General features: G+C 63.6%; 92 protein-coding genes, 1 other RNA gene, 2 pseudogenes and 2 riboswitches (2 of these 97 running past the window's edge). Of the genes and pseudogenes, 34 read left to right on the top strand and 61 right to left on the bottom strand.

What is annotated here, in order from left to right; all coding sequences use genetic code 11:
* The 3 genes from BE0216_RS11480 to BE0216_RS11470 form a co-directional block, all read right to left on the bottom strand.
* Window positions 1-376 carry the start of a phosphotransferase enzyme family protein gene (locus tag BE0216_RS11480; protein ID WP_094637068.1) on the bottom strand. Its footprint begins 779 nt before the window's first position, so 376 of the gene's 1155 nt are visible here — the first part of the coding sequence; it begins with the start codon at window positions 374-376; its stop codon lies off the left edge, out of view.
* Between the two features lie 42 nt (window positions 377-418).
* Window positions 419-1033 (bottom strand): ECF transporter S component, encoded by a 615-nt coding sequence (locus BE0216_RS11475; RefSeq protein WP_094637067.1) that lies wholly within the window; start codon window positions 1031-1033, stop codon window positions 419-421.
* A gap of 67 nt (window positions 1034-1100) precedes the next feature.
* Window positions 1101-1206: riboswitch (TPP riboswitch) on the bottom strand.
* A 53-nt stretch (window positions 1207-1259) separates the two neighbouring features.
* Entirely contained in the window at window positions 1260-2930 is a 1671-nt protein-coding gene (locus tag BE0216_RS11470; protein ID WP_226805792.1) for a spermidine synthase, read from the bottom strand.
* A 92-nt stretch (window positions 2931-3022) separates the two neighbouring features.
* On the opposite strand from BE0216_RS11470, the gene BE0216_RS11465 reads away from it, so the two are divergent.
* On the top strand, window positions 3023-3784 hold the full coding sequence (locus BE0216_RS11465) for a thiamine diphosphokinase (protein WP_226805791.1): 762 nt from the start codon (window positions 3023-3025) through the stop codon (window positions 3782-3784).
* A gap of 243 nt (window positions 3785-4027) precedes the next feature.
* Window positions 4028-5086 (top strand): type I glyceraldehyde-3-phosphate dehydrogenase, encoded by a 1059-nt coding sequence (gene gap / locus BE0216_RS11460; RefSeq protein ID WP_072725214.1) that lies wholly within the window; start codon window positions 4028-4030, stop codon window positions 5084-5086.
* A gap of 316 nt (window positions 5087-5402) precedes the next feature.
* Here the strand turns inward: gap and BE0216_RS11455 are convergent, their stop codons facing one another.
* Window positions 5403-6386, bottom strand: a complete 984-nt coding sequence (locus tag BE0216_RS11455; protein ID WP_094637065.1) for a 4-hydroxy-3-methylbut-2-enyl diphosphate reductase — start codon at window positions 6384-6386, stop codon at window positions 5403-5405.
* Between the two features lie 201 nt (window positions 6387-6587).
* Here BE0216_RS11455 and BE0216_RS11450 point away from each other — a divergent pair, with 201 nt between their 5' ends.
* The gene (locus BE0216_RS11450) at window positions 6588-7541 is read left to right on the top strand and encodes an aldose 1-epimerase family protein (protein WP_094637064.1); all 954 of its coding nucleotides are present in this window, start codon (window positions 6588-6590) and stop codon (window positions 7539-7541) included.
* Between the two features lie 115 nt (window positions 7542-7656).
* Entirely contained in the window at window positions 7657-7731 is a 75-nt protein-coding gene (locus tag BE0216_RS12275) for a 50S ribosomal protein bL37 (RefSeq protein WP_003817083.1), read from the top strand.
* Between the two features lie 181 nt (window positions 7732-7912).
* On the opposite strand, the gene BE0216_RS11445 is transcribed toward BE0216_RS12275, so the two are convergent.
* Both BE0216_RS11445 and BE0216_RS11440 read right to left on the bottom strand, forming a co-directional pair.
* A complete protein-coding gene (locus tag BE0216_RS11445; protein WP_094637063.1) occupies window positions 7913-8254 on the bottom strand; it encodes a hypothetical protein in 342 nt (113 codons plus the stop codon).
* Entirely contained in the window at window positions 8251-8904 is a 654-nt protein-coding gene (locus BE0216_RS11440) for a sigma-70 family RNA polymerase sigma factor (protein ID WP_404801835.1), read from the bottom strand. The genes BE0216_RS11445 and BE0216_RS11440 overlap by 4 nt, the downstream gene beginning before the upstream one ends.
* Before the next feature lie 230 nt (window positions 8905-9134).
* Here BE0216_RS11440 and BE0216_RS11435 point away from each other — a divergent pair, with 230 nt between their 5' ends.
* Window positions 9135-10682 carry a Mur ligase family protein gene (locus BE0216_RS11435; RefSeq protein ID WP_094637061.1) on the top strand — a complete coding sequence of 516 codons (1548 nt, stop codon included), beginning with the start codon at window positions 9135-9137 and terminating at the stop codon, window positions 10680-10682.
* A gap of 47 nt (window positions 10683-10729) precedes the next feature.
* Complete coding sequence (locus BE0216_RS11430) at window positions 10730-11725, top strand: lipid II:glycine glycyltransferase FemX (RefSeq protein WP_094637060.1); 996 nt, start codon at window positions 10730-10732, stop codon at window positions 11723-11725.
* Window positions 11726-11948: 223 nt separating this feature from the next.
* Here the strand turns inward: BE0216_RS11430 and smc are convergent, their stop codons facing one another.
* Window positions 11949-15536: a chromosome segregation protein SMC gene (gene smc, locus BE0216_RS11425; protein ID WP_094637059.1), complete on the bottom strand. Its 3588-nt coding sequence runs from the start codon at window positions 15534-15536 to the stop codon at window positions 11949-11951.
* Between the two features lie 51 nt (window positions 15537-15587).
* Window positions 15588-17066: pseudogene (locus BE0216_RS11420) on the bottom strand (bifunctional folylpolyglutamate synthase/dihydrofolate synthase); the annotation flags it as partial.
* A gap of 256 nt (window positions 17067-17322) precedes the next feature.
* On the opposite strand from BE0216_RS11420, the gene BE0216_RS11415 reads away from it, so the two are divergent.
* Both BE0216_RS11415 and BE0216_RS11410 read left to right on the top strand, forming a co-directional pair.
* Window positions 17323-18915, top strand: a complete 1593-nt coding sequence (locus BE0216_RS11415; RefSeq protein ID WP_094637058.1) for an aminopeptidase P family protein — start codon at window positions 17323-17325, stop codon at window positions 18913-18915.
* 158 nt (window positions 18916-19073) lie between these two features.
* Entirely contained in the window at window positions 19074-19595 is a 522-nt protein-coding gene (locus BE0216_RS11410; RefSeq protein WP_094637189.1) for an NUDIX hydrolase, read from the top strand.
* A gap of 74 nt (window positions 19596-19669) precedes the next feature.
* On the opposite strand, the gene BE0216_RS11405 is transcribed toward BE0216_RS11410, so the two are convergent.
* The 13 genes and pseudogenes from BE0216_RS11405 to BE0216_RS11345 form a co-directional block, all read right to left on the bottom strand.
* Window positions 19670-21382 carry a dipeptide ABC transporter ATP-binding protein gene (locus BE0216_RS11405; RefSeq protein ID WP_094637057.1) on the bottom strand — a complete coding sequence of 571 codons (1713 nt, stop codon included), beginning with the start codon at window positions 21380-21382 and terminating at the stop codon, window positions 19670-19672.
* A 12-nt stretch (window positions 21383-21394) separates the two neighbouring features.
* Window positions 21395-22474, bottom strand: a pseudogene (locus BE0216_RS11400) (ABC transporter permease); the annotation flags it as partial.
* Between the two features lie 2 nt (window positions 22475-22476).
* Window positions 22477-23568, bottom strand: a complete 1092-nt coding sequence (locus tag BE0216_RS11395; RefSeq protein ID WP_094637055.1) for an ABC transporter permease — start codon at window positions 23566-23568, stop codon at window positions 22477-22479.
* Window positions 23569-23684: 116 nt separating this feature from the next.
* Window positions 23685-25313: an ABC transporter substrate-binding protein gene (locus tag BE0216_RS11390; protein WP_094637054.1), complete on the bottom strand. Its 1629-nt coding sequence runs from the start codon at window positions 25311-25313 to the stop codon at window positions 23685-23687.
* Between the two features lie 265 nt (window positions 25314-25578).
* Complete coding sequence (locus tag BE0216_RS11385) at window positions 25579-27624, bottom strand: glycoside hydrolase family 20 zincin-like fold domain-containing protein (RefSeq protein WP_094637053.1); 2046 nt, start codon at window positions 27622-27624, stop codon at window positions 25579-25581.
* 41 nt (window positions 27625-27665) lie between these two features.
* A complete protein-coding gene (locus BE0216_RS11380; protein WP_158217221.1) occupies window positions 27666-28793 on the bottom strand; it encodes an ROK family transcriptional regulator in 1128 nt (375 codons plus the stop codon).
* A gap of 85 nt (window positions 28794-28878) precedes the next feature.
* Window positions 28879-29754 carry a carbohydrate ABC transporter permease gene (locus tag BE0216_RS11375; protein ID WP_094637051.1) on the bottom strand — a complete coding sequence of 292 codons (876 nt, stop codon included), beginning with the start codon at window positions 29752-29754 and terminating at the stop codon, window positions 28879-28881.
* Entirely contained in the window at window positions 29754-30734 is a 981-nt protein-coding gene (locus BE0216_RS11370) for a carbohydrate ABC transporter permease (protein ID WP_226805790.1), read from the bottom strand. The genes BE0216_RS11375 and BE0216_RS11370 overlap by 1 nt, the downstream gene beginning before the upstream one ends.
* An 88-nt stretch (window positions 30735-30822) precedes the next feature.
* Window positions 30823-32136 carry an extracellular solute-binding protein gene (locus BE0216_RS11365; protein WP_094637187.1) on the bottom strand — a complete coding sequence of 438 codons (1314 nt, stop codon included), beginning with the start codon at window positions 32134-32136 and terminating at the stop codon, window positions 30823-30825.
* A gap of 341 nt (window positions 32137-32477) precedes the next feature.
* On the bottom strand, window positions 32478-33737 hold the full coding sequence (locus tag BE0216_RS11360; RefSeq protein ID WP_094637050.1) for an N-acetylglucosamine-6-phosphate deacetylase: 1260 nt from the start codon (window positions 33735-33737) through the stop codon (window positions 32478-32480).
* Between the two features lie 31 nt (window positions 33738-33768).
* Window positions 33769-34581 (bottom strand): glucosamine-6-phosphate deaminase, encoded by an 813-nt coding sequence (nagB, locus tag BE0216_RS11355; RefSeq protein WP_094637049.1) that lies wholly within the window; start codon window positions 34579-34581, stop codon window positions 33769-33771.
* Window positions 34582-34710: 129 nt separating this feature from the next.
* Complete coding sequence (locus BE0216_RS11350) at window positions 34711-36381, bottom strand: right-handed parallel beta-helix repeat-containing protein (RefSeq protein ID WP_094637048.1); 1671 nt, start codon at window positions 36379-36381, stop codon at window positions 34711-34713.
* Window positions 36382-36389: 8 nt separating this feature from the next.
* The gene (locus BE0216_RS11345; protein ID WP_143249311.1) at window positions 36390-37127 is read right to left on the bottom strand and encodes a hypothetical protein; all 738 of its coding nucleotides are present in this window, start codon (window positions 37125-37127) and stop codon (window positions 36390-36392) included.
* Window positions 37128-37321: 194 nt separating this feature from the next.
* On the opposite strand from BE0216_RS11345, the gene BE0216_RS11340 reads away from it, so the two are divergent.
* From BE0216_RS11340 to ssrA, 4 genes are all read left to right on the top strand, one after another.
* Window positions 37322-38455 (top strand): ROK family transcriptional regulator, encoded by a 1134-nt coding sequence (locus BE0216_RS11340; protein ID WP_094637046.1) that lies wholly within the window; start codon window positions 37322-37324, stop codon window positions 38453-38455.
* Between the two features lie 206 nt (window positions 38456-38661).
* The gene (locus tag BE0216_RS11335) at window positions 38662-39882 is read left to right on the top strand and encodes an ROK family transcriptional regulator (protein WP_094637045.1); all 1221 of its coding nucleotides are present in this window, start codon (window positions 38662-38664) and stop codon (window positions 39880-39882) included.
* A 66-nt stretch (window positions 39883-39948) separates the two neighbouring features.
* Window positions 39949-40845 (top strand): carbohydrate kinase family protein, encoded by an 897-nt coding sequence (locus tag BE0216_RS11330; RefSeq protein WP_094637044.1) that lies wholly within the window; start codon window positions 39949-39951, stop codon window positions 40843-40845.
* A 210-nt stretch (window positions 40846-41055) separates the two neighbouring features.
* Window positions 41056-41452: a transfer-messenger RNA gene (ssrA, locus tag BE0216_RS11325) on the top strand.
* Between the two features lie 84 nt (window positions 41453-41536).
* Here ssrA and BE0216_RS11320 read toward each other — a convergent pair.
* On the bottom strand, window positions 41537-42220 hold the full coding sequence (locus tag BE0216_RS11320; protein WP_143249310.1) for an HXXEE domain-containing protein: 684 nt from the start codon (window positions 42218-42220) through the stop codon (window positions 41537-41539).
* Window positions 42221-42327: 107 nt separating this feature from the next.
* On the opposite strand from BE0216_RS11320, the gene BE0216_RS11315 reads away from it, so the two are divergent.
* Window positions 42328-42888, top strand: a complete 561-nt coding sequence (locus tag BE0216_RS11315; protein ID WP_094637042.1) for a TetR/AcrR family transcriptional regulator — start codon at window positions 42328-42330, stop codon at window positions 42886-42888.
* Window positions 42889-42971: 83 nt separating this feature from the next.
* On the opposite strand, the gene BE0216_RS11310 is transcribed toward BE0216_RS11315, so the two are convergent.
* The 12 genes from BE0216_RS11310 to mraZ form a co-directional block, all read right to left on the bottom strand.
* Window positions 42972-44039 (bottom strand): cell division protein FtsQ/DivIB, encoded by a 1068-nt coding sequence (locus BE0216_RS11310; RefSeq protein ID WP_094637186.1) that lies wholly within the window; start codon window positions 44037-44039, stop codon window positions 42972-42974.
* Window positions 44040-44155: 116 nt separating this feature from the next.
* Window positions 44156-45706 carry a UDP-N-acetylmuramate--L-alanine ligase gene (gene murC / locus BE0216_RS11305; protein WP_193042865.1) on the bottom strand — a complete coding sequence of 517 codons (1551 nt, stop codon included), beginning with the start codon at window positions 45704-45706 and terminating at the stop codon, window positions 44156-44158.
* Between the two features lie 89 nt (window positions 45707-45795).
* Complete coding sequence (locus tag BE0216_RS11300) at window positions 45796-46983, bottom strand: UDP-N-acetylglucosamine--N-acetylmuramyl-(pentapeptide) pyrophosphoryl-undecaprenol N-acetylglucosamine transferase (protein WP_094637040.1); 1188 nt, start codon at window positions 46981-46983, stop codon at window positions 45796-45798.
* 64 nt (window positions 46984-47047) lie between these two features.
* Window positions 47048-48286, bottom strand: a complete 1239-nt coding sequence (gene ftsW, locus BE0216_RS11295; protein WP_094637039.1) for a putative lipid II flippase FtsW — start codon at window positions 48284-48286, stop codon at window positions 47048-47050.
* Window positions 48273-49715, bottom strand: coding sequence for a UDP-N-acetylmuramoyl-L-alanine--D-glutamate ligase (gene murD / locus BE0216_RS11290; protein ID WP_094637038.1), 1443 nt, complete (start codon window positions 49713-49715; stop codon window positions 48273-48275). Before murD ends, ftsW begins: the two co-directional genes overlap by 14 nt.
* Before the next feature lie 59 nt (window positions 49716-49774).
* On the bottom strand, window positions 49775-50878 hold the full coding sequence (gene mraY, locus BE0216_RS11285) for a phospho-N-acetylmuramoyl-pentapeptide-transferase (RefSeq protein WP_094637037.1): 1104 nt from the start codon (window positions 50876-50878) through the stop codon (window positions 49775-49777).
* A 19-nt stretch (window positions 50879-50897) separates the two neighbouring features.
* On the bottom strand, window positions 50898-52379 hold the full coding sequence (locus BE0216_RS11280; RefSeq protein WP_094637036.1) for a UDP-N-acetylmuramoyl-tripeptide--D-alanyl-D-alanine ligase: 1482 nt from the start codon (window positions 52377-52379) through the stop codon (window positions 50898-50900).
* Between the two features lie 47 nt (window positions 52380-52426).
* On the bottom strand, window positions 52427-53308 hold the full coding sequence (locus BE0216_RS11275) for a hypothetical protein (RefSeq protein ID WP_094637035.1): 882 nt from the start codon (window positions 53306-53308) through the stop codon (window positions 52427-52429).
* Window positions 53309-53337: 29 nt separating this feature from the next.
* The gene (locus BE0216_RS11270) at window positions 53338-55134 is read right to left on the bottom strand and encodes a peptidoglycan D,D-transpeptidase FtsI family protein (RefSeq protein WP_094637034.1); all 1797 of its coding nucleotides are present in this window, start codon (window positions 55132-55134) and stop codon (window positions 53338-53340) included.
* Window positions 55131-55589, bottom strand: coding sequence for a hypothetical protein (locus tag BE0216_RS11265; RefSeq protein ID WP_094637185.1), 459 nt, complete (start codon window positions 55587-55589; stop codon window positions 55131-55133). Before BE0216_RS11265 ends, BE0216_RS11270 begins: the two co-directional genes overlap by 4 nt.
* A gap of 9 nt (window positions 55590-55598) precedes the next feature.
* Complete coding sequence (rsmH, locus tag BE0216_RS11260) at window positions 55599-56636, bottom strand: 16S rRNA (cytosine(1402)-N(4))-methyltransferase RsmH (RefSeq protein ID WP_094637033.1); 1038 nt, start codon at window positions 56634-56636, stop codon at window positions 55599-55601.
* Entirely contained in the window at window positions 56636-57154 is a 519-nt protein-coding gene (gene mraZ / locus BE0216_RS11255) for a division/cell wall cluster transcriptional repressor MraZ (RefSeq protein WP_094637032.1), read from the bottom strand. The genes rsmH and mraZ overlap by 1 nt, the downstream gene beginning before the upstream one ends.
* Window positions 57155-57469: 315 nt before the next feature.
* Here mraZ and BE0216_RS11250 point away from each other — a divergent pair, with 315 nt between their 5' ends.
* Both BE0216_RS11250 and serA read left to right on the top strand, forming a co-directional pair.
* Window positions 57470-59749 carry a HelD family protein gene (locus tag BE0216_RS11250; RefSeq protein ID WP_094637031.1) on the top strand — a complete coding sequence of 760 codons (2280 nt, stop codon included), beginning with the start codon at window positions 57470-57472 and terminating at the stop codon, window positions 59747-59749.
* A gap of 9 nt (window positions 59750-59758) precedes the next feature.
* Entirely contained in the window at window positions 59759-60958 is a 1200-nt protein-coding gene (gene serA, locus BE0216_RS11245) for a phosphoglycerate dehydrogenase (protein ID WP_094637030.1), read from the top strand.
* Window positions 60959-61081: 123 nt separating this feature from the next.
* On the opposite strand, the gene nrdR is transcribed toward serA, so the two are convergent.
* Together nrdR and BE0216_RS11235 are read right to left on the bottom strand one after the other, a co-directional pair.
* Window positions 61082-61528 (bottom strand): transcriptional regulator NrdR, encoded by a 447-nt coding sequence (gene nrdR, locus BE0216_RS11240; RefSeq protein WP_094637029.1) that lies wholly within the window; start codon window positions 61526-61528, stop codon window positions 61082-61084.
* A gap of 57 nt (window positions 61529-61585) precedes the next feature.
* Window positions 61586-61939, bottom strand: coding sequence for a LysM peptidoglycan-binding domain-containing protein (locus BE0216_RS11235; protein ID WP_094637028.1), 354 nt, complete (start codon window positions 61937-61939; stop codon window positions 61586-61588).
* Between the two features lie 170 nt (window positions 61940-62109).
* Here BE0216_RS11235 and lexA point away from each other — a divergent pair, with 170 nt between their 5' ends.
* The gene (gene lexA, locus BE0216_RS11230) at window positions 62110-62823 is read left to right on the top strand and encodes a transcriptional repressor LexA (protein ID WP_094637184.1); all 714 of its coding nucleotides are present in this window, start codon (window positions 62110-62112) and stop codon (window positions 62821-62823) included.
* 93 nt (window positions 62824-62916) lie between these two features.
* Here the strand turns inward: lexA and BE0216_RS11225 are convergent, their stop codons facing one another.
* The 3 genes from BE0216_RS11225 to hflX form a co-directional block, all read right to left on the bottom strand.
* The gene (locus BE0216_RS11225) at window positions 62917-63852 is read right to left on the bottom strand and encodes a cation diffusion facilitator family transporter (protein WP_094637027.1); all 936 of its coding nucleotides are present in this window, start codon (window positions 63850-63852) and stop codon (window positions 62917-62919) included.
* A 365-nt stretch (window positions 63853-64217) separates the two neighbouring features.
* Complete coding sequence (locus BE0216_RS11220) at window positions 64218-65180, bottom strand: L-lactate dehydrogenase (protein WP_072725122.1); 963 nt, start codon at window positions 65178-65180, stop codon at window positions 64218-64220.
* Between the two features lie 197 nt (window positions 65181-65377).
* Window positions 65378-66949 carry a GTPase HflX gene (gene hflX, locus BE0216_RS11215; protein ID WP_094637026.1) on the bottom strand — a complete coding sequence of 524 codons (1572 nt, stop codon included), beginning with the start codon at window positions 66947-66949 and terminating at the stop codon, window positions 65378-65380.
* Window positions 66950-67054: 105 nt separating this feature from the next.
* Between hflX and BE0216_RS11210 the strand changes: the two genes are divergently transcribed.
* The 9 genes from BE0216_RS11210 to BE0216_RS11170 all read left to right on the top strand — a co-directional run bounded on the left by BE0216_RS11210 (window position 67055) and on the right by BE0216_RS11170 (window position 78377).
* Window positions 67055-67717, top strand: coding sequence for a class I SAM-dependent methyltransferase (locus BE0216_RS11210; RefSeq protein WP_094637183.1), 663 nt, complete (start codon window positions 67055-67057; stop codon window positions 67715-67717).
* Window positions 67718-67784: 67 nt separating this feature from the next.
* A complete protein-coding gene (gene hrpA / locus BE0216_RS11205; RefSeq protein WP_094637025.1) occupies window positions 67785-71849 on the top strand; it encodes an ATP-dependent RNA helicase HrpA in 4065 nt (1354 codons plus the stop codon).
* Window positions 71850-72204: 355 nt separating this feature from the next.
* Window positions 72205-72921, top strand: coding sequence for an Abi family protein (locus BE0216_RS11200; RefSeq protein ID WP_094637024.1), 717 nt, complete (start codon window positions 72205-72207; stop codon window positions 72919-72921).
* Window positions 72922-73170: 249 nt separating this feature from the next.
* Window positions 73171-73908, top strand: a complete 738-nt coding sequence (locus BE0216_RS11195; RefSeq protein ID WP_094637023.1) for a MerR family transcriptional regulator — start codon at window positions 73171-73173, stop codon at window positions 73906-73908.
* A complete protein-coding gene (locus BE0216_RS11190) occupies window positions 73901-74104 on the top strand; it encodes a PLDc N-terminal domain-containing protein (RefSeq protein WP_094637022.1) in 204 nt (67 codons plus the stop codon). The genes BE0216_RS11195 and BE0216_RS11190 overlap by 8 nt, the downstream gene beginning before the upstream one ends.
* Before the next feature lies 1 nt (window position 74105).
* On the top strand, window positions 74106-75002 hold the full coding sequence (locus tag BE0216_RS11185; protein WP_094637021.1) for an ABC transporter ATP-binding protein: 897 nt from the start codon (window positions 74106-74108) through the stop codon (window positions 75000-75002).
* Window positions 74999-75769, top strand: coding sequence for an ABC transporter permease subunit (locus BE0216_RS11180; protein ID WP_094637020.1), 771 nt, complete (start codon window positions 74999-75001; stop codon window positions 75767-75769). The genes BE0216_RS11185 and BE0216_RS11180 overlap by 4 nt, the downstream gene beginning before the upstream one ends.
* 95 nt (window positions 75770-75864) lie before the next feature.
* Complete coding sequence (locus tag BE0216_RS11175; RefSeq protein ID WP_094637019.1) at window positions 75865-77406, top strand: DUF5067 domain-containing protein; 1542 nt, start codon at window positions 75865-75867, stop codon at window positions 77404-77406.
* Between the two features lie 179 nt (window positions 77407-77585).
* Window positions 77586-78377: a hemagglutinin gene (locus BE0216_RS11170; RefSeq protein WP_094637182.1), complete on the top strand. Its 792-nt coding sequence runs from the start codon at window positions 77586-77588 to the stop codon at window positions 78375-78377.
* Window positions 78378-78576: 199 nt separating this feature from the next.
* On the opposite strand, the gene BE0216_RS11165 is transcribed toward BE0216_RS11170, so the two are convergent.
* Together BE0216_RS11165 and BE0216_RS11160 are read right to left on the bottom strand one after the other, a co-directional pair.
* A complete protein-coding gene (locus BE0216_RS11165; RefSeq protein WP_094637181.1) occupies window positions 78577-79728 on the bottom strand; it encodes an MFS transporter in 1152 nt (383 codons plus the stop codon).
* A gap of 81 nt (window positions 79729-79809) precedes the next feature.
* Window positions 79810-81147, bottom strand: coding sequence for a glutamine synthetase family protein (locus tag BE0216_RS11160; protein ID WP_072726805.1), 1338 nt, complete (start codon window positions 81145-81147; stop codon window positions 79810-79812).
* A gap of 193 nt (window positions 81148-81340) precedes the next feature.
* Between BE0216_RS11160 and BE0216_RS11155 the strand changes: the two genes are divergently transcribed.
* Complete coding sequence (locus BE0216_RS11155; RefSeq protein ID WP_094637018.1) at window positions 81341-82783, top strand: DUF2252 domain-containing protein; 1443 nt, start codon at window positions 81341-81343, stop codon at window positions 82781-82783.
* 111 nt (window positions 82784-82894) lie between these two features.
* On the opposite strand, the gene priA is transcribed toward BE0216_RS11155, so the two are convergent.
* The 8 genes from priA to BE0216_RS11115 form a co-directional block, all read right to left on the bottom strand.
* Complete coding sequence (priA, locus tag BE0216_RS11150) at window positions 82895-83620, bottom strand: bifunctional 1-(5-phosphoribosyl)-5-((5-phosphoribosylamino)methylideneamino)imidazole-4-carboxamide isomerase/phosphoribosylanthranilate isomerase PriA (protein WP_072726807.1); 726 nt, start codon at window positions 83618-83620, stop codon at window positions 82895-82897.
* 84 nt (window positions 83621-83704) lie between these two features.
* Window positions 83705-84352 carry an imidazole glycerol phosphate synthase subunit HisH gene (gene hisH / locus BE0216_RS11145; protein WP_094637017.1) on the bottom strand — a complete coding sequence of 216 codons (648 nt, stop codon included), beginning with the start codon at window positions 84350-84352 and terminating at the stop codon, window positions 83705-83707.
* Between the two features lie 58 nt (window positions 84353-84410).
* The gene (locus tag BE0216_RS11140; protein WP_094637016.1) at window positions 84411-85142 is read right to left on the bottom strand and encodes a hypothetical protein; all 732 of its coding nucleotides are present in this window, start codon (window positions 85140-85142) and stop codon (window positions 84411-84413) included.
* Entirely contained in the window at window positions 85142-85741 is a 600-nt protein-coding gene (hisB, locus tag BE0216_RS11135; protein ID WP_094637015.1) for an imidazoleglycerol-phosphate dehydratase HisB, read from the bottom strand. The genes BE0216_RS11140 and hisB overlap by 1 nt, the downstream gene beginning before the upstream one ends.
* Before the next feature lie 3 nt (window positions 85742-85744).
* On the bottom strand, window positions 85745-86920 hold the full coding sequence (locus BE0216_RS11130; protein ID WP_094637014.1) for a histidinol-phosphate transaminase: 1176 nt from the start codon (window positions 86918-86920) through the stop codon (window positions 85745-85747).
* Window positions 86917-88314, bottom strand: coding sequence for a histidinol dehydrogenase (gene hisD / locus BE0216_RS11125; protein WP_072726812.1), 1398 nt, complete (start codon window positions 88312-88314; stop codon window positions 86917-86919). The genes BE0216_RS11130 and hisD overlap by 4 nt, the downstream gene beginning before the upstream one ends.
* 88 nt (window positions 88315-88402) lie before the next feature.
* Window positions 88403-88801, bottom strand: coding sequence for a DUF3592 domain-containing protein (locus tag BE0216_RS11120; protein ID WP_094637013.1), 399 nt, complete (start codon window positions 88799-88801; stop codon window positions 88403-88405).
* Window positions 88802-88836: 35 nt separating this feature from the next.
* Complete coding sequence (locus BE0216_RS11115) at window positions 88837-89232, bottom strand: DUF4186 domain-containing protein (RefSeq protein ID WP_094637012.1); 396 nt, start codon at window positions 89230-89232, stop codon at window positions 88837-88839.
* Window positions 89233-89540: 308 nt separating this feature from the next.
* On the opposite strand from BE0216_RS11115, the gene BE0216_RS11110 reads away from it, so the two are divergent.
* Both BE0216_RS11110 and BE0216_RS11105 read left to right on the top strand, forming a co-directional pair.
* Window positions 89541-91325, top strand: coding sequence for an ABC transporter permease (locus tag BE0216_RS11110; RefSeq protein ID WP_094637011.1), 1785 nt, complete (start codon window positions 89541-89543; stop codon window positions 91323-91325).
* A 52-nt stretch (window positions 91326-91377) separates the two neighbouring features.
* Window positions 91378-92280 (top strand): ABC transporter ATP-binding protein, encoded by a 903-nt coding sequence (locus BE0216_RS11105; RefSeq protein ID WP_193042862.1) that lies wholly within the window; start codon window positions 91378-91380, stop codon window positions 92278-92280.
* 107 nt (window positions 92281-92387) lie between these two features.
* Here BE0216_RS11105 and BE0216_RS11100 read toward each other — a convergent pair whose 3' ends face one another.
* The 12 genes from BE0216_RS11100 to BE0216_RS11045 form a co-directional block, all read right to left on the bottom strand.
* Window positions 92388-93278 (bottom strand): aldo/keto reductase, encoded by an 891-nt coding sequence (locus BE0216_RS11100; RefSeq protein WP_211279935.1) that lies wholly within the window; start codon window positions 93276-93278, stop codon window positions 92388-92390.
* Between the two features lie 106 nt (window positions 93279-93384).
* Complete coding sequence (locus BE0216_RS11095; protein WP_226805787.1) at window positions 93385-94374, bottom strand: D-2-hydroxyacid dehydrogenase; 990 nt, start codon at window positions 94372-94374, stop codon at window positions 93385-93387.
* Between the two features lie 124 nt (window positions 94375-94498).
* Complete coding sequence (dnaE, locus tag BE0216_RS11090) at window positions 94499-98074, bottom strand: DNA polymerase III subunit alpha (RefSeq protein WP_094637010.1); 3576 nt, start codon at window positions 98072-98074, stop codon at window positions 94499-94501.
* Window positions 98075-98124: 50 nt separating this feature from the next.
* Window positions 98125-99048, bottom strand: a complete 924-nt coding sequence (locus BE0216_RS11085; protein WP_094637009.1) for an RluA family pseudouridine synthase — start codon at window positions 99046-99048, stop codon at window positions 98125-98127.
* Window positions 99045-99665 (bottom strand): signal peptidase II, encoded by a 621-nt coding sequence (locus BE0216_RS11080; protein ID WP_094637008.1) that lies wholly within the window; start codon window positions 99663-99665, stop codon window positions 99045-99047. The genes BE0216_RS11085 and BE0216_RS11080 overlap by 4 nt, the downstream gene beginning before the upstream one ends.
* A 20-nt stretch (window positions 99666-99685) precedes the next feature.
* Window positions 99686-101008 (bottom strand): DivIVA domain-containing protein, encoded by a 1323-nt coding sequence (locus BE0216_RS11075; protein WP_094637007.1) that lies wholly within the window; start codon window positions 101006-101008, stop codon window positions 99686-99688.
* 129 nt (window positions 101009-101137) lie between these two features.
* Complete coding sequence (locus BE0216_RS11070; RefSeq protein WP_094637006.1) at window positions 101138-101419, bottom strand: YggT family protein; 282 nt, start codon at window positions 101417-101419, stop codon at window positions 101138-101140.
* A 95-nt stretch (window positions 101420-101514) separates the two neighbouring features.
* A complete protein-coding gene (locus tag BE0216_RS11065) occupies window positions 101515-101988 on the bottom strand; it encodes a cell division protein SepF (protein WP_094637005.1) in 474 nt (157 codons plus the stop codon).
* A 25-nt stretch (window positions 101989-102013) separates the two neighbouring features.
* Entirely contained in the window at window positions 102014-103198 is a 1185-nt protein-coding gene (ftsZ, locus tag BE0216_RS11060; RefSeq protein ID WP_094637004.1) for a cell division protein FtsZ, read from the bottom strand.
* A 140-nt stretch (window positions 103199-103338) separates the two neighbouring features.
* A complete protein-coding gene (gene dusB, locus BE0216_RS11055; RefSeq protein ID WP_404801834.1) occupies window positions 103339-104481 on the bottom strand; it encodes a tRNA dihydrouridine synthase DusB in 1143 nt (380 codons plus the stop codon).
* Between the two features lie 93 nt (window positions 104482-104574).
* On the bottom strand, window positions 104575-106050 hold the full coding sequence (locus BE0216_RS11050; protein ID WP_094637002.1) for a glycine--tRNA ligase: 1476 nt from the start codon (window positions 106048-106050) through the stop codon (window positions 104575-104577).
* 182 nt (window positions 106051-106232) lie between these two features.
* Entirely contained in the window at window positions 106233-107684 is a 1452-nt protein-coding gene (locus tag BE0216_RS11045; RefSeq protein ID WP_094637001.1) for a C1 family peptidase, read from the bottom strand.
* 195 nt (window positions 107685-107879) lie between these two features.
* Window positions 107880-107987: riboswitch (TPP riboswitch) on the top strand.
* On the opposite strand from BE0216_RS11045, the gene BE0216_RS11040 reads away from it, so the two are divergent.
* The 6 genes from BE0216_RS11040 to BE0216_RS11015 all read left to right on the top strand — a co-directional run.
* Entirely contained in the window at window positions 107977-108888 is a 912-nt protein-coding gene (locus BE0216_RS11040; protein ID WP_094637000.1) for a hydroxyethylthiazole kinase, read from the top strand. It overlaps the preceding riboswitch by 11 nt.
* 17 nt (window positions 108889-108905) lie before the next feature.
* Entirely contained in the window at window positions 108906-111527 is a 2622-nt protein-coding gene (gene thiC, locus BE0216_RS11035; protein WP_094636999.1) for a phosphomethylpyrimidine synthase ThiC, read from the top strand.
* A 7-nt stretch (window positions 111528-111534) separates the two neighbouring features.
* Entirely contained in the window at window positions 111535-112332 is a 798-nt protein-coding gene (thiD, locus tag BE0216_RS11030; protein WP_094636998.1) for a bifunctional hydroxymethylpyrimidine kinase/phosphomethylpyrimidine kinase, read from the top strand.
* 65 nt (window positions 112333-112397) lie between these two features.
* Window positions 112398-112769 carry a thiamine-binding protein gene (locus tag BE0216_RS11025; protein WP_094636997.1) on the top strand — a complete coding sequence of 124 codons (372 nt, stop codon included), beginning with the start codon at window positions 112398-112400 and terminating at the stop codon, window positions 112767-112769.
* Window positions 112770-112857: 88 nt separating this feature from the next.
* Window positions 112858-113907, top strand: a complete 1050-nt coding sequence (locus BE0216_RS11020) for a LacI family DNA-binding transcriptional regulator (protein ID WP_094636996.1) — start codon at window positions 112858-112860, stop codon at window positions 113905-113907.
* 233 nt (window positions 113908-114140) lie between these two features.
* Window positions 114141-115343, top strand: the 5' portion of a protein-coding gene (locus BE0216_RS11015; RefSeq protein ID WP_094636995.1) for an MFS transporter. The gene runs 117 nt beyond the window's last position; the window shows 1203 of its 1320 coding nt (coding positions 1-1203); it begins with the start codon at window positions 114141-114143; the stop codon falls past the right edge of the window.

Genomic DNA, 115343 nt, shown 5'->3' with positions numbered 1-115343 from the left:
CCTGACGGCTCACCTCGTATACGGCGTCGGCGATGCTCAGCGTGGTTCCCCGCGCGCCAGGCGTCTGTGGCGAAAACGGCAGGAACGGCGGCGCCTGCACCCCATGCGCGATGAGATGCGCGACGAAACGGTGGTACGGCGCTATTCCTTCAGCGTCGCGCACGGAGCGCGCGTAACGCTTGACGAACACGACGTCGCCCTCTTCCGTCAGCACGAGAGAGCCTGCCGCGGTCGGACGCCCGCTGTGAGAGACGATCCGGCTCGCATGCAACGGACGGTCCAGCGCGGCAAGCACCCGCCCGGCCTCGTCCAACGTGATGTCCGACCACCGTTGCGCGACGATGTCCAGCTGCGGATCGCCCTCAATGTTGTCCATGCGCGCCGCCTTCGTCTGCCATGACGAGTCCGTTCGCCTTTCTCACGCGATCACCCTCGCGTCGCGACCTCCGGCGAGACGGTCCAACGCGCCGGTGGCGGCGATGGCCTTGTACAGCCACCAGGTCAGCGCCCCGGCGATCACAGCACCGGAGATCACGTTGCACAGGAGATTCACCACCATGTACGGATCAAGCAGCGACATGCCCACGTTGTACAGGAAGTAGGAGACGATGACGCCTCCCACGGCAGACAGTGCGCCGGCGAGCATCGTGACGCCGATGTTCCACATGCGGTAGGCGAAGAACAAGAAGGCCAGTTCCGCTCCCAAACCTTGGACGATGCCGGGCAGGATCGTGCCGGCGCCTCCCCAATGGCTGCCGATCACCGCCTCCACCATGGCCGCGACGAGCTCGCAGAACAACGCCGCGCCGGGCTTGCGTACGATGACCGCGGCCAACGGACCGGCGAAATAGAACACGCCGTATATCAGAGCCTGCATGCCCGGCACGATCGCCAGCATGGATCCCAACGGCTCGGAAATCAGGCCCGCGCCCCAGAAGACCAGGCCGGAGGCGACGGCGATGACCGCCGTGGTGGTGATGTCGGTCACGCGCCAACGCAGGTCCGGGCGCTGAGCTTGTTCGGATGATGTCATATGAGATACCCCTTTTCAGGCTTGCGTTTTCCACCAAGCAGGGGTTTGAGATGGCCTGTGCCATTATGGGCGGCCACATCAAGAACTTCGTTCGCCGGTACTAACCGGATCACGTTCTACGGTCGAGGATTGACCTCTCTCAGCTCGCCATGCGAGCACCCGTGCTTGACAGGTCGGTAGCCTACCACGGCACGGATACAACGGGCGCGAATCGGCACGCCGATTTTCAGCTCAACGCGTCGATCAGACCGGTGATGCCCTCCTCGCGCAGGATCTCGCGGTAAGGTCCGGCCTCCTCCTCGATCAGCTGGTCGATGGCGCGCATGCCCAGCACCTCGACCGGCGCCTGATCGTCGGTGAGGATGGTCGAATCCGCGTCCGGCTCGTCGACCTCCTCGAAACGCGCGGCCACCTCGTCCATCTCCCATTTGAGCTCGTCGCTGTGCGTGCGCATATAGGTGGTGGAGCGCAGCGGAATCGCCTTGGCGTCGCGTTTGATGTCGCTCGCGCCCTTGGTGGACTTGTCCTCGCCGATGGTTTTGGCGAACAACTCGCGGTTGGTGGTGTTCGGCACGTCGGCGGTGAGCATGTTGCGTTCGCCGAACACGCTGGCGATGGTGTCGGTGAGCGCCTCGTTGATCGAGCCTTCGCCGTCGGAGATCATGTTCATGTTCACCACCATCACACCGCCGGGGTTCAGGTGCTCCTTGACCATCTCGAAGAACTCGACCGAGCTCATCTGGAAAGGTATGGTGATGTCCTGATACGCGTCGACCATGATCACGTCGTAGGTTTCGTCGCTGGCGGCGAGCCACGCGCGTCCGTCGTAGGTGGAGACGGGCACGTCGGCCGGCTCATCGAAGTACTCCCCCGCCAGTTCGGTGATCTTCTCGTCGATCTCCACACCGGTGATCTCCATATCCGGGTAATACTGCCTGAGCTGACGCGCGTAGGTGCCGGTGCCCATGCCGAGGATCAGGGCGGAGTCGGCGTTGTCGGCGAGCGCGGGGGCGGCGAGGGCCGTGTCGTAGTACATGCCGGTGAGCCCCTCGTCCTTCATGGTGACGGACTGCACGCCGAACAGCACGTTGGTGGACAGGATCGTGCGGTCGGAGAGGTTCTTGACCTGCAGATAGTTGTAGATCGACTCGCCCTCGTAGGCGAGGTTCGTCTCCCAGAACGCGAAGCCGCTTAAGGGCGAGACGCAGGAGGTGGCCACGAAGACGACCGTTGAGACGACGCAGGCGACGCGGCGGGCGCGGATGGAAATGAAGTAGACCAGGGGGATGGCCAGCAGCACGCCCGAGAAGATCAGGAAGGTCACGAAGGTGCCCACGGCGGGGATGGTCACGAAGGTGGGCAGGAAGGTCCCGAGGATCGAGCCGATGGTGTTGCATGCGGAAAGCCGGCCGACCACGGAGGCGTTGTCCTCGAGCGAGTCGGTGGCGAATTTGTTCAGGCCCGCGGTCACGGTGCCGAGCAGGAACAGCGGCGGCACGAAGATGACCATGCAGCTGACGAAGGCCGCGACGATGAGGAAGTTGGTCGACACGCTTACGATCAGCAGTCCGGAGATCGCCAGGATCACGTATTTGCCGACCAGCGGGATCAGCGCGATCCATACGGCCGCGATCATGATGCGGAAGTAGAGCTTGTCGGGGTTCGGGTCCTTGTCGGCCCATTTGCCGCCGAACACCGCACCAAGCGCCAGCGCGATCATGATGGTGCCGATGATGATGGTCCATACGATCTGCGAGCTGGAGAAGTAGGGGGCGAGCAGACGCGAGGCGCCCAGCTCGGCGGCCATGACGGCCATGCCCGAGAAGAACTCCGTGACGTACAGGAAGGTCTTCGACTTGAGGATCGGCCGTTCGCTGTCCCTCGTCTTCACCGCCATGCCGCTTCCCTCCCGTATCGTTCGCTATGTGGACTGCGCCCAGACTATCAGCCGCAAGAGTCAAGGCGCGTACACTGGCCGGTATGAGCGATATGAGCAAGGTCTGTATGGTGTTCGGGGCGGGAAGCTACTACGACGAGAGTCCGGTCGTTCCCCAAGGCGCGCTGGTCGTGGCCGCGGACGGAGGATACGACCACGCGCTCGCGCTGGGCATCAGGCCCGATGTGGCGATCGGCGATTTCGATTCGATCAGCAAAACGCCCGTCCTCCACGAGGATGGCGACGATCCGGCGTCGGGGAGGGTCTCCACCATCGCGCTGCCCGCGCAGAAGGACGAGACCGATATGCCGCAGGCGGTGAAGGTCGGCTGGAACCAAGGCATTCGAGTGTTCCATATCTTCGGCGGACTCGGAGGACGCCTCGACCATGCGCTGGCGAATCTGCAGATGCTGGCCGACATCGCGAGGCATGGCGGCATCGGATTCCTGCATGGCGACGGCTGTGTCGCCACGGCCGTGACGGACGGCGAGATCCGATTCCCCGCGAACCAGGTGGCCGCGCGGCGCATGGTTTCCGTATTCGCGCATTCCGACAGGGCCTTGGGCGTGACGATTCGGGGTCTGAAATACGAGACGGATTCGGTCGATTGGACGAACAGCCACGCGCTGGGGGTCAGCAACGAATTCCTGCCCGGCATCCCCTCCTCCATCAGCGTGCGCGAGGGCACGCTGATCGTCACCTATCCCGTGGAGGCGCCGCAGCCCCAATGGCGCAGCGGTGCGGATCAGGCCGCGTCTTTCGGCGCGATCGACGACCGCCGGTCCGAACTGCTCTCCCCGCTCTTCCGCGACTGACGCCGCCGTCCGCGCGACCTTGCCGGCATGACGGGGGCGATCAGGCCCGCCCGATGGCGCGCGACGACGCCCTGCGGATGCCTTCGCAGTCGTTGTGAGCGCTCACGGAAGTTGCGCTCCGCGGTTGAAAACACGCGCCAAAACGTTGCCGTAAGTACAGGCGACGCACTAGAGTAAGGAACGTTGGTAAACAATGGCCGCCGCGCCACCGTGCGCCAAGGCCTATCCCAAAGGGAGAAATACATGACAGTTAAGATTGGTATCAACGGCTTCGGTCGTATCGGTCGTCTCGCCTTCCGCCGCATCTTCGAGCTTCAGGCTCGCGGTGGCCAGGCTGGTGACATCGAAGTTGCCGCCATCAACGATCTGACCTCGCCGGCCGCTCTCGCCTACCTGCTGAAGTACGACAGCACCCACGGCACCTTCAAGCACGACGACGGCACCCTGGTCGACGTGAAGGCCACCGAGGACTCCATCATCGTCGACGGCAAGGAATACAAGGTCTACGCCGAGAAGGACGCCAACAACATCCCGTGGGTCAAGAACGACGGCGTCGAGTTCGTGCTCGAGTGCACCGGCTTCTACACCTCCGCCGAGAAGTCCCAGGCCCACCTCAACGCCGGCGCCAAGAAGGTCCTGATCTCCGCTCCGGCCAAGGACGCCGACACCCCGACCGTCGTGTTCGGTGTGAACCACGACATCCTCAAGGCCGACGACGTGATCGTCTCCGCCGGCTCCTGCACCACCAACTCCATGGCCGCCATGGTCAAGCTGCTCAACGACAAGTGGGGCATCAAGGCCGGCTTCATGACCACCATCCACGCCTACACCGGCACCCAGATGATCCTGGACGGCCCGCGTGGCACCAAGTCCGGCCGCGACCTGCGCGCCGCCGCGGTGAACACCATCGCCCACTCCACCGGTGCCGCCAAGGCCATCGGCAAGGTCGTCCCGGAGGTCAACGGCAAGCTGCAGGGCCACGCCCAGCGCGTGCAGGTTCCGGACGGATCCGTCACCGAGCTGACCACCGTGCTGAACGTCGAGACCACCGCCGACGAAATCAACGAGGCCTTCAAGGCCGCGTTCTCCGACACGGACTACTACGGCTACAACGATGAGGGCATCGTCTCCGGCGACATCATCGGCGACACCCACGGCGGCGTGTTCGACCCGACCCAGACCGACGTCAACACCGTCGACGGCGTGACCCTGGCCCGCACCGTGTCCTTCTACGACAACGAGTACGGCTTCACCTGCAACATGGTGCGCACCCTGCTGTACTTCGCCGAGATCTCCGAGTGACCCGACGCGGCCTGACGGCCGCAACGGTTCTTTCCAAGAACTCATCAGGAAGCCCTCGCCCCACGGCGAGGGCTTCCTCGTTATTACGGCGTTTCTCGATAAAGAGATCCTTCGACTCCGGCCTAGCGGCCTGCGCTCAGGATGACGTTGATAATGGTTATTCGTCATCCTGAGCGAAGGGCGAAGCCCGAAGTCGAAGGATCTCAAGGCAAAGCCTTGCGAAGGCTACCGGCGCAACTCGGCCAGCCGAACCGTCATGGGACAGCCCAGTGGGGTGTCCCATAGGTGAGGTGAGCAAGGCACAGCCTTGCGAAGATTACCGGCGGAGTTCCGCCGGTAATACGAAGTGCATGGTTTCCTTGATGGTCTCCACTGAGGCGATGTCGTCGTAGCCCATGTCCTGCAGGGCCGAGACCACACCTTCGACATATTCCTCGGGCACCGACGCGCCCGAGGAGACGCCCACGGCCTCGACGCCGTCGAACCAGGCCGGATCAAGCTCGCCCGCGTCGTCGACGCGGTGCGCTTCGCCGCGCCCGGCCAAGGCCTCCTGCGCGACCTCCATCAGACGCACCGAATTCGACGAATTCGCCGATCCGACGATCACCACGGCGTCGGACTGTTCGGCCACCAATTTCACCGCTGCCTGCCGGTTGCTGGTCGCATAGCAGATGTCGGAGCTCGGCGGCTCCTCGATCCACGGGAACCGGGCCTTCAGAGCGGCGATCGTCTCGGCCGTCTCGTCGATGCTCAAGGTGGTCTGGCTGAGCAGCACCAGTTTGGTCATCGGCTCGAACCGCAGGGTCTCGACGTCGCCCGCGCGTTCGATCAGATGCACATGTTCGGGGCTCTCCCCCACCACGCCGACCGCCTCGTCATGGCCTTTATGCCCGATGTAGACGATTTCGTATCCCTCGCGCACGAAACGCAGCACCTCGCGATGCACTTTGCCCACTAGCGGGCAGGTCGCGTCCACGACGTGCAATCCCCGTTCCTCGGCCTCGCGCTTCACCGCGGGCGACACGCCATGCGCGGAGAACACCACCGGAATGCCGGCCGGGCCCGCCTCATCAGGAATCTCATCCAGTTCCTCGACGAACACCGCCCCCTGCGCGGCCAGATCCTCGACCACATGGCGGTTGTGCACGATCTGCCGGCGCACATACACCGGAGGCAGGCCGTCCCCACGGGAGAGGCCGTCGGCGCCGCTGGCCTTGAGTATCGTCCGCACGGTCAGGATCGCACGGTCCACTCCGGCGCAGAATCCGCGCGGATCCGCCAATACGATACGTTTGCCCATCTTGCGATCGCCTCCTTCACGCGTTTCGGCTTTCCAGTGTATCCGCCCGCCGCAACCTCTCCAACGCCCTTCGCGCGGAGCCGACGGCGCTGAGGCCGGGCCGAAGACCCAGCGCGCCGGAGCCCTGTAGGCGCTAGACTGGTGCGTTAGCGATAACAATCGTTATCGGACAACGACACCAGCACTTTTGGGAGTGATCATATGGCATGCACGAACCTGCCTCCGCGCACCGGACAGCAGTATGCGATTTCCTACGGCGACTACCGGGCCGTCGTCACCCAGCTCGGCGCCACGCTGCGCAAGCTCACCTACCAGGGCAAGAACGTGATCGTGCCGCTCGGCGCCGACGATCCGGTGACCTGCTGCCACGGCCAGATCCTCATCCCATTCCCCAACCGCATCGAAGCCGGCACCTACACCTTCGAAGGCACGACCTACACGCTGCCCATCGACGAGCATGACCGCAACACCGCCATCCACGGCTACGGCTACCGCTCCTATTGGAATCTGGTGAGCCTCGAGGAGTCCAAGGTCACGCTGTCGTGGCGCTCGCCCCATATGAACGGCTATCCTTTCGACATCGTCGTCACCGCCACCTACGAGCTGGGCGACAAGGGCCTGTCCATCACCATCGCCGCCACCAATCACGGCGACGCGAACGCCCCGTGGGCCCTGGCGATCCACCCGTGGCTCGACAACGGTTTCAACGGCTATGGCGACGAGATCGACGGACACAACGCCCAATGCTCCCTGACCGTGCCGGCCGACACGCATGTCACCGTCGACGAGAACCTCATCCCAACCGGCACCGAGCCGGTGGACGGCACCAAATACGACCTGCGCCAGCCCACACTCCTCACCGAACAGCCCTTCGACGACGCGTGGACCGACCTGCATCACGACGCCGACGGCACCGTGACCGCCACGTTCACCCGCCCCGACGGACTGACCATCAAGGTGGGAGGCGACGAAACCATCACCTCGTTCCAGGTGTGCACCGGCACCGGATTCCCCGCCTTCCAGCATCCGGCGGGCACCGCGGTCGAACCGCAGACCGCCTACGCCAACGCCTTCAACACCGGCGAGGACCTGATCGTCATCGAGCCGGGCGCCACCAGCGCCACCACGCTGTTCCTTAAGGCCGAGCAGGCCTGACGAAGCGTCGCACAGGGCTTCGGGCAAACCGCCGAACGGACGTCCGGCTTGCCTGAAGTCGTGCTTGTGTGCGATAATCCCGTAGGCTTATTCATCATAAGTAAAGGAGTCCATCATGGGCATGCGCGGACGCAAGCGCAAGGATCGTCGTAAGAAGGCCGCCAACCACGGCAAGCGCCCAAACGCCTGATCTTCACGCGTCAAGAAACGTGGAAACCCGCCCAAGTGCAAGCTGGGCGGGTTTTTCGTAATTCATGCATCCCAGCGCAGTCTCCCGGCGCAGCAGTCTCCCAGCGCAGCGGAACCAACGAGGCATCGCGCCGCCTCTTCGACATGCGGCATGGCTGGGCTATTCCTTGCACACGGCCAGGCTATTCCTTGCAGCAATGGTCGAGCACGTCGCGCAGCCGCGCCATCAGACACTCGGGCGCCTGTTCGGGGCGCAGATAGGATCGCAGCGCCGCGATCAGAGCCTGTTCGCGCTCGTCGCAGCATGTGGACGGGTCGAAACAGTCGCCTGCCCCGTCCACGCGGGTGGCTTTGATCACGGTCCGCGACGCGACGCCCGCACCATCCATACAGGCGGCGTCATCCGTCTGGTCGTCGTGAATCGTGGTCACGGCGGTGATGCGCACATCCGTATGGGTCACCGTGCCATCCGCATCCGTATGGGTGATGGAGATATGACGATGACGTTCGATGGGATCGTTCATACCCGCTCCCTTCCACCGATGGCCACATTGCTGCTTTCATTATCGCGGCTGCGTTCCGATTGCGCGGATAGTGAACCATGTGGGGTTCGCGTGTCGTATCCGCGTTCCTTGGCGTAGACGGCGAGTTCACGTTTGAGCTGCGTGCGGGCGCGGTTGAGTCTGCTCATCACCGTGCCGATTTTGACGCCCTGCTCGTCGGCCACCTGCTGGTAGGACTTGCCGTCGATGGCCGCGTCGATGAACACCTGACGACGTTCCGGGCTGAGTTTGGCGAGCGCGGCCATGATCTCCTCGGGCGCGAAGGCGTCGAGATACTCCTGTTCGGCGGATTTCAATCCTTCGGAGGAATGTTCGGAGGCGGCGTAGATATCCCAGTCATCGTATTCCCCGCTGGAATCGTTGGCCCGTTGCGGACGCCGCTTCGCTTTGGCGTATTGGTTGAAATACGCGTTGCGTTCGATGGTGGTCATCCACGCTTCGAAATTCGTTCCCTGCTCGAAGGAATCGAAGGCTTTGAACCCGCGTTCGAAGGTGTCCTGCACCAGATCCTGCGCGTCCTCGGGATTGTTGGTCAGCCGCATCGCCTGCCGGTAGAGCACGTCGACGGCGGGCATGGCGAGCTCCTCGAAGCGCGCGCGACGCTCGGCCATGGTCTCCGTCTGTTCTTCGGTCACGACTCCCATTGTAATCACATGACTTACCCATGTTTCGCGCATGGACCTTGGAGATCGGCCCGCCATAATGGGCGACGACCGCGTCATCAGACGGCTGTTCGACATCGGATAGACATGGGGAACGGGCGGGCGCGCCGGCCCGCCGCGCGGGCAATGACTCCTGTTGCCGGTAGAATATCCGACAGCACAACAAAGGAGACACAGGCATGAACCTGACGCTGGCCTCGATGGTTGAGACGCTCAAATCACATCGACTGCTCCGCGAGATCATCCACAACGATATCTGGACCGACGATATCGCCCATGCGGACACCCCGAATCTGACGTTCGATGATATTACGTATGACAGTCGTCAAGTCGGTCCGCGCACGCTCCTGTTCTGCAAGGGCAACTTCAGACCCGAATACCTCGACGACGCCGACAAGGCCGGACTGCCCTGCTACGTCGCCCAAACCGACCACTCCGCCCACACCAAGGCCGTCGGACTCATCGTCGACGACGTGCGCGCCGCCATGGCCCTGCTCGCCGCCGAATTCCACGGACGCCCCCAGGACGAGCTGACCGTGGTCGGCATCACCGGCACCAAAGGCAAAACCACCACCGCCTACTTCACCCACGCCATCCTCAACGCCCACAGCGGCGGCCGGGCCGCCCTGCTCTCCTCCGTCGACAACTGCGTCGACGGACGCACCTGGAGCGAATCCGAACTCACCACCCCCGAATCCCTCGACCTGTACCGCCTCATGCGACAGGCCGCCGACAACGGCATGCGCTACCTCGTCATGGAGGTCAGCTCCCAGGCCTACAAACTCGAACGCGTCCACGGCCTGACCTTCGACGCCGCCGCCTTCCTCAACATCTCCCCCGACCACATCAGCCCCATCGAACACCCCACCTTCGAAGACTACCTCCACAACAAACGACAAATCGTCTTCAACTGCCGTTCGCTGGTTCTGGGCGCCGATTGCACGTATGCCGACCTTATCCGCGACGACGCGCGGGACGCGGAGGTTCCCGTGCGCACCTTCGCCGTCCGGCGCAAGCCCGACGACGACGTCGACCTCACCGCCGAAGCGGTCGATGTGGCGGACTCGCGCTACCTGTTCCGGGAGCGGGGCGAGACCATCGCACAGCTGTCGCTGGCGTTGGAGGGCGAGTTCAACGCGGCCAACGCGGCGGCCGCGATCGCGCTCGCGAGGCAGGTGGGCGTCCCATCGGACTCCCCCGCGTTCGCGGCGCTGGAACAGGTGCGTATCTCCGGACGTATGGAGCATTATTCCGCCGGCAACATCGAAGCGTATGTGGACTACGCGCATAACCACGCCAGCGCGAAAACCCTGGTCGATTTCATCGCGGGCAAGTACGCCGGACGCAACCCCCGCGTGATCGCGGTGACCGGTTCGGTGGGAGACAAAGCCATGGACCGGCGCGAAGGCATCATCACCGGACTGCAGGACGGCGTGGACCGCATCATCCTCACCCAGGAGGACACCGTCGCCGAACGTATGATCGACATCTGCCATGAGATGCAGGGGTATCTCACCAATCCGCGGGTCGCCTGCGATATCGAACTCGACCGGGCCAAGGCGATAGCGTTGGCCGTCGAGGACGCCCGCGCGCATCCAGACCAATTGACGGTGCTGCTCGTCATCGGCAAAGGCGACGAGCGTTGGATCAAAATCGACGGCCAACACGTGCCCTATGAGGGCGACGACCATGTCGTCCGACGGCTGCTCGGACTGGACGAGGCGTGACCCGGGCTTTCGCAAAGCCGCATCTGAACGAGAAGGAAGGAACAACCATGATCACCTTGGAGCGTGTCGACGCGGCCCGTATGGAACGGGAGGCGCGCGACCTCGGCATCGAGCTGCCCATCGAACAGACCGGCGTCTGGGCCGCCTATCAGGCCGGCATCAGCGGGCGCACGCCGTGGGGCTGCTATCTGATCAGGCGCGACGGCGTGCTGCTCGCCGTCATCTCCCTGATCGACTACGAAACGCACGGCTACCACTATCTGCGTTCCTTGCATGGGCCGACATGGCAGGAGAAGCCCACCGAATCCGAGGAACGCGAGGTTGTGGCCGCGTTGAAGGCCGACGTGCGCGGACGCGATCCGAAAATCGCGTTCCTGCGCATCGACCTATGGTACGAGGCGGGCACCTTCCCGGTGCTGTCCACCGTCCCCTACGACCAGACCGTGGTGATCGACGTGACGGGCGGCGATGACGAGATCCTCGCGCGGATGAAGCGCCGCGGACGGCGCGACGTGCGCAAGGCGCTGCGTGAATGCCCCGCGCTCTGCGCGGACGAGACAAGGCAGGCGATGGCCGATTTCACCGACTACTACGATGTGATGGTGGAGACCGGCAAACGCGACGGCTTCACCCCCGCGCCGATCAGCGACTACACCGATATGATCGCCGCGTTGGGCGAGGAGCATTGCCGGGTGTTCGCCGCGCGCATCGACGGCCGTGTGGTCGCCTGGTCGATCATCACGGTGAACGGCACCCATGCGGTCCGCTATTACGCGGGTATGCGGTCCGAAGTGATGCGTCTGCATGTGACGGACCATCTGTTGTACGCGGAATGCTGCGCGCTGGGCGAGCAGGGCATCACGGAATACGATCTGATGGGCATCGGCTCGGATTTCGCTCCCTCGTTGAAGGGATTGAACGAGTTCAAGACGAAGTTCACCGAGAACGTCACCCCCGTGGCGCCCGGCCGCGACGTGCCGGTGAAGTCCTTGTTCTACAGGACGCTTCGCTTGCTGCAGTCGTTGCGCCATCGTCTGCGGTAGTCGGCCTCTCCGCTTCCTGGAGAGGCTCCCAAACCCGCACCGTCCGACAAACCGGACGTGATAGTCGGCCTCTCCACCTTCTGGAGAGGCTCCCGACCCCGTCAGCCCGACCGGAAGCTCCTTACCCTCACGTCAGGAAGATCCATCCCAGATCGCTCTGAATGCCTCGACTCCCCTCGTCATGCCGAGCGGAGTCGAGGCATCTCCAATTCAGGACGGCCGCTCACGCCTCGCGTTCGAGCTTCTGACTGACCACGGCGGTGACGCCGTCCGCGCGCATGGTCACGCCGTATAGGGCGTCGGCGATGCTCATCGTGCGCTGCTGATGCGTGATGATGATGAGCTGGGCATGCTCGCGCAATTCGTTGAACGCGTTGATCAGTCGGGTGAGGTTCACATCGTCGAGCGCGGCCTCCACCTCGTCCATCACATAGAACGGGCTGGGACGCGCGGTGAAGATCGCGAACAGCAACGCCAGCGCGGTCAGAGAACGTTCGCCGCCCGACAGCAGGCTCAACTGTTTGACGCGCTTGCCCGCCGGACTGGCCTCGACCAGCACGCCGGTGGTGAGCATGTCGTCGGGGTTCTCCAAGCGCAGCCGGCCCTGGCCTCCCGGGAACAGCGTGGAGAACATCTGCTCGAAGGCTTTGGCCGTGTCTTCGAAGGCGCTGGCGAACACGTCGACCATCGTGGCGTCGAGCTCCTTGATCAAGCGCATCAGGTCGTCGCGGCTGTTCGCCACGTCGGCGCGCTGGTCGTTGAGATACTTGTTGCGCTCCTGCAGCGCGTCGTATTCCTCCGTCGCCAGCGGGTTGATCTTGCCCAACGCGGCCAGATCGCGTTTGGCCTTCTCAAGACGTTTCTGTTGCTCGGCACGGTTGTAGGGCACGGTCTGGTAATCCCCCTCTTCAAGCGGGACGGGATTGCCGTTGTCGTCCAATACCGGCACCGGCTGGTCGGGGCCGTATCCGGCGATCAGCTCCTCCAGGGTCATGCCCAGCTCGTCGGAGACCTTCTGGGTGAGCTGCCCGTGTTCGGCGGCCAGCCGTTCGCGGTTCACGTCAAGCACATGTTCGCGTCCGGTCAGATCGGTGACCTTCGGTTCGATCTCGTTGCGGCGCGCGCGCAGCGTCTTCAGCTCCTCGTCATGGCTTGAGGCGGCCGCCTGCAGTTCCTCACGCTTGGCGACGACTCCGGCGACGGCCTGCGCCACCAGCCGCGCGGCCTCGGCGGCCTGGTCGGCGATGGCCGCCATGCGTTCGGACTGCGCCGCGCGCCGTTCGTTCAACGCCTCGATCCGCGCGCGCCGTTCAACCGCCTCTTTGGCGTTGTCGCGCAGCAGACCCGCCTGCCTTGCCAACGATTCGGCTTTTCGACTGGTTTCGGTCCATGCGATTTTGGCGGCGACCTCATGCTCGCGAGCCGTGTTCAACGCCGTCTCGAGCTGCCGTTCACGCTCGGACAGTTCGTCGGAATCGGCATGCTCGTCCGCCGAGCTCTGGGCCGCGTGCAACGCTCTGTTCAGATCATCAAGTTTGAGCTGATGCGCCTCGCGGCTTTCAGCGTTGTCGTTGATTTTGGCGTCCACCGCGGCGATCTGCCGTTCGATGTTGGCCACACGGTCGTCGGCGGCCTTCAACGACTTGGCGGCCTGTTCGGCCTTCAAGCGCGCCTCGGTGCGTTTGGCCGTCTCCGCGTCGACCACGCGGCCGGCCGCGTCGCGCCGGGCCGTGGCCTCGGCCACCTGTTCGGCGAGCGTTTCGCCCTGCCTCGTCAACTCTTCGACCTGACGCAGCGCCTTGTCGCGGCGCGCCGCCAACGACAGATCGCTTTGCGACAGCGACGAACCGCCGATCGCGCCGACCGCGTTCACCAGCTCGCCGTCCTTGGTCACCGCCTGCCGCCAGGGACCGCCGTTCGCCACGCTGTCGCGCACCACGGTTATGGCGTCGTCAAGCGTCTCCACCGCGGCGATATCCGCCAACAGCCGACGCACGGCGGACACGATAGCCGTGTTCTTTCCACTGGCGGCGCCATGCGTGTTCTCGGACACCAATCGCGCCGCGCACAACGCGCTCGACGCGCCGTCGGCGGCGTCCGTATCATCGCCATCGACGGGATGCAGCAGCACCGCCTTGCCGAGACGGTCCTCATGCGCGCGCCGCAAGGCGTGCAGCATATGCTCCTCCCCCGGCACGATGATGGCGCTGGCGAACTGGTCCAACGCGTGGGCGACGGCCTCCTCCCAGCCTTCGGACACGACGATGACGTCCGTCAATCGGCCCAACGCACCGACCTTCTCATCCCTTTCCAAGGCACCGGAGGCGTTGCGGCTTTCCAAGGTGTCGCGCAACGCGTCGGCTTTGGCCTGCGACGAGATCGCTTTGGCGTTCACGTCACGCTGGCGGTCCAACAGTTCGTTCAAAGCGTCACGGCTCTGGGCGAGTGCGGCGCGCGCCTCGTCCAGAGCCTTGCCGTCGTCATCCGCGGATTCCTCGGATTCGCGTTCCAACGCCTGACGCTGCGACACGGCCTCGTCGTGCTGCGTACTCAGAGAGTCGCGCTGCGCGGAGAAATCCTTCGCCCGCGTTTCGGCCAACTGCACCGCCGACTCCTCGCGGGCGATCATCTCGCGCAGACGGGCGATCTGGGTGTCACGTTCCTGAGCGGTTTTACGCAGCTCGGTCAGGGTCTGCCGCACGGAGGCGAGCTTCTTCTCGCCGTCGGCGCGCTCCTCGGTGGTTTTGTCCAAGGCGAGCCGCGCGTCGTCGACCATGGCGGCATGCGCCGCGGCCTGCTCCTCAAGCTCCTTGGCGCGATGCTCCAACAGTTCGGGATCCTCGCCCAGATTGGTCACCATCTGCCCTTGCAGAGAGCGCACGCGTTCCCTGGCCACGTCGGAAAGCGACGTGAACCGTTCCTCAAGCCGCGACAGCTCGCGCCACTGCCGGTTCACCTCGTCGATGGCGGGATTGGACTGGGAGCTCAACGCCTCCACCTGTTCGATGCGCACTTTGACTTCGGCCAGGTCACGCTGCGCTTCGGCGAGTTTCCCGCGTACTTCGGCCAGTTCGCCGCGCACCGACTCGCGTCGGGCCAGCGAGCGTTGCGCGTCCTCGGCGTACAGGCGCGATTGCGCGTCGCGCAGACTCACCTGAATCGATTCGGCCCGGCGGGAGATGCGCGCCTGCCTGCCCAAAGGCCCCAGTTGGCGGTGGATTTCGCCTAAGAGGTCGTCCAGACGGGAGAGGTTGGTTTCCGTGTTCGCCAGTTTGCGCAGCGCGCGTTCCTTGCGTTTGCGGTGTTTGAGGATGCCAGCGGCCTCTTCGATGAACGCGCGATGGCCGCTTGGGTCGGCGCGCAGAATCGCGTCCAGGCGGCCCTGTCCGACGATCACATGCATCTGCTGGCCCAAACCGGTGTCGCTGAGCAGCTCCTGGATGTCGAGCAGACGGCATTGCGAGCCGTTGATCGCGTATTCCGAGCCGCCGTTGCGGAAGATGGTGCGCGAGATGGTGACTTCGGTGTAGTCGATGTCGAGCGTGTGGTCGGAGTTGTCGATGGTCAGGCTCACCTGCGCGCGTCCCAACGGCGGGCGCGACGAGGTGCCGGCGAAGATCACGTCCTCCATGGAGGTGCCGCGCAGGTTCTTCGCCCCCTGCTCGCCCATCACCCAGGTCAACGCGTCGACGATATTCGATTTGCCGGAGCCGTTGGGGCCCACAACGGCGGTGATGCCGGGCTCGAAACGCAGCGTGGTCGACGAGGCGAAGGATTTGAATCCGCGGAGGGTGAGTTCCTTAAGATACATGATGCGTCGCTTCCGCGTCGGTCTCTAGGCGGCGTCGGCGTCCAGAGGCATATCCCAATCGTCGGTGTCGGACTCGTCCGAGTCCGCGCTTTCGTCGTCAGGCTCGACGGCCGGCTGATGGATGCTTATCGCCTGCTTCATCACCGGGCTGGCGTGTTCTTTGAGCATCGCGCGCGCGTCGCCGGCGGTGACGAAGCTGCCGCAGATCAGCACGCCGTAGCCGTAGCCCACGCCCACCTCGTCTTCGGCGTCGACCATATTCACCGCCTCTTGGATGGCGTCGGGCAGTTCGGCCTGCTTGAACACACGGTCGCGGCCGAACACCTCCACGGCGACCTGTTCGAGCTCGTCGGCGGGCATGACGCGCTCGCGCCAGGAGTTCTCTGTGACCACCACGGCGGACAGCAGCGGTTCGAGCACGCCGAGATACTCCTCGACCTGCTTGTCGCGCATCATGGCGACCACGCCGACCAGCTGCTTGAAGTCGTAGTTCTCCTCCAAGGCCCCGCGCAGGGCTTCGGCGGCGTTCACGTTGTGGCCACCGTCGAGGATGATCGTCGGCGAATTGCGGATCTGCTCAATACGTCCGGGTACCTTGACCTGGCTGAGCGCCTCGGCCACCACATCGCCGTCCAACGGTCCGGCGACAGGAATCACCGTTTCGGCGGCGGCGAGCGCGGCCAGCGCGTTATGCGCCTGGTGTTCGCCGAATTTGGCGATCGGCACGCCCTCATAGGTGCCGTTCGGCGTGCGCAGGGTGGCGACCTGTCCGCCGACCGCGGGCATGCGTTCGAGCACCTCCATCTCGTAGCCGTCGCGCACCAGCGTGGCATGGTTGGCCTGCGCGGCCTGTTCGATAATCGGCATCACGACGTCCTCGTGCGGCTGCGGGCCGATCACGGCGGTGCAGCCGGGTTTGATGATGCCGACCTTCTCGCCGGCGATCCGCTCGACCGTGCCGCCCAGCCACTGCATATGGTCCATATCGATCGGTCCGATGATCGCCGCGTCGGCATCGAGCACGTTGGTGGCGTCCCAGCGCCCGCCCATGCCGACCTCGACGACGGCCACATCCACCGGCGCGTCGGCGAACTTCCAGACGGCCATGGCGGTGAGCACCTCGAAGAAGCTCATGCGCGGTTTGCCCAGCTCCTCCATTTTGGCGTCGACCAGCGCCACCAGATCCTTGGTCTGATCCCACACGTCGATGAAGTCGTCGTCGGAGAGCGACTGGCCGTCGACGGCGATGCGCTCGTTGACCTTCTCCAGATGCGGCGAGGTGTACAGGCCGGTGCGCATGCCGTAGGCGCGGCAGATCGCCTCGGCCATGCGGGCGGTGGATCCTTTGCCGTTGGTGCCGGTCACATGGATCACGCGGAACGACTCCTGGGGGTTGCCCATGATGTCGAGGATCAGGCTCATGCGGTCGAGGTCGAGATTCGTGGTGTTATGCTCCGTCGGGCGGCTCATGATGTCCAGTTCGACGTCGCGGATGGTCTCGTTGTTCCGGTTCGGATGCTCGAATGACATGGGTTCCTCTCATAGTGTGCAAACTTCCCCCATTCTAGTCGCTGCCTTCAACCTCGAGTTGGCACTTCATGCCTCCAGTTGGCACCTGGTTGCCGGAGCCACGTTCGCGCATCGGCGAGATACCACGGATCACCTCCGACGGGTTCGCGGCGCGGCTGCCAACTCGACGCTCGAAGTGCCAACTCGTTATCAGGGTTCGGACTACGATGGGGTGCGGTATTCATATCGCGAGCGAACACGCAAAGGAGTGTTGAGCATGGGTGAGGTCATCACCGACAAAGACAAGGAATACGAGGCTCGAGAACAAGCCGCCGCGGCCGAGGGCGAGCAGGCGGTCGCCGACCGTGTGAACAACCGTTCGCTGCGTCCGCAGTCGAGCGCCTTCGAAGAGTTCATGCGTTCCGGTTGGGCCGACGACGACCCCGATATCGCGCCGCTCGAGGCCGCGAAGTACACGCCGGCCCGTCTTGAGGCGCTGGGCAAGGCGTTCCCGGGCGAGCGCATCGTGATTCCCGCGGGCCAGCCCAAGGTGCGCAGCAACGACTGCGATTACATGTTCCGCCCCGATACCTCGTTCGCCTATTACACGGGTCTTGGCGTGGATTACGAGGCCGGCGCGGTGCTGGTGCTCAATCCGCTCGACCCCGACTCGCCTCAGGCGCAGGCCGGCGCGACCCATACGCCGGAACTGTTCGTCGCCCCGCGCGCCGACAACAGCACCACCGACTTCTTCCGCAACGCCCACTACGGCGAGTATTGGGTGGGCCCGCGCGCGGGATTGAAGGAGATGGCCGCGATGACGGGTATCGAAACCCATGACATCGCGCAGCTGGCCGACGCTTTGGGCAAGGATGTGGGCGCCGAGGCCGGCGCGGTGCGCGTGCGCGTGGTGCGCGAGACGGATCCCGAGATCACCGCCATGGTGGAGGATATCCGCAAGGCCAACGGTTTCGACAATCCGGATCGCAACACGGCCGACGACGACAAGCTGCATGAGTTCGCCGCCGAGGCCCGTATGGCCAAGGACGCCTATGAGGTGGGCGAGATGCGCAAGGCCGTGGACGCCACCAAGGCCGGTTTCGACCGTCTGCTCACCGCCCTGCCGGTAACGCTCGACCAACCGCGTTCCGAGCGTGTGCTCGAAGGCGCGTTCAATTCCGTTTCCCGCGAGCTGGGCAACGCCGTGGGCTACGATTCGATCATCGCCTCCGGCCCGCACGCGCCGATCCTGCACTGGATGCGCAACACCGGCGTGGTGAGGAACGGCGACCTGCTGCTTGTGGACGCCGGTGTGGAGGTCGACAGCCTGTACACGGCCGACATCACCCGCACCTTCCCCACCAACGGCAAGTTCACCGACTTCCAGAAGACCTTGTATCAGGCGGTGTTGGACTCCCAGCAGGCCGGCTTCGAGGCGGCCAAGATCGGTGCCACGTATTCCGACATCCACCATGCCTGCATGCGCGTGATCGCGGAGCGTCTGCACGAGTGGGGTCTGCTGCCGGTGAGCGTGGAGGAGTCGCTCTCCCCCGAAGGCCAGCATCACCGCCGTTGGCTCGCCTGCGGCGTGGCGCACCATCTCGGTCTTGACGTGCACGATTGCGCGCAGGCCCGCTTCGAGGCGTATCAAGGCGCGCCGCTGCGTGAGGGCATGATCTTCACCATCGAGCCGGGCCTGTACTTCCGCGAGGACGATCTGCTCATCCCGCCGGAATACCGCGGCATCGGCATCCGCATCGAGGACGACGTGCTGATGACGGCCGACGGCCCCGAATGGATCTCCGCCGGCATCCCGAAGGAGATCGACGAGGTCGAAGCCTGGATGCGCGACCAGGCCGCCAAGGCCTGACGCCGTCCGTCACTCCCGACAAACGCCCCTGTCATTCTGAGCGGAACGCAGTGGAGTCGAAGAATCTCTCAGTCACCATGATGAGATTCTTCGACTCCGGCTCCGCCTCCGCTCAGAATGACGGCATTAATATCGCCAATGGCAGCAAGGAGATCACTATGGCAACGCCGCAATTCGTACTCGATTTGCGTAAGAAGATCGGTCATGATCTCTTGTGGATGATGGGCGTGACCGGTCTCGTGCGCGACGGGCAGGGCCGCATCCTGCTCGGCCGCCGCTCCGACACCGGCGAATGGGCTTTGGTCTACGGCATCAATGAGCCGGGCGAGCAGCCCGCCGACACGGTGGTGCGCGAAATCAAGGAGGAGACGGGCGTGGACGCGGTCGTCACCGACCTGGTGTCCGTCACCTCCGACCCGAATCCCATGACCTATGTGAATGGCGACATCGCGCAGTATATGGACCATTCGTTCCTGTGCGAGGTGGCGCCGGGCGGCAACGCCGAACCCTTCGTGGGCGATGACGAGAGCCTGAACGTCGGCTGGTTCGCCATGGACGACCTGCCCGAGCCGTTGGCGAAAAGCACCGTGGAACGTCTGGCCCTATTCCGCACGTTCATCGAGAACAAAGCCAAGGGCGACGCCCACGCCCTGTTCCGATACGACGGCACGCAGCGCTGACGTCCGTGTTCGCCGCGGCTTCGACATATACGACTGCCGACTACGTCGAGGCCGCGGTCGCGAACACCGAATTCCTATGCTTCGGCGGCGAGCAGCGCATGCAGGCGTTCGCGATGCTCGCGCTGCTCGATCGGGTCAGGCACCGGCAGCGAGGCCATCAGCTTCTGGGTGTACGCGTTGCGCGGCCGTTCGATGATCTGGCTGGCGTCGCCGTATTCCACAATCTCGCCCTTGTGCATCACCATAATGCGGTCGGCGAGCATGTCGACCACCGCCAGATCATGGGTGATGAACAGGCATGCGAAGCCGATCTCGGCCTGAAGCTGCTTGAACAGTTCCAGCACCTTGGCCTGCACGGACACGTCGAGCGCGGAGGTCGGCTCGTCGGCGATAAGCAGCGAGGGCTTCAGCGCCAAAGCGCGGGCCAGTGAGGCGCGCTGGCGCTGGCCGCCGGACAGCTCATGCGGGAAACGGTTCATGTAGGCGCGCGGCAGCTGCACCATTTCCAGCAGGTCGCCCACATAATCCTTGGCTTCAGACACGGAGCCATACTTTTTGTGCACGATCAGCGGCTCGGCCACATTCTGCGCGATGGTCATCAGAGGATTGAACGAGGAGCCCGGATCCTGGAACACGAAGCCGATGTCGGCGCGTTTGGCTTTGAAATCGCGTTCCTTGACGCCGTTCATCTCCATGCCCAGCACGTTGAGCGACCCGCCGGAGACCTTCTGCAGGCCCGCGATCGCACGTCCGGTGGTGGATTTGCCGGATCCGGACTCCCCCACCAGTCCCAACACCTCGCCTTGGTGGATGGTGAAGTCGATGCCGTCGACGGCTTTGAAGTCGGGCTGCATCAGGCGTCCAGGGTAGGTGATGGTCAATCCTTTGGCCTCGACCGCCACCGGTTGCTCGCGCCAGTCGCCCTTACGCTCGATGGGGTTGCCTTCGCGGTCACGCACGACGAGCTTCTGCCCGATGCGCGGCACGGCCGCCAGCAGACGCTGCGTGTATTCATGCCGGGGATGGTAGAAGATCTGCTCCACGTCGCCCTGTTCGACCACATGGCCGCGGTACATCACCACGACCTGGTCGGCGATGTCGGCGACCACGCCCATATTATGCGTGATGATGAGCACGGAGGCGTCGAATTCGTCGCGCGCCAGACGCAGCAGATCGAGGATCTCCGCCTGCACGGTCACGTCCAGCGCCGTGGTGGGCTCGTCGGCGAGGATGAGGCCGGGGTTGAGCACCAGCGCCATCGCGATGACGATGCGCTGCTTCTGCCCGCCGGAGAACTGGTGCGGATAGTAGTCCACGCGGGTGCGCGCGTCGGGGATGCCGACTTTTTCAAGGATATCGATGGTTTTGGCACGCAGCTGTTTCTTGTCGGTCAGCCCGTGCGCGCGCAGCCCCTCCTCGATCTGCCATCCGATGGTGTAGACGGGATTGAGCACCGAATTGGGCTCCTGGAACACCATGGCGGCTTCGCGTCCGCGCATGTTCGCCAGATCGTCGCCGTCGAGTTTGAGCACGTCCAGCTCGTCCGAATTCTCGCGTTTGGCCAGATAGATCGCCCCTGCGGCGGTGGCGGTTTCCGGCAGCAGCTTGATGATCGAACGTGCGGTCACGGATTTGCCCGAGCCGGACTCGCCGACCACGCCGACCACGGTTTTGCGCGGAATCGTGAAGCTGACGTCGTCGATGGCTTTGATGGAGCCCGCGTCGGTCATGAACGAGACGCTGAGGTTCTTGATTGCGGCGAGATCGCCTTGCTGTAGTTCGCTCATGCGTTACTCCTTGCTCGCGTTGAGTTCGGCGACGACCTCGTTGGCTTCAGATGGCTTCTCGGAAGGATCGACGGAGGTGTCCTCGATCGAGCCGATGACCTCGCCGGCGGATTTGCGGGCGCGCAGACGCGGATCGGCCAGGTCGTTGAGCGACTCGCCGACCAGCGTGATCCCCAGTACGATAAGCACGATCGCCAGGCCGGGGAACACCGCCGTCCACCAGATGCCGGCGGTCACGTCGGCCACGGAACGGTTGAGGTCGTACCCCCATTCGGCGGCTTTGGTAGGTTCGATGCCGAAGCCGAGGAAGCCCAGGCCGGCGAGCGTCAGAATCGCCTCGGACGAGTTGAGCGTGAGGATCACCGGCAGGGTGCGGGTGGCGTTCTTGAGCAGATGCTTGGTCATGATGCGCCAGGTGGAGGCGCCGACCACCTTCGCGGATTCGACGTACGCGGCCTCTTTGATGCGCACCACCTCGGCGCGGATCGTGCGGAAGTACTGCGGGATGTAGACCACGGTGATCGAGATGCCGGAGGCGAGGATGCCGCCCCACAGGCTCGACTGTCCGCCGGAGATCATGATGGCCATCAGGATGGCGAGCAGCAGCGAGGGGAAGGAGTAGATCGCGTCGGCGACCACGACCAGCACACGGTCCACCCAGCCGCCGAAGTATCCGGAGACAAGGCCGAGCAGCACGCCGGCGAAAATCGACAGCAGCACCGCCACGATGATGGCGACGACCGCGGTGCGCGCTCCCCACACGGTGCGGCTGAACACGTCGTAGCCGCCGACCGTGGTGCCCCAGATATGCTCGGGCGAGGGCGCGGCCTGCGTCGGGAAGGAGACGCCGTCGTCGCCTTTCATCTGTGAATAGCCGTAGGGCGCGATCCATGGCGCGAAGATGGCCACGACCAGAAAGAAGGCGGTGAGGGCCAGACCGGTGACAAGCATGCCTTTCTGCCAGCCGACCGCGATGCGCAGCTGACTGACCAGCGGCAGTCTGGTCCACCAGGGGGCCGGTTTGCGCACGGTCAGGTCGCTTAAACGGGAGTCCCCCGGCACGCCGACCGCGTTGACGTTGCTTTCGCTCATCTTCAGTACCTCACTCTCGGATCGATCAGCGCGGCCACCACGTCGACGATGAAGTTGGCGACGGCCACGATGAGCGCGATCAGGATGACGATGCCCTGCACGGCCACGAAATCACGCGCTTTGAGATAGGTGGAGAGCATGAATCCCAGGCCCTTCCATTCGAAGGTGGTTTCGGTGAGCACGGCTCCGGCGAGCATCAGGGCGATCTGCATGCCCATAACGGTGATGATCGGGATGAGCGCGGGCCTCCAGGCGTGCTTCGACAGCAGGCGCTTCTCGCTCACGCCGCGCGAACGCGCCGCCTCCACATAGCCGGAATTGTAGGTGGAGATCACATTGGTGCGCACCAGGCGGATGAACACGCCCGCGGTCAGCAGTCCCAAGGCCAGCGCGGGCAGCACCGCGTGGCGGAGCACATCGGCGAGCACGGTCATGTCGCCCAGCTGCAGCGCGTCGATGATATAGAGTCCGGTCGGTGAGATCAGCCGTTCGAACTGCATTTCGGAGGCGAGCGAGGAGCGGCCCGAGGATGGCAGCACCCCCATCCACACGGAGAAAACGAGTTTGAGGAGCAGACCGAGGAAGAACACCGGGGTCGCATAGCACAGGATGGCGAACACGCGGATGCCGGCGTCGGCGGCCTGGTCACGGTGTTTGGCGGCGATGCGGCCGAAGACGATGCCGACAAGCAGCGCGACGATCAGGGCAAGCAATGCGAGCTCCAGCGTGGCCGCCCCATAGCGGGTAAGAATGGTGATGACCGGCTGGTTGTCGGTGAGCGTGGTGCCGAGGTCCCCGTGCGCCAGATCTCCCAGATAGTCGAGGTACTGCACGATCAGCGGACGGTCGTAGCCAGCCTCGTGGATGCGGCGCTGCAGCTCCTCAGGGGTGAGGCGGCCGCCCATGGCCGCGGAGATGGGATCGCCCGTGGCGCGCATGACGAAGAACACGATGGTGACGAGGATGAACACGGTGGGGATGATCAGCAGGAACCGCGTCACGATGAAACGGAAGAATCCGCCGGATAGACGGTTCGCCTTGGGTTTGGCGGCTTTGCTCTCGGATGGGGCCGCCGCTGCGGTGCTTGTGGACACTCGATGCTCCTTGCGTGAAGGATTGCGGATGGAACGGTGGTTACGGGAGGGCCGGGAACCCACGGAAACGGTGCCGTGGAGATCCCGGCCGGTCGGACGATGCGGCGGGGCCGCCGTCAGCTCTTGGTCACGGACGCGTAGCGGAAGCGGAAGGACGCGTCGAGGACCACACCGTCGATGTTGGTGCCGGTGACCGCGGTCTGGGCGCCTTGCAACAGTGGGATGGTGGACAGATCCTCGGTTTCGAGGACCTGGATCTGCTTGAGCAGCTCCTCACGCACGTTTTCGTCGGACTCGCCGGCCTGCTGGACGATCAGATCGTTGATTTCGGCGTTGGAGTAGCCGTTGTTGACGAAGTTGCCGTCGCGGAAGAACGGGGACAGGTAGTTGTCCGGATCGGAGTAGTCCGGGAACCAGCCCAGCTGGTACAGCGGGTAGGAGCCGTCGGATTCGTCGGTGACGACGCGGTCCTTGTTGTACTGGGTCCATTCGGTCTGCTGCAGGTCGACGGTGAACAGGCCACCTTCCTCGAGCTGGGTTTTGATGGCCGCGTACTCGTCGGCGGAGGACGAGCCGTAGTGGTCGCCGTTGTACTGGAGCTTGAGTTCGACCGGGGTGGTGATGCCGGCCGCCTCGAGCACGGCCTGGGCCTTGTCGAGGCTGGGGCCGCCCTCGCCGTCGCCGTAGGAGTCCTTCAGCGTGTCCTCATGGCCGGCCAGGCCGTCGGGGATGTAGGAGTACAGCGGGGTGTAGGTGCCCTTGTACACCTTCTCGGAGAGCTCGTCGCGGTCGATGAGGTTGGCCACGGCCTGGCGCACGGCCCGGGCCTTGTCGGCGTCGGCGTCGGCCTGGGACTCGCCGAAGGGCTGCAGCTTCATGTTGAACACCAGCAGGCGTTCCTCGCCGCCGGGACCGGTGACGACGTTGACGTTGTCGTTGCCGGAGAGGTCCTCGATGTCGGTCGGCGTGAGCGAACGGTAGGCCACATCGATCTGGGACTGCTCGACGGCCATCTTCAGATTGGACGAGTCGGCGAAGTACTTGACCTGGACGGCGTCGTTCTGCGCCGGGGTCAGTCCTTGATAGGCGTCGTTCTTCTCATAGGAGGCGGTTTCGTTCATCTTGAACGAGGCGAGCGTGTACGGTCCGGCGAAGCCGCCGCCGCTGACGATGGTGTCGGCGTCGGTGATCGCGTCGGCGTCGAACACGTCCTCGTCGACGATCGGACCGGCCGGGGAGCTCATCACCTGCTTGAGGGTCACGTCGAAGGGCACGGAGTCCTTGAACACGACGGTGGTGTCGTCGACGACCTCGACGGATTCGATGTTGGCCAGCAGCGAGCTGGGGCCGTTCTCATCGTTGATGGTTTTGATGCGGTCGTAGGAGAACTTCACGTCGGAGGCGGTCAGATCGTTGCCGTTGGCGAATTTCAGACCTTCTTTGAGCTTGACGGTGAATTCGGTGCCGTCCTCGCTCCAGGTGCCCTCGTCGGCGGCGATGTCGGCGCTCAACTCGGAGGTGTCGTAGTCCTGAGCGTACAGGAACGGGAAGATCTGGATCTGCACGGCGTAGGAGCCGTTGTCGTAGGAGCCGGCGGGGTCGACGGAGGTGACCTTGTCGGTGGTGCCGATGGTGATGGCGTCGGTGGTGCTGACGGTGGTGGCGTCGTCTTTCACACCGCATGCGGCGAGCGATGCGACGGCCGCGACGGATGCGGCGGCGGCCAAGGCTTTCCTGTAGTTCACGAGGGTCCTCTCTCTGCTTCCAATGGTGATTCGTCCGCGGACCAACCAGCATCCGCGAACTGACCGCCATTTAAGTAGCGCAATGTTACCCCCGCGTTTCATCCTCCGTCATTTCGTATGACGTAGAGCGCCCCGCATGATGGTTTTCAGTGGTTTCTCAGGGAAGTTCCAATGACATTCCCGACATATACAGATGACCACATTCTGAGACAAAAGCCCCTTGTATCTCAGCATTCAAGACACAAGGGGCTTGTTGATACGATCGTCACCGCAATAGATCGGCGGTTCGCCAGACGACATCCGCGATGCGGCGCAGTTCCGATTCCTCGCTGATCGACCGCCACACACGGCAATAGATCTCGAACCATGTCTCCCACCGTGCGGCGAGGAGACGGCCACGCTTGGCCGATTCGGCATCATCCGCCTCACCGTCGGCATCTCGCCAGACGCTGGCGAGATGCGCGCCGATGTCGTTGAGCAGCATCTGGCCTTCGCATGCGAGCATCAGAGACTGGGCCAGCGCGGCGCGATCGCCGGAGGCGCCCGCGATCGCTTCGGCGATGGTCTGGCGGTCCCCGGCCAGCGCGGCGTTCATCGCTTCGGCCGCGTCGAGACGGCCTTCCAGCGCCGCCATCGACGCCTCACGCGCCTGACGCACCGTGGAGGCGGCGGCCACGCGCTCGCGATAGACGCCTTCGCATCGGGAGGCCATGACGGCCTGCACATCCTCATTGAGTCCGCCGCGCCCATCGTCCAATTCCACGATGCCGACCAGCTCATGCCAGCCGAAGGCGACCTGCCGGGCGGCGTCGCTCCACGCTTCGACCAGCCGGCCGCCGGCGTCGCCGTAGGCCGCGAGCGCGATGCGCCGGTTGAGCTCGGCCTCCATACGGGCGACGGCCTCGGAGTCGTCCGCGTCGCCGAGCGTCTCGGGATCCCACGCGTATTGCGCGCCGACCATCATGGACGGGATCGACATGCGCGGATCGTTGATATGTCCGAAATCACCCCAGTCGGTGACCAGCATGCCGTCGGCGCCATGACGCCAGCCATACCGGGCCATACGCGAGATGTTGCGCCATGCGTCGTGCGGGCGGGCCAGCAGCGAATTCCATCCCCACACGGCGGGGCAGACGATCTGCCGGGCGCCGGATCGCGCGACCAGACGCACCTTCTCGTCGACGGCTTCGGGCTCGTAGATCCAGTTGAGCAGCGTGACGTCGTCGGGCAGGGAGTCGAGGATCTGCGGCATCTCCACGGCGATGTCGCCCCAAAACTGCGGCTTGTACCCCCGCTCGCTCAAGTGGCGGCACAGGCGGGTCACATAGTCGGCGTACATCGCGGCGACCCCGCGGCGTTCGGCCTCGCCGCGCCCCCGCCCCTTGCCAAGGTCGAAGGTCTCGTCGGCGCAGATGTTGAATTTCCTCGAGCGGAACAGTTCCACATAGGAGTCCACCAGCGAGCAGGAGAAGTCGAAGGCACGCTCGTCGGTGATGTTGAGCGTGTGGTGTTCCATGCGTTCGATGAAACTGTAGGCGCGGTCGGCCTGTTCGGGGAATTCGCCCAGGTCGCGCAGCTCCCGTGTGCGCAGGGCCATGTAGTGGTGTCCGAAGGTCGAGACGGAGGGCACCAGTTCGATGCCGCGCTCGGCGCAATAGGCGTCGAATTCGATGATCTGGGCCGGGGTCAGCGGGCAGACGCCGCGCCAGGTCTCGCTCATATGGTCGAAGGCGAAGCTGTGTTCGACGTAGAGCTGCAGCTGGTTGTATTTGGCCAGGCACAGCAGGTCGGCCCACTGTTTGAGCCAGTCGAGCGTGGGGACCCTGCCGCGCGTGGCGTCGAGATAGTACCCGCGCACCGCGAAGGCCGGTTCGTCCTCGATATGGACCGCCGGCAGGGCGGGCGCGGATTGGCGGATGATCTGGCGCAACGTCTGCACGCCGTCGCGCAGGCCGGGCAGTCCGCCGCCGAGTACGGTGACGCCGTCTTCGGCGATGTCCAGCCGGTAGGCGCGCTCCCCCATAACCGGCGCGTCATCGCCGCCGCCCGAGGATTCGCGGATAACCTCCAACCGGATGAATCCTTGCCAGGAATCGCCTTTCGCCGTGTCCCACCGCAGGCCGGTGGCCTGTTCGATATCGTCGGCCAATTGCGAGGCCAGCACGCAGGTTGGGTCGAGCCGGCCCGCCTCCGCGGTTTCGACGATGCGTCCGATATAGGGCATCGTGAGACGACGGCCGGAGTCCCGCACCAGTCGGGGCGTCGGAACCAAGGCCAGACCTCGTTGCGGCATGGCTGATGTTGCGGTCATGATGTTCCTTTCCACGAATCGGGTCGGCGGCGTTCGAGCCGTCACAGAATGCGCAGCTGGTCGCGCATCACGAAGGCGACCGCCCCGAGCGCGGCGGCGTCGGCGCCGAGTTGGGACCGGCGCACGTTCACGGCGCCGATGAACCGGGATCGGACCATATCGTTGATGGTGTCCCGGACCGCGCGCGCCATTTCGTCGTCCACCACTTCCTCGGGGCCGGCCACGATCACCTCGCTGATGTTGGACATCGCCACGGGCATCGCCAACGCGCGCCCCAGAATGGCGCCGGCGTCGGCCACGACATCGTCGCGATGATCGGGCTCCTGGGCTATGCGGCGTTCCAACACCGGCGTGGAGACCAGGGTCTCCAGACATCCGCGTTTGCCGCAGACGCATTGCGGGCCGTCGTCGTCCACGACGACATGGCCGATCTCGCCCGCGGCGTGGTCGGTGCCCTGCACCACATTGCCGCCGATCAGCATGGCGGCGCCGAGGCCTTTGGCCACCTGCACGAGCATCATGTTCTCCGAGCCTTGGGCGAAGCAACGCTCCGCGAACAGCGCGCAATCGGCGTCGTTCGCCACCGTGGCCTCCAGACCGAGCCTGTTGCGCAGAAGCGCCGCCAGCTCCACGTCGGCCCATCCGAGGTTGGGCGCGGCCAGCACGACGCCTTCCCGCTCGTCCACGGTGCCCGGCGTGGCGACCGCCACTCCGAGCACCGGAGCGTGGGCACGCGAGACCAGACGCTCACAGAATTCCACCACTTGCGTGGTGCGCAGCGGCATATGCTCGACGATGGGCTCCTGGTCCCGTTCGAGCACGTTGCCCGCCAGATCCGTGACGATGCCCCGCATGCCGTCGGCCTCCGAGATGTCGACCGACGCCACGTTCATGGACCGGGCGTTGAATCCGACCAGCAGCGCGGGCTTGCCCGGCTTCGGGGAGTTCTGGTATCCGCCTTCGGTGACGAGGCCGTCCTGGATCAGTTCGGCCACCACGTCGGACGTGGAGACCTTGGACATGCCGGTGATTCGGGAGAGTTCGGCCCGTGAGCACCAGACGTTCGGGTAGATGGCGCGCAGCACCGCGGTGCGGTTGCGCTGCCTGATGTCCGACGGCGCGGCGCCGGAGTAGTCGTCGCGTGTATGGGACGCGCGGGTGAGGGCCATTACGCCAACCTCCTTGGTATGTGCTGACCGACGCCGCCATGGCATTCCGTGCCTCGCGGCGGCGCCGATCGGATGTAGCCCTCGCCTATTTCACCGCGCCGGCGGTGATTCCCTTGGCGATGTTGCGCTGCACGATCATGAAGAACACCACGACCGGCAGGGAGAACAGCACGGATGCGGCCATCTGTCCGCCGAAATCGGTTCCGGCGGGGGTGGAGAAGCTGGACAGCCACACGGGCAGCGTGTACTTGGTCTGATCCTTCATGAAGGTGTAGGCCATCAGGTAGTCGTTCCACGCGGTGATGAAGGCGAACACCGAGGTCGAGACCACGCCGGGCGCCACCAGCGGGAAGGTGATGCGGCGCAGGATCTGCCATTCGCTGGCGCCCTCCACGCGGGCCGATTCGAAGATGTCCTTCGGAATCGACAGGAAGAAGCCGCGCATGTTCCAGATCGAGAACGGCAGCACGGTGGCGATGTACGCCAGGATCAGGCCGATGTACTTGTTGAGCAGTCCGAACTGGTTGAACACGATGAACTGCGGGATCAGCATGGCCGTGCCGGGGATCATCTGCATGGCCAGAATCATGACCATGATCGTACGGCGTCCGCGGAAGCGGTACAGGGTCAGCGAGGCGCAGGCGAGGAAGGCGAAGAACACCGAAACGATGATGGCCACGAAGGTGACGATGACCGAGTTCTTCAGATTGACGAAGAAGTTGGTCTCGAACATCGCGGTCTGGAAGTTCTCCAGCGACCAGTGGGTGGGGATGAACACCGGCTGGGTGGTCATCACCTCGCTGCGCGGCTTGAACGCGGTGATGGTCATCCAGTAGACCGGGAACAGCCACACGACGCTGAACAGGATCGCCAGCACGTTGGTGCCGATTCTGCGCCAATTGAGCCTGCGGTTGGTTTTCACTCCGGCACGGACGCCGGCTTGCTTGGTCGCGGTCGTCATCACAGGTCCTCCCCCGTCTTAAGCAGATTGCGCACGTATACGCCGGTGAGCGCGAGCAGAATGATCACGGTGATCACCGAGATGGCGGCACCCTGCGCGATGTCGAAGTTGACGAACGCCTGCTTGTAGGTGAACACGCCGATGGTGGAGGTCGATCCGGAGGGACCGCCCTGGGAGACCAGCCAGATCTGGTTGAACACGTTGAAGTCCCAGATCACCGACAACATGGCGATCACCATGATGCTGGGCTTGATCAGCGGCACGATGACCTGCCAGTAGGTGCGGATGGGGCCGGCGCCGTCGAGCTGCGCCGCTTCGATGCAGGAGTGGTCGATCTGCGTGGTCGCCGCGTACAGGGTGATGGCGATGTACGGCACGGCCTGCCAGACCACCAGCAGCCAGATGCACACGAACGCCAGCGTGGTGTTGTTCGACCAGGCGAGGTTGCTCACGTCGCCGAAGATGCGCAGTTTGGTGAGCAGATAGTTGATCACGCCGTATCCGGGCTGGAACAGCCACTTCCACACCACGGAGGAGGCGACGTTCGGCATGGCCCATGCGAAGATCAGCGCGAAGGTGACGATGTAGCGCATCACCGTGCCGAGTTTGGTCATCATCTGCGCGACGGCCATGCCGATGAGCATGCTGCCGACCACCAGCGCGGCGGTGAACAGGAAGGTGCGCAGCAGGGACTGCCAGAAGGCGGCGTCGGACAGCGCGGCGGCGTACTGCGCCAGGCCGACGAATTCGAATTCGCCGGTGAACAGCGAACGTTGGTTGAAGTCGGTGAATGAGGTGAACACCAGGAAGATGATCGGCACGATGACCAGCGCGGCGAGGATGATTCCGGTGGGAGTCAGCAGCAGCGCGGTGAATCCGGTCGTCGATTTCATCGTCTTGCGGGTGCGGGGGTTGGTGTGCGCTGACCGTGGAGTCTTGCCGTTGCGCCGCGCGGTCGGTGTCAGAGTTGAGGTTGTCATTTGCGAATTCCCTGGTGACGGCTGATGGTGGAAGGGGCCCGGGAGCCGCGTCGGGCGGCGCGGATCCCGGGCCTATGGGATGCGTCGGCTACTCGCCGAGCACTTCGTTCAGATGATCGTCGAAGGTCTTCGCGGCCTCCTCGACGGAGGTGCCGGTGGCGACGGACTGGGTGAACTCGTTGATGGACTTGTCACCTTCGATGGTGGCCCAGTTCGGGGAGGCCGGGGTGGCCTTCGAATTCTTGGCCGCCTCGAAGAAGCCACGCTGCACTTCGGGGAAGTCGCTGGAGTTCATGGCCTCCTCCAGGCCCTCCACGGAGTTCGGCATCCATCCGTCATGGGCGAAGATCCACTCCTGCTGGATTTCGGCGCTGGCGGCGATCTTGACCCATTCGATGGCCAGTTCCTGGTTCTGGCTCTTCGCGGCGATGGCCCAGTCGGAGCCGGCGACCATGGACGGCTGGTTCTCGCCGCTCTGGCCCGGCATCGCGAAGGTGCCCAGATCGTCGTCGGTCATGTCGGCGTTGAGCTCCTTGATGCCGGAAATCGCGTTGCTGTTGCCCAGAATGGCGGCGGTGTTGCCGTCGGCGAGGAACTGGTTCTGGTTCGGGTTCGCCGTGTCGACGGTGCGGGAGGCCTCGCTGGAGTACTTGTTCTGGAAGTCCTTCCAGTTGTTCATGCCTTCGATGGCTTCGGCGCTGGAGGCGGTGCCCTTCCAGGTGCCGTCCTCGTCGGAGGCCACGTCGCCGCCGGCGTCCCAGATGAACTGCAGGGCGGAGTACCAGTTCTGGCCGGGCAGGTAGAACGGGATGAAGTCGGGATTGTCGGCGTTGGCGGCGGCGACCGTGTCCAGGTCGGCGATGAACTCGTCCCAGGTGGTCGGCGCTTCGGTGATGCCGGCCTCGGCCCACATCGTCTTGTTGTAGACGACGGCGCGGGCGGCGGCAAACGCCGGCACGGCGTACAGCTTGCCGTCGATGGTGGCGGGCTCCTCGAGGCCGCCGACCCATTCGTTGCCTTCGCTCAGCTCGTCCTTGTAGTCGGTCAGGTCCATCAGGGCGCCGCTGTCGGCGAAGCCCGACACCTGCGTGTTGCCCAGATCGACGATGTCGGGCGGAGTGGAGGTGGACAGCGCGGTGGTGAGCTTGGTGGTGATGCCGTCCCATTCCTGGATCTCGACGTTGGCCGTGGCGCCGGTCTTCTCCTCGAACGCCTTGTTGATGGCGTCGAGGGTCTCGTCGGTGAAGTCGTCCTTCATGGCCCAGACGGTGATCGTCTTGCCGGACGCGTCGTCCGACGACGAGTCCCCGCCGGACGAGGGGCTGCCCATCGAGCAGCCGCTCAGGGCCATCGCGGCTACCAACGCCATCGCCGTGGAGGCGACAATACGCTTCTTTTGCATGTCCATTTCTCCTTGTGACCGTTTCTTGATCGGCGGCGTCTTCCCGCCTTGCAGTGAGGGTTGGTGTCGGTGTCGCGTCACTGCAACCACGCCGACGTGTCAGGTGTCCACGACGTTCGCAGGCACCATATGCGTGAGGCCTCAAGCAAGTACGTGTTCTTTTGGAGTGGTTATTCCCCATCCCAATATTTTAGTTTAGTTTCCTTACTTACTTAGAGCATCAAAACATCTTTGTCGAAGTCAACAATAACCCCTCCTCAACGATGGCGCAAATCGCGACACGCCCCTTATCGCACGTATGGCGATAAGGGGCGTGTCGGGGGGAAGAACGTGGGTCTGTCCTACTTCAGTCGTCGTCCGGCGCACCAGACCTGTTCGACCGTCCAGGTGTCCGGATCGGTCAGCAGCAGATCGGCGGCGAATCCGGGCGCGACAAGGCCCAACGGCGCTCCGGTGACCGGATTCGGCTTGTCGTAGCCGAAGGCCTTGGCGCCGGTGAGCGTCGCCGCCTCGACGGCCTCGACCGGCGAGATGCCCAGCTCGTTCACCGCGCGCCGCACCGCCACCTCGAGCAGCAGCGTGGAGCCGGCGATCGCGCCGTTGGACACCAGACGCGCATGGCCGTCGACCACGTTCACATCCAAGGCGCCGAGTTTGTACGGCCCGTCGGGGCAGTCGGTGGCGGCCATCGCGTCGGTGACGAACGCGGTGCGGTGGGGCGCGAACCTGAAACTCAGCGACACCATCGGATCGTCCACATGGAATCCGTCGTTGATGAGCTCCACGGTGACGCGCGGATCCTCCACGGCGGCCGGAATGGGGCCGGGCTCGCGGTGGTGCAGGCCGTTCATCGCATTGAACATATGGGTCATGATGCCGGCGCCGGCGTCGAAGCCACGTCGGGCCATCTCGTAGTCGGCGTCGCAATGGCCCACCGCGGGCACGGTGCCGGCCGCGGCGAACTGGCGGATCGCCGAGATGCCATGCGGCAGTTCGGGCGCGATGGTGATCTGGCGGATGCATCCGTCGGCGGCCTGAAGCATCGTGTCGACGACCTGGGGCACCGGATCGATCAGGCATTGCGGATCATGCGCGCCCTTGCGGGCCATCGCCAGGAACGGGCCTTCGAGATGGCAGCCCAGGATATCGGGGCGCTCGTCCATTTTGGCACGCACGTTGCGGATGTTCTCGCAGATCACCTCCACCGGGTTGGTGATCAACGACAGCACCTGACGGGTGGTGCCGTGCACGGCGTGGCCGGCGCGGGCGATGTCGATGCCTTCGGGGCCGTCGTCGAAGCTGTGCTCCCACGAGCCGTGGGCGTGAATGTCCACATAGCCCGGGGTGAGCGCGCGGCCGGCCGCGTCGATGACGGCGCTCCCGTCGTCGGGGTCGATGCCGACGGACCGGCATGCCGACTCGAACTCCCCATCATCGGTGCCGACCGCTTCAATGACGCCGGAGGCGTTCGAAACGACCCAGAAATGGGACCGTTCGCCGCGAGCGTCCACCTTACGCGCGCCACGAATGGCGACCGGCGACGGATCGCCGGTGAGCGCGTCGGTGACACGGGCGACGATCTGTTCGCGTGATTGAGCCATGTCCTCTGCCCTCCTTATCCCGCGCGGCGAATCAGATGCCCTGCCAGGCGGGCTTGTGCGTGTAGGCGTACTGGTAGTACTCCTTGTGGCGCAGGCTCGAGGCGGCGGCCTCGTCCACGATGATCGTCGCGTGCGGATGCATCTGCAGGGCGGAGGCCGGACAGAAGGCGCTCACGCCGCCCTCGCAGGTCTGCGCGACGGCCTCGGCCTTGCCCGCGCCGAACGCGAGCAGCACCAGATGACGGGCGCGCATGATCGTGCCGATGCCCTGGGTGATGCAGTGCGTGGGCACCTGGTCGATATCGTCGTCGAAGAAGCGGGCGTTGTCGACGCGGGTCTGCTCGACCAGCGTTTTGATGCGCGTGCCGGAGGCCAGCGACGAGCCGGGCTCGTTGAATCCCACATGGCCGTCGGTGCCGATGCCCAGGATCTGCACGTCGATGCCGCCGGCGGCTTCGATCGCGGCGTCGTAGTCGGCACCGGCGTGGGCGAGCTTGTCGCCGTCCTCAAGCGGCGCGCCGTCCAGCACGTCGCCCGGCACATGCACCAGATCGGGGTTCATTCCCAGCGGCTCGACCACCGTGCGGTGGATGGTGCTGTGGTAGGACTCCGGATGGCTCAGCGGCAGGCCGATATACTCGTCGAGCGCGAAACCGCGCACGCGGCTCATATCGATGGCCTCGTCCTTCACCGTTTTGGCCAACGCCTGATAGGCGGCCAGGGGGCTCGATCCGGTGGCCAGGCCCAGCACGGCGTCCGGCTTGGATTTGATGAGGTCGGCCACCGCCCGGGCGTAGATCTCGCCGGCTTCGGCTTCGTTCTTGACAATAATGACTTCTGGCATGTTCTACCCTTTCAAGAGGTGCCCGAACAGGAGCCTCTTTTTTCGTTAACTTCCTTGTCATATTCGAGTATACGCCCACCATGGACCATCGCACGCCGCCCACGCGACGGCCCACGCGGCACCGCGTCGCTACGGCACGACGATGGCGCCGACGGCATTGCCCCCGGCCGCCTCGTTGCCGAGGAAATCCTTGTCCGGCGCGAAGCCGTTGTGGTCGACGATTCGCTTCGCCACACCCATGGCGGGCCCCTGCGCGACCGGTCGGTAGCCCTCGAACACGGTGCGGGTCTCGGGATCGCCGTGCGGGCGGACCAAGCCGCTCGGATCGGGGGACGTCGGCGCGCTGCCCGGGTCGCGCAGCACCGCCACGCCCTGCGGCACGGCGATGCCGTCCGGATCGTCCGGCATGTCGGCGAAATGGTAGTAGAGGTTGTTCGAGTAGGTCACCGGCGAACCGCCCTGCGTCCAATTGCCCTCGACGGCATGGTCCTGCGCGTTGTAGAAGATGTTGTTCTCCACGACGGCGTGCCCGCCGACGTGGTTGTCGCGGACAACCGTGCCGCCTTCGGGGATGACGAAGGTGTTCTGGTACACATGCGCGTCGGGATTGTCCGGGATGTCGATGGCGCCTTTGAGATCGCCCTGCGCGATGTTGTAGCGGAAGGTGTTGTTCACGGATTTGCCCATGCAGAACATCACCGTGCCGCCGGTGTTGCCGTGCGAATAGTTGTACTGGTACAGCGTGCCGTCGCCGTAGTCGGCGTCCCACGCCTGGCCGTCGTCGTTGCCGTGCGCGCCGTTGCGCATATGGAACACCTCATTGTATTGGAACAGGGCGTTCTTGCAGCGCCATGGCCAGATGCCGGCGGCCACCTTGCCGAAGTCGGTGGCGGTGTAGTCGGCGTCGTTCACCTGCCTCGCCGCCCCTTGGGCCACGTTGTATTGCACCAGCGGACGGTCGCAGTACATCACGGTGATGGCGTCGCCGCCGGCGTCCTTGACGTAGTTGTTCTCGACGAGCACATTGGTGTGGCCATACCGCGCGATCGCCGCGTCGTCGATGGTGCCGTCGCCGTAGTCGTCGGCGTCCAGCTCGTTGAGGTAGGCGGTGTATCCCACGGCGATGCCCCAGCGGCCCACGGTGTCCAGCCGGTTGCCGACGATGCGCACGTCGTCGAAGCGGGCGATGGACGTCTCCCTACGCGAGGGATCCTTGGGGTAGTGCGCGATGAAGTACACGCCGCCGTTGGCCAGATGCTTGTCGTAGACATTGCCGGTCACGTCGTGGATATTCAGTCCGGTGAGCACGATATGCCGCAGCGTTCCCGCGTTTTCGGCGATCACGGCCACGCCGGTGCGGTTCATGGCGTCGCGGTCGTTGTAGGCCAGTCCATCGGGATTGCCCAGCTCGCGGCTGTTGGTGATCTCCAGCCCTTCCACCTCGACGTAGCGCACGTCCTTGAGCAGCAGCGCCGTGGAGATGACGGCACGGTACCGATGCCCGCCGATTTCGGTGGTGTTGTAGTCCTCAAGCCACTGGCCGCGCCCATTGGCGTTGATGACGGGGGCGGCGCCCTCGCCGTAGGCGGCGATGCGGATCGGGGCGTCCTCGCTGCCCGAACTGCCCTCTTTGATGTGCAGCGCCTGGTCATTGAATATCGACCCACGCTTGAGCAACACCTGGTCTCCGGGACCGAGCTCGATGTCGCCGATGCGTTCAAGGCTGCCGAACGGGGCGTCTTCGCTCAGACCGTCGTTGGTCGCATCGGGGTCGACATCGGACGAGACGTAATACAACATGTGCTCTCCTACTTGGCTGGCTGGGATCGGCCTCCCTTCGTGGAGGCCATGGCGGTCCGCTCGACGAGCGCTTGCAGCGCACGCCACCGGACGCCTTCGACGACGATGGCGTCCGCACAATTGTTAACTATATTCACAAATTTCTGTTTTCTCAATTCCGCCACGACATGCGCGCGCACTTCGGCGAACCCCGCCCCACGCCCGTCGACCGTCCACGACCCGCTTCGGAAGAAACGCTCGGCCTCGTCGTCCCCGACCGCCATGCCCGACAGCGAGGGATCGGAGCAGTAGCGTTCCTCAAGAGCCGCCATCTCATGCGTCAGGTACGTGGCGAAATCATATCGGGACAGTCCATACACCGGCTCCCCCGCCCGCACGGCACGTTCCAGCCGCACGTTGCACGCCGCCCAGCGCCGCTTGGCGGACGCGAAATCGACCCCGTCCACCAAACGCGCGCCGGCGGCCACCTCATAGAACGCGTGCAGATGGCGCAACCGGTCCACGGCGCGACGGGCCGCATACTGCGCGACCGACTCCCCGCCAAAGGACGCCCGCCAGAATCCATACCCCAGATCGGCGTCATACCGGCGTCGGAAATAGGCCTGCGTCGCATGGCGTTCGCGCCCCAGAGCGAACAGGAACTCCTCCTCCCCCACCACACGCCCTCCCAGAGCGAACAGCGCCGCACGGCCGCCTTGCGAACCCGGCCATGCAGCCGATTCGGCCATCACACCCTCATCAGCCACCGCATCCTCCTTGACCTTCGCATATCCTCGCCTTCGACGGGCATCCCCATCCTAACCGGGCCGATATCCCGCGCGTCACGCCGCCATCGGTATGCCGCGACGGTTTTGCCAGTAGACTTGAGCCACCGTCACCGATACGAGGAACGCTCGGGACGCATCGCGGCGTCCAACACAGCGGAGGGAGCGACGATTCCATGCAGCGACCGACCACGGAGCTCAGCGGCTACGCTTTCGGCAAGCCGTCCAAAGCCGGGCCCGCCGACGCGCGGCGCAACAACCGCACGCTGATCTTCTCCCTGCTCTTCCCGGACGGCAGGCTCTCCCGCGCCGAAATCGGACGGCGTACCGGACTGAGCCGTGTGGCCGTCTCCGACGTGGTCAGCGAAATGCTCGACGAAGGATTGATCCGCGAAGTCGGCCAGGCGCCGAGCCATTCCAAAGGCAAACGCGGCACACTGCTCAGCATCGACGCCGACCGGCTGCGCGCGATCAGCGTCGACCTCTCCCAGGCGCATCTCATCCGCGCCGCCGTCACCGATCTGTTGGGCCGCCCCTTGGCCCACGCGGAGGCCGCCGTGCTGGACGGACAGCAGATCACCGTCGACACCATCTGCGAGGCCATCGAGGCGTTGCCGAAACCCGACGGCCGCATCATCGGCATCGGCATCGCCACCCCGGGCATCGTGGACGACGACGGCGTGGTGCATGCCTCGACCAATCTCGGCTGGCGCGATCTCGACCTGAAAACCCCGATAGAACGTCGTTTCGACCTGCCGGTGACGGTCGACAACGACGCCATCGCCGCCATGATGGCGGAGCGGTTCTTCGGACAGGGAGGACCCAACCTTCTGTTCGTGCGCGTGCGCAGAGGCATCGGATCCGCCATCCTGGTCGACGACACCGTCGTGATCGGCGAGAACCACGCGGCCGGAGAGATCGCCCACATCTCGCTCGAACCGCAGGGACCGCCCTGTCCGTGCGGCAAACGAGGCTGCCTGGAACGGCTCACCTCGGCGCCGGTCATCTACTCGCAGCTGCACGACAGCCCGCCGGACGCGCACGCCGACATCCTGGCGGAGGCGGCGCGCCGGCTAGGACAGGCGCTTGCGATGCCGATCGGCATGTTCGACCTGGGCGACGTATGCGTGTACGGCCCCGCCGACATCATCAACGACGGGTTCATCGACGCGCTCCAAAGCCACCTCGACCAAACCACCGATTCGACATGGCGGGAACGAACCCTGGTGCGTCGCGGACAGTGCGGCGACGACATCACCATACAAGGCGAGGCCGTCGCCGTGATCTACCGGCACATCAAGCGCCTATGACCCCAAACGACGCGAACCGCGGCCTTGGAGGTGCCACACATTCTCAACGAATCACCCGCACCCTCGACGTCGCATATCCTAGGCGACACGCCGATTTTGAATCTTAATTGCGTTTATTGATTAACTGCGTTAATATTCAAATCAAGTTCAGATTCAAAGATGAGCGGACAAGACACGAGCACACCCGCGACGGAGCAAGGAGGTTCATGGTGAACGCCACAACACCCGCCAACACCACGGCCTCACAGGCATCCATCTCCGAATCCAACCGTTCCCGCATCCTGCAGCACCTCTACCACCACGGCGTCAGCTCCCGGGCGCAAATCGCCAAAGCGCTGGAGCTCACCCCCGCGGCCATCACGAAAATCACCGCGCGCCTGATCGAAGCCGGTGTGATCAAAGAGACCGGCGATATCGAAGGCAGCAAAAACCGCCGTTCCATCGGACTCAAACTCGACACCTCGCACTTCCGCGTCATCGGCGTCAAATTCGCACGCAGCCTGGTGCAGATCGGCGTATTCGACCTCGCCGGCAACCGGCTCTCCCTGGACAACCTGCCCACCGTGTCCAACGACACCGTCTGGGACACCATCGCCACCATCCACACCAAAGTCAACGACCTGCTCGCCAACGACAAACGCATCATGGCCGTCGGCATGGCCGTGCCCGGCCCCTACCTGCGTGGAATCGGACGCATCGCCGTCGTCTCCTCCATGCAGGAATGGCGCAAAGTCAACTTCCTGCGCGAATTCGCCGACGCCTTCCGCGTCCCCGTGTTCCTCGAACAGGACGCCCGCGCCGGTGCGCTCGCCGAATACCTGTTCGACCCCGACATCGCCGCGAACAATCTCGCCTACTATCTCGTGGGCGAAGGCGTGGGGCTCGGCGCTATCGACAACGGCCACCTCATCAACGGCGCGCTCGGCGCCGCCACGGAGATCGGCCATGTCAGCATCGACGTCAACGGCAGGCCCTGCGACTGCGGCAACGTCGGATGCCTGGAACGCTACTGCTCGGCCAGCGCCATCCACGAACTCGTCAACGCCACGGACGGACTGATCCCCGGCTCGGCGGATATGTCGCACGCCGAGGCGTGCCGGGCGCTGTTCGCCCTCTGCGACGCCGGAGACGCGACGGCCAACCACCTGCTCAGGCAGGTCGCGCGCTTCGTCGGATACGGTTGCGTGACCATCTTCAACGCGTTCAACCCCAGCCACATCGTCCTCGGCGACATCGTATCCGAGGCGGGCGCGCCGCTGCTGAACGAGGTGCGCCGCGTGGTGGACGAACGCGTGATCTCCGAACTCAACGACTCCACCACCATCACCCTGTCCGGACTGTCCACCGACGCCGCCGTGGCGGGCGCCGCGGCGGTGGCCATCACCCAGTTTTTGGAACACCCCTCGGTGTTCTTCGACGTCACCTAATCCCGGGTGTCCGTCGGCAGCAACCTCACAACCCAACATCCTCCCCTCCACAGAAAGGAACCCACCATGTCCACCCCCATCGTCCTGAGCCTCGGCGAACTCCTGTGGGACATGCTCCCCACCGGCAAGCGCGCGGGCGGCGCGCCGGTCAACTTCGCCTACCATGCCATGAAGAACGGCGCGGACGGCTACTCCATCAGCGCGGTCGGCGAGGATGAGCTCGGCGACGAGCTGCTCGAGGAGGCCAAGAAGGCCGGCATCCACACCATCATCCAGCGCAACGCCTGGCCGACCTCCACCGTCGAGGTGTCGCTCAAGAACGGCATTCCGGAATACACCATCGTCAAGGGCGTCGCTTGGGACCACATCCTCTACACCCGCGAGCTCATCGACGTGGTCGCCAAGGCCGACGCCGTGTGCTTCGGCACCCTGGCCCTGCGCTCCCCCGAATCGCACGACACCATCACCGAGCTGCTCAAGCACACCAAGCCGGGCGCCATGAAGTTCTTCGACATCAACCTGCGCGGCGACCACTATTCCAAGGAGCTTATCGAGGAGCTGCTCAACGCCGCCACCGTGCTCAAGATCAACGACGAGGAACTGCTGCTGCTGCGCGACATGTTCGACATCCGCGGCACCTCCGGCGAGGACGCTGGGCGCTGGTTCATCGAGGAGTTCGACCTCGATTACGTGATCCTGACCGCGGGCAGCGCCTACAGCACCATCCTGTCCAAGAAGGGCGAGTCCTCCACCGTGGACACCCCGCATGTCACGGTCACCGACACGGTGGGCGCCGGCGATTCCTTCTCCGGAACCTTCACCGCGCACATCCTCGCGGGCGAACCCCTCACCGAGGCCCACCGCCGCGCGGTCAACACCGCCGCCTACGTGTGCACCCAGGCCGGCGCGTGGCCGGAGTACCCCGACACCATGCCCGACTATCTCGCCGAGATCGGCAAGTAAGCCGAGCCCGTCCCCTCGCTGTCCATCGTCAGGCGAATGCCGGCCGTGACCGCCGCCCATACGGCGGCTCGCGCGCCGGCATTCGCTTTGCCATAGGCGTGGGGCTTACGCCATCAGAGGAACACGCCCGCTTGGATTGGGGAGAAACCGACCATCGGTGTATATTAAAATGTCCGGCCATTCGCGCCGGAGGCTTGATAACTCAAGATTGGGGCTGATCGGTTTCGACGGTGACCTGTTCGTCGCAGGGAAGCGTGCCGAGAACGCAGGGTCCGCTCGTGGATGTCCCCTGCAAAAGAATAAGTGCTAAATCTAACCGCACTGAGTTCGCTCTCGCTGCCTGAGCTTCGCGCCAGGATTAACCAGTGAGCAGCCGCTCCGTTCACTCTCCTTCGTCTTCGGGGAGAAGCTGAGCGTCGTTAAGAAGACTTGCTTTGACGGCTGAGCTTCAGGGCCGCCAAGGGACTTTCACTGCAGATATGCCCGCCGTCCGTCGTCTGCGACATAGACGGGGGCAGAAAAACCGCCGCACGGCCAGCAGACTACGCACGTAGAAGACTGAGGGTACGGTCATCGGACCGGGGTTCAATTCCCCGCAGCTCCACGGATATGAGAACGCCACTGCCGCAAGGCAGTGGCGTTTTTGTTGTCTTCACACGCAGAGAGAACCCCGCCCGCGGTTCAGGACGCATTATTTGAGAAAGCGGTCGTAGTAACCGTTGGTTTCGAAATAGTATGAATCGACCTTGTTCTTGAACGCCTGCTCCGGAATGAAACAGAAGCAGACGATGGCCGCCAGAATCAACGCGCACAGCCCCCAATCCGACGCTCCGATCGACATGTCCCGCAGGCTGTAGAACATCAGGACGCCCAGCACGCCGAAGCCGAGATAGGCGGTGATGGATCCGGGCCCGTATATGGTCGTTTTTCCCTTGCTCCGGTACATGAGATACGCCCGCACACCGCAGTACGTGTGGAACACCACTTCGAGCGCTGAGAACGCCATCGCGCTCATCAGCACGCCGGCATGCACCGCTCCGCCGCCGACCGCATACGCGAAAGCCACAACCGCGTACATGATCGTGACGCCCAGCACCGTGATCATGTCGGACGCCCGGCACATCGGATATCGGTCCGGTCGCGCGGACCGATACAGGAAGGTGTTGTATTGGAAGTTGAACCCTCCAGGAAACACCCACTCCTCCGTGGCGTGGACGGGAATCAGCGCGGCGATCGCCGCGACGAGTTTCAGCTCGGCCGACCACGTCCTCCAATTCAGCAGAATCAGCACGGTGATGACGGCGGTGACGCACCAGCCGAACCACAACCACGCGCGGTCGCTCCACCAGCTCAATCCGGTTTTATTCATTGCCATACCTCCTTTTCTGAGACAAACGTATCAGAACTCAAAGTTGTGACACACTTGTCTCAGAGATGTTGTACAAAGCGAATAAGAATGTCTCAGAACAGGAGATGGCGGATATGCATCACGTGTCGAACGACAAACGGGCCAGACAATCCGCGGAACTGATATGCGACGGCCTCGAGCGATGTCTGCGGGAAAAGGAATATCGGAAAATCCACGTCAGGGACATCTGTGAACGATCCTATGTCAGCCGGGCCACCTTCTACCGCCTTTTCGACGCGATCGACGATGTGCTGTCCTACCGGTGCGATCGGATCTTCCAGGAACTGGCGGACGAGCTGTCCCAACGACGGTTCGCGACGAACCGCGACCTGCTCCTCGTCTTCATCGAACGATGGCTGGGCCATGGGACGCTGGTGAGCACGCTGGTCGAGAACAATCTGACGGGCATCATCTACGACACGCATATGAGGAACGGCGAGCTTATGAAGCGGATTTTCGCCGACGCGTCGACGATGACCGACGCCGAATCCGATTATCTGGTCTCCATCCTGACGAACATCCTCCCGGCCGTGATGAACACCTGGCATCTGCATGGGCAGACGGAAAGCCCCGAGGAGATATACGCGCACGCCGGCGCGAGCATCGCCGTCATCGCGGACGCGCTCAATCGATAGCTGGCGGCTCGCGCGTCCGCTGCCCGCCACGGCGGACGCGGGCCGTCTCCCGGCATCCGACATGCGTCTGATGGCGGGAGACGCTATTTGATGATGGGTTTGAGGGGCGCGGAGACGTCGACCTGCTTTTTGTCGCCGATCACGTTGGGGTCGTTGATGATTTTGTCGACCACCGCTTTTTTGAGCTCGAGATCCGAGGAATCGCCCCACACGATAACCCGTTCGCCATCGTTCAGCGTAGTGGTCACGGAGTCCCGCGTCTCGGCGGTCACCGAAGTGACCGACTGGCGCATCGATTCGGGCAAGGCGGCCAGAATCTTCAACGCCTCCTTGATCGCCTGCGTGTTCAGACTCGCCTCCACATCCTCCACCTCAATCACCGGAATGCCGTCGACGCTCACGTCCTCGACCGAATTGAGCACACGACCCTGACTATCCACCGCGGTCATCGACCCATCCGACGTCTTGAGCATGGCGACGGGTTTCTGCGCTTCGATCTCGACAAGCAGCCCATGGGGGAAGCGTTTCGTCGCCGTGGCGGATGTCACGCCGGGAATCTCCTTGATTTGGGACACGACCTCATCGGACGACACCAACAGCAGCGATTTATCCGCCTGTTCGCCGGCGATCTGCAGCACTTGGGATTCACTGACCCATTCATTGGCGCCTTCGACTGTGATATCGGAGGTCCGCAGCTGCAACAACGATGAGAAGAACAGCAGCCAGGTCAATCCGACCGCCGCGCAGACCACCGCCACCGCGATCAGCACCCGCAGTGCGATCACACGGCGGGACGCCTTGCGGCGCTCCTTGGAACGCTGGACGAAGTCCACGACCTTGGGGCGGGAAGATACGCCGAGTGGACCGGCGCTCTCCTCAAGCGTCGAGGCGACATAATCCTTGCTGGACAACGCGCGCGCGTCGACGAACGCTCCCGAAGCGCTGCGACTGGGCTTCTTTCCCTCCGAGGCGTCGCCTTTCCCAAAATCGGACGACGCGGAACGCGCCGAACGGGTACGGGACGACGCGGATCGTCTCCCCACGCCGTGCGATCGCGCGTCATCGGATTCGGACCGGGCGGAACGTGACGAACGCGGGCCACCGGAACCAGCGGAGACGCCGGTGCCGTTGGATCCTGCGGAACCGACCATACGCCGCGACACGCGTCCATCCTGCGCATCCTGCGGTGTGCCGTTGCGGGTTCGCGGCTCATCGCGTGAGGCTCCCGCCGCGTTCGGATCCGCCGAGCTGACCGTCCGTCCCGCCATCACACGCAGCTTTCGCGATGCGCCTCGAGCGCGTGCACCAGCACCGGCCCCATATCGGTGATATCGCCGGCGCCCACGGTGAAGATCACATCGCCGCGATGCGCGCGCATCACCATCATCGTCGCCGCGGTATGCATATCCTCAACCGCCTGGATCCAACGCTCCTGCGGCTTATGCGCAAGCCCCGCGGCCGCGTCGACGATGGTCCGGGCGCCCACGTCGGGAAAATCCTCCTGCCGCTCGCGGGCGGGGAACACTCCGGAGACGATCACATCGTCGGCTTTCGAGAGCGCCTCGGCGAACTGCGTGGCGAAGAATTTCGTGCGGGAGAACAGATGCGGCTGGAAGATCACGCGAATCGCGCGGTCCGGATAGCGCCGGCGCGCGGCGTCCAGCAACGCTTCGATTTCGGTGGGATGATGCGCGTAGTCGTCCACGACGGTGACCTGTTTGACGACGCCGCGGATCTGGAAACGACGTGCGGCGCCAAGGAACGAGCCGATGGCGTCGGCCGCGGAGCGTGGATCCATACCCAATAGCACCGCGGCGATGATGGCGGCGGCGGCGTTGCGCGCGTTGTGCACGCCCGGCACCCGCAGCGACACAGGCAGTTCGACGGGCCCCTCCCCCGCCATACCGGCCGGCAGGGTCATGACGAAACGTTCCATGCCGCTGCCGGAATCCTCACCCTCGGCCGTGATGCCCACATAGCGCGCGCCATGCAGATCGGGCAGGGATCCGGCCGCTCCGGTCGCATAGACCACGGATTTGGCGGCGGTCTGCGGGTCGAGGTCGGCGAGCAGGGACAACGCGTCCGCATCGTCGGCGCACAGCACCACATGGCCCGTCGCCGCAGAGGCATGGCGCGTGAAGGCGGCATGATAGCGTTCGGCGTCGCCGTAATGGTCGAGATGGTCCGGCTCGGCGTTGGTGATGACGGCGATATACGGGCGGTATTTGACGAAGCTGCCATCGGATTCGTCGGCTTCGGCCACCAAGACCTCTCCCGCCCCCGCATGGCCGCCGTCGAGAGGACGGGCGTCGGGGCTTTGGATGGAGCCGCCGATCGCGTAACTGGGATCGGCCAGCGCGCCGGTGCCCGCATGCAGCAGGATATGGGCGAGCATCGAACTGGTGGTGGTTTTGCCGTGCGCGCCTGCGACGGTCACCGCCTTGCGGCCGTTCATCAGCAGCGCGAGGATGTCGCTGCGATGCACCACGTGGGCGCCGGCTTCGACGGCGGCGACGATCTCCGGATTGTCGGGTTTGATCGCGCTGGAGTACACCACCGTGTTCGCTCCCTCGACGTTCTCGGCGCGCTGTCCGATATGCACGGTGATGCCCAACGCCTGCAGACGTTCGGTTTTGGCGTTGGCCTCACGATCGGAGCCGGACACCGCGACACCCCGCTCATGCAGCATTTCGGCGAGCACGCTCATGCCCGCGCCGCCGATGCCGATGAAATGGGTCCGTCCCAGGTCGTCCACGCTTTGGTTTGCGGTGAATGCGGCGTGTGTGGGGTCGAGGATGATGGGTTGCGTCTGCGACACGAATGGCTCCTTCGGATGTCTGGGCATTGTTCATTATGACCGATGCCGCCCCCAAACCGCGCGGCATCGGCACAGGTGTCACCGATTGGCTATTCGACGATTTCAAGCACACGCCGCGCCATGGTGGAGGCGGCGTCGCGGATGCCGTACTCCCACGCCTTGCGTCCGAGTTCGTGCAGGCGCTCCGGCTGCGCAAGCAGACCGGGCACCGTGCCCCGCACCCATTCCTCGGTGAAGTCACGGTCGGCCACCATCAGCCCGCCGCCCGCCCGCACGACGGGTTCGGCGTTGAAGCGCTGTTCGCCGTTGCCGATCGGCAACGGCACGTATACGGCAGGCAATCCCAATGCGGCCAATTCCGACACCGATCCCGCGCCGGATCGGCAGATCACCAGATCGGCGCAGGCGAAGGCCAGATCGATGCGTTCCAGATATTCCGCCACATGGTAGTCCACGCCGGATGGGCGATGGAGCGACAGATCGTCGACGCGCAGCTCGTCGATCGACGGGCTGCCCGCGGATCGTTCGACCAGCATACGCACCTCGTCGATTTTGCCGCGGCCGGTCAGGTGGATGATCTGGGCATGGCGCAGCAGGTCGCCGGCGCAGGCGGCCACGGATCGATTGAGACTGACGGCGCCCAGGGAGCCTCCCGTCACCAGAACCACAGGACGATCGGGGTCCACGCCCAAACGTTCGGCTGCGGCGACGCGCGCCGCGCGCGGGTCGGATTCCAGCCGCGCGGCGAGATCGGCGATGGCGGGCCGCAAGGGCAGACCCACACGTTCCATACGCGCGCCTTTCCGGGGTTTCAGACCGGTGTCGTCGTATACGGTGCCGATGAAATCGGCCCAGCGCGCGCCCAGCTTGTTGGCCATGCCGGCCCGGGCGTTCTGTTCGTGCACGACGATCGGAACGCCCATGCGATGCGCCGCGGAGTAGACGGGCGCCGACGCGTAGCCGCCGAATCCGACGACGACCTGCGCTTCACGCCTCTCGAGGATCGCACGCACCTTGGCGTTCTCTCTGCGCCATGCGGCGGGGAACCGCAGAGCCGCCATATCGGGGCGTCTGGGGAACGGCACTTTGGCGATGGCGTCCAGCTCATAGCCGGCCTGCGGCACCAGATCATGTTCCAAACCGACCGATGTGCCGATCACGCTCACTTCGGCTTCCGGGCGAATCTCGCGGATGGCGTCGGCCACGGCGAGCAACGGGTTGACGTGGCCGGCTGTACCGCCGCCGGCGAGCACGATATGGGGTTTGCCTTGCGTCATGCTTATCGAGTGTAGTTCAGCGCCGCGCCGACATCGGAAGCGACGCGATATCCGCAAAGCAACTTCACGCGCGCTGGGACGCGCTTCTGATCTGCGGCTGCGATCGCATCAGTCCGCATACCAAACCGGCGGCGCCCAAACACATCACCATGGACGAGCCTCCCGACGAGATGAACGGCATGGGCACGCCCAGCACGGGGAACACGCCGACGACGACGCCGATATTCACCAACGCCTGGCCGACCAGCCACATGGTCACGCACATCAGCACAATCGACACGTACCGGTTGCGAACCTGCAACGCCACCACGATCATGCACCAGCCGAGGATCACGAAGAACAGGATGACGATCGTGCATCCCACGAAGCCGGTCTCCTCGCCGATGATGGCGAAGATGAAATCGTTGTGCGCGGCGGGCAGATAGTTCCATTTCTCGCGCGAATTGCCGATGCCCACGCCCAGCAGTCCGCCCGAGGCAATGGCGTACCGCGCGTGCGTGGACTGGTAGCAGACGGTTTGCGCGTCCGCGGCGCTGCAGTCGCCGTACGCGGCGAAGATGCGGCGCATGCGATTGGGGCTGGAGATGACCAGCGCCAACACCAGCGCCGCCATCGCGCCGCCGAAGATGGCCATCCATTTGAGAGGAAAGCCGGACACCAGAAACGCCGCCACACCGATGAACACGATGATCATGGCGGTGCCGAGGTCCTTGCCGCCCAGCACCAGCGCCAATCCCAGACCGTAGAGACCGATCGGCATCGCGTAGGCTTTCAGCCCCTCCTTCGCATACCGTTTGCCGCAGGCCAGCAACGCCGAGGGCAGCCAGACGCAGATCGCGAATTTCATGAACTCGGCGGGCTGCATATTCACCGGTCCCAGTTTGATCCAACCGACGTTGCCGTACGCGTCGACGCCCAACGGGGTGAAGGTGAGGGCCTGCAGCACCAGCGCCACCAGCATCACCAACACATTGAAACGTCGCCATAGCCTCAGCGGAATCATCATCGTCACGAAGCCGAATATCAGTCCGATGGCGCAGTACAGTCCCTGGCTGATCAGTTCGGAGAACGGGGATTCGCCGGCCGAGGTCGAGGTGACCGTCGAGCTGGAGAACACCATGATCAATCCGAAGCAGGTCAACGCCGCCACGGCGACGCGGAATCCGTTATAGCACCACAGCGGGTTGAGCAGAGCGCGCCAACCCGTATAGATCGCATTGACGGAAGAATCGTGTTTCGAGGGTTTGGACGGCTTACCGACACCGGATGCGCGGCGCGGCGCCGATGTCTTACCCGACGCCATTGGCCCGAACCCACTGCCGCGCCGCCTCGGCGAAACGATCGCCGCGGTCCGCATAGGAGACGAACTGGTCCATGGAGGCGCAGGCCGGTGCCATCAGCACCACATCCCCCGCCTGGATGTAGGCGCCGCAGGCTTCGAGGGCGCGGTCCATCACCGTGTCGTTGTCGGCCGGATCGATCACCGTCAGGGGAATATCCGGAGCCTGGGTGCGGAAGGCCTCCAGCATCGTCTGCTGGTCCACGCCGATGATCACGGCGGCTTTGATGGTATGGGCCTGGTCCCGCACCAGATCCTCGAACCGGCCGCCTTTGGCCAATCCTCCGGCGATCCATACCACCGACTTGTCCGCGAAACTCGACAACGAGGCTTTGGCCGCGTGGGCGTTGGTGGCTTTGGAATCGTCGACGAAACGAATGTCGCCGCCCTCCATATGCGCGGTGGCGACCGTGGCGATGCGATGGCCGCCGGGAGCGAAGGACTCCAGCGCCTCCAGACAGCGTTCCGCATCGGCGCCCAGTCCCAAGGCCAGCGCCAGGGCGGCCAGAGCGTCCGCCAGCAGATGAGGGTAGATGGTGCCGTCGGGCTCGCACAGATGGGTGAACCGACTCACCGGTGCCAGACGAACCGGCTCGCCGTTCCCCGATACCAGACCGCTGCGGTCCTCGATCCAACCGTCGCGCACGCCCAGTTCCCCCTCGCGCGGCGTCTCCAACGTGAAGCCGACCTTGCGGCATCCCTCGGCCACGGGGGCCTGCGCGGCCAGCGCGCTCACCACGACGTCCTGCGCGTTGTAGACGATCGCGCGGCGCGCTCCTCGGAACACTTTGGCTTTGTCGGCGGCGTACCGTTCGCGTCCGCCATGCCAGTCGAGGTGGTCGTCGGCGATGTTGGTGATGGCCGCGCATTCCAGCGCGACATCGTCGGTGAAATGCATCTGGAATGAGCTGAGCTCCACGCACAGCACGTCGTTATCGGGGTTGAGCGCCGCATGCGACAGCGTGCGCGAGATGTCGCCCGCCGCGATATTGCCCGCCACGGGAGCGTTCATCCCACAAGCGGTCAGCATGGCGGAAACCATTTCGGTGGTGGAGGTTTTGCCGTTGGTGCCGGTGATGCCGATCCACGGCGCCGGCTCGCCGGTGCGCGCGTTGTCGACGCGCAGCATCCAGGCGAATTCCACCTCGCTGTAGACGGGAATACCGCGCCGTTCGGCCTCGCGCACGAACGGCGCGCTCGGACTGAACGCCGGCGAGCTCATCACCATGTCGATGCGGTCCCAATCCACCTCGTCGAAGGAGCGCAGATCGGCGTCCTCACGATGCTCGTCGACGGTGATGACGCCACCGGCGCGGGTGGCCAGCACGGAGGCGAGATTGCGCCCCGAAACACCCAGACCTGCGATCAATACGGTCGCATTCGCCAATTCCATACGTTTCTCCTTATGTTCCGCGCGGGGCGGCCGTTCCCGACGATCGACTTTCCTTGGCATCAGCCAAGCAGATTGGAACGGGCCACCCAATCGCCGTAGAAGACCACCACGCCGACGAGCACGAACATCAGCTCGATCATCCAGAAACGGACCACGACCTTGGTCTCGGTCCATCCTTTCAGCTCGAAATGATGGTGTATCGGCGCCATCTTGAACACACGGCGATGCGTCATCTTGAAATACCCCACCTGGATGACGTCGCTCATCGCCTCGATCACATACAGGCCGCCCACGATCACGGCCAGGAATTCGGTATGCGTGGCGATGGAAAGCGCCGCGAACAGACCGCCCAACGCCAACGAGCCGGTATCGCCCATGAAGATGGATGCGGGATTGGAGTTGTACCACAGGAAACCGAAGCAGGCCACGGCCGCGCATACCGCGATGATGGTCAGATCGAGCGGATCGGAGACGGCATAGGTGTATCCCTCATGGCCGCTGCCCTTGAGATGGTAGCTTTCCCAGAACGCGATCATCGCGTACCCGGCGAAGGCGATCATCGAGGATCCCGCCGCCAGTCCGTCAAGGCCGTCGGTGAGGTTCACCGCGTTCGTCCACGCGGTCATCAGGAAGTTCACCCAGATGACGAACAGGACGGTGGCCACCAGATCCCCGGCGAATTCGAAACTGAAGAACGGCTGCTCGATGAAGCTCATACCGGCCTGTGCGCTGGGCAGCCCCGACTTGGTGGGGACGACCAGCGCCAGCACCGCGTAGATGGTGCCGAGGATGAACTGGCCCGCGAACTTGCCGGCCACGGACAGCCCCTCGTTCTGCTTCTTGCGCACCTTGGCGAAGTCGTCGATGAAGCCGAGCGCGCCCATCGACAGCATGGCGAACAGCACCAGCACGGCGGACCATGAGATCTGTTCGCCACGTGCCAGGCACCGGTACAGCGCCGAAGCGCCCCACCCGGCGACGATGGCGATGTTGATGACCACGCCGCCCAGCGTCGGCGTGCCGCGCTTGACCTGATGGGATTGCGGCCCGTCCTGACGAATGTACTGGCCGTAATGCAGACGGTTCACCAAGCGAATCAGCAACGGCGTGCCGACGATGGTGACGACCAGCGACACCAGCATTCCAATGATCAGCGCAATCACGTGAGGCTCTCCATCTCTTCTATCGGTTGTTCGTCCCGGCGGTCCAGCGCTCGGCGAGGGCGCTCAATCCCGACGCGTGCGATCCCTTGAGCAGCACCACAACGTCCGGATGGGCGGCCGCCATATCCGACACCAGCCGATCCGCCCGGTCGATATCCGAAACCAAGTCTATCGACCCCTTGCCGCCCCGCGCGTCGGAGCGTTCCTTTTTTGCCCCGTTGGCCAAGGCCTCGGCCAACGCGTCGAGATCGCCGTCGCCGGCCCCACCGACCGCGATGAGGGCGTCCACCCCCAGCGAGGCGGCGTACGAGCCCACTTGGGCGTGCAGATCCGGACCATCGTCGCCGAGTTCGAGCATGGCGCCCAGCACGGCGACACGGTACAACGGTTTGCCCGCGCCCCACGAGGCGAGCCCGTCCAATCCCGCCTTCATCGAGTCGGGATTGGCGTTGAAGGAATCGTCGATCAGCGTGAACTCCGCCGCGCCTCGCGTCACCTGGCTGACGGCCATGCGATGCGGGCTGATGCGCCGCTGCGTACCCAACGTCTCGGCGATTTCTGCGGGGCTCATGCCGAAATGCAGGGCGACGCTCGCCGCGGCCAACGCGTTCATCACGTTATGCCGTCCGGAGATCCCCAGACGCACCGGGGTCTCGCCGTCCGGCGTGCGCATGACGAAGCCGGCCCGGTCGCGTTCGTCCATCGTGATGTCGGTGGCGCTCACCGTATGCGCCGCATCGGTGTGGTCAATGCCGAACCAACGGACCTCTCCCGGGGCGATATCCGCCATGGCGGCGGCATACTCGTCGTCGGCGTTGAGCACGGCGATACCTCCCGGCACCAGACCGCGCACGATCTCGCTTTTCGCCTGCGCGACGATCTGCCGCGAACCGAATTCACCCAGATGCGCGACCCCCACTTTGAGCACGATGGCCACCTCAGGCGGGGCGATGCGCGTCAGATTGGCGATTTCGCCAAGATGGTTGGCCCCCATCTCCGCCACGAAGAAACGCGTGTCGCGATCGACCTTCAGAGCCGTCAGCGGCAGGCCGATCTCGTTGTTGAAGGAACCGACCGGCGCCACGGTCTTCCCCACACGCTCCAGCAGCGCGGAGAGCAGATCCTTGGTGGTGGTTTTGCCCACCGATCCGGTCAGGCCGACGATGTCGAAAGGCTCGTCCATGGCCTTGCGCATGGCTATGTTATGCGCGGCGAGGGCCCCCAGCGCGGCGACCGTGTCGTCGACGACGATCTGCGCCACCCGCGCCCCGTCGACGGGATGGTCGACGATGGCCGCCACGGCGCCAGCCTGGGCGACGGACGGCACGAAATCATGGCCGTCCACCCTCTCGCCCTTGATCGCGACGAATACCGAGCCTTCGCTGATTTGCCGCGAATCGCTGACCGCCGCGATGCCAAGCGCCGACGCATCCTGCGACGATGGCAGAACCAGCCGCCCCGATACCGCCTGCGCGATCGTCTCAACGCTCATCGGCACCATAGTGGTCTCTCCTTCACATATCGGGCTTGATTCGTCGCGAACCAGGCCTACCGCAATTCCCTGGACACCCTCAGGGCGCTTCTGACGTTGTTGCGGCGCACGCCGGCGGCCAACACCATGGAGATGGCCAATGCCAGCGGCTCGCTGATGCCTTCCGCGCTGGACATGGCCGACTCCAAGGAAAGCTGTCTCGCCTCCGATGTGGGTGTGGTCAGCCGCATATCCTCGTCGACGGCGAATCCGTATCGCGATCGCAGTCCTTCGACGGATGCGTGGCCGGTGTTCCGCTCGATGCCGAGCACATCCATCGTGACCGACTCCAGTCCCGCCTCGGCGATGGTATGCGCGTCAAGCGCGATGATCACCGCGGCGACGCCGTCCTCCGCGCACACCGACAGCACACGCTGCACGTCAAGCACCCCCAACGGGTAGGACAGTTCAAGGGATCGTTCCATGGAGCGCGACCCATCGGCGCTGATCACGGCCACCGGATTGCCCAGCAGATGCAGCAGATCGAACAATGCGGCGACATCCGCCTCGATGGCGCTCCGGTCGTCGCCAGCGACGGCGAACACCGCCATGGAATTCGACGGATTCCCCGCGATCGCCGACGCGAGATCCCCCAGACGGCGTTCGTCCAACGAACCGAACAGCAACGGCAACTCACCGCCTTCGGTTTCCGCGCGTCCCCGGGCCGAACGCGGCAGCAGGGCCGCGTAGGCGCCGGCTTGGGCGGCGCGGGGCAACGCGGCGATGGCCGACGGGGTCCGCGCGATGAACAGCGCGCCCGGAGAAAGCGAGTCGACGTCGTCGGCGATCGAGGTGATCGTCACATTCGCGATGAACCCGGGCTCCATATCCAGCCCGTACCGTTGCGCCAAACCGCCCAATGTCAAGCGTTGACTGCCAGCTTCGCTCACTGCGCTCATCGATTGACGCCCTTCCATCCGGAAATATCTCACCAATTGACTGGAATAGCATCCTCGCGGGCGGAGGACACCGGCACCTCATATTTCTGCATAAGGAACGCACAAATATCGGCGGCGACCGGGCCCGCCGTCAGACCGCCGTAGGAGCCCTGCGGATCCTTCAGCACGACGGTCACCACATACTGCGGATCGTCGGCGGGAATGATCACCGAATAGTCGCTGATGATGCTGGAAATCGTCCCGTCACTGCCCACGACCTCGGCGGTGCCGCTTTTGGCGGCCATGCGGTAGCCGTCGACTTTCACGAAAGTGCTGTAGTGCTCGGCCACGGATTCCATGGCGTTCATCACGTCGGCGGCCACCTGCTCGTCGACGACCCGGGTGGCGCCCGAGGTCTCGGTTTCGGTGGTTTTGCCGTCCGCGTCGGTCACCGACTTGATGATGGACTGCTGCTGCTTGACGCCTTTGTTGCCGATGGTCGCGATGGCGTTCGTCAGCTGCAGGATGTTGGTGGCGTAGCCCTGTCCGAACAGCACGGTGTTGCGGGTACGCGTATCCCATGAGGAGGCCGAGGCCAGAAGACCGGAGGATTCTCCGGGCAGACCCAGTCCGCTGTCCTGTCCGATGCCGAATTTGGTCAGATACTCGTAGCGCTGCTCGTCCGTGTAGTTCTCGGCGGCGAGGATCATGCCCACATTCGACGACTGTTCGAGAATGCCGGCCAGCGTCCAGTGTTCGGTGCCGTGGGTGAAGGAGTCCTTATAGGTCTGCCCGTCCAGGGTGTAGTTGTCCGGCACTTCGAATTGGTCGCTGATCTTGTGCTGCCCGGTCTGCAGATAGCCGGCCAGCGAGATCACCTTGCCGATGGAGCCCGGTTCGAACACCTCGCTCACGGCACGCGACGTGCCCAGCTTGGCGTCGTCGGAGCCGGCGGAGATCTCGTCGCTGTCCGCCAACGCCACGATCTGGGCGTCGCTGACGCGTTGCACCACGGCGATGCCCCAGTCGGAGCCGTACTTCTCCTGCGCCTCGCGCAGCACCTTCTTGACATACCACTGCACGTCGCTGTCGATGGTGAGCGTCACGTCGCTGCCGTTCACGGCTTCGGTCGATTCGGTCACCGTGCCGGGGATCTCCTCGCCGCCGTTGCCCTGCTGGTACACCTTTTTGCCGTCGGTGCCGGTAAGCAGCTCGTTCTCCATCAATTCGATGCCGGACACGCCCACACCTTCGGCGTCGACGCCGCCCAGCAGCGCGCCGTACAGGTTGTCGTCGGCGTAGACGCGCTCATCGCTCAGCTCTCCCCAGACGATGCCGCCGAGATTGAGATCCTCGATGGAGCGCTTGACCTGCGGGGTCACGTCCTTCTTGAGCACCACGTACTGTCCGTCGATGCTTAAGGAGGCGCCCAGCTCCATCGCGTTCATATCCAGCACGGAGGCGAGCAGGCGCGCCACGGCGGCGGCGCCTTTCACACCCACGGGTTCGCCGTCGATCTCATGGCATTCGTCGTCGTTTTCGCCGGTGCAGGTGATGGGAACGAAATCCTGCGCCGCCTCGGGATTGGCCACGATGGTGTAACGGTCCACGCTTTGCGCCAGCACGGTGCCGTTGGCGTCGAGCACGCGCCCTCGTTTGGCGCTGAGCGGCACGGAAAGCGTGCGGCTTTGGGTCGCGGCCAGTGCGGTCTGGCGTCCGCCGATCAGCTGGGTGGCAGCCAACTGCGCCAGGCAGACGGCTGCGACCAATGCCAAGACCACACCGATGGCGATGCACCGGAAGGCGAAGTTCTTCGCCCGGGCGAAATTGAGGATGCGATGGATCATTGAGCTGCGCTTTCACTTTCACTCGGCTGGTATCCGTTGAGGTCGATGGAGGTGGAGCCCGACTGCGGCTCCATGCCCATCTCTTCGGCCTTGCTCGGCAGGGACGCCACCAACTGGTCGAGCTTGGCCTGATCGTCTTCGACGTCCTGGGTGAGCTGGCTGATGCGTTGTTCGATCTCGGAGGCCTCGAACGAGTTTTCGACCATCTGGGTGCGCAGCATCAGCGAACCGATCAACGTGCACATCAGAAAAGTCACGGCGATGGCGACGTGCAGCAGCGGAGCGCTGCGGGTGCGCGTCCATTCGACCACGCGGGCGATCGTATCGCCGGCGCGCTCCGATTCGGAGCGCTGTCCGGTGATCACGCGAAGTTCGGGACGAGAGGCCCGAGGCTTGGCCGCGGGACGGCTGGCCGCGGATGAGGCATGGGAACGCACACTGCGTGGCGAAGACATCGACATGGTTCAACCCCTTCTGGATCGACGACGGTTCGTCGCATGGTCGTGTTGCTGGCCTTCGGCGAAACGACGGCGCCAGCGGTCGGGAATCCGCCGCGTCAGTTCCACGGCGCGCAACCGCACCGATGAGGCGCGTGGGTTGGCGGCGATCTCGTCGGCGTCCGCTTTGATCGCCCCGCGGGTCAGATCCGCGAAGAACGGTTGCGCGTCCGGCGGCACCACCGGCATATCGACGGGCGCGTCGATGCGCAGCCCCTGCGCCATGAACGCCTTGACGGTTTTGTCTTCAAGCGAGTGGTAGGACTCCACCACCAAGCGGCCTCCCACCGACAGACGGTTCGCGGCCTGGGGAAGGGTCGAGGACAGTTTGTCCAGTTCCCCGTTGACCTCGATGCGCAACGCCTGGAACACACGCTTGGCGGGATTGCCCGCCGGACGGTGCGCCTGCGGCACGACCTCGTCGACCAACCGGTTGAGCTGCGCGGTGGAGACGAACGGCTCCCGGTCCCGTCGGGCGACGATCTGGCCGGCGATCTGACGAGCGAAGCGCTCCTCTCCGTATTCCTTGAAGACGCGCGTCAACCGGCGCGCGTCGTAGGTGGCGAGAATGGTTTCGGCGGTCAGCTCCTGGGTCACGTCCATGCGCATATCCAACGGCGCGTCATGGGAATAGGAGAAACCGCGGTCGGCTTCGTCGATCTGCAGGCTGGACAGCCCCAGATCCATGAACACCGCGTCCACCTCGTCGACGCCTTGGTCCTCCAGCACGCGGTCCAATTCGTCGAAGGCGGCGTGCACGGGAGTGAAACGGTCGGACAGTCCCTCGCGACGCATACGCTCGGTGGCCATCGCCAGCGCCTCGGCGTCGCGGTCGATGCCGATCAGCCGCGCTTGGGGGGCCGCTTTGAGAAAGGCCGTGGAGTGTCCGGCCAAACCCAGCGTGCAGTCCACCGCGACGGAACCCTCGCGACGCAGGGCAGGAGACACCAGCCTCACGCAATCGTCAAGCAGCACGGGCTGATGGATGGAGGTCAGGTCGGTCATCAGAATTCCACCTCCGGCAGCACATCGTCGGCGATATCGGCATAGCCTTCTTCCTTCTCGGCCAGATACCGCTCCCAAGCGTCCTTATTCCACAGTTCGGCGCGCGTTCCCACGCCGATCACCACCACATCGCTTCCCAGATCCGCGTAATCGCGCAGCATCTGCGGCACCAGCACACGGCCCTGCTTGTCGGGCTGCTGGTCCACGGCGCCGGAAAGGAACACGCGCAGATACTCACGGGCGGCCTTGTTGCCCACGGAGGTGCGCTGGATCTGTCCGGCGATACGGCGGAACTCGTCGAACGGCAACAGATACACGCATCGCTCCTGACCGCGCGCCATCACCAGTCCCTGTCCCAATTGGGAACGGAATTTCGCAGGCAACGCCATACGTCCCTTGGCGTCGATTTTGGGCGTGTAGGTGCCCAACAGCAGCGGCGGAAGCCCCTCCAGCAGATCGGCCACGCCGGCCGTGGGCGCGGCGGAGCCATGCACGGCTGGCGACTGCTCATCGACCATGGCTCCACCTCCTTCCACGGACGCATCCGGGTACACTACGGCCACAACTGGTTCACCACTTTACCCCACTGCTCCCCATTTCTCACCACCGAAACACAAATCTTTGCATCTTTTAGGGCCCGGCACCCTTATCGAGCGTGTCGGCCGCCGCGACCGACGCGAGCCTGGGGCTGGGGTCTTGCGAACGGCCCGGATTCGCCCCACGCCGATATGACGCCCGGCCCCCGCGCATTTCCGCCCCGAAGGCCGCCGATTCGTATAGGGCACGCGCTACATTTGATTGCCCGAAGTTGCCATCATGAGAAACGGACGACCATGTCGACTTACTCCTCCCAGCTGCATGAGGAACAGCAGGCCGTCGACCGCGCGTACGGCCGATTGGACGCATTGCGCGCGCAGACGAGATCACGGCTCGACGCCGTAAGGGCCGCGGGATCGCACGGCTCCCCCACGCAACGCACCGAACGCGACTCCTTCGCCACGATGTACGAGGATCGCCTCACCCAGTTGCGCGCCGTCGAGGATCGTCTGGTGTTCGGCCGTCTCGACGACGTCCAGGGAGCGCGGCGCTATATCGGCCGCGTCGGACTGTCCAGCGAAACCCACGAGCCGATCCTCACCGATTGGCGCGCCGAAGCCGCCAGACCTTTCTATGAGGCGACCCCGTCCAATCACGGCGACATCGTGATGCGCCGCCATATCACCCTGAGCTTCCGCGAGGTCGTCGGCATCGAAGACGAGGTGCTCGACGTGCACTCCGATCAGGTGGACAAGGCCTCGTCCGCGGGCACGCTCACCGGCGAGGGCGCGCTGCTGGCGTCGCTCAGTTCCCGACGCACCGGCAAAATGACCGATATCGTGGCCACCATCCAGGCCGAGCAGGACCGCATCATCCGTTCCGATATGGGGCATGCGGTGGTCGTGCAGGGAGGCCCCGGCACCGGCAAAACCGCCGTGGCGCTGCATCGCGCCGCCTATCTGCTCTACACGCACCGCCGCATGCTGGAACGATCCGGCGTGCTGGTCGTCGGCCCCAGCTCCGCGTTCCTGCACTATATCGACCAGGTGCTCCCCTCCCTCGGCGAAACCGGTGTGGTCAGCCGCACCATCGCCGACCTGGTGCCCGGATTCGCCACCGACATCACCGACGACCCGTACGCGGCCAAGCTCAAAGGCGACCGCCGCATGGCGCAGGTGATCGCCAACGCGGTGGCCGCGCGTGTGCGCATCCCCGACGATCTGCCGACCGTGAACATCAGCGGCGTCAACGTGCCGATGCTGCCCGTGGACATCCAGCAGGCCCAGAACGACGCGCGCCGCACACGGGCGCCGCACAACAAGGCCCGCGAGACCTTCATCCAGCAGATGCTGCGCAGCATGCGCGAGCGTTACGTCGAACAGCTCGACTACACGCCGGATGCCGCCGAGCTGAGCCGGGTCTCCTCGCTGCTGCGCATGAACGACAAGGTGCGCAAAACCCTGAACCTGTGCTGGCTGCCGATGACGGCCCCATGGCTTATCGACCAGTTGTTCTCCCGTCCCGACAAACTGCGTGCGATGGCGCCGTGGCTGAGCGACGACGACGTGCGCACGCTCACCCGCCGCAAAGGCTCGCCGCTGACCCGTTCGGACATTCCGCTGCTCGACGAGGCCATGGAGCTTTTAGGCCCCGACCCGAAGGCTTCCGCACGTCGGGCCGCGCAGGACGCGCAGCGCGCGCAGGAGGAGCAGTTCGCCCGCGACACCCTCGCGCAGGCGGGAATCGGCACCGGTCTGGTGACCAGCCAGATGCTGCTCGACCATATCAACGGCGAGGATGCGGAACTCACCGCCCAACGCGCGGCGGCGGACCGCGAATGGGTGTACGGCCATATCGTGGTCGACGAGGCGCAGGAGCTGACCGATATGGACTGGCGCATGCTGATGCGCCGCTGCCCTTCGCGTTCGTTCACCATCGTGGGCGATGTGGCACAGACCTCCGCGCTGGGAGGCACCCGATCCTGGCCCAAGACGATGAACAGGCTGTTCGGCGCCGAGCATTGGGATCTCAACGAGCTGACGATCAATTACCGCAACCCCAAAGAGGTTTCGGATCTGGCGTCGCGCTTCGCCTCCGCGGAGGGCCTGTACATCTCCACGGTGAACGCCGTGCGCAGCATGCCCGAATCCGTGTCCACGCAGGTGGTGCGCGACGAGGCAGCGCTGGCCGAGGCCGTCGGGCGCGAGGCGGTCGAACTGACACGACGTTTCGTCTCCTCCGACGGTAGCGGCCGTGTGGCCATCATCGCTCCCGACGAACTGGTCGATTCCATGCGCCAGGCGGTGTCGAGGCAGCTGGAGGCGGCGCTTGAGCCCGCCGAGGCCGCACGTCTGGCCGACCAGCCCGACTGGGACCGCCAGGTCGCCGTCTGCGGCACCGAAGAGGTCAAGGGACTGGAATACGACGCCGTCATCGTGGCGCAACCCGGCCAAATCGAGGACGACGCCCCCGCGCGTCTGGTGGCCGCGGCCGACCTGTACGTGGCCATGACCCGTCCGACGCAGCGTTTGGTTATAGTTCGGACACAAGCTGACGAATCCTCGTTAACCCTCTAAGGTGGAGACATGCCCAAAGCGTTACTTCTGGAAAACATTCATCCCTGCGCCGTCCAATCGCTGCGCGACCATGGTTTTGAGGTCGAAGCCCTCAAAGGCGCGTTAGGCGAGGACGAGCTCATCGACGCGTTGGATGGCGTCGATTTGCTCGGCGTGCGTTCGAAAACCAACGTCACCGCCGCCGTCATGGCCGCCCGTCCCCACTTAAGCGCCATCGGCTGCTTCTGCATCGGCACCAATCAGGTCGATCTGGAAGAAGCCGGCCGCCGAGGCATCGCCGTGTTCAACGCGCCGTATTCGAACACGCGCTCCGTGGTCGAATTGGTGATCTGCGACATCATCTGCCTGATGCGCCGCATCCCCGCCCACACGCATCATCTCAAGCATGGTCTGTGGGACAAAACCGCCAGCGGTTCGCATGAGGTGCGCGGCAAGACCCTGGGCATCATCGGCTATGGCAATATCGGCTCGCAACTGTCCGTGCTGGCGGAGGCCCTGGGCATGCGCGTCGTGTTCTACGATCTGGAGGAGAAGCTCGCTCTGGGCAACGCGCATCGCTGCGCGACGCTGAACGAACTGCTCGAGCAATCCGACGCGGTGACCTTGCATGTCGACGGCCGCAAGTCGAACACCGGATTCTTCGGCGAGGAGCAGTTCTCCCATATGAAGCCCGGCGCGATCTTCATCAACCTGTCCCGTGGTTTCGTGGTCGATCTGGGCGCGCTGAAGCAGCATCTGGCCTCGGGACACGTCTCCGGTGCCGCGGTCGACGTGTTCCCCGTCGAGCCGAAGAAGTCGGGCGACCCGTTCGAAACCTCGCTGGCGAATGAGGACAATATGATCCTGACCCCGCATATCGGCGGTTCCACGCTGGAGGCTCAGGAGGCCATCGGCCATTTCGTCGCCCAGCGCCTTGAGGACTACTGGTTCAAGGGTTCGACCTCACTGTCGGTGAATCTGCCGCAGATCAATCTCGGCGACGGCAATGGCATCACGCGCGTCACCCATCTGCACGCGAATCTGCCCGGCGTGCTCGCACACGTCAACCGAGTGCTCGGCGAAGAGGATATCAACATCTCCTCCCAGTCGCTGGGTACGCAGGGCGAGTTGGGCTATGTGGTCACCGACGTCTCGAAGACGCCGAGCAGCGCGACCCTGCAGGCGCTGCGCGACATCGAGGGCACGATTCGCATGCGCGTGATCAGCTGAGACCCGACGAACGCCGCGAAACTTCACCAACGAAAAGCGCCGGCCCATCGCATCCTTTACGAGATGCGATGGGCCGGCGCTTCGGTTTTCTTATGTGCCTGACGATTTTCGCGCGATTATCGATTATTGACCGTCCCGCAAATCGTCGATGGCCTGCTGGAAGTCCGCAAGGCCGGCGAAATTCTGATAGACGCTGGCGAAACGCAGATACGCGACCTCGTCCAATTCGCGCAACGGCTTCAAAATAGCTTTGCCGACCTCATCCGAGGTGATTTCGGCGAGCCCTCGTGAGCGAAGATCCTCTTCGACCTTCTGCCCGAGCATTTTCAGATCCTCTTCTTTGACGGGACGGCCTTGGCACGCCTTGCGCACACCGGAGACGACCTTATCGCGATTGAAGGGCTCGCTGTTGCCCCCGCGCTTGGTGACCAACAGCATGCTGGTTTCCACGGTGGTGAACCGCTTGTCGCATTTGGGGCACTGCCGCCGGCGACGAATGGAATAGCCATCCTCGCTGATGCGCGTATCAATCACCTTGGTATCGGAATTCTGGCAGAAAGGACAATGCATTCCGCCAAGGATACCGTGCGGTGGCGTATGTTCGCCAGACATCGGAGTTTCGCGACATCAACGTTGCGGCACGACGATGCGCTGCCCGGCCTGCAATGCGCCGGATTCCAAATCGTTCAGCTCGATCAGTTCGTCGACCGTGTTCGACACGTCCTGCCCCGCGGGAGTGATGCTCGACGCATACGACCACAGCGTGTCCCCCGGACGCACGATATAGCTGGACACGGCGGTCGCCCCTGCCTCCGAATGCGCGGGGACCGGCGAAACCACACTGATTCCCGCCCAAGTCAAAGCCGCTGCCAGCAGCGCCACAACCAGCTTGCCGCGTGTGGTCAGACGCATCGTCCCATGGGATCGCTTGGCGCTACCCCTCATCATGCCTTTGCCCATCATCACAGCGGTTCCAGCCATCGCAACCACATCCTTTCGAACACCTGTTCTATCGAACACTTGTTCTGATTGTGGCACATCTGTTCGACAACGTCAACACGACGAGTCGAACAGATGTTTGATTTCACATGATTTGCACGATACACTGGTCACAGCCGCCCGAAAGGAGCCCCGACGTGAGCATCATCGCCATGACCCCGCAGCCATCATCAGCCGACAGCGCGCTGACCGACCGTCAACGCAAGGTGCTGGAGGCCATCCGCACGCATATCGACGCCCATGGCTTCGCCCCGTCATTCCGCGAGATCGGCGAATACGCCGGACTGAAAAGCCCTTCGTCGGTGAAGCACCAGTTGCAGACCCTGGAAGACAAAGGCTTCATTCGCATGAACGCCAACAAGGGTCGTGCCATCGAAGTGGTGGCACCCCCGCAAGGCGACGAGGCAACGTCTGCGGCCCAGTCCGCACAGCCCGACGCCCCCGCCGCGACGGCGACCATCATCCCCTTCCCCGAAAGCGAGTCGGTGATGCAGTCGCATGACGTGCCGCTGGTGGGCCGCATCGCGGCCGGCGTGCCCATCACCGCGGACCAGCATGTGGATGATGTGATGCGTCTGCCGGAGCGCCTGACCGGCACCGGCACCCTGTTCATGTTGGAGGTGCACGGCGATTCCATGGTGGACGCGGCCATCTGCGACGGCGATTTCGTGGTGGTGCGCGAGCAGAGCACCGCGGTGAACGGCGATATCGTGGCGGCGCTGCTCGACGATGAGGCCACCGTGAAAACCTTCCGCAAGCAGGACGGCCATGTGTGGCTGATGCCGCACAATCCCGCCTACTCCCCCATCGACGGCACCCACGCGCAGATCATGGGCAAAGTCGTCACCGTACTGCGCAAACTCTAATATCCCACGCCCCCAAACGGATAAACTTCTTCCGTCATCCCGAGCGGAGCGCAGCGAGACGCAAGGATCTCCTCCGTCCAACGTGTTCCCTCGTCACATATGCAGCTGTTCGGCGGACGGGGTGGTGTACCCCTCCGGTTCGAGTTGGAACGTGGTGTGGGGCACCGACACCGGAAAGTGCTCGCGCAGGCAGTCCTGAAGCTGCTGCAGAATCCCCTCCGCCTGTTCCATGCTCAGACCCCGCTCCACCACCACATGGGCCATGAGTATCGGCATGCCGGTGGATACGGTGCTGGCATGCAGGTCGTGAACGGCGACCACATGCGGCACCCCTTCGAGATGCTCGCGCACCGCGTCGAGGTCGAGACCTTCCGGCGTCTCCTCCAACAGCACTCGCACCGCGTTGCGCAGCAGGGTGACGGCGCGGGGAATCATCATCAGGGCGATCAGGCCGCCGGCGACCGCGTCGAATCCCGCCCAGCTGGTCGCCATCATCACCACGGCGGACAGCACCACGGCCACCGATCCGAGCGCGTCGTTCAACACTTCGAGGAACGCGGCCTTCATATTCATGTTGTCGCCGCGCTGCGAGGCGAGAATCACTATGGACCCGATGTTGGCGGCGAGTCCGAGGATGCCGAATGCGAGCAGCAGACGGGCGTCATGCACGTCATCCGCCGACTCTCCGAACAGACGCAATCCGGCTTCGATCAACGCGTACGCGCCGACACCGAACAGCACAAGGGCGCCGCCCGCGGCGGTGATGACCTCCAGTCTGGCCCAACCCCAGGTGCGGGTGCTGTCGGGTTTGCGGCGCATCAGCATGGCGGTGACCGTGGAGGCGATGAGCACGGACATGTCGGTGAGCATATGCCCGGCGTCGACCAGCAGGGCCAACGATTCGGTGAGGGCCGCGCCGACGACCTCCGCAAGAAACACCGTTCCGGTCAACGTCAACGTCAGTATCAGCCGCCGCTGATGCTCCGCCGAATCGCCTCCCGCGCTTGCATGCGTGTGATCATGCGCCATCGTCGTCCGCTCCCCTCGTCCCGTTCCTAGTGAAACCGCTTCTCAATACCATTTGCAGTTACGTTCCAATACGACGAAACCCCGGCCGAAGCCGGGGTCTCATCACCGTTTTCACCATAGCACACGCCGCATGGGGCCCATCACGCTACGTGAAATCCCGCACCGATGCGTGCGACCCCTAGGCGCACGGAACGAAGGCGTACAAAGGTACGTCGAGTTCCGAGCAACGACGGAGACGCCCCACCGGTACCAAAACACAAAATCCCGCACCGATGCGTGCGACCCCAAGGCGCACGGAACGAAGGCGTACAAAGGTACGTCGAGTTCCGAGCAACACCGAAGGCGCTCCATCGGTGCGGGATTTGCTAGAAGCCGAATTGGGCGGCGGTCTCCCTTAGCGTCTCCGCCGAACGCTTCAAGGCCGCAAGCTCCTTGTCGGACACCGGGGTGTTGATGGCGGTGTTGACGCCGGAGCGGTTGATGAGGGTGGGGACGGACATGCAGACGTCGGAGATGCCGTGGAAGTCCTTGAGCATGGAGCTGACGGGGAGGATGCGGTTGGAGTCTTTGAGGACGGCTTCGATGATGTCGACGCCGGACATGCCGATGGCGTAGTTGGTCGCGCCCTTGCCGTTGATGATCTTGTAGGCGGCGTTCTTGACGTCCTGGTGGATCTGCTCGCGAACGTCGGCGTCGAGGGGCTCGTGGCCGGGCAGCGGGGTCCAGTCGCACATGGGGACGCCGCCGATGGTGGCGGAGGCCCACAGCGGGACTTCGGAGTCGCCGTGTTCGCCGGCGATGTAGGCGTGGACGTTCTTGACGTTGACGCCGGTCTGCTCGGCGATGAGGAAGCGCAGACGGGCGGAGTCGAGGTTGGTGCCGGAGCCGAAGACCTGGTTCTCAGGCAGGCCGGAGATCTTCTGGGCCACATGGGTGGCGATGTCCACCGGGTTGGTGATGAGCATGAAGATGGCGTTGGGGGCGACTTCGACGAGGCCGGGGATGATGGACTTGAGGATGTTGATGGTGGCGCCGACGAGTTCGAGGCGGGACTGGCCGGGCTTCTGGCGGGGACCGGCGGTGATGACGATCATGTCGGCGTCGCGGCAGACCTCGCGGTCGTCGGAACCGTCGATGGAGACGGTGGGATAGAAGCTGGAGCCGTGCTGCATGTCGAGCACTTCGGCTTCGACGCGTTCCTTGGCGATGTCCTGGAGCACGATTTCGCGGGCGATGCCGCGCTGGGCGGCGGCGAAGGCCAGTGTGGAGCCGACAGCGCCGGCGCCGATCACAGCAAGCTTGGTGGGCTTAATAAGCGATTCAGCCATGGGTATCTCTTCCTATCACTTCCCGTTTTTTGGCGGGATTCCATCCAAACAACGTCTTCACTCTACTCGTCCGCTATGACGTTTCACCACGAAAAAGTTTTTCAAAAACAGCTGGAACCACTGGATTGTTATCGCTAACATTCCTGCTATAACACACGTGAGCAAGCTCACACGCCCGCCATCCGCCGCGGACCCGATCAGTCGATGGCCTGTTCGACGATCTGCGCGGCCAGATGGCTGTCGACGTCCGCCTCAAGCATCACGCCGTCGTCGCGGTAGTCCAAAGCGATCACATTGCCGTATTCGCGCACGCGAGACAGCAGCGCGCCGGCCGTATAGGGCAGCAGCGCGTTCACATGCACATGCGGCACCGGCAGCAACGCTTCGACGGCGGCGCGCAGCTCGTCCAATCCCTCGCCCGAATAGGCGGAGACGAGATGGGCGTCGGATTCCAGATTGCGCAGACGCTCGCGCACGCTTTCGTCGACCAGATCGATTTTGTTGAACACCAGCAGACGCGGAATCGAAGCGGTTCCCTCGATGTCGGCGAGCACGTCGTTCACCGCGTCGATCTGCGAGAACGGGTCGGGATGCGAGCCGTCGACCACGTGCAGGATCACGTCGGCCTCGGCCACCTCCTCCAACGTCGATTTGAACGCCTCGACCAATTGGGTGGGCAAGCGCCGCACGAATCCAACCGTGTCCACATAGGCGTACAGGCGGCCGTCCTTGGCTTTGGCGCGGCGCACGGCGGTGTCCAGCGTGGCGAACAGCGCGTTCTCCACAAGTTCCGTCGAACCGGTCAGCCGGTTGGTCAGCGAGGATTTGCCCGCGTTCGTATACCCCACCACGGCGATGGTCGGCAGTCCGAAGCGGCGTCGCGAACCACGCTTGATTTCGCGGGCCGGCGCCATCTGGCGGATCTGCTGGCGCAGGCGCGCGATGCGCGTGCGGATCACACGACGGTCCATTTCGATTTTCGTCTCGCCGGGGCCTCGCGAGCCGATGCCGCCGTCCGCGCCCGCGGCACGACCGCCGGCCTGACGCGACAGGGAGGCGCCCCAGCCGCGCAGTCGCGGCAGCATGTACTGCAACTGGGCGAGCTCCACCTGCGCCTTGCCTTCACGGCTGGTGGCGTGCTGGGCGAAGATGTCGAGGATCACGGCGGTACGGTCCACCACCTTCACTTTGGTGGCGTCCTCGAGCGCGCGACGCTGCGAGGGTGGCAGATCATCGTCCACGATGATGGTGTCGGCCTCCTCGCGCGCCACGATGTCGGCGATCTCCTTGGCCTTGCCCGAGCCCACGTAGGTGGCGGCGTCCGGGCGGGAACGATGCTGCAGCAGACCGTCGCACACCACCGCGCCCGCGGTTTCGGCGAGCGCCGCCAGCTCGCGTAGGGATTCCTCGGCTTTGGCGGCGGTGCTGTTCTGCGATGACCATACGCCGACCAGTACCACGCGTTCGAGTCGTACCTTGCGGTATTCGACTTCGGTGACGTCCTGCAGTTCGCCCATGCCCACGACATGCTTGAGCGCGTTGCGGGATTCTCGCTCCTCCCATTCCTGGTCGCCCGCCTCATCGAACGCGGATACGCCGGAATGGCCATCCAGCAGGACTTCGGAACGTCCGGAGAGCACGCCGGCGTCTACTTCGGAGGAACGGTCGGCTTCGGTGGTTGCAGTGCCGTCAACGGCGCTTGTCTCGAACGATTCCGTCCGCTCGGATTGGGTCTCCAGGCTCAATGCCACCTTCTTCTGCTCTCGCATCACACGGTTGAACTATCGTCTTTATTATCATCGTGTGAGCAGACATGACGTAAGCCGACCGAGGAAGTCGGATTGGAAGTCGGATTCGAGGAAGCGAGGATGACGATGGCCGAACAGTATTTCGCGGCGGAGCCCGCGTCGAAGGATGTGCGCCGCACGCTGAAGGTGTCGCTGCGCGGCAACGACGCCACGGTGCAGGTGTCGAACGGCGTGTTCTCCGGTTCCCGGCTGGATCTCGGCACGTCGGTGCTGCTGCGTCAGGCGCCCGAACCGCCGAGTCAAGGCGCGTTGCTGGATTTGGGTTGCGGTTGGGGGCCGGTCGCCCTGTCGCTGGCCTTTGAGTCGCCGCAGGCCGACGTGTGGGCCGTGGATGTGAACGAGCGCGCGTTGGAGCTGACCGCCGCGAACGCGAAGGCCAACGGCTGCGTCAACGTGCATGTGTCGCAGACCGGTGCCGATGGCGTGCCGTTGGCCGATCAGCCCGTATCCGATGCGCTGACGTGCGAGATTCTGCCCGACGACCTGCGTTTCGATGTGATCTGGTCGAATCCGCCGATCCGCATCGGCAAGGAGGCGCTGCACACGCTGCTGCTGACGTGGCTGCCGCGGCTGAAGCAGGGCGGCGCGGCCTATCTGGTGGTGCAGAGAAACCTCGGCGCGGACTCGCTGATCCCATGGTTGGACGAAGCGCTCGGCGATGAGTATGCGGTGGACAAATACGCCAGTTCCAAGGGATTCCGTATCATAGAGGTTTTGCGTAACAACTAGCCGCGCCGTCCCAAGACACCGCCGCGTAGAGCGCTGTCCATCGACGGCAAGGGCAAGGACGGAGCATATGAAGTACGAGTATCCATCTGAACTGCCGGTGTCGGCCGCGCGCGGCGAGATCGCCGAGGCCGTGCGTTCCAGCCAGGTGGTGATCGTCTCCGGACAGACGGGCTCCGGCAAAACCACACAGCTGCCGAAGATTCTGCTCGAGTTGGGCCGCGGCACGCACGGCCGGCAGATCGTACATACGCAGCCGCGCCGTATCGCCGCGCGCACGGTGGCGGAGCGCATCGCCAGCGAGATGGGCGTGCGACTGGGCGACGAGATCGGCTATCAGGTGCGGTTCACCGACGAAAGCTCGCCGAACACGCGTCTGCGCGTGGTCACCGACGGTATTCTGCTCGCGCAGATCCAACGCGACCCCAAGCTGATGAAATACGACACGATCGTGATCGACGAGGCGCACGAACGCAGCCTCAACATCGACTTTCTGCTCGGCTATCTGACCGCCCTGCTCCCCCAGCGACGCGACCTGAAGCTGGTGATCACCTCCGCCACCATCGATTCGGTGAAGTTCCAGGAGCATTTCGAACGCGCTTTGGGCACGTCGGTGCCGGTGATCGAGGTGTCGGGACGCACCTATCCGGTGCGGATCGCCTACGAGCCGCTCGGCGCCGCGCCCGCGCTGATGCATGAGGTGCCGGGTTTCGCCACCGGCGCGCGTCCCGGCGACGACGACCTCGACGCGGGCATCACCGATATGCCCACCGCCGTGGCCCGCGCCTGCGCCGAACTCATCATCCATTCAAGCCATGAACGCGGCGCCCGCGACATTCTCGTGTTCGCGTCCGGCGAGCGCGACATCCACGAGTTCGAGGCCGCGCTGCGCCACCATTACGGCCCGCGCGCGGCGGATATGCGCCGCCCCGACGCGATCGAGATCATGCCACTGTTCGCGAGGCTGTCCGCTAAGGAGCAGCATCGCGTGTTCGAGCCGCATACGCACCAGCGCATCGTCATCGCCACGAATGTGGCCGAGACGTCGCTGACCGTGCCGGGCATCCGCTATGTGGTGGATCCGGGTATGGCGCGCATCTCGCGCTATTCGAAGACGGCGAAAGTGCAGCGTCTGCCGATCGAGCCGATCAGCCAGGCGAGCGCCGACCAGCGTTCCGGCCGATGCGGCCGTATCGCCGACGGCATCGCCATCCGCCTGTACGCGCGTGAGGATTACGAGACGCGTCCGCGCTTCACCGAGCCGGAGATCCTGCGCACCTCGCTGGGCGCGGTGGTGTTGCATATGCTGTCGGTGGGTGTGGCGCGCACTGCCGAGGATGTGACGAATTTCGGCTTCATCGACCCGCCGGATATGAAGGCCGTCTCTGACGGTTTCAACGAGCTGACCGAGTTGAAGGCCATCGGCCGCAAGCGCGGCGAGGTGACGCTCACGCATATCGGCCGCCAGCTGGCGCGCATTCCGATTGACGTGCGTTTGGGCCGTATGGTGATCGAGGCGGCGAAGTCCACGTCGCCGAACACGTTGGCCGCCATGCTGGTGGTCGTGGCGTTCCTGAGCCTGCAGGATCCGCGCGAACGCCCGGACGAGGCGCGCGACGAAGCGGACCGCATCCACAACCGCTACGCCGATCCGACCAGCGATTTCCTCACCGCGTTGAACATCTGGGACCGTGTGTTCCAAGCGGACGGCGAGCCGAGCAACAACGCGCTGCGCCGGATCTGCAAAGCCGAATATCTCAACTGGCTGCGTATGCGCCAGTGGAAGGATCTGGTCTCGCAGCTGCGTGAGATGTGCCGCGAGATGAAGTTCAAGGTGGGTGAGCCGCTTCCCTCCTCGCGCGCCGGCTTGGAGATCCGCCAACTGCCGATCAACCAGCAGGCCGCACATTCCCTGTGCTGCGCGTGGGACGCCGAAGGCATCCACAGGTCGATGCTGGCGGGGCTTCTTTCCATGATGGGCATGCAGGTGGTGCGAGAGCCCAAGGCCTCCGATTTCGCGGGGCTTTCCGGCGCGGCTCGGGCGCGTGCCATGAAGCGCGCGCAGAAGCAGTCGAAGAACGATTATCAGGGCGCGCGCGGCACGCATTTCGCCCTCTTCCCTGCCTCCGCGGTGGCCAAGGCCACGCCGGCTTGGGTGATGAGCACGGAGCTGGTGGAGACGAGCCGCCTGTGGGCGCGCTATTCCGCCGCGATCGACCCGGCGTGGGCCGAACCGTTGGCGGGCTCGCTCACCCGCACCACCTACGCCGAACCGCATTGGTCGGGTTCGCGCGGTTCTGCGGTGGCCACGTCCAAAGTGCTGCTGTACGGTCTGCCGATCGTGCAGGACCGCACCGTGCAGTGGGGCCGCATCAACCCGTTGGAGGCGCGAGACTTCCTGATCCGCCAGGGCTTGGTCGAAGGCGACATCCAGCAGCGCTTCAGCTATGACGAGTTCGTGGCGAAGAACCGCGACGTGCTTGAGGAGGCGGCCGAGGACGCGAGCCGCACACGCCAGATCGCCGACACGGTCTCCGACGAGGATCTGTTCGACTTCTACAACGCGGTGATCCCCCACGAGGTGACCTGCGTGGCCGACTTGGCGAAATGGTGGAAGGTCGAACACGACGAGCATCCCACCTTGTTGGATTTCGATCCGACGAAGGTGGAACGCTTGGCCGACAGCGAGTCGGTAAGTCTCGACGACTATCCCGACCATTGGCATACCTTGGGTTCCGACGGACGCCCCATCGATCTGCGGCTCAGCTACGTGTACGACCCGCACGATCCGCACGACGGCGTGACCGTGCATGTGCCGATCAAGGCGCTTTCGCGCGTCTCTCCCGAACAGTTCACATGGAATGTGCCGGGCCTGTTGGACGAGCTGCTGCTCGCCATGATCAAATCCCTGCCCAAGCAGCTGCGCGTGCAGTTCGTGCCCGCTCCGGACACGGCCGCCAAACTGCGCGACTGGATCGACGAACACTACCCCGACCTGCCCGGCTCCGGCTCGCAGGGCAAGCCGAATCTGCCGCCCCTGCCGGCCGACGGCGAGGCCGCGCGTTGGCCTGATTTCGCGCATGTGTTCACGCAGGCCGCCATCCAGGTGGTCGGCGCGCAGATCCATCCGGAGGTGCTGACCGGCGAATTGTGGGACAAGCTCGCCCCGTATCTGCGTATGACGTTCTCGGTGGAGCAGACGTTGCCGCCCAGCCGCAACCAGCGCGGCCGCCGTCGCGCGCGCGGGCCGGTGAAGGTGATGGGCATGGGCAAGGATCTGGTCGCCCTGCAACGCGAGTTCGCCGCGCAGGCCGAAGCGTCGGCCCGCCAGATGGTCCAACGTCAGGCCGATCAGGCAGCCACCCAAGGCAAGCTGGTCGAGCAGGCGAATCTGCTGCACAAGGCGGGCGCGACCACCGAGTCGCGCGCCGCGATGCTGTGGAAGGGCGCGCTCGACGCGCTGCGGCTGCCGGCCGACCGCGTCTCCTCGCGTTGGCTGGGCGGCGAGGCGCTGATGCTCGCCTCCGCGCCGTACCAGTCCACCAAGGCGTTGGTGGAGGATCTGCAGTTGGCCACGGTCAAGCGTCTCCTGCCCGAGGTGGACAAGCTGCCCGACGATGAGGCGTTGGCGAACGCCGTGCTCGACGTGCAGCAGGTGTATGAGGATACCGTGTACGCGGTGGCGCATGACGTGATTGCGATTCTGACTCGCTACGCCGAGGTCGACAAAGCGGTGTCCGGCAAGGCGGACCTGCCGATGCTCTCGGTGTTGCAGTCGATTCGCGAGCATATCGCCACGCTGGTGTTCCCCGGCTTCATCGGCGCCGCTCCCCCGTATTCGCTGCGCCATATCGAACGGTATCTGAGGGCCGACCTCGCGCGCCTGACCAAGGCGAAAACCGATAAGAACCGCGACGTGCGCTGGGCATGGGAGGCCGACGAAGCCAAACAACTCGTGGACAAGGCCCTGGACCGCGCCAAGCGCGAACCGGCCGGACCTCGCCACGAGGCGCTGACTAAGCAAGCCGACGAGGCCCGCTGGATGCTCGAGGAGTTCTACGTCTCCCTGTGGGCACAAGAACTCGGCACCCCCAAACCCATCAGCATCCAACGCCTGCGCAAAGCCTTGGCCTGATTAATCAGGAAAGAATTCAGTCGCAAGAATGCGTTACGCCGCCCAGTAAGCCAACCTCCGAGGAGGAAATGGAAGTAGGAGCCGGATTCCCTGTGCATCATGGGGCCGGCTCCTGCGCTACGTGCGTGAATCTTTTCCATCGCGATCAGGTGACAGACATTTGATGGTGTCTACCACCGAATCACAAATAGCATGCAATCTGATAACGCCCGGATTAGACGCTTACCATGTACACCAGTTTCTGCTCAACGCAAAGTCACAGATTGCATTTACAATTACGAATACAAGCCCCGTGTTGACCGCTGGTTTCCAAGTCACCGGGGCATTGCATTACCCGCAAGGCAAGGAGGCCCAGATGATCAACGCTCTACGCCAAAACCTTGCGCCCGATAAAACCTGGGTTTACGACTGGCTATCCACGCCTCGATTCCGAACCTACCTCGATGCCTCCGAAAACAATATGACTCGCGCGCTTCGTCTCTATGAGTGGAACATCGATCTCGGTCAAGTGCTGATGAAAGACATCGCGTTCTTCGAAGTAGCCTTGCGAAACGCCTATGACCGTGCAATCAGTTCGCGTTGGAAGGGACCCGAGCCATGGCTGCTTGATGGCTCCTCTCCGGTCAACATTCCCATACTTCGGCGTAGCAGCTCCGGCAAAATGTTCGATGCCAACGCATTGAATCGAGCAAGCATTCACAGTGCGACCTCCATTCACAAGGAACTCTCACAGCCCGGAAGGATCATCGCCAACCTTTCCTTCGGCTTTTGGGCGCATTTAACGGACAAGGCACATGAACGCGCCCTATGGATTCCCTGCCTTCACCATGCATGGCCTGCCGGAACGAACAGAGCTGATTTGAATGCAAAAATCAAGCTCATCAACGAATGCCGAAACCGGATAGCACACCATGAACCACTATTTCACTGTGTCAGACAAGCAGCATCCCCAACCGCAATTGATAAATCTGTCATATCATTATTCCGCCAGCTTCTGCCATTAGCAGATGTTTTCGATCCTAACGCACCGACATCTGTCGAAACATTCCTGCAGTCCAATCCGCGCCCATAATCCAATCGTACAAACGCAAGATCAACGTGATAAGCCGGTCACCTTGCAGATTGGTCGAAAACTGGTTGGTGAAGTCTGGCGATTTCAGTTTGTCTTGGACTTCTTTGCTCCATGTGCTTTGCTGGAGAAGCTTTGAAAGAGGCTTGCCGAAAACGATAACGCCCGAATTCCCAAAAAATCCCCCTGCGTAACGTGTTGCTCATGACGTTGCGTAATGAAGTTAAATAAGGGTGAAAGGAGGTGAAAGCTATGTCAAAATACACGACTGGAGAAATCGCGAAGCTCTGTGGCGTATCCGTTAGAACAGTGCAGTATTACGATACTCGCGGCATTCTTACGCCCAGTGAGCTCACGGAGGGCGGCAGGCGTCTTTATTCAGAAGATGATGTGAAGCGCCTGAAGATCATATGCTTCCTTCGGGACACCGACATTTCGATCAACAGCATAGGAGCATTGCTGTCCGAGGATGATCCCGGCAGCGTCATTTCCGTTTTGCTTGAACAGCAGGAGCAGCTGCTTCGTAAGGAAGTGCGCGAAAGACAAGCAAAGCTCGATATGCTCGAGGGGATTAGGCGAGGGCTGAAGAGCGTGGATGATTTTTTCTCCATCGAATCTATCGGCGATATAGCGTATGCGATGGAAAACAAAAAGAACATGAGACGGCTACACGCCATCCTGCTGATTACCGCCATTCCCATCGGCATCATTCAGTGGGCATCCATCGTTTTCTGGATTGCCTCAGGAATATGGTGGCTGTTCGCTCTTTACGTTCTGGTGGCCGTTCCATATGCGATTTGGGTCATAGCATTCTATTTCAACAGGATCGCCTATATCTGCCCGCAATGTCATGAGGTGTTCAAGCCTCGACGCAAAGAGGCCATGTTCGCAAGGCACACGCTCACACTCAGAAAACTGACCTGCACCGGCTGCGGATATAAAGGCTTTTGCGTGGAAACCTATGGAGAGGAAGGAAAAGAACATGGATAACGTTATGGAGGAATTTCTTCCGTTTTTGATCCCGCTGGCAATCGTCCAGTTCGCTTTGCTGGGTTATACCCTCTATCACATCCTAACCCATAGCAATTACAGGAGAGGCAATCGTACTTTGTGGCTCGTTGTCGCCATTATCGGTATGGAGTTCATCGGTCCGATCCTCTACTTCCTGCTTGGCAAGGAGGATTGATATGGATGTGCTGTCGATACACAACCTGAGAAAGAATTTCGGCGGCAAAGAGGTGCTTCGCGGGATTGCTATGTCCGTTCCCGAACACAGCATCTTCGGTTTCATCGGAAAAAACGGCGCCGGAAAAACAACGACGATGAAAACGATTCTCGGGCTTCTCAAGGTGGACTGCGGCGAGATCCACGTTATGGGTGAGAAGGTGCGTTTTGGACAGACCTCCACCAACCGGCACATAGGCTATCTGCCCGACGTGCCGGAGTTTTATTCCTATATGACACCGTATGAGTATCTGACTTTTTGCGGAAACATCTGCGGGATGGACGAAGCCGACATTGCGACGAGAGGCAAGGAACTGTTGTATCTGGTCGGCCTTGGCCAGGAGCGCCACCGTATCAAAGGTTTCTCAAGGGGAATGAAGCAACGGTTGGGAATCGCACAGGCTCTTCTCAACCGTCCAAAACTTCTGATCTGCGACGAACCGACATCGGCGCTCGATCCCGTAGGGCGCAAGGAAATTTTGGATGTACTTCTTGCGGCAAGGGAGCAGACCACGGTGCTGTTTTCCACGCACATCCTTTCGGATGTGGAGCGTATCTGCACAGAAGCCGCTTTTTTGCATGATGGCAGCATCGCCATGCAAGGGACTATCGCCCAACTGCGAAGCAGGCGGTCGTCCGACGAATTCATCGTCGAAACGGAGCGCAAAGAAGATGCCGACACGCTTATGCAAGTATTCGGCGATCTCCAACGCGCAGAGCAAAACGCACTTATGTTTCATGGCGGCGAGGATTGCTTCTTCGCCATCATGCGATATATCACCGAAAACAGAATACCCGTACAGAAAATTGAGCGAATGGAGCCAACGCTGGAATCGCTGTTTTTGGAGGTGGCAACATGAAATCTTTACTCACCTTTATAGCAAAGGAATGGCTTGAAGCTGCACGAACAGGCAAGATCATTATTCTCGCGCTCTTGTTTGTGCTATTCGGCATTATGAACCCCGCAATCGCGAAGCTGACGCCATGGATGATGGAAATACTGTCCAATACCATGGCGGAGAGCGGATTGGTGGTCACGGATATTCAAGTGGACGCCATGACTTCATGGACGCAGTTTTTCAAAAACATTCCTATGGCGCTTATCGCTTTCGTACTGATCTTCAGCGATATATTCACCAAAGAATACAAATCTGGAACGCTGCTGCTTGTATTGACAAAAGGCCTGTCAAGATACAAGGTCGTGCTTGCGAAAACCATGCTGTTGCTGTCGCTTTGGACGGTCGGCTATGGAATATGCTTCGCCATCACCTATGGATACAACGCTTATTTTTGGGATAACAGTATCGCGAACGACCTATTCCTCTCGGCAGCTCTATGGTGGTTGTTCGGCGTATGGGCCATATGCCTGATGATCCTCTTCTCAGCACTCTTGCAGAACAACACAGGTGTCATCCTGTGCGTCGGCGGGACGGTGCTGGTGGCATATGTATTGAGCATCATACCGAAGGTGAAGGCTTATTCGCCCACTATGTTGATGAATGCCAATTCGCTGTTGACGGGCGCGAAGGGAATAGACGCATATGCGCAAGCTATTGTTATTGCCACGTTCTTGTGCATGGCATGCGTTGCCGCAAGCATTCCGATCGTCAACAAGAGGCAACTGTAATTGATGCGATGAGCCAGCCCACGATTACGATGACAAGAACAAACCGGGAAGACCCGTAGAATGGACGTTAAGGACTGAGAACGAAGAGGTTTGCCATGGTTTTGTTCGCCGAGCATGACGATTATGTATCGCCGTTCGACACCGATGACGCTCCGGACTATGTCAACCCGGATGTCGAGGCGGCGCGCATCAGTCAGCAGGTTGATGCCGAGCAGGATCAACGCGAGCATATCGCCAGGATGCGCAAGCTTCAGGACGCGGCATCGCCTCGGCCCAACCCGGCGGATATGGCGCGCGACGTCCAGACGTCCATCCGTCAAGCGACGAAGCCCATCAACCGAGCGAATCATTGGCCCGTATGGCAGTCCAAACGACAATCGCAACCGCATGCGTCGGCGCGATCCATGCAACGCGATCAAGCATACGGCTCCGATGCCAAGACTTCCCAAGGCAAACGTTCCGGATATGCCATCGCCGCGTTGGCCGTCGCCGCCGTCGCGGTGATCAGCTTCGGTGAGACCTCCTCCATAGTCCTCACCATCGTGGCCCTGGCGTTGGCCATCGTCGCCATCTTCCGGACCGACGCGCGTTCCCGGAAGTCGGGGCGAGTGATGGCGGTTGCCGCGCTGGTGCTCGCCGTCGTCATGCTCGCCATGCAGACGGCGATACTGATTGTGAAGAACGTATCCCATAGCGACATATCCTTGACGTCTTCCGGACTCGTCACCGACTACGACGGATACGAGGCGTCCGACGAGCCGTTCACCGTCGCGGACCATTCCGGCACGGTACGCGACTATAACGGGCAAACCTACGACATCACCATCGATCAGGCGGCCTACGGATTGACCGACGATTACGACGGCAATCCCCAGCTGATCGTCTCCTTCACCGTGACCAACAACGCCGATGAGGCGTGGTCGCTGAATTCCATGGCGTATGTCGACGTGCTGCAGAACGGCGTCGGACTGGATCAGGCGTACGGTTTCGAGAACAACGCCGCAACCCGCCAGCTTGGATTCGCCGACGCCGACGGCGGCGACGACATCGAATCCGGCCAGACGCAGACGGTGACGATGGCGTTCAATCCCACCGATGTTTCCTCGCCGATTCTGGTGTACGTGTCCGGAGTCAACGAGGCAGTCCAGTCCGCGTTCGTATTCGCTGACGGCCAATCAACCGGCCCGCTCACGCAGATCGACGCCGCCGATATGGAGACTCCCCCACAGGCCGGCGAGGCCGAACGGGAAGGCATGACCACGATGGTCGACTATGACGGGCTGTCGCGCATCTCCTTGCGGTTCGACTCGGTGCGGCAGGGTCCACAGGATTACGACGGCAACGACACGGTGATGCTCACCCTCACGTGGATCAATGAAACCGACAGGCCGTATTCGCTTGCGGATCTCGGCGCGGTCGACCTTGCGCAAGACGGCCACGAGCTGAGCCGAGCCTATATCAGCGATGACCTCTCACAGGGGTATGACGAGGCTGCGATGTATCGCTTGGTCATGCCCGGCGTGCCGATGAGCGTCGACATCTGTTATACGCCCACCGGCGATGACGATTCCTTCGACGCGTCGTTCAACGCCTATTCATCCTTTGACGACATGGAAAGCACGCTCTCCCTCGAATAGCGTGTTCACCGCGCGCTCAGCCGCCGCCGTTACAATGGCTTGCGATGAGCACGAAACGACAAACGAAACGCACGAAACGCAGCCGCGGCCGTTCCCGTGTGAAGACCTCTACGCTCAAGGCGCGCATACTGAAACTCAAGCGGACGTGGAAGCGGGGCGGTCTGATGCAACGGACCGGCATGCTGTTCACGATGCTGGTGGCGATCGTCTGCGTGGTGGCGTTGGCGATGGGCCTGGTGCGTTTCGTCCAATGGCGTGGCGAGGTTCGCGACGCGGAGCGCACGCAGCTGGCTTTGGCGCAGGAGTATGGATTCGATCCGGGCGACATCATCTCGGACGGACAGTTCTTCAACGGCAACGCCATGAGCCAGGCCGAAGTGCAGTCGTTCCTCGACGAGCGGGGCGGGGCGATCGCCTCCATGACCTTCGATACCACCGACCAGTCGGGCGAGGGCCTGTGCGAGGACTATACGGGCGTGACGGGCGAGACGGCGGCGGCGATCATCACCAAGTCGGCGCAGGCGTGCGGAATCAGCCAAAAGGTGCTGCTCACCATGCTGCAGAAGGAGCAGCATCTGGTCACCGCCACCGACCCCACGGATTTCCAGCTCAAAGCGGCGATGGGGTTGAGCTGTCCGGACGACGCGAGCTGCGATCCGGCGTACGCGGGATTCTTCCTGCAGGTGTACGGCGCGGCGAAACGCTACCAGTACTATCTGGCCCACGCCGACCGGTACAACTATCAGGCGTATGCGCTCAACTACGTGCAGTATCATCCCGATGCCTCATGCGGCGGCTCCACCATCTATATCGAGAACCGCGCGACCGCGCTGCTGTACATCTACACGCCCTACCAGCCGAACGAGGCCGCATTGGCGGCGGGCGACGGCGTGGGCGACTCCTGCTCCAGCTACGGCAACCGCAACTTCTCCCTCATCTACGAGAACTGGTTCGGCAATCCGCGAGAATAGAAGTCTGGTGTAGAGATCCTTCGACTCCGGCCTGACGGCCTCCGCTCAGGATGACAGTATAGAACCGGACAATCTGATAGAGATGTCTCGACTTCGCTCGACATGACGACATAACCACTAACGTCATCCTCTGAGCGGAGCGAAGTCCTTTTCCGTCATCCTGAGCGGAGCGTAGCGGAGTCGAAGGATCTCAGCGAAGCTACTTGCGTTCGATGAACGGGCGCAGCATGGTGGCGGTGCCGGCGGCGAGCAGGGCGAACACCGCACCGACCGGACCCAACCACGCCAGTCCCAACATGTCATTGACCACGCCGCCCACGGCCGAACCGACCGCGATGCCGATGTTGAAGCTCATGGAGTTGAGCGATGCGGCCAGGTTCAGCGAGCCGGGATGCGATTGCGCGGCCACATCCATGTACAGCACCTGCGAGGAGGCGTTCTGCAAGTACATAAGCATGCCGAGCGCCACCAGCAGCAGCGCGCCGGCACCGGGCACCCATGAGGCGAACGCCAGCAGGCACAGGCATACGGCCTGCACGCAGTAGATCGGCCGGACGCGGGCCAGCGGCTCCACTCCCCTGCCACGGTTGGCGAGTTTGCCGCCATACAGGTTGCTCCATAGACAGGCCACGCCGAACACCACCAGACCGAGGCTGAGATATTGGGTCGGCACGCCGATCTCGTCGCGCATGATCGGCGTGAGATACGTGTAGAACACGTAGCTGGCGGCCGCGCCGAACACCACGTCGATCACACCCAGCTGGATGCGGCGGTCGAAGAACAGACGGAACTGGCTGAGGAATCCCACTTTCACCGGATGCGAGTTGCGCGGCAGCACGATCACCATCACCACCAGCAGCACGGCGGTGAGCAGGGAGATCAGATGGAAGGTCCAGCGCCATCCAAAGGAGTCGGCGATCCAGGTTCCCGCCGGCACGCCCACCACGGAGGCGATGGAGAAGCCGGAGAACACCCAGGCGATGAACTGTGTGCGGAATTTCTCCTGCGTCACGTCGTTCGCGTAGGTCATGGCGATCGCGACCAGCGTGCCGGAGACGGCGGCGATCAGCAGTCGGGCGACCAGCAGCACCGGATAGTTCGGCGCGAACGCGCATAGCACATTGCCTGCGAGGAACACCGCCATCAGCGTCATATGCGTGGCGAATCGCGGGAATCGCGCGGTGATGGCGGAGCCGAGCGGCGTGCAGGGCGCGTAGAAGAACGCGAACACCGACACCAAGTTACCGACCGTCACCTCGGTGACGTTCAGGCCGCGCGCGATATCGGGCAGAATGCCCACGACGACGAATTCGCTCATGCCGAGCATGAAGCTCGCGGCGATCAGCACCATGACGGGAAGCGTGAAAAAACGATCGGGCGAGGATGTCGCCCGATCGGATACCGTTGCGTTGTTCACTGCGTGATTGCTCGCTTACAGCTTGGGCAGGTACTTCTTAAGTTCGAAGGGGGTGACCTGACGGTTGTATTCCTCCCATTCGTGGCGCTTGTTGCGCAGGAAGTACTCGAACACATGCTCGCCGAGCACATCGGCCACGAAGTCGGATTTCTCCATCACGCGCAGCGCGGCGCCCAGCGAGGTGGGCAGCGGTTCGATGCCCATCGCCTGACGTTCGGCATCGGTGAGCTCCCACACGTCGTCGCTGGTCGGCTCGCCGAGCGTCATCTGCTTCTCGATGCCGTCGAGGCCGGCGGCCAGCAGCACGGAGTAAGCGAGGTACGGGTTGGCGACCGGGTCGAGACCGCGGAACTCCATACGCGCGGAATTGCCCTTGCCGGGCTTGTACTGCGGGATGCGCAGCAGCGCGGAACGGTTGTTGTGGCCCCAGCAGATGTAGCTCGGCGCCTCATTGCCGCCCCACAGACGCTTGTACGAGTTGACGTACTGGTCGGTGACGGCGCAGATCTCCGCCGCATGGGCCAGAATGCCGGCGGCGAACTGGCGCGCGGTGAGCGACATGTTGAACTCCTGGCCAGCCTCGTAGAAGGCGTTGGAGTCCCCCTCGAACAGGCTTAGGTGCGTGTGCATGCCGGAACCGGGCGCGTCGGCGATTGGCTTGGGCATGAAGCTCGCGTGGATGCCGCGCTCCAAGGAGATCTCCTTGACCACGGTGCGGAAGGTCATGATGTTGTCGGCCGTGGTGAGCGCGTCCGCGTAGCGCAGGTCGATCTCGTTCTGACCGGGGCCGCCCTCGTGATGCGAGTATTCCACCGAAATGCCCATCTGTTCGAGCATGTTCACGGTGGCGCGGCGGAAGTCCATGCCGGGACTGCGCGGCACATGGTCGAAGTAGCCGCCCTCATCGATCGGCACCGGAGGCTTGGACCAGTCGTCCTGGCTTTCGAACAGGTAGAACTCAATCTCCGGATGCACGTAGAAGGTGAAGCCCTTCTCCTTGGCCTTGGCCAGCGCGCGCTTGAGCACGTAGCGCGGGTCGCCCAGGCTGGGTTCGCCATCCGGGGTGAGCACGTCGCAGAACATGCGCGCCGTGCCCTGCGGTCCGCCTCGCCACGGCAGAATCTGGAAGGTGGAGGGATCCGGCTGGACGATCATATCGTCCTCGGACACGCGCGTCATGCCTTCGATCGCGGAGCCGTCGAATCCGAGCCCCTCCTCGAACGCCGCCTCCAACTCCGCCGGCGCGATGGCCACGGATTTCAAGGTTCCCAGCACATCCGTGAACCATAAGCGAATAAAGCGCACGTCTCGTTCCTCGACCGTGCGCAGTGCGAACTCCTGCTGCTTATCCATAACCGCCTATCGTTCCACACCCGTGTTACGACCCGCGTTAACACGCGCGTTCCCCACATCTACGATGGTGTCCATGATGCGGTGATTCCATGGTGCGGTGGGTTGATATTGCAACGTTTCCGAGGCATTGCACCATGGAAAGTACCGCACCATGGGGCTTCGCCGTCACATTCCACGCGTTACAGTGGTGCGTATGAGCGAAGAAGACCATCTGACACCGGCCGCCAATCCTCCCATCGATATGACGAGTTGGCGGCAGGCCGACACTCCGCGTGAACGCGCGTGCGCGGGCTTTACGGCGCGCGACAAAGCGCCGTTGAGCAGTCATGCGGTCTGGCGGGTGCGTGAGGGGCGTCGCGAGGCGATCGCGCTGCTTGAGGAGCAGTCGGCCACCCGCGTGCCCGATCTGGTGCCGCTGCGGTACAAGCGCATGAGCGCCAGCGCGTTCACGTTCTACCGCGGCACCGCGCTGATCATGACCAACGATCTGGTGACCACGCCGGTGACGGGCATTCCGGTGCAATGCGTGGGCGACGCGCATATCGGCAATTTCGGCATGTTCCGCTCCCCCTCGGCGCGTCTGGTGTTCGACATCAACGATTTCGACGAGACGGCGATCGGCCCGTGGGAGTGGGACCTCAAACGCCTGGCCGTGTCGGTGGAGATTTGCGGACGTGCGAACGGCATCAAGGAGAAGGCGAGGCGGGCCGCGGTGATGCGTTGCGTGCACACGTACCGCGAGCGCATCAAACAGTTCTCCGAAATGGATTATCTCGACGCATGGTACGACCATATCGATGTGACCGAGACGCTGGATCGTTTCGAGAAGACGCAGAGCGGCAAGCGCAACCGCACGCTGCGCGACGCGGCGGCGAAGGCCGCGGTTCGGGACTCCGACGCGGCGGCCGCCAAACTGACGTATCTCGAGGGCGGCAAGCTGCGGTTCCGTTCCGATCCGCCGGAATTGGCGCCCATCAACGAATTGCAGGATTATGCGGATATTGAGGCGTTGCAGGCGCGCATCGACACGCTGCTGGGGCACTACCGGCATTCGTTGTATGAGGATCGCCGTCATGTGTTCGACCATTACCGCTACCATGATTCGGCCCGCAAGGTGGTGGGCGTCGGCTCCGTGGGCCAGCGCGCATGGGTGGCCGTCTTCACCGGGCGGGACATCGACGATCCGTTGATGTTGCAGATGAAGGAGGCCACCTATTCGGTGTTGGAGCATTATTGCGGCGCTTCGCCGTACGCCACGCATGGCGAGCGCGTGGTGCAGGGGCAGAAACTGATCCAGTCCACGGCCGACGTGCTGCTGGGATGGTCGAGCTTCATCGCCGAGGATGGCCGCAAACGCGACTATTACGTGCGTCAGCTGTGGAACGGCAAAGGTTCGATCGACATCGACGATCTCAACGAGATGGAATTAAGCGATCTGGGCCGCATGTGCGCCCGCTGCCTGGCGCATGCGCACGCGCGCACCGGCGATTCGATCGCCATCGCGAACTATCTGGGCGGTTCGGACGAGTTCGACCAGGCCATCGCCACATTCGCGGTCTCCTATGCGGAGCAGAACGACGAGGATTACGCCGTGTTCAAGAAGCTCATCGAATCCGGCGAACTGCCCTGCGCCTGATCCGTCGCTTTACAACGAATCCCGCATGACCGGCAGGCCTACCTCCTTTGAAGGCCATACCGGTCAGGCGGGATTATGCTTTCCGCAAGCTTCCCTTGAGCGGGGAGCGTTTCAGCGGGCGACTTCGAGCGCCTCTTCGAGGGTGAAGGCGCGCGCGTAGAGGGATTTGCCGAGGATGGCGGAGTCCACGCCGATTTCGGCCAGTTCCTTGATGGCTTTGAGATCGTCGAGTTTGGCGATGCCGCCAGAGGCCGTCACCTTGGCGTTGGTGCGTTCGGCGACCTCTTTGAGCAGGGTGAGGTTCGGGCCGCTCATCATGCCGTCTTTGGCCACGTCGGTGACCACGTAGCGGGTGCAGCCTGCGTCGTCGAGCATCGCCATCGTCTCGAACAGGTCACCGCCCTCGCGGGTCCAGCCGCGGGCGGCCAGCGTATGGCCGCGCACGTCGAGGCCGACGGCGACCTTGTCGCCGTACTTGGCGATGATCCGCTTGGTCCATTCGGGGTTCTCCAGCGCGGCGGTGCCGATGTTCACGCGGGCCGCGCCGGCTTCCAGCGCGGATTCCAGCGAGGCGTCGTCACGCACGCCGCCGCTCATCTCGATGTTGACCTGGTCGCCGAGTTCGCGCACGATCTCGCGCAGCTGGGCGCGGTTGTCGCCGGTGCCGAAGGCGGCGTCGAGGTCGACCAGATGGATCCATTCCGCTCCGGCCTGAACCCAGGTGCGGGCGGCCTCAAGCGGGGAGCCGTAATCGGTTTCCGAGCCGGACTCGCCTTGGCGCAGACGCACGGCCTTGCCGTCGCGAACGTCGACCGCGGGAAGCAGCGTGAGGGACATAGCAGGTTCCTTTCCTAGGGATGTCGCACCATCCGTGCGGGCGGAAAACATGCCCTTCGCACGGCGGCACCATCTGATTGTGGTTCAGAAGGTTTCGATCCAGTTCTTCAGCAGTTGCGCGCCGGCGTCGCCGGACTTTTCGGGGTGGAACTGCGTGACGGACAGGGTGCCGCGTTCGTAGGCGGCGACGAAACGGCTGCGCCCGTATTCGCACCATGTCACGCGCGCCGGAGCTTCGCCGAAGTCGATGTCGTAGCGCGAGGTGTCGGCTTGGCTCACGGCGGTGGCCGCGTAGGAGTGCACGAAGTAGAAACGTTCCTGTTCCACGCCGCGCAGCAGTTGCGAACCTTCGGCCGCTTCGACGGTGTCCCAGCCCATATGCGGTACCACATCCGCGTCCAACAGTTCGACCGTGCCGCCGATCAGGCCGATGCCGTCGGTGCGCACGCCGTGTTCGAGTCCCTGCTCGAACATGATCTGCTCGCCGACGCATACGCCGAGCGTCGGGCGGCCCGCGCGGATGCGGTCGGTGATCACGCGATCGCCGCCGACGCGTTTCAATCCGTCCATGCAGGCGGCGAACGCGCCGACTCCGGGCACCACCAGACCGTCGGCCTCAAGCGCCTGACGGTAGTCGGAGGTGAGCGTGGTGTCGACGCCCAGATTGGCGAGCGCGCGAACCATGGAGCGGACGTTGCCGAAGCCATAGTCGAACACGACTGCAGTGCTCATCGTTGCTGTTCCCCTTGTGCTGTTCTGTTCGGTGGATGCTTAAATGTGCTAGCTGGCGCTAGTTGATGCTGGAGCCTTTGGTGGAGCCTCCGCGCCCGAATTTGGTGTGCTTGGCGATGGTGGCCATGGCGCGCTTGTGGTCGAAGTCGGCGGAATCCTCGATTTCGAAGCCCTGCTCGCGAAGCGCGTTCACCGTGGTGATGCCGAGCAGCAGGTCCTCCACGAATCGGGCGGTGGAGGTGAACAGCATCGGCGGCGCGAAGGTCCGCGCGGCCTCGCCCTGCACGTATAGGGTGACTTCGAGCTTGTCGGCGCGGTTGACGGCGAGGATCACGGTCATGCCGGCCACCACGGTGGTCAGGTCGCGGGCCGCGGCCTCGGGCGAATCGCCGTCGAGGTTGCGCAGCACGGCGACGGCGCCCTGGTTGGAGCCGATGCAGTCGGCGGAGATGTCCGCCAGCTGGCAGAACGCGGCCAAAAGGTCGGCGTCGGCGATGCGTGTGACCACCACCGCGATTTTCGCGCGGTTGCCAAGCAGTCCGGCCAGTTCCGCGTCGAATCCCACGGAGGGGTCCAGTTCGGCGGCATCGTCGGGAATCTCGATGGAGGCGGGATCCAAACCCGCATCCGTCTCGTTCTTCTTATCCGCGTCGGCCGCGCCGTCCGCGCCCGCCGTGGGTTGATCGACCGGGGACGCCGTTTCCCGCTCCTGTGCGAATTCCTTTTCGAATCCGGCCAGTGCGGCTTCAAGCTCCTCGTCGGAGAAATGTGGTTCCTGATCGTCCGCCATCACAACGCGCCTTTCGTGCTGGGGATGCCGTCCACGCGCGGATCGGGTTCGATGGCGAAACGCAGGGCGCGTGCGAAGGCCTTGAATTCGGCTTCGGCGATATGGTGCGGGTCGCGGCCGGCAAGCACCTCGAGATGCAGGCAGATGCCGGCGTGCAGGGCGATGGATTCCATCACGTGGCGCACGAGGGAGCCGGTGAAATGCCCGCCCATCATGCAGTATTCGTAGCCTTCCGGCTCTCCGGAGCACACCACATACGGTCGGCCGGACACGTCGACCACAGCCTTGGCCAGCGCCTCGTCCAGCGGCACGGTGGCGTCGGCGAAACGGCGGATGCCGCGCTTGTCGCCCAACGCCTCGCGCAGCGCCTCGCCGAACACGATGGCCGTGTCTTCGACGGTGTGATGCACGTCGATGTCGGTGTCGCCGCTGGCCTTGATGGTCAGGTCGATCAGCGAATGCTTGCCGAGGGCCGTCATCATATGGTTGTAGAACGGCACGGACGTGTCGATGTCGGTTTTGCCGGTGCCGTCGAGGTCCAACGTCAGTTCGATGCGCGATTCGCTGGTTTCGCGGACGATATGCGCGGTGCGTGCCATTGCCTACTCCTTGTCCAGTTCGTTGAGAACTTCCGTCAATGCGGTGCGGAAGGCCTCCATCTCTTCGTCGGTGCCCATGCACACGCGCAGCCAGCCGGCTGGGCCGACCACGCGGATGAGCACGCCGCGCTCGAGCAGTCCTTCGAAAATCGCCTCGCGGTTGTCGAGATGCCCGCCGAAGAGCAGGAAGTTCGACTGGGAGTCGGCCACGTCGAGCGCCTGGCCCTTGTAGGTCAGCTGTTTGAGCCATGCGGCGGTGGCGTTGCGCGTCTCACGCAGGTGGTTCACGCGGCTGAGCTGTTCGTCGGTGTGCTCGAACGCGGCGAGGGCCGCGGCCTGGGTGACGGCGCTCAGATGGTAGGGCATGCGCACGATGCGCACGCAGTCGATGATGCCCTTGCTTGCGGCGAGATAGCCGACGCGCGCGCCAGCGAAGGCGAAGGCCTTGCTCATGGTGCGGCTGACGGCCAGGTTCGCGTGCGTTTTGATGAGTTCGACGGCGCTGGGCACGCCCGGGTCGCGGAATTCGATATAGGCCTCGTCGATGACGACGATCGGGTGCACGCCTTCGCGCGCGCCCGCGACCTCGGCCGTCTCGCATACGGCGAGCACACGTTCGATGTCCTCATGCGCCAGCGGGGTGCCGGTGGGGTTGTTCGGGCTGGTGAGCAGCACCATGGAGGGTTTGACGGCCTCGATCCGTTCGATGAGACGGTCGACGTTCAGCGTGAAGTCGTCGTTGCGGTGGGCGAGCTCCCAGCCGGTGAACGTGTCGCGCGCGTATTCGGGATACATGGAATACGTGGGGTCGGCGCCGAGCGCGGTGCGTCCCGGTCCTCCGAAGGCCTGGAACAGCTGGAGCATGATCTCGTTGGAACCGTTCGCGCCCCACAGTTCGTCCACGTCGAGACGAACGCCGGATTCGCGGGCGAGGTAATCGGAGAACGCCTGGCGCAGTTCGACATGCTCGCGGTCCGGATACCGGTTGAGCGTGGGGGCGATGGCCTTGACGCGTTCGGCGATGGTCTCGCACACGGCCGGATCGGGCGCGTACGGGTTCTCGTTGACGTTCAGGCACACCGGCACGTCGAGCTGGGGCGCGCCGTACGGCTCCTCCCCGATCAGATCGTTGCGCAGCGGCAGATTCGCCGGTATGACGTTGCTGGTTGTGTCGCTCACTTGAGGCCCGCCTTGGTTTCCTGATCGTTCAGCGTGGCCTTGTCGTACGGGTCGTCGACGAAGCGGGTGAGCACGCATTCACCATGCCCCGGAAGGTCCTCGGAGACGGCGAAGGCGTTGACGCGGGCGGCGAGCTCCTTCAGGCCCTGCTCGTCGTATTCGATGACCTCGACGGGCTTCATGAAGGTGTGCACGCCGAGGCCGGCGGCGAAGCGGGCGGTGCCGCCCGTGGGCAGCACGTGGTTGGATCCGGACATGTAGTCGCCCAGCGGCACCGGCGAATAGGGGCCGCGGAAGATGGCGCCGGCGTTCCTGACGCGCCCCACCACGGCGTCCGCGTCGACGGTCTGGATCTCCAGGTGTTCGGCGGCGTAGGCGTTGGCCGCGTCGATGGACTGGTCGAGTCCGTCGGTGAGCACGATGGCGGACTGGCGGCCGGACAGCGACGTGCGCACGCGTTCGGCGTGCTTGGTGCGCGGCACGCGCTCGAGCAGTTCGGCCTGCACGGCGTCGGCAATGTCGGTGGAGTCGGTGAACAGCACGGAGCCGGCGAGTTCGTCATGCTCGGCCTGGCCGATCAGATCGGCGGCGAGGAACTTGGGGTTGGCCTGGGCGTCGGCGATGATGCCGATCTCGGTGGGGCCGGCGACCGCGTCGATGCCCACGAAGGCGGAGACGAGCGACTTGGCGGTGGCCACGAAGATGTTGCCGGGGCCGGTGATCTTGTCGACCGGATCGCACAGCACGTCGCCGTCCTGCGGCTCAGAGCCCTTGGCGCCGTAGGCGAACATGGCGATGGCCTGGGCGCCGCCGACCGCGTACACCTCGTCCACGCCGAGGATGGCGCAGGTGGCGAGGATGGTCTTGTTGGGCAGCCCCTGCGGATCGTCCTTGGACGGTGGGGTGGCGATGGCGAGGGACTCGACGCCGGCGGCTTGGGCGGGCACGGCGTTCATGATCACGGACGAGGGATACACGGCCTTGCCGCCGGGCACGTACAGGCCGACGCGCTGCACCGGGATCCAACGTTCGGCGACGCGCGCGCCGGGAGCCAGATCGGTGTGGAAGTCATGCGGCACCTGGCTGGCGGCCACGGCGCGGGAGCGCTTCACCGACTCCTCGATGGCGGAGCGCACTTCGGGGTCGAGCTCTTCGAGGGCCTGACGCATCGCCTCGACCGGCACGCGCAGGTTCTCGACGCGCACGCCGTCGAACTTCTCGCCGAAGTCGCGCAGCGCGGCGGCACCGCGGGCCTTGACGTCGTCGAGGATGGGGCGCACCAGATCGGTGGCCTCGGAGGTGCCCATCTCGGCGCGGGGCATCGCGTCCAGCAGTTCGGCACGGGTCAGGTTCTTACCACGAAGGTCGATGATTCGCATGATGTTCTCGCTCATAGCTCCCCATGGTAGCGCCACGATGTAACCGCACACCCCGAAACGTCCATCTGCGTCCGATTGGTGGGATAGGGCCTGCGATTGGCGTTCAGTTATTGATCCAACCGTCGTTGTGTTGGATGTGGGACTTCGATGGCTTATCGGGATTGTAGATCACGGTGACGGTGTCGCCTTCGCGGACGAGCCCCATCACCGGGGTCTTGCGTTGCCCGATGGGGATGGGACCGGCCTTGATCACGGACGACTTCAGAGCGAGCGATTCGACGACCTCGTATGCGATGCCGTCCACCTCGTAGCGCACGCGGATACGCCACGGAGTGTCGATTCCGTGGGTTTTGACGCTGAGTACCAAGCCCGGGCATTGCGCGGTCATCGAACGGATCCTGCCTTTTCTGCCCGGATTGCCGAACAGCACTACAATGGTGATGATGACGATCGGTATCATCACCGCCACGCACAACACGATCACCCCGGTCAGTTCCCGCATCCGATCTCCTTCGCACGCCAAGTGACACCCGTAGTTTACCCGACGGGATGGTTGACGAGGTCGCGTTCGATCCAGGCCATGACGAGGTCGGACAGGCGGTTGATCTCGTCATCGGTCAATTCTCGGCCTTTGGGGATATGGTGCCATTTCTCGATGCAGCCTCGGCAACAGGTGGCCGTGGCGTGCTGCGCGGTGAACACCGGGTGGCCTCGCCATGGTGTCTGCTTGCCGTCATTCTTCGGCAGTGACTCCCCCACCCGCGAGCGCAACATCTCACGCGCATGCCGGTCAATGATGACTTTGCCTTTGGCGCGAGCGTATGCACGATCCTTGTCCGACAGCACGAATTTCGCTCGGAACGCCGAACGCGACAGCCTAACCAGCGTCTCGCCCAACCAATATCGCTCCGACTCATCCACGCACTCCACCATAGTCCCCTCTCCCAATCGTCCAGTTCACGATGACGGCAGCGCGCCGCATGACATGATTTATCACGCAGATAGTGCAATAATGAACGTCAACAGCAGCCCCCTAAGCCTACTCGCAGTGCTCAAACCTGGGGGTTCTTTCATTGCTACGGTCCGATGGTGACCGCAATATACGCATCCAGCGAGCGTTCAGGAAGTTTGGTGGAGACGTCCACCGTTTCGCCTTCCCGCTGCCAGCCGGCATGGAGCGCCCATCAACCGCCGTGTTCCATGCTGGGAGGGTAAAACCCCTCTTTTCGTAAAGGAACACCATGTTTATCCTCAAGAACGCATGGCGATCGGTGACCCGCAACAAGGGGCGCAATATTCTTATCGTCATCATCGTCGCGATTATCGCCGCCGCGGCGACCATCGGACTCGCCATCCGCAACGCGGCCGAAACGGCCCGCGAGGAGGGACTGAGCTCCACCACCGTCACCGCCACGATCGGCATGGACCGCGAGCAGGTGATCAGCCAGGCCACCGAGGACTTCGATCCCAGTGAGATGGAGGAGGGCGGCCAGCCGGACTTCGATTCGCTGCGTTCGGCGCTCGACCAGGACGCGCTCACGCTCGACGAGTACGACGCCTATGCCGAGGCGTCCAGCGTGCCGGTGAGCACGTACTACACCGAATCCACGTCGGTGAACGGCACCGACGCGTTCCAGCCGGTCGAATCCTCCAGTTCCGCCGATGCCGACTCGTCTGATTCCTCCGATAACTCCTCAACCGAGGATTCCTCCGATGACGCATCCTCCGACTCGTCCGACGGCACCATGCCCAGCATGCCCGGCGGCGATATGGGCGGCATGATGGGCGGCATGTCCAGCGGCGACTTCTCCCTGACCGGCTTCTCCTCGGACACGGCGGTGGCGAACGCCTCCAACGGCAGCTTCACCATGTCCGACGGCGAGGTGTTCGGCTATGACGAAAGCAGCGACGGCGATGTGATCATCCCGAAGGCACTGGCCGACTTCAACGGCCTCGAGGTGGGCGACACGATCAGCGTGGCCGACACCTCGGACGACGGCACCACCTACGAGCTGACCATCGTGGGCATCTACAAGAACGCGACGACCTCCAACACCGGGGCGAACGGCCCGATGGGCGGCACCAGCCAGGATCCGGACAACGCGATCTACACCTCGGTCTCCACCCTGGAATCGCTGGGACTGTCCACCGAATCGGCCGCCTCATCCACCGATGAGGACTCATCCGACACGGATTCGACCGACACCAGCTCGACCAGCTCCGCAAGCGCCACCCAGTTGAGCTATACCTACGTGCTGTCCAGCAAGGACGACTACGAGACCTTCGCCGCGGATGCGAAGGCGGCCGGCCTGTCCGACGAATACACCGTCTCTTCGGCCGATGTGGAGGAATACGAGTCCAGCCTCGTGCCGTTGGACAATCTGGCCAGCTTCGCGCTCACCCTGCTGCTGATCGTGCTCGCCGTGGGCGCGGTGGTGCTGATCGTGCTCAACCTGTTCAACGTGCGCGAACGCAAATACGAGGTGGGCGTGCTCACGGCCATCGGCATCAGAAAGTCCAAGGTGGCGGCCCAGTTCGTGCTCGAGCTGCTAATCGTCACCATGATCGGCATCGCGCTCGGCGTGGCCGGCGGCGCGGTGGCTTCGGTGCCGGTGGCGAACCAGCTGCTCGCCCAGCAGGTCTCCGCGCAGGAGTCCGAGGCGACCAGCCAGCAGGCCCAATTCGGCCGCGACGCCGACATGCCCGGCGCGCCCGGTGGCCAAGGCGGACCGGATTCATCCGATTCCGCGTCGGATGACGCGGCCGATTCCGACACCGATTCCTCCGAATCCGGTTCCGACGCGACGGCCGGCGCCGAGGGTCAACCGTCTGATGCGCCCGGCGGCGGATTCGGCGGATTCTCGCAGGCCGTCGACTATGTGAGCGACATCGACGCCACGGTGAACCTTAAGGTCATCGGCCAGCTGGTGCTGATCGGCCTGGCGCTGACCGTCATCTCCGCATTGGCCGCGGTGGTGTCCATCATCCGTTACGAGCCCTTGCAGATCCTGGCCGACCGATCCTGAGCGGCGACACCCGCGCAATCAGCAGACGCCCCGACAAAGGAAAGACAACATCATGACACAGAACCCCACTCCGGACATCCCGGTCATCGACACGACCGTCGCCACCGACGCTCCCGCAACGAACGGCGCCCTCACCGATTCGAATACTCCGAACGCGGGCACAACGGCCGAAAGCCCCGCACAAGGCGACGCCGTCAACACAACCGCCCAACCGCCGATTCTCGCCATGGAGAAGGTCTCCTACTCCTATACCAAAGGCGGCAAGAAAGTGGTGAGCGATCTCACCCACGCGTTCCGGGCCGGCGAGGTGACCGCCATCACCGGCCCCTCGGGCGCGGGCAAAACCACCGTGCTCTCCCTGCTTTCCGGACTCACCTCCCCCACGTCCGGACGCATCCTGTACGACGGCACCGATCTGGCGAAATCCGACCGGTATCACTTCCGCAGCCATGACATCGGCGTGATCTTCCAAAGCTTCAACCTGCTACCCGCGCTCACGGTGGAGGAGAACATCGTGCTGTCGATGGAGGCGAGCGGCAAACGCTTCGACCGTCCCAAGCACGAGCTGGTGGTCGAACTGCTCGACAAGGTTCGCCTGCCCGAAGAGTACGCGAACGAGCGCATCCTGCACCTGTCGGGCGGCGAACAGCAGCGTGTGGCCATCGCCAGGGCTTTGAGCTACGAGCCGCAGATCATTCTCGCCGACGAGCCGACCGGCAATCTCGATATGGCCACGCAGGACGACATCATGGCGATTTTCCGCGATCTGGCGCAGAGGGAAGGCAAATGCGTGATCATCGTCACACATAGTCCCGCCGTCGCCGACCAGTCCGACACGGTGTTCGAACTCAAACCGTTGCGCCGGGCCGCACGCCCCAAATCCCAAGGCTGGTCGCAGGCGAAGCCGGCCGGCGCGCAACGGACGAACCGCGCCGGTTCCGCGCCGGCGAGATAACGGAACGGAAAACAGGCCCAGCCATACGAATAACGGCTCGCCCGCCTGTCTTGTCGTGTGCATGAAACGCGACAAGACGGGCGGGCGAACCGCCGTTTGCGAGACGATTAGATGTTGCCGCGGGCGCGCTGGTCGGCCCACGACTGCGACTGCACGTACACGGCCGGGTCGGCGCTGACCCGCCCGGCGGGATCGTGCAACGCGTCGATGGCGGCAAGTTCCGCCTCGGTGAGCGAGAAACCCGAGACATCGAGATTGGCGCGCATACGTTCCGCATGCTTCGACTTGGGGATGACGATGCGCCCCTCCTGCGTATGCCAGCGCAGCACCACTTGCGCGGGCGTCACGCCGTGCGCGGCCGCGGCGGCGACCACCGGCTCGGAGTCCATGTCGGATCCGTGCCCGAGGGGGCTGTACGCTTCGACCGTGATGCCGTGCGCCGCGCAATAGGCGAGGGTATCGGGCTGATGGTAGCGCGGATGGGCCTCGATCTGGTTGACGGTCGGCGTCTGCCCGCTGTCGGCGATGACCGCCTCCAGATGTTCGGGCAGGAAGTTGCTCACGCCGGCCACGCGGATCGCGCCCTCGTCGCGTAGTTTGAGCAGGGCGCGCCATGTCTCGCGGTAGAGATCCACGGCGGGGACAGGCCAGTGGATCAGATACATGCCCATCACATCCACGCCGAGTTTGCGCCGCGACTCCTCGAACGCCACCTGGGTGGCCGCATAGCCCTGGTCGCAGTTGCGCACCTTGCCGGTGACGAACACCTGATCCGCCATGCCGGTCGCCTTCAATGCCGCGCCGACCTGTTCCTCGTTGTAGTAGGCGGCCGCGGTGTCGATATGGCGGTATCCGATCTCCAGCGCCTCCTCGACCGCGCGCTGCGTGTCCTCCGGCGGAATCTGGAACACGCCGAATCCGATCTGCGGGATGACGGTGCGGGCATTGTCGCCCAATGTCAGTTCCGGCGAACGCATCGTTTGTTGCTGACTGTTCATTGACGTTCTCCTTTGTGGTGCGAGTGATGTGTGGTGGTGATTGAAGCTTAGACCATATCGGCCGCCATTCGCCTTCCAGCCGAATCGGCTCACGCATGGCGTGCGGTTAGGCTATTCGACGCACCTGGTTGCGCAGCGGCTCGCCCGCCGCGTACCGACGCACGTTCTGCAATGCGATGGCGATGATGCGCTCCTCGGTGGCGGCCAGATGGTTGCCGCCCGCCACATGCGGCGTGATCAGGCATCGCGGCTCGTTCCATAGCGGACTGTCGGCCGGCAACGGCTCGGGTTCGGTGACGTCCAGTCCCGCTCCACGCAACCGCGAGGAGCACAACGCGTCGAATAGCGCGTCCGGATCGATGGCGTCGCCACGGCCTGCATTGAGCACGATGGCGGTGGGCTTGAGCATCTCCAACCGATGCGCGTCCAGCAGATGATGGGTCTGCGGCGTGGACGGCACGCTCATGGCCACCACATCGGCTTGCGGCAGCACCGTATCGAGGTCATCGAATCCGACCATGCGGTCGATGTGTTCGGCGGTGCGGGAGGGGTCACGGCGCACACCAATGGTGCGCATACCCACTGCTTTGGCGAGTCCGGCGAACCGTGAGCCGATGTCGCCGGTGCCGACCACCACGACGGTCGCTCCGTCGGGGGACAACGCACGTCCCTCGTCATGCCATCGACGCGCGGATTGGTTGCGCGTGTAGGCGGGCAGGTTCTTCATCAGCGACCACATCATGGCGAACATATGCTCGGCTACCGTCTGCCCATAGGCACCCGTCGCGTTCGAGAGGCGGACGTTCGCTCCCAGCACGCCGTCTGCCAAATATTGGTCGACGCCCGCGCTCCATGTCTGCAGCCATTCCAACCGCGGATAGCGCGCGCAATCCTCCGGCGCGATATTGCCGATCACCGCCGTAGCCCGCGCCTTCAGCGGTTCCGGAACGCACGCCCGCCATCCCATGTCGCCGCGCTGCGCGATATCCCCGACGAATTCCTGACGCATACCGCCCGCGGCCTCGACGAACCGCGCGCGTTCCGCCTCGTCCAACGGCAGGCAGTTGACGATAACCCGTTCAGACTGTTCTTCCACAGTCCCTCCTTCGGTGAAGTGACATCATCATTATGCACCATTTGGGAAATCGATACACCTGTCTTGCGCGCGATATGAACACCATATGAATGGAATTCACACCGCAAGTATCGCTTACCAACGACTACGCGGCCGGCAGACAGCTCGGTCCGAACAGGATTTTGATTTCGGCGAACAGCGAGGTGTCGCGTTTGACGCGGAACCGGTCGCCGAAGGTGAGCACCTTGGCGTTGCCTTTGTCGTCCAGAACCGCCAGCTTGACCTCGCAGTAGCCGGGATGGCTGGTGAGCACCTGCCCCAACTGCATCATATGATTGCGGTCGAGCGCGCCCACCGGCAGGGTGAGCACCAGCGGACGCTCGTCCTCGGCCTCCAAGGTGGGCACCTGCATTTCGGTGGCGCGCAGGCTCACCGTCTCGTCGCGCAACTCCACCTGTCCGCGGATCTGCACCACCTTGTCAAGCACCAGATTCTCGGCGTTCGACTCATACACCTTGCCGAAGAACATGCATTGGATGGAGCTTTCCAAATCCTCGATGGTGACGATGGCCCACGCATTGCCTTTTTTGGAGACGCGCCGGTCCACGCCTGTGACCAGTCCGGCGAGGGTCACCTGCTGCCTATCCCCCATGGTTTTCGCGCGGTCGATCAGCTGCGCGATGGACACCTCGCGCAGGCTCGCCAGCACCGACTGCATGCCGGAGAGCGGATGGTCGGAGACGTACAGGCCCAGCATCTCGCGCTCGAAGTTGAGCTTGGTGCTCTTATCCCACTCCTCCAAGTCGGGCACGTTCACCGACGCGTCGCCCATATCCTCTCCGCCGCCGTCGTCCACGTCGGAGAACAGGTCGAATTGTCCCTCCGCCTGCTTGCGCTTCAGCCCCACCACCGATTCGATGGCGGCCTCATGCACGGTGAGCAGGGCGCGGCGGTTGGGGTCGATCGAATCGAAGGCGCCCGCTTTGATCAGGGATTCCACCAACCGCCGGTTGAGCGCGGTCAGCGGCACGCGGCGGATGTAGTCCATGAAGTTCACGAACCTGCCCCGCTCGCCGTTGCGTTCGGCGATGATATCGGCCACGGCCTTGTCTCCCACGTTGCGGATGGCGCCCATGCCGAAGCGCACGACGTCACCGACGGCGGAATACTCGTACACGGATTCGTTCACATCCGGAGAGAGCACCTGGATGCCCATGCGGCGCGCCTCTCCCAGATACAGGGCCGTTTTGTCCTTGTTATCCTTGGTGCCTTGCAGCAGGGCGGCCATAAACTCCACCGGATAGTGGGTTTTGAGATAGGCGGTCCAATAGGAGATCAGTCCGTACGCGGCGGAATGCGCTTTGTTGAACGCGTATCCGGAGAACGGCACGAGCACGTCCCACACGGCCTGCGCGGATTCCTCCGAATAGCCGTGCTTCTTCATGCCCTCGAAGAACGGGATCTTCTCTTTGGCCAGCACTTCGGGCTTCTTCTTGCCCATGGCTCGGCGCAGCACGTCGGCCTTGCCCAGCGAATAGCCGGCGAGTTTTCGCGCGGCGGCCTGCACCTGCTCCTGGTAGACGATCAGACCGTAGGTCTCATCGAGGATCTCCTTCAACGGTTCCTCGAGTTCGGGATGGATCGGCTCGATCTTCTGCAGGCCGTTCTTGCGCTTCGCGTAGTTGTTGTGCGAATCCATATCCATCGGGCCCGGTCGGTAGAGCGCGATCAGAGCGGAGATGTCGTTGAAGTTGTCGGGGCGCAAGGTACGCAGCAGCGCGCGCATGCCGTCGGAATCGAGCTGGAACACACCTAAGGTGTCGCCGCGCGACAGCAGCTGGTAGGTCTCCTTGTCGTCCAGCGGGATCTTCGTGTAGTCGATCGCCGGCTTGCCGTTCGCCTCGATGTTCTTCAAGGTGTCGTGGATCACCGTCAAGTTGGAAAGCCCGAGGAAGTCCATCTTCACCAGACCCAGCGTTTCGCAGGTGTGGTATTCGAAGGTGGTGGTGATGGTGCCGTCGACGCGTTCCAGCAACGGCGAGGTGTCGGTGATGGGCGCCGAACCCATGATGGTGGCGCATGCGTGCACACCGGTCTGGCGGATCAGTCCTTCGATGCCCTTCGCCTTCTCGGTGATCTTCTTGGCGTCCGGATTCGAATCGTAGAACTCGCGGAACTCGCGCGCCTCCGCGTATCGCTTGGAGGTCGGGTCGAAGATCTCGCTTAGGCTCGCGTCCTTGCCGTTCTTGCTCGGCGGCAGCGCCTTGGTGATCTGCTCGCCCATGGAATACTCGTATCCCATGATGCGGGCGGAATCCTTCAATGCCTGCTTGGTTTTGATGGTGCCGTAGATCACGCATTGGGCCACCTTGTCATGGCCGTATTTCTCGCCGCAGTATTCGATGACGCGCATACGGCCCTCGGGATCGAAGTCCACGTCGATATCCGGCAGAGAGACTCGTTCGGGGTTGAGGAACCTCTCGAAGATCAGACCATGCTGCAACGGGTCGAGCTCGGTGATGCCCATCGCGTAGGCGACCATCGAACCTGCGGCCGAGCCACGGCCCGGCCCCACCATGATGCCGTGGTCCTTGGCCCACTGGATGTAGTCGGCCACCACAAGGAAGTATCCGCAGAACTGCATCTGGCAGATCACGCCGCATTCGTAGTCCGCCTGCTGAAGCACATCGAGCGGCACATTGCCGTCGTAGCGGCGCTCGAGGCCCTCCTCCACCTGCTTCAAAAACAGGCTGGTCTCGTCCCAGCCTTCGGGGCAGGGGAACTGCGGCATGAACGCGCCGTCCTCGTTGTCGTCGAAGATCACATTGCAGCGTTCGGCGATCGCCAGCGTGTTGTCGCAGGCGCCGGGGAATTCCTTGAACAGCTCGCGCATCTCCTGGGCCGATTTGATGTAGTAGCCGGAGCCGTCGAATTTGAACCGTCCCGGCTCGTCGAGCCTGGAGCCGGAGTTGATGCACAGCATGGCGTCCTGCGCCTCGGCGCCCGATTCCAGCACGTAATGCGCGTCGTTCGTGGCGAGCAGCGGCGCGTTGAGCTTCTTCGCGATCTCCAACAGGCCGGGCACGTTGCGACGCTCGATCGTCAGGTTATGGTCCATGATCTCGATGAAGAAATTATCGCGTCCGAAGATATCCTGCATTTCGCCGGCTGCGCGCAGCGCCTCGTCGAATTGGCCGAGCGCCAGACGGGTCTGGATGATGCCCGAGGGACAGCCCGATCCGCAGATCACGCCTTTGGAGTAGGTGGAGAGCACTTCCTTGTCCATACGCGGGTAGCGCTGCACACGACCTTCGAGGTTGGCCACCGAAGACGCCTTGAGCAGATTGACCAGACCTTGGTCGTTCTCCGCCCACAGGGTGAGATGGGTGATCAGACCGCCACCGGAGACGTCGTCGGGGTTGCGCTTGCCGCCATGCAGGGTTTTGTCCCATGTGGTGTCCCAGCTCACGCGGGTGGGATCCTGACGCGCGGTCTCAGGCGTCACATACGCCTCGATGCCGAGAATCGGCTTGACGTTGGCCTTCACGCATTCGGTGAACATCTCGTACGCGCCATGCATGTTGCCGTGATCGGAGATGCCCACCGCGGGCATGCCCAGTTCCGCCGCGCGTTTCGCCAATTCCGGGATTTTCGATGCACCGTCCAATAGCGAGTAGTGCGTGTGGTTGTGCAGATGTACGAAGTTTCCCGATTCAGCCATGCCTTCCACGATACCTGCCCGAGGCGACGCGTCCGGCGCGTCCGAAACCGTCAGTGTTCGCGGTGGCGTTCGCGCATCCGTTCCAGCGCTTGCGCCAGATCGGCGGGATATCCGCTGGTGACCGTCGTCCACACATGAGTGCGCGGATGGCGGAATTCCAACTGTTTGGCATGCAGCCACTGGCGGATCAGCCCCAATTCCTCGGATAGCACCGGATTGGCGCCGTACATGGGGTCGCCCACCAGAGGGTGTCCGATCGAAGAGAAGTGCACGCGGATCTGATGGGTGCGTCCGGTCTCCAGATTCACCGAAACCAGCGTCGCCTCGCCGAAGCGCTCCATCACATCCCAATGGGTGATGGCGGGTTTGCCGGCCGGGGTGACGCAGAAACGGAAGTCGGAGACCTTCGCGCGTCCGATGGGCGCGTCGATGGTGGCGCGGTCCTGCTTCAGATCCCCCTGCACCAGCGCATGATAGGTTTTCACCACCTCATGTTCGGCGAACTGCCGTCGCATCTCCACATACGCCTGTTCCGACTTGCAGACGAGCATCAGCCCCGACGTGCCTACGTCCAATCTGGAGACGATGCCTTCGCGTCCGGCCGCGCCATAGGAGGTGATGCGCACGCCGCGGTCGCGCAGGCTGCCTAGCACGGTGGGGCCGGTCCAACCGATGGAGGCGTGCGCGGCGACACCCACCGGCTTGTCGACCACCACCACGTCATCGTCCTCGTAGACGACGGCCATGTCGTTGGCGATGGGTTCGGGCTCGCGCTGCTCCTCGACCAGATCGATGTCGATGGTCTCCCCCGCCTGCAACGTGCCGGAACGTGCGATGTCGCGTCCCAGCACACGAACCTGCCCGGAGTCGATCAGATCCGCGGCCTTTGACCGCGATATCCCCAGCATTTTGGCGATGGCGACGTCGAAACGCTTGCCGACCAACGCGTCGGGAGCGGGAACCAAGCGGCTCATCGCGCCCCGCTTCCCGGATCGGGCATGCCTCCGTCCGCTCGCTCCGTCGCCGCATCCTCCCCGCACGTATCGTCGCCCGACTCGGCGGAAAGGGCCCCTTCGGCCGCCCGCGCGCGTTCGTCCAGATCCTTCTGGCTGTAGGGCACGCCCAGCAGGATCATCCCCACGATCATCACGCCGGCGACCACAAGGAACACATCCGCGACGTTACCCACGGACCAACCGTAGTTGAGGAAGTCCACGACCTTGCCGTCGAGGAAATGCTCGGCATAGACCACACGGTCGATGAGATTGCCGAAGGCGCCGGCGAAGGCCAGGGCCAGGGCCACGGTCCAGCGCATGGAAATCGTGCGCACGGCAAGCACCACCAGCGCCACACAGGCCACGATCGCCAGCAGGGAGATCAACCATGTGACGTTGGATCCCATCCCCAATGAGGCGCCGGGGTTATACACCAGAGTCAGCGAGAGCAGGCCGGGAATGACCTGCACGTCTCGTCCATCGACCAGGGCGGTCTGTGCCCAGGCCTTGGTGAACTGGTCGGCGATGAGAGCCACCGCCACCACACATGCAAAGACGGCCACGCGGATGCGCAGCCGTCCCTGTTGACTAGTCATAAAGCGTCAATCCCTTATCGTCACGCGTTGGTGGACGAAGTCTGGTTGTCGTAGTTGTTCGTGTCCGACACCTGCGCGGCGAGCTGGCCGAGGAACTCGGTGAGACGGGCGCGGTATTCGGTTTCGAACTGCTTGAGGCTCTGGATATTGCCTTCGACGACCTTCGACTGGGCGGTGAGGTTGTCACGCACCTGCTGGGCGTAGGTGTCGGCGGCGGAACGGGTGTTCTGGTCGTACGCGTCGGCACGCTGGTGGACCTCGTTCTCGTGAACCTCGGCGCGCTGGTGCACCTCGTTCTCATAGTTGTCCGCATCGGAGCGGGTCTTCGCCGAATACTCGTCGGCCTCGGCATGCACGCGGGTGCTGTACTCGTCGGCTTCGGAACGCACATGGGCGGAGTACTCATCGGATTCGGAGTGGATGCGGGCGCTGTACTCGTCGGCATCGGTGTGCGTGCGCGCGTTGTACTCGTCGGCTTCGCCACGGGTGCGGTTGGAGTAGTCGTTGGCCTTCTCGATCAGCTCGTTGTACCTAGCCTGGCTGGCATCGGTGATCTCACGAGCCTTGGCCTTACCCTTGTCGACGTACTGATCATGCAGCTGCATCGCCAGAGTCAGCATGGCGGTGGCGCGCTCGGGTTCGGTGTTCGCCATCTGCGCGGCACCGGCGATCTTCTGCAGGGAGCCGGTTTCGGTGTTCGGCTCGACCTTGGCGATCTGGGCGCGCAGCTGGTTCTCGCGCTGCTTCGCCTCCTGCAGCTGGCGGGACAGATCGGCGACCTGCTCGTTGAGCTGCTGGGTCGCGGCGGCATACTGCTGGGCTTCGGCGAGCTGGCGGGACAGGTCCTCGCTGGAGGCGCGGAACTTGTCGCGCTCCTGCTGCACGGCGACCAGCTGGTCCGCGACCTCCTGATTGCCAGCGGCCTGCGCGGCCTGGGCGGTGAGCTGGTCGATCTGCGCGTTGAGCTGATCGACCTGACCCTTAAGCTGGTCGTTCTGGGCGGTCAGGGCGCGGTTGCTTTCCTCGGCCTCGCTCAGCTTGGCCGCGTTGACCTGGGCGGCCTGGTCGTCGACGACCGGCTCGGCGTTCTTCAGTGCGGCGTTCTCATTCTGCAGCTGCTGCACCTGCTCGGTCAGCTCGGAGATCTTCGCGTTCAGACCGGCGACATCCGGACCGAGCGACTGGGTGGAAGGGCCGTTGGCGACGGCCTGACGCCCCAGCGCCTCAACCGTTTCCGTGACCTGATCCAGGAAGTCGTCGACCTCGTCGACGTCATAGCCTTCCTTGAATCGAACGGTCTGGAAGGTATGCTCCCTAATATCCTTCGGCGTCAACAGAGCCATAAATCTTGCACCTCGCTTTGGGGCAGTGCCCTCGCTAAGAGTTGGTATCAACTCACGATGCTAGCACGGCCCCCGTGCAATAGCGCATTTTGATGCAAAAACGCGCCGAATTTCATTAACAAAAACCGCCTAGATGATGATCTGCAACACCACCAAAGCGAAATACAGCACAATGAAGCTCACGTCGAAATACACCGCACCCATGGGAATGGGACGGATGTAACGGCGCAGCCACCGCAGCGGAGGCTCGGTGATCGAATACACCACATTGATCAGCTGCGCGACGATGCCGCGCGGATACCAGCGCGGGGCAAGGATGGCGACCCAGTCGAGAATCATGCGGACGAACAGCACGGTGATGTACGCGCCGATCAGCCAATCGAGAATGCGTGCGATGAGATACAGAATCATGATGTCCTAACGTACCAGCGAAACACGAAAGCCACCTGGACGCTCGCTGGGAGCGCAATCAGGCGGCTTTGCGAAAACAGGCGGCTGCGGGCCGATCAGTCGACGAACAGGTCCCGAGCCGACGACACGTTGGCGGGTTCCTCGACCTTGATGTTCACCTGGGCCGGGCTGAGCAGGAACACCCGCGGAGTGACCCGCTCCAGCGAGCCCCGCACGCCGAACACCACACCTGCGGAGAAGTCGACGATACGGTAGGCCACGGCCTCGGAGACGCCGGTCAGGTTCAGCACCACCGGCACGCCGTCGCGCAACGCGCGTCCGACCAGCTGCGCATCCTCATACGATTTGGGATGGATGGTGGTGATGCGGTTGACCTTGCTCTGGAAGGGACTCGCATCACGCTTGCCGGCGGAGGCGGAAGCGGAAGGCTGGGCCATCGGCGTGACCAGATGATCGGAGTCGAAAGTCGATGCGGTGGCGGACTCGTCCTCGGAGGCGAAATCGTCGTCGTCATCCACCACGTCGGCCATGCCCAAATAGGACATCGCGTTCTTCATGAAGCCTGCCATGGTTGTTTCCTTTCGTTACGCCTTCTCAGCGCAGGAAGTCGGGAATATCGAGGTCACCGGGATCGTTCACCGCGACGGTCGGATGCTCCGAGGTCGTGTCATCGAACGGCAGCGACGCCGCATCACCCGGAATGGGGCTGAACGCGGGGCGCGCGGTCGGCTCGTCGATGGGCGCCACCGGCTGCGTAAGAGGAGCCTGCGCCGCCTGTTCCTTGACGGCGGGCTGAGCGGCCTGGACGCCGGCGGTTTTGGTGATGGGATCGAAACCGGCGGCGATGACGGTGACGCGCACTTCGTCGCCGTAGGCGTCGTCAAGGGCCAGACCCCAGATGATCTGCGCCTCCGGATGAATGGCCTTGCGCACCAGATTGGTGGCCGCGGAGGCCTCCTGCAGCTTCAGGTCGGTCGGACCGGCGATATTGATCAGCGCACCATGGGCGCCCTCGATGCTTTCCTCAAGCAGCGGGGAGCTGATGGCGATCTCTGCGGCCTGCGTGGCGCGGTCCTCGCCGCGGGCGGAGCCGATGCCGAACAGGGCGGTGCCGGCGCCGCGAAGAATGGAGTTCACATCGGAGAAGTCCACATGGATATAGGAGTTCATCGAGATGAGGTCGGTGATACCGCGCACACCGGCGAGCAGCGCGGTGTCGGCGGTTTTGAACGCGTCGATGATGCCGATGGTGCGGTCGGAGAGCTCCAGCAGACGATCGTTGGGAATGACGATCAGCGCGTCGACCTCCTTGCGCAGGTTGTCGATGCCGTAGTTGGCGGAGGCGGCGCGTTGCGGGCCTTCGAAGCTGAACGGACGGGTCACGACGGCGATGGTCAGCGCGCCCTGCTGGTGGGCGGCGCGCGCGACGATCGGACCGGCGCCCGTTCCGGTGCCGCCGCCTTCGCCGCAGGTGACGAACACCATGTCGGCGCCCTTCAACGCCTCTTCGATGTCGGACTGGTGATTCTGCGCGGCCTTCGCGCCCTTCTCAGGATCGGCGCCGGCGCCAAGTCCGCGGCTGGAGGCGTCGGACAGGGAGATCTTCACATCCGCGTCGGAGCGCAGCAGATCCTTCGCATCGGTGTTCACCGCCACGAATTCAACGTTTTGCAGCCCTTCGGCGATCATACGGTTGACGGCGTTGCCGCCGGCTCCACCTACGCCGACGACCTTGATGTTGGTCTTGTCGTTGAACTCAGTCTGGGCGATCTCGCTCACATTGGACTCCTGTCACTCACGGTTATGCCTAACTCTAGCGCAGAGGTTGGTCTCAGTACGGCATATTACCGCACGAAAACACCAGTGTTTCGTGATTTTTTCTGGCAGATTATCGGCCATGCGCGCCGGCCACCCCAAATTCAGTAGCTGGCGTCCATCGGATCGTCGCCGAAGAGCGCCTCACGCTCCTCATGCGTGGTCGTCCGCGAATCAAGCCATCCGTAAGGAAGATGCACCTTCTTGGCGAATCGCACACGGCCGCGGGGTTTGTCCACCACCCGTTCGGGGAACCGCACCTCGGGGTCGAGACGGCCGATCTCGCGTTCCACATCGGCCAGGCTTTCGCATTCCATAAACGCCTTGCGCGTGGCTCCCCCCACGGGGAACCCCTTGAGATACCACGCGACATGCTTGCGCAGGTCGTGCACGGCCATACGCTCGTCGCCGTCGTAGAACTCGGTGAGCAGACGCGCATGCCGTTCGATCACGCGACACACCTCGCCCAGGGTCGGGTTGATGCGTTCATCGCTGCCTTCGAACGCGTGCCTGATGTCGGCGAACAGCCACGGCCGCCCCTGGCATCCACGGCCGATGGCCACGCCGTCGCATCCGGTCTGGGCCACCATGGCGAGCGCGTCGTCCGCGCCCCAGATGTCGCCATTGCCGAACACGGGAATGTCCAGAGTCTGCTTGAGCTCGCCGATACGGCTCCAATCGGAGTGGCCTCCGTAATATTCCGCCGTGGTGCGCGCATGCAGGGTGACGGCTTTGCAGCCCTCCTCCTGCGCGATGCGGCCGGCCTCGAGGAAGGTCTCATGCTCATGGTCGATTCCGACACGGATTTTCGCGGTGACGGGAATGTTCGCCGTCTCGCATACCTTGACCACCCGTTGGATGAGCTCGGTGAAGATGTCGGTTTTCCACGGCAGGGCGGATCCGCCGCCGCGGCGGGTGACTTTGGGCACCGGGCATCCGAAGTTCAGATCCACATGGTCGGCCATGCCTTCGTCCACCACGATTTTCGCGGCCTGTTCGGTGATGGAGGGGTTCACGCCGTACAGCTGCAGCGAGCGGATCCTCTCGCTCGGCGCGAAACGGCATAGACGCAACGCCTTGGGATTGCGGGCCACCAATGCGCGGGCGGTGATCATCTCGGCCACGTACAGGCCATCCGGACCGTATTCCTCGCACAATACGCGGAATGGCCAATTGGTCACGCCCGCCATCGGAGAAAGCACCACCGGCGTATTCACCGTCACCGGTCCCAGCCGCACGGGTGCCATCGTCACATCCTTCAACGCGCCAGAGGCGACCGAACGCGGGTCCTCGCCCACATTCGAGTCGCCTCTGACATCGACAACCAGATCAGCCATGCTTTAGTACAGACCACCGGCCTGGTTGATACGCACGGACTCGGGCCACGCCTCGCCGCCCATCGAAACCGGCTTCATCGGCACGACGGCGCGCTTCTCGCCGATACGCTCGGCCACATAATCGGCCACCTTGTCGAGCGCGACGCGCTCCTGGGCCATGGTGTCGCGTTCGCGGATGGTCACGGCCTGGTCCTCGAGGGTGTCGAAGTCGACGGTCACGCACAGCGGAGTGCCGATCTCATCCTCACGGCGGTAGCGGCGGCCGATGGCGCCGGCCTCGTCGTAGTCGACCATCCAATCATGCTGGCGCAGTTCGGCGGCCAGATCCTGGGCCACGGACTGCAGTTCGGGCTTCTTGCTCAGCGGCAGCACGGCGGCCTTGACCGGGGCCAGGCGCGGGTCGAGGCGCAGCACGGTGCGCTTGTCGACGCCGCCCTTGGTGTTCGGGGCCTCGTCCACATCGTAGGCGTCCACCAGGAAGCACATCAGGGAGCGGGTCAGGCCGGCGGCCGGCTCGATCACATACGGCACGTACTTCTCGCCGGTGGCCTGGTTGAAGTAGCTCAGGTCCTCACCGGAATGCTTCGCATGCGCGGACAGGTCGAAGTCGGTGCGGTTCGCGATGCCCTCGAGCTCGCCCCAGTCGGAGCCCTGGAAGCCGAACTTGTATTCGATGTCGACGGTACGCTTCGAATAGTGGCTGAGCTTCTCCTTGGGATGCTCGTAATGGCGCAGGTTCTCAGGGCGCACACCGAGGTCGAGATACCACTGGGTGCGCGCGTCGATCCAGTACTGATGCCAATCCTCATCGGTGCCGGGCTCCACGAAGAACTCCATCTCCATCTGCTCGAACTCGCGGGTGCGGAAGATGAAGTTGCCGGGCGTGATCTCGTTGCGGAAGCTCTTGCCCATGTTGGCGATGCCGAACGGCGGCTTCGAGCGCGAGGAGGTCATCACGTTCTTGAAGTCCACGAAAATGCCCTGAGCGGTTTCCGGGCGCAGATAGTGCAGGCTGTTCTCGTCCTCAACCGGGCCCAGATGCGTGCGCAGCATCATATTGAAGTCGCGAGGCTCGGTCCACTGGCCGCGGGTGCCGCAGTCGGGGCAGACGATGTCAGCCATGCCGTTCTCGGGAAGCTTGTCGCCGTGCTTCTCGGCATAGGACTCCTCGAGTTTGTCGGCGCGGTTGCGCTTGTGGCAGTTGAGGCACTCGACGAGCGGGTCGTTGAACACACTCACATGGCCGGAGGCCACCCACACGGCCGGAGGCAGGATGATGGAGGTGTCGACGCCGACGACGTCGGGGCGGGTGGTGACCATGAAGCGCCACCATTCGCGCTTGATATTGTCCTTCAGAGCCACGCCGAGGGGGCCGTAATCCCAGGCGGAACGGGTGCCGCCGTAGATTTCGCCGGCGGGGAACACGAATCCGCGACGCTTGGCGAGGGAAACGACTTCATCGAGTTTGGATTGAGCCACAATGCACCTTCTGGTTTGAACGGTTTGGGTCTTGGGTTAACCATTGAAGAATACCCGCACACGGTGACACCCGAACGCATGGTGCGATGTTCGGCCCATGGTGCGGCGCCTTTCCATGGTGAGGTAGCGATGGCGGAATATCAGGCCACCGCACCATGGAACCAGCGCACCATGAGCGCCCTCTAATGGCAAGGGCGGGTCAGCGGCTGCCAGGGGTCGAGTTCCGCGGGCTCGGCGTGCAGCAGTTCGCGCGTGGCGGCGTCGAGATAATCCTTGCGGATCACCAATTCGATGACGAACTGGTCGAACCACGAGTCGGAGGCCACATAATAGCCGTCCTTGCCGTTGTCCTTGCCCCAGCTGTTCTCGACCTTCCAACGGTTCGGCTTGCCGTCGGCGTCAAAATTGACGCCGGTCAACGTCATGGCGTGGTTGCTCGGGCGGTCGCCGTATTCAAGTCCCGTGGCCTTGTCGAAGGTGAATTCGGTGCCGAACAGCTGGTCGACGCGCACGCTGTCGCGGTCGAACACGCCTTCCTTGCGCAGGGCGAACTGCATGCAGTCGCAGGCGAACCAGATCGGATGCCCGGCGACGAGCTGGTCGACCGCGGCCTTCTTGAATACGTCGAGCGGCAGGTTGATGAATTCCATATCGCCGGCCTCCGCCACATTCGCGGAGAAACGGACGCGGTAGCGCGTGGAGAACGGGGTGCGTTCCATCGGCGCGTTGCAGAGGGTCACGAAGTCGTTCACATCCACCGGCACGTATTTGCGGGCGAATTCCAGCGGGGTGATGCCGGTTTCGCGGATCTGCCGGCGAGTGTCCTTGCCGGTTTTCGGCTGCTCGTCGACGTTCTTCGCCTCACCTGAGGGTTCACCGGACTTACCCGTGTCGTCGCCGTCGCCTTTGACCCGGGCGAGGAAGTCGAACGTCGCGGGCGGCTCGCCGAGCGCGATCGCGCAGATACGGTATACGGTCGCCATGTCCTCGTGCTTGATCTGGCGCAGGGCGTCGATCGTCTCCCCCGCCGCATGGCGGGCGCGCAGGTCGGCGGCGAACTCGCGCAGTTTGGTGTTGAGATACTGCTTGAACGCTTCGGAATCACGGGAGTTCTGGGATTCGGGATATGCCGACTTCGGCACCAGACCGTATTTGTTCACCAGCGCGGCGAACATCTGCCACCATCCGCCGTCGTCGGAGGGGCCTTCGTTGATTGCCGCGAACACGCGGGAGTCGACCGGTTCGTCAAGCGTGGCGAGCACGTTCTCCAGATAGGTGTTGGACTTCTCGATCGCGTCCCAGAAGAACAGATACGTTTCCGAGAATTCGAAATCCTCGAGATTCCAGCGGTGCATCAGCTCGTAGCGCAGCGTGTTCAGCGAGGCGAACATCCAGCAGCGGCCGGAACGCTCCTGGTTGGTGATGCTCCCCTGCTTGAGTTCCACCGAGAAATCCCGCGGAAGATTACGCAGCCCTTGATAGTCGGTCGCGGCCTTGAGCACGCCGGACGACACGGCGGCGTTCGCGGCCACCAGATTCGCCCGGTCGGCGTTGAACGCGCGGGAATATTCACGCAGCCGCTCGGCATCCACGGCTTTGGCCGTCGTGCCGTTATGTTCGTTCGTCTCGTTCATCGATTGAGCTCCTGACGTCGTCGTGATATGAACTCCATCACACTACGGCACCGGATGACGGTGTTCAAAACAACGCGATAACCAACGCGCATGTCGAATCGCCGCCGTTGCAGCGAGCCGACCCGTCGTCCGGTTATGGCGTTGTCGTTGACGCCGCCGTCCCTGTCCATACGCGCTCCTACCGTGAAAACAAACATAACAACGCAGGGGAACTCCGGGAAGCTCGGAGTTGAGAGTGGCCCAAGGCCTGACCCTTAGAACCTGTTGGTTAAGACCATCGTAGGGAGCAGTGATGAGCAACGACTCTACTCGTTGCGGCAATGCCGCATATGCAACAACCCAGATTTCGGCCGACGACCCGTTGCGCACGCGTATCGCCGAAGCCGTGCGGTCCGTGAGAAACACCACGCCGCTGGCCCAATCCTTCACGAATTTCGTGACCATCAATCTTGTGGCCAACGCGCAGCTGGCATCGGGCGGCACCGCCGCGATGAGCTTCCTGCCCGACGATATCGTGGATACGGCCCAGATCGCCGGTGCCACCTATATCAACGTGGGCACGTTGCTGCCGTTCTACAAGGATGCATTGCCGGATATCGCCGAGCGGCTCGCGCATCTTGGCAAGCCGTGGGTGCTCGACCCGGTGGCGGCGGGCATCGGCACGACGCGCACCGCGATTCTCCAGTCATTCCGTGACTATCCGCCGACCATCGTGCGCGGCAACGCGTCGGAGATCATCGCATTGGCCGACATGTGGGGATTGAACGACAACGTGGGGGACGCTTACCCAAGCAGCAGGCCGGCCGGCGTGGAATCCGTCGATGACGTGGATTCCGCGACCGGCGCGGCCTTGCGTCTGGCCCGTCATCTCGGCCGTCATACGGGTAAGGCCGCCGTGGCGGTGTCCGGAGAGGTCGATCTGGTGACCGACGGCGAGCATGTCTACCGTCTGCCCGGAGGCAGCGCGATGATGACGAAGATCACCGGTGCGGGATGTTCGCTGGGCGGCGTGACCGCCACCTATCTCGCGGTCGCCGACCCGTTGACCGCCTCGATCGCCGCGTCGTCGCTGTTCAACCGCGCCGGCGAGATCGCCGAAGGCTCGTCCCACGGTCCGGGATCGTTCCAGGTCGAATTCCTCGACGCGCTGTGGAATGTGACCGACGAGCAGATCGCCGCCTCCCCCATACTCGTGACGCGTTGATCGGCAGGGAGCACATCATGACCAACGATTACCCCTACGCTTCGATGCGCGAGAGCTTCGACCTGTCCGCCTATCTGGTGCTCGGCCCCGACGATTGCAAGGGACGTCCGCTGACCGACGTCGTTGACCAGGCGCTTGCCGGCGGCGCGACCTTCGTCCAATTGCGCGCCAAAAACGCGGATGCCGGGGAACTGACCGAGATGGCGCGTGACATCGCGCAGATCATCGAAGACAACGACAAATCCGATTCGGTGACGTTCGTGATCGACGACCGCGTGGATGTGGTGTGGCAGGCACGCCGCAAAGGCATCAAAGTGGACGGCGTGCATATCGGCCAGACCGATATGGAACCGGTCCAGGCACGCGCGCTGCTCGGAGACGACGCCATCGTCGGCCTGTCCGCGCAGACCGAACGTCTGGTCCGACTGATCAACGAGCTGCCGGACGGATGCATCGACTACATCGGCGCCGGTCCTCTGCACTACACCAGCACCAAGCCGGAGGCGGCGGTCGTCGAGGACGACGGCGCGAAGCACACGCTCGACGAGACGCAGGTCAATACGATCTGCTCCGCCTGCGACTTCCCCGTGGTGGTGGGAGGCGGCGTGAAGGCCGACGACATCCCCATGCTGGCCGGCACCAAAGCCGCCGGCTGGTTCGTCGTTTCCGCCATCGCGGGCGCTCCCGACCCCGAGGCCGCCACCCGCGAACTGGTCGCGCGGTGGAAGGCCGTGCGCGGCGACGCCAAACACGGCTATGCCAAACGCGTCTCCAGCTCACAGGTCGTGTCTGACGGTACCGACCATCGCGTCCAGCCGGCCGCCTCGAAACCGGAAAAACCGTTCACCAACGCGAAGGAGGCCAAGGAGGCCGCCAAACTCGCCAAGCAGCAGCGCGTCGACATCGCCGCCCGCGGGTCGGCGCAACGCGACAAGGCGCATATCCGCAAAACCAGAACGGTGCGTTTCGAGAACGAGCACGGCTCGTACGATCTGGAAGTGCCCTACACCGAGATTAAGCTCTCCGACACCCCCGGCGTCGGCCCGAACCCGCCGTTCATCGACTACAACACCGAAGGACCCTCATGCGATCCGAAGGAGGGGCTCGCGCCCCTGCGTGAACGGTGGATCCTCGACCGCGGCGACGTGGCGGAATACGAGGGCCGCGCGCGCAACCTCGAGGATGACGGCAAACGCGCCATCAAACGCGGACGCGCGACCAAGGAATGGCGCGGACGGCGACATAAGCCGCTGAAGGCCAAGGATCATCCTGTGACGCAGATGTGGTACGCCCGCCACAACATCATCACCCCGGAAATGAAGTATGTGGCCGAACGCGAGAACTGCGGCGTGGAGCTGGTGCGTTCGGAACTGGCCTCGGGGCGCGCGGTGATGCCGTGCAACATCAACCATCCCGAGGCGGAGCCGATGATCATCGGCTCGCGGTTCCTCACCAAACTCAACGCGAACATGGGCAATTCGGCCGTCACCTCATCCATCGACGAGGAGGTGGAGAAGCTTACCTGGGCCACCAAGTGGGGCGCGGACACCGTGATGGACCTGTCCACCGGCAACGACATCCACACCACGCGCGAATGGATCCTGCGCAACTCGCCGGTTCCGATCGGCACCGTGCCGATGTACCAGGCGCTTGAGAAGGTCGAGGACGATGCCGACAAGCTCAGCTGGGAGCTGTTCCGCGACACCGTGATCGAACAGTGCGAGCAGGGCGTGGACTATATGACCATCCATGCCGGCGTGCTGATGCGCCACGTGCCGCTCACCGCCGACCGCGTGACCGGCATCGTCTCGCGCGGCGGCTCCATCATGGCGCAATGGTGCCTTTCGCATAATCAGGAAAGCTTCCTGTACACGCATTTCGACGAGCTATGCGACATCTTCGCGAGATACGACGTGGCCTTCTCCCTCGGCGACGGCCTGCGCCCCGGATGCTTGGCCGATGCGAACGACCGCGCCCAGATCGCCGAACTCATGACCTTGGGCGAGCTCACCGAACGCGCGTGGGCCAAGGATGTGCAGGTGATGATCGAAGGGCCGGGGCATGTGCCTTTCGACACCGTGCGGATGAACATCGAGATGGAGAAGGCGATCTGCAAGGACGCGCCGTTCTACACGCTCGGCCCGCTCACCACCGACACCGCTCCCGGCTACGACCACATCACGTCGGCCATCGGAGGCGCCGAAATCGCCCGTCACGGCACGGCCATGCTGTGCTATGTGACACCGAAGGAACATCTCGGCCTGCCGAACAAGGACGATGTGAAGCAGGGCGTGATCACCTACAAGATCGCCTGCCACGCGGCGGACATCGCCAAACACCATCCGCACGCGCAGGACCGTGACGACGCGATTTCGAAGGCCCGCTTCGAGTTCCGCTGGCTCGACCAGTTCAACCTGTCGTTCGATCCGGACACCGCGATCGCGTTCCATGACGACACGCTGCCGGCCGAGCCGGCCAAAATGGCGCATTTCTGTTCGATGTGCGGACCGAAGTTCTGTTCGATGGCCATCTCGCAGAACATCCGTAAGAAGTTCGGAGGGCAGCAGGCGCAACAGCGTCTGGCCGATATGGCACTTGGAGCGCGACCTCAAACGGATTCCGACGCCACCAGCGAATAGGAGAGATATGACCACCACGCTTCCCGCCGTTCTCACCATCGCCGGCTCGGACTCGTCCGGCGGAGCGGGTGTCCAGGCCGATCTGAAAACCATGCTCGCCAACGGGGTGTTCGGCATGTCCGCCATCACGGCGCTCACCGCGCAGAACACCACCGGCGTGCGTTCCGTGCAAGACACCGAGCCCGGCATCCTCGCCGATCAGATCGACGCCGTGTTCGAGGACATCCGCCCTGTGGCCGTCAAAATCGGCATGGTGTCCAATCCCGCGCTGACCGCCGTCATCGCGGATCGGCTCGCAGCGCATCATGCCGCCAATGTGGTGCTCGACCCGGTTATGGTGGCCACGTCGGGCGCGAGACTGATCAGCGACGATGCAATCGACGCGCTGACCGACGCGTTGTTCCCGCTCGCCACGGTGATCACACCGAATATTCCCGAGGCCGAGGCACTGACCGACGCATTGATCACAACCCCCGAGGATATGGAGGCCGCAGGACTGCGTCTGGCCACGCGATACGGCTGCGCAGCGCTGGTCAAGGGCGGCCATGGCACGAACGACGCCAGCGATGTGCTGGTCGAGCCGGGCGGCACCGCGACATGGTTCGAGGGCGTCCGCATCGACAATCCGAACACGCATGGCACCGGCTGTACGCTCAGCTCGGCCATCGCGTCGAACCTCGCCAAAGGACTGCCGCTTCCTTTGGCCGTACAATCGGCGAAGGACTATCTGACCGGGGCCCTGCGGGCCATGCTCGACCTCGGCCATGGCTCCGGCCCCATGGACCACGCGTGGGCTTGGCGATAGCCGTCGCGCCCGCAAGCGCCAACGCCACATACCGACCACCCCATCACCAACAGTAAGGAGTTCACATGGTTATGGATCATCACGCCGAAAAGCAGGAGGTTCCGGTCGATCCGGAAACCGGCAGGCCGTATCTCAATACGGTCGCGGCCGTCTCCATCGCACCCAGCGGGGTTGGCGCCGAGTTGAGCGAATACGTCTCGCAAGCCGTCGCCGTGATCCGCGATTCCGGACTGCCGAACGAGACGAACGCCATGTTCACCAATATCGAAGGCGATCTCGATGAGGTGATGCGCGTGGTCGCCGAGGCCACGAAAAAGCTCGCCGAGCAGGGGTACCGCACCGGCGTGGTCCTCAAACTCGATATCCGTCCCGGATTCTCCGGCCAGATCACCGCCAAGCAGGCGCTGGTCGACGAAATCCTCTCCAAAGAGAACTGACGGCGGAGCCCACTTCTTGGGGCCGAAGGAAGAACGCCGACGGCCGAGGTGATGGCGGTATCCGACTTGATGGTATATCGTTTGACGTATGACGACGATGAAAGAGATTGCAGAGAAGACTGGGGTGTCGGTCTCCACAGTCTCTCTGGTGCTCAACGACCGAGACGAAGGCCGAGTGAAATCAGGTATCGCCGACCAGGTGCGCGCAATGGCGGAGAAACTCGGCTATAAGCCCAACCCTCTCGCGCGGTCCCTGCGCACCAGCAAAACCCGCATCCTCGGCTTCATCAGCGAGGAGGTGGCCACCACCCCATACGCCGGCGGCATCATCCTCGGCGCGCAGGCCGCCGCCAGCCAACTCGGATACATGCTCATCACGGTCAACACCGACGGCGAGGACAGCGAGGATGAGGAGATCACCGCGCTGAAACGGTACGGCGCGGACGGCTTCCTGTACGCGAAGATGTCGAACCGATACACGGACGTGCCCGAAAGCCTGGCCTCCACACCGCTTGTTCTGGTCGACGCCACGGACAGGCAGGGACGCTTCCCCAGCGTCGAACCCGACGAGATACGCATCGCGCATGACGCGACCACACGGCTCATCGAGGCCGGTTGCCAGCGCATCGCCTATATCGGCTGCAGCGAGCCGATGCTCGCCCAGGACCGAAGGTTCGAAGGCTACCGAACCGCTCTGGAGGATGCCGGACGAACCTATGACGAGAGCCTGGTATGCAATGTGCTCAACAACGGACCGGCGTTGCAGGCCGTCAGCGAACTCTTCGACTCGCAGCGGCCCGACGGATTCTTCTGCTTCAACGACGCGCGGGCCTGGTACGTCTATGAGTGCGCCGCGCGACGCGGTCTCTTCATCGGCAAGGACATCTCCGTGATCGGCGTGGACAACCACCGTGTGCTCGCCGAGACGTTGGAGCCCCAGCTGACCACGGTGGAGCTCCCGCACTTCGAGATGGGTTATTGGTCCGTATGCAAGCTGGTGTCCATGATCGAGAAGCGCGATCTGGACGACATCGACATGCCGGAGACGACGGCACCGCTGCCGCCGTTGGATTCGCCGATTCCGGCGATGATCCGCTGCACGCTTATCGAGAAGAATTCCGTGGCCCAACGGGCGTGAGAGGACATCCGTCCGTCAAGTGCGACACGCCGACGATACGGATGTCGGCAACCTTAGAAACCGCATAACGTCAATCGTTTGACATCCCATTGGCCTGCGACACGCGTCAATCGTTTGCCGTCAAACGATTGACGCGTTATACTGAATAGCGTCACCACATAGCGCGGCAGCTGTGGCGACAGCAACAACAATCCGCAAGGCAGCGGGAAACCAACACAAAAAAGGAAAACATCATGGCAAGCGCAAGCAAGTCTGCATGGAAGAATCCTTCCTATCTGCAGAGCTCCTTTGGCATCTTCATGTTCTTCTGTTCCTGGGGCATTTGGTGGTCCTTCTTCTCCAGGTGGTTGCTTGACCCGGACAAGGGTCTGGGTATGACCTCCGCCGAGCAGGGATCGATCTATTCGATCAACTCCCTGGCCACGCTCGTCATCATGTTCATCTACGGCGTGATCCAGGATCAGCTCGGCATCAAGCGCAAGCTCGTCATCGTCATCTCCGCGATCGCCGCCTGCGTCGGCCCGTTCGTCCAGTTCGTCTACGCGCCGCTGCTCTCGGCCGGTGGCGCCACCCGTTACGTCGGCGTCCTCATCGGCTCCGTCGTCCTGTCCGCAGGCTTCATGGCAGGTTGCTCCCTGATCGAGGCCATCACCGAACGCTACTCCCGTAAGTTCAACTTCGAGTACGGCCAGTCCCGCGCCTGGGGCTCCTTCGGCTACGCCATCGTGGCCCTGTGCGCCGGCTTCCTGTTCAACATCAACCCGATGCTCAACTTCTGGGTCGGCTCCGCCTGCGGCGTCGGCATGCTGCTGGTCTACCTGCTGTGGGTCCCGGCCGAGCAGAAGGAGGAGCTCAAGAAGGAAGCCGATCCGAACGCCGCTCCGACCAACCCCTCCTTCAAGGAGATGATCGCCGTCCTCAAGATGCCGACCCTGTGGGTCCTCATCGTCTTCATGCTGCTGACCAACACCTTCTACACCGTGTTCGACCAGCAGATGTTCCCCACCTACTACTCCAGCCTCTTCTCGAGCACCGACGTCGGCGACGCCACCTACGGCACGCTGAACTCCATCCAGGTCTTCGTCGAATCCGCCATGATGGGCGTCGTTCCGATCATCATGCAGAAGATCGGCGTGCGCAACGCCCTGCTGCTCGGCGCCTTCGTGATGTTCGCCCGCATCGGCCTGTGCGGCGTGTTCCACGACCCGATCTCCGTGTCCATCGTCAAGATGTTCCACTCCATCGAGGTTCCGCTGTTCTGCCTGCCGGCGTTCCGCTACTTCACCCTGCACTTCGACACGAAGCTCTCCGCCACGCTGTACATGGTGGGCTTCCAGATCGCCTCGCAGGTCGGCCAGGTCATCTTCTCCACCCCGCTTGGCATGCTGCATGACGCGATGGGCGACCGTCCGACCTTCTTCACCATCTCCGGCATC

Source organism: Bifidobacterium eulemuris (assembly GCF_014898155.1).
Taxonomy (GTDB): Bacteria; Actinomycetota; Actinomycetes; order Actinomycetales; family Bifidobacteriaceae; genus Bifidobacterium; species Bifidobacterium eulemuris.
This window is presented reverse-complemented; position numbering and strand designations above follow the sequence as displayed.

Excerpts from the sequence above, each read along its gene's own strand:
- BE0216_RS11160 (WP_072726805.1), bottom strand. The coding sequence starts at position 81,147 with ATGGATAAGCAGCAGGAGTTCGCACTGCGCACGGTCGAGGAACGAGAC.
- BE0216_RS11300 (WP_094637040.1), bottom strand. The coding sequence starts at position 46,983 with ATGACGCAAGGCAAACCCCATATCGTGCTCGCCGGCGGCGGTACAGCC.
- hisH (WP_094637017.1), bottom strand. The coding sequence starts at position 84,352 with ATGAGCACTGCAGTCGTGTTCGACTATGGCTTCGGCAACGTCCGCTCC.
- BE0216_RS11475 (WP_094637067.1), bottom strand. The coding sequence starts at position 1,033 with ATGACATCATCCGAACAAGCTCAGCGCCCGGACCTGCGTTGGCGCGTG.
- BE0216_RS11120 (WP_094637013.1), bottom strand. The coding sequence starts at position 88,801 with ATGCGGGAACTGACCGGGGTGATCGTGTTGTGCGTGGCGGTGATGATA.
- BE0216_RS11435 (WP_094637061.1), top strand. The coding sequence starts at position 9,135 with ATGAACCTGACGCTGGCCTCGATGGTTGAGACGCTCAAATCACATCGA.
- BE0216_RS11085 (WP_094637009.1), bottom strand. The coding sequence starts at position 99,048 with ATGAGCCGCTTGGTTCCCGCTCCCGACGCGTTGGTCGGCAAGCGTTTC.
- BE0216_RS11280 (WP_094637036.1), bottom strand. The coding sequence starts at position 52,379 with ATGGTGCCGATGAGCGTTGAGACGATCGCGCAGGCGGTATCGGGGCGG.
- gap (WP_072725214.1), top strand. The coding sequence starts at position 4,028 with ATGACAGTTAAGATTGGTATCAACGGCTTCGGTCGTATCGGTCGTCTC.
- hflX (WP_094637026.1), bottom strand. The coding sequence starts at position 66,949 with ATGCGAGAGCAGAAGAAGGTGGCATTGAGCCTGGAGACCCAATCCGAG.
- BE0216_RS11350 (WP_094637048.1), bottom strand. The coding sequence starts at position 36,381 with ATGTTGTATTACGTCTCGTCCGATGTCGACCCCGATGCGACCAACGAC.
- BE0216_RS11430 (WP_094637060.1), top strand. The coding sequence starts at position 10,730 with ATGATCACCTTGGAGCGTGTCGACGCGGCCCGTATGGAACGGGAGGCG.
- BE0216_RS11165 (WP_094637181.1), bottom strand. The coding sequence starts at position 79,728 with ATGGTGCTGATCGCCGCGAGCTTCATGCTCGGCATGAGCGAATTCGTC.
- hisB (WP_094637015.1), bottom strand. The coding sequence starts at position 85,741 with ATGGCACGCACCGCGCATATCGTCCGCGAAACCAGCGAATCGCGCATC.
- thiC (WP_094636999.1), top strand. The coding sequence starts at position 108,906 with ATGACCAACGATTACCCCTACGCTTCGATGCGCGAGAGCTTCGACCTG.
- BE0216_RS11025 (WP_094636997.1), top strand. The coding sequence starts at position 112,398 with ATGGTTATGGATCATCACGCCGAAAAGCAGGAGGTTCCGGTCGATCCG.
- BE0216_RS11445 (WP_094637063.1), bottom strand. The coding sequence starts at position 8,254 with ATGAACGATCCCATCGAACGTCATCGTCATATCTCCATCACCCATACG.
- BE0216_RS11440 (WP_404801835.1), bottom strand. The coding sequence starts at position 8,904 with ATGGCCGAGCGTCGCGCGCGCTTCGAGGAGCTCGCCATGCCCGCCGTC.
- BE0216_RS11200 (WP_094637024.1), top strand. The coding sequence starts at position 72,205 with ATGATCAACGCTCTACGCCAAAACCTTGCGCCCGATAAAACCTGGGTT.
- BE0216_RS11320 (WP_143249310.1), bottom strand. The coding sequence starts at position 42,220 with ATGGCAATGAATAAAACCGGATTGAGCTGGTGGAGCGACCGCGCGTGG.
- BE0216_RS11335 (WP_094637045.1), top strand. The coding sequence starts at position 38,662 with ATGGTGAACGCCACAACACCCGCCAACACCACGGCCTCACAGGCATCC.
- BE0216_RS11180 (WP_094637020.1), top strand. The coding sequence starts at position 74,999 with ATGAAATCTTTACTCACCTTTATAGCAAAGGAATGGCTTGAAGCTGCA.
- BE0216_RS11080 (WP_094637008.1), bottom strand. The coding sequence starts at position 99,665 with ATGACTAGTCAACAGGGACGGCTGCGCATCCGCGTGGCCGTCTTTGCA.
- BE0216_RS11235 (WP_094637028.1), bottom strand. The coding sequence starts at position 61,939 with ATGGCTGGAACCGCTGTGATGATGGGCAAAGGCATGATGAGGGGTAGC.
- BE0216_RS11250 (WP_094637031.1), top strand. The coding sequence starts at position 57,470 with ATGTCGACTTACTCCTCCCAGCTGCATGAGGAACAGCAGGCCGTCGAC.
- BE0216_RS11330 (WP_094637044.1), top strand. The coding sequence starts at position 39,949 with ATGTCCACCCCCATCGTCCTGAGCCTCGGCGAACTCCTGTGGGACATG.
- BE0216_RS11115 (WP_094637012.1), bottom strand. The coding sequence starts at position 89,232 with ATGGTGGAGTGCGTGGATGAGTCGGAGCGATATTGGTTGGGCGAGACG.
- BE0216_RS11270 (WP_094637034.1), bottom strand. The coding sequence starts at position 55,134 with ATGATCCATCGCATCCTCAATTTCGCCCGGGCGAAGAACTTCGCCTTC.
- BE0216_RS11185 (WP_094637021.1), top strand. The coding sequence starts at position 74,106 with ATGGATGTGCTGTCGATACACAACCTGAGAAAGAATTTCGGCGGCAAA.
- BE0216_RS11380 (WP_158217221.1), bottom strand. The coding sequence starts at position 28,793 with ATGGCCCTCACCCGCGCGTCCCATACACGCGACGACTACTCCGGCGCC.
- BE0216_RS11410 (WP_094637189.1), top strand. The coding sequence starts at position 19,074 with ATGGCAACGCCGCAATTCGTACTCGATTTGCGTAAGAAGATCGGTCAT.
- BE0216_RS11155 (WP_094637018.1), top strand. The coding sequence starts at position 81,341 with ATGAGCGAAGAAGACCATCTGACACCGGCCGCCAATCCTCCCATCGAT.
- BE0216_RS11315 (WP_094637042.1), top strand. The coding sequence starts at position 42,328 with ATGCATCACGTGTCGAACGACAAACGGGCCAGACAATCCGCGGAACTG.
- dnaE (WP_094637010.1), bottom strand. The coding sequence starts at position 98,074 with ATGGCTGAATCGGGAAACTTCGTACATCTGCACAACCACACGCACTAC.
- ftsW (WP_094637039.1), bottom strand. The coding sequence starts at position 48,286 with ATGGCGTCGGGTAAGACATCGGCGCCGCGCCGCGCATCCGGTGTCGGT.
- BE0216_RS11365 (WP_094637187.1), bottom strand. The coding sequence starts at position 32,136 with ATGCAAAAGAAGCGTATTGTCGCCTCCACGGCGATGGCGTTGGTAGCC.
- BE0216_RS11140 (WP_094637016.1), bottom strand. The coding sequence starts at position 85,142 with ATGGCGGACGATCAGGAACCACATTTCTCCGACGAGGAGCTTGAAGCC.
- lexA (WP_094637184.1), top strand. The coding sequence starts at position 62,110 with ATGACCCCGCAGCCATCATCAGCCGACAGCGCGCTGACCGACCGTCAA.
- BE0216_RS11045 (WP_094637001.1), bottom strand. The coding sequence starts at position 107,684 with ATGAACGAGACGAACGAACATAACGGCACGACGGCCAAAGCCGTGGAT.
- BE0216_RS11415 (WP_094637058.1), top strand. The coding sequence starts at position 17,323 with ATGGGTGAGGTCATCACCGACAAAGACAAGGAATACGAGGCTCGAGAA.
- BE0216_RS11105 (WP_193042862.1), top strand. The coding sequence starts at position 91,378 with ATGACACAGAACCCCACTCCGGACATCCCGGTCATCGACACGACCGTC.
- BE0216_RS11075 (WP_094637007.1), bottom strand. The coding sequence starts at position 101,008 with ATGGCTCTGTTGACGCCGAAGGATATTAGGGAGCATACCTTCCAGACC.
- BE0216_RS11385 (WP_094637053.1), bottom strand. The coding sequence starts at position 27,624 with ATGACCGCAACATCAGCCATGCCGCAACGAGGTCTGGCCTTGGTTCCG.
- rsmH (WP_094637033.1), bottom strand. The coding sequence starts at position 56,636 with ATGACCGACCTGACCTCCATCCATCAGCCCGTGCTGCTTGACGATTGC.
- BE0216_RS11110 (WP_094637011.1), top strand. The coding sequence starts at position 89,541 with ATGTTTATCCTCAAGAACGCATGGCGATCGGTGACCCGCAACAAGGGG.
- BE0216_RS11070 (WP_094637006.1), bottom strand. The coding sequence starts at position 101,419 with ATGATTCTGTATCTCATCGCACGCATTCTCGATTGGCTGATCGGCGCG.
- BE0216_RS11360 (WP_094637050.1), bottom strand. The coding sequence starts at position 33,737 with ATGGCTCAATCACGCGAACAGATCGTCGCCCGTGTCACCGACGCGCTC.
- BE0216_RS11190 (WP_094637022.1), top strand. The coding sequence starts at position 73,901 with ATGGATAACGTTATGGAGGAATTTCTTCCGTTTTTGATCCCGCTGGCA.
- BE0216_RS11375 (WP_094637051.1), bottom strand. The coding sequence starts at position 29,754 with ATGACGACCGCGACCAAGCAAGCCGGCGTCCGTGCCGGAGTGAAAACC.
- BE0216_RS11020 (WP_094636996.1), top strand. The coding sequence starts at position 112,858 with ATGACGACGATGAAAGAGATTGCAGAGAAGACTGGGGTGTCGGTCTCC.
- mraZ (WP_094637032.1), bottom strand. The coding sequence starts at position 57,154 with ATGGTCGATGAGCAGTCGCCAGCCGTGCATGGCTCCGCCGCGCCCACG.
- BE0216_RS11275 (WP_094637035.1), bottom strand. The coding sequence starts at position 53,308 with ATGAGCGCAGTGAGCGAAGCTGGCAGTCAACGCTTGACATTGGGCGGT.
- BE0216_RS11100 (WP_211279935.1), bottom strand. The coding sequence starts at position 93,278 with ATGAACAGTCAGCAACAAACGATGCGTTCGCCGGAACTGACATTGGGC.
- thiD (WP_094636998.1), top strand. The coding sequence starts at position 111,535 with ATGACCACCACGCTTCCCGCCGTTCTCACCATCGCCGGCTCGGACTCG.
- BE0216_RS11455 (WP_094637065.1), bottom strand. The coding sequence starts at position 6,386 with ATGGGCAAACGTATCGTATTGGCGGATCCGCGCGGATTCTGCGCCGGA.
- dusB (WP_404801834.1), bottom strand. The coding sequence starts at position 104,481 with ATGGCACCCGTGCGGCTGGGACCGGTGACGGTGAATACGCCGGTGGTG.
- BE0216_RS11220 (WP_072725122.1), bottom strand. The coding sequence starts at position 65,180 with ATGGCTGAATCGCTTATTAAGCCCACCAAGCTTGCTGTGATCGGCGCC.
- smc (WP_094637059.1), bottom strand. The coding sequence starts at position 15,536 with ATGTATCTTAAGGAACTCACCCTCCGCGGATTCAAATCCTTCGCCTCG.
- BE0216_RS11265 (WP_094637185.1), bottom strand. The coding sequence starts at position 55,589 with ATGTCTTCGCCACGCAGTGTGCGTTCCCATGCCTCATCCGCGGCCAGC.
- BE0216_RS11470 (WP_226805792.1), bottom strand. The coding sequence starts at position 2,930 with ATGGCGGTGAAGACGAGGGACAGCGAACGGCCGATCCTCAAGTCGAAG.
- BE0216_RS11465 (WP_226805791.1), top strand. The coding sequence starts at position 3,023 with ATGAGCAAGGTCTGTATGGTGTTCGGGGCGGGAAGCTACTACGACGAG.
- BE0216_RS11065 (WP_094637005.1), bottom strand. The coding sequence starts at position 101,988 with ATGGCAGGCTTCATGAAGAACGCGATGTCCTATTTGGGCATGGCCGAC.
- hrpA (WP_094637025.1), top strand. The coding sequence starts at position 67,785 with ATGAAGTACGAGTATCCATCTGAACTGCCGGTGTCGGCCGCGCGCGGC.
- BE0216_RS11170 (WP_094637182.1), top strand. The coding sequence starts at position 77,586 with ATGCTGTTCACGATGCTGGTGGCGATCGTCTGCGTGGTGGCGTTGGCG.
- hisD (WP_072726812.1), bottom strand. The coding sequence starts at position 88,314 with ATGAGCGAGAACATCATGCGAATCATCGACCTTCGTGGTAAGAACCTG.
- BE0216_RS11225 (WP_094637027.1), bottom strand. The coding sequence starts at position 63,852 with ATGGCGCATGATCACACGCATGCAAGCGCGGGAGGCGATTCGGCGGAG.
- BE0216_RS11450 (WP_094637064.1), top strand. The coding sequence starts at position 6,588 with ATGGCATGCACGAACCTGCCTCCGCGCACCGGACAGCAGTATGCGATT.
- BE0216_RS11405 (WP_094637057.1), bottom strand. The coding sequence starts at position 21,382 with ATGAGCGAACTACAGCAAGGCGATCTCGCCGCAATCAAGAACCTCAGC.
- serA (WP_094637030.1), top strand. The coding sequence starts at position 59,759 with ATGCCCAAAGCGTTACTTCTGGAAAACATTCATCCCTGCGCCGTCCAA.
- BE0216_RS11310 (WP_094637186.1), bottom strand. The coding sequence starts at position 44,039 with ATGGTCGGTTCCGCAGGATCCAACGGCACCGGCGTCTCCGCTGGTTCC.
- BE0216_RS11370 (WP_226805790.1), bottom strand. The coding sequence starts at position 30,734 with ATGACAACCTCAACTCTGACACCGACCGCGCGGCGCAACGGCAAGACT.
- priA (WP_072726807.1), bottom strand. The coding sequence starts at position 83,620 with ATGTCCCTCACGCTGCTTCCCGCGGTCGACGTTCGCGACGGCAAGGCC.
- BE0216_RS11210 (WP_094637183.1), top strand. The coding sequence starts at position 67,055 with ATGGCCGAACAGTATTTCGCGGCGGAGCCCGCGTCGAAGGATGTGCGC.
- murD (WP_094637038.1), bottom strand. The coding sequence starts at position 49,715 with ATGGAATTGGCGAATGCGACCGTATTGATCGCAGGTCTGGGTGTTTCG.
- BE0216_RS11175 (WP_094637019.1), top strand. The coding sequence starts at position 75,865 with ATGGTTTTGTTCGCCGAGCATGACGATTATGTATCGCCGTTCGACACC.
- BE0216_RS11040 (WP_094637000.1), top strand. The coding sequence starts at position 107,977 with ATGAGCAACGACTCTACTCGTTGCGGCAATGCCGCATATGCAACAACC.
- nrdR (WP_094637029.1), bottom strand. The coding sequence starts at position 61,528 with ATGCATTGTCCTTTCTGCCAGAATTCCGATACCAAGGTGATTGATACG.
- BE0216_RS11195 (WP_094637023.1), top strand. The coding sequence starts at position 73,171 with ATGTCAAAATACACGACTGGAGAAATCGCGAAGCTCTGTGGCGTATCC.
- BE0216_RS11340 (WP_094637046.1), top strand. The coding sequence starts at position 37,322 with ATGCAGCGACCGACCACGGAGCTCAGCGGCTACGCTTTCGGCAAGCCG.
- nagB (WP_094637049.1), bottom strand. The coding sequence starts at position 34,581 with ATGCCAGAAGTCATTATTGTCAAGAACGAAGCCGAAGCCGGCGAGATC.